The sequence below is a fragment of the Mycoplasma sp. Ms02 genome (assembly GCF_019720735.1).
Classification (GTDB): domain Bacteria; phylum Bacillota_I; class Bacilli_A; order Mycoplasmatales; family Metamycoplasmataceae; genus Mycoplasmopsis.
Map to the genome: position 1 here is coordinate 749730 of NZ_CP081302.1, position 115343 is coordinate 865072.

Genomic DNA, 115343 nt, shown 5'->3' on the forward strand with positions numbered 1-115343 from the left:
AAATCCAGGAAGTAGTTCCATTAAATATAAACTGTATGTGAAAGACACACTTGAAGCAATTTCAAGTGGTGGAGCAGAAAGAATTGGTTTACCAAATGGTGAAATTAAAGTTAAGTTTAATGGTACTCATATTAGAACCTTAACTTTAGATACATTTGATAAGGCTGTTAGTGAATTAATAAAACTAATGAAAGAAGTAGAATTAATTTCAAATCCTGAAGAAATTGAGTACATTGGATACCGTCTTGTTCATGGTGGTGAAGAAATTACCAAATCAACCAAAATAACTATGAATGAGATTCAAACGATTGAAAAACTTTCTTATTTAGCACCACTTCATAACCCTGGAGCTGCTCAATCAATGAAATCGTTTCAAAAGTTTATTCCAAGTGCAAAAATGGCTGCTGAGTTAGATAGCGAGTTTCATCAAACAATAGAGAAAGTTAACTACACATACCCAATTTCAAAGAAAATTACTGAGAAATATGGGATAAAAAAGTACGGAGCTCATGGAGTTTCGCATCGTTATATAACGCAAAGAATGGAAGAACTCTTAGGTAAAAAAGGTGTAAATATTGTTAACATGCACCTTGGGAATGGAGCTTCTCTTTGTGCGATTTCAAACTCTAAGTCAATAGACACTTCAATGGGTATGACACCATTAGCAGGAATATTTATGGGGACACGTTCAGGTGATATTGATCCATCAATTCATGAAATTCTTAAAATAAGAGCAAACATGACTATTGAAGAAGTCACACAAATGCTTAATAATGAATCTGGTTTAGAAGGTGTTTCTGGAGTTTCCAGCGATATTAGAGATGTTGTTTCTGCAGCTAATAATGGCAATGAGCAAGCTCAGTTTACCCTTGAGTTATATTCGCGTAAAATCGCAGATTACGCCATAAATTACGCAAATAAGGTCGGAAATAATCTTGAAGCTCTTGTGTTTACGGGTGGAATTGGTGAAAATACGCCAAGCGTTAGAAAAAGAGTGATTGAAATGCTGCCACTTTTAAATATTGAATTTGATGACAAAGCAAATTCATCAAGTTTTGAAGATGATTATAAAATTATTACAAAACCAGAAAGCAAAATACAGGTGTATGTAGTCAGAACAGATGAAGAAATTGTTATTGCTAAAGATGCAATAAAGTTTTACGAGGAAGAAAATGTATAAGTTCATAAAATCAGCAACAAATTCATCTAACTGATATGAACACGAAGGTAATGAAGTTTGCTTTTGAGGAAGATCAAATGTTGGAAAAAGCTCTTTAATTAACGCCTTAACAAAAAACTCAAAACTAGCCAGAGTTTCGAAAACACCAGGAAGAACACAGTTATTAAACTATTTTGCAGACCAAAACGGAAACGTCTTAGTAGATTTGCCAGGATATGGATATGCTAAAATGTCTAAAACCGAGAGTGCAAAGATGCTTAAAATGATTGAAGATTATCTCCTTAATAATCCTAGACTTTCTGACATTATTCTTCTTTTTGATTCTAGAACAGGTGTTACTAAGATTGACCAACAAATTTTAGATTTTATTTGCTCACCAAGTATTGATTTGCCGATAACCGTAGTTTTCACAAAAATTGACAAACTTAATCAATCTGAAAGACACAAATTGCTCAAAAGTTTCCAAGAGCAAATCCAAGGTTTTTCAATATCTTCTGTTTTTATGGTGTCGAGTGAAAAAGGAACAAATATTTTAAACCTATCAAATCACATCGACAGTTTATTTTCTAAGGAGTCACATGAATAAGAAAAATTTAATACTTTTAGCAGGGATAGGAGTTGCTTCTGCTGCAGTTGTAACTTCAGGAGTTCTTTATGCAAGTGCCAAAAAAAATCAGGATGACAAATACTCAGGCTTAATACAAAATCGTGTTTTACCTGTTTTAAGTGATTTTGAATTTAAATTCAAAAAAGACCAAAATGACTATTACGCAGGAGAATTCGTTACAGGTTCAAAACTTCTATACAACGGATATCCTTCTGGGTATCCTAGCGAATACAGAGTTTATGACTTCTGAGAAAAAGTTCTAATGAAATCAAAGGAAAATCATCCTGCATATGACTTTTTCACTTTAAAAACTCAAAACAATCAACCCTTCAACGTTTTAAGCGAAAACTATTCGATAAATTTAGAGTCTTTTGCTAACGATTCAGAAGGTGTTTTACTATTAAAAGTAACGTTGGTGGAAAAAAATGTGAAGGAAAAACCTAAAACAGAATCATACGTTTACCAATTAAAAGGTTTTAAAAAGGTATCCGAAGAAGAAAAGTTTAAATATAGAAATGTTGATGAGGACACAATCCTTAAAGACGATATTCTTGCCTTTAATACTATCGAAGAAATTAAAAATGCCTATGAATCAGCTTCAAGCGAAAATCAAGCTGATTTAATTAAAAAATGATTTGAACACAGAAAAGTTTCAAATAATGATAATATCTTAGAAAAACAAGCTTCAGAATCTACTTTAGAAGTTTCACAACAAGTTACTAATCTAACATATAAGCCTATTACAGTACTTTATGATGCTGATACATCTTTATCAGGATTAATTAAAGATACAGATTCACAGCTGCTAAATAAAACTAAAAATGTAATGATTTCAGGAAGTGTAACTCAAGAGTTATCACTAAAATTTCTAGAAGATAAAAAACTTATTGAGCAATTAAGTCTAAAAGGAAATAATAAAGAGTTTTCTGAAATTAAAAAATCAGAGCTTTCATATTCTGATCAAACCAGATCTTATCCTTTATTAAAACTGACAACTTCAGAAGAATCAAGTTCATGATTAAACAATTTTGTTCAAAAATGAGATAGATTAAGAGAAGACGCAGAAAACCAAAAACTCTTATTTACAGTTACTTTCACGCCAAAAACATTCTTAAAAAATACTTATTACGAAATTAAGAAGGTGTTTGAATTGAGTGTTTCAGAACTTAAATCTGAAAACGCAGCAGAAGGCAATTCTCAAGAACAACCAAATGATTCTCAAAATAATTCAGAAAATCGATCAAACCAAACTTCAGCAGAAGAAAATTCAACCCCTGAAACGGCAAGCTAATAAACAATAAAGTACAACCTAAAAAAGGTTGTATTTTAAATTAAACTTATTTAATTGCTGTTGTTAAATTCTCTATATAATAAAAATATGCTAAATATTGTACTATTTCAACCCGAAATTTGCCCAAATACAGGGAATATTATCAGAACTTGTTTTGCTTTAGGGGCAAAACTACACATTATCAAACCACTTGGATTCGACTTAGATCCTAAGTTTTTACGTCGTTATGGTGCAGGGAGAATGCTTAGTGATATTCAACATGAAGTGCACTCTTCTTATGCTGATTTTGCTAACAAATACGGCGATAAAGAGATTTACTACGTTACTAGATATGGTTTAAAAACATATGATCAAGTTGATTATAAAGAAGTTCACCAAAGAACGGGTGAAGTTTGAATGATGTTTGGTCGTGAATCGACAGGAATTGATAAAGCAATTTTAAAAGATAATTTAGAGACATGTATTAGAATTCCAATGGTTTCTGCAATGCGTTCAATAAATCTTGCTAACTGCGTCTCAATCCTTGGTTTTGAAGTAATGAAACAACTCGATTGAAACGAATTAAGCTTATTTGAAGTGCAAAAAGGAAAGGATTACCTTTTAAACGATAATGATAATTAACAGTAAAAATAATCCTAAAATCAAAGATTTTATTAAATTAAAACAAAAAAAGTATCGTAATCAAGCTAGACAATTTTTAGTAGAAGGACTTCACCTTGTTCAAGAAGCAAAAGAAGCAGGACTTCTAGAGCAAGTGTTCGTATCGAAAAAATCAGATTATTTTGAGTTTTCTAAAAAATTAATAGTCAGCGACGAAGTGATCGAAGCTTTAAGCGAGTTAAACACACCACAACCAATAATAGGTGTTTCAACGTACAAAAAAGATCAGAAAATCGGAAGTAAGGTTTTGTATTTAGATGCTATTCAAGATCCAGGTAATATAGGAACAATAATTAGACTTTCAAGATCTTTTGACATCGATACAGTTATAGTCAAAAACTTTGATATTTACAATTCTAAAGTTTTAAGAGCAACTCAAGGTGCATTTTTCCATCAGAATATTATTCAAGTCAAAGATAACATAACTTTGCAGTCACTTGCTAAATCAGGATACCAAGTAATTGCGACGAATCTAGACAAAACTGCAAAAACATTGAACGAAGTTCGTTTTGCTGATAAATTTGTAATTATCATGGGAAACGAAGGTGTCGGAGTCTCACAAGAAGTTTTAAAAATAGCTACAGAACAGTTATATATACCAATTTCATTTGAAAGTTTGAATGTAGCTACAGCAACAGCAATTATTTTAAATAAGGTAAGAAATGGATAGTAAAAAAATAGAAACACAAAACTTTTTTTTGGAACTAAATGGATATTCTAAAGAGCAAGTTAATCAGTATATTTTCATGCTACATAAAGAAATTGATTTGCTTAAAGAAAAGGTTTCTTTTTTAAATGAAGAGACTAATTCGCAAGTTGAAAAAATTAAAGAACTTGAACTTTCTGTTCAAAAGTTGTCATTTGAGAAAAAACAACTACAAAACGAAAATAAAGGACTAAAAGATGGATATAAAAATTAAAGAAGAGTACGATATTTTAATAAATTGATACCCTGGTCATATGGCTAAAGCGATGAAGGAAATCAAAGAAAATTCACCGTTATTAGACTTGTTTATAGTTGTTTTGGATGCGAGATCACCAATCAGCTCTTACAATGAAGACTTTGATTCCATTTCACCTACAAAACCTCGACTTTTTGTTATTACTAAATCAGATTTAATGGATAAAAGCAAAGTCGACATGATCAAGGAACGTTTCAAGGGTTCTAAAATCATTTGAGCTGATTTAAGAAAGAAAAACTCACGACAAATCATTTTGAAGGCTATAAAACAGCTTACAAAAGAAAAAGTAGAACGAGAAAAACAAAAAGGTTTCGTAAATCCAAAGATCAAATGTTTCGTTGTTGGTGTTCCTAACGCAGGTAAAAGTTCACTAATTAATTTAATGTCGCAAAACTCAAAATTAGAAGTAGCTAACTACCCAGGAGTTACAAGATCCAAAAAATGAGTTGCTGTTGATAATTACTACTTTATGGACACTCCAGGAATATTGCTGCCTAAATTAACAGACCAGTTTGCAGGCGTTAAATTAGCAGCAATCAGTTCAATTAAAATTGATGTTTTTCCTAAAATGTTTCTTGCGACAGAATTTTATAAATTAATTTCAAATTATTACCCAAATAAAATCCAAGACCTAGGAGTTGAACCAGAACTTGAAGATGCAGCTGTTTACAATCAATTAAGATCGTTGGCAAAGCAAAGAAATTTCATTGCTAATGGTGGATCGGTCGATATTGATAAGGTCTATGACTGATTCATTAATTGGGTTAAGTACCTAAAGGACGTTACATACGAATAATTAAAAAATATTACGCTTAATTATTTTTTTATGCTATAATAATTAAGCAAACGCGAGTGTAGTTTAATGGTAGAACTTCAGCCTTCCAAGCTGACTGTGAGGGTTCGATTCCCTTCACTCGCTCCATATCATTAATTTGACCTAATAAACTTCCTCAATGGAAGTTTTTTATTTTTTTCTTATTTTCATCGAAATGAAAAATCACCTATTGATAGGTGATTTTTGTTATTTAACTAATAACGAATCTTCGTCCATTTCTGCTGGTTGAGAAAGTCCGATGTAATCAAGAACTGTTGGAGCAACGTTTGCTAATTTTCCATCTTTGAGTTTTAATGATTTATCATTTGTTATTAACATAACAGGGCTGCTTGTGTGTTTTGTTGCTGGGTTTCCGTTTTCATCTTCAGTTATTTCTGCATTACCGTGATCAGCTGTAATGAATACTGTTACATCGTTAGCGTTTGCTCAATCTCAAACTCTACCAATTTGTTCATCAAGAACTTCAACGGCTGTAATAGCTGCAGATAGAACTCCTGTATGACCAACCATGTCAGGGTTCGCATAGTTCATAATTGTAACGTCGTAATCTAAACCGTTTGCTAATAATTCGTCTGTAATACCTTTAGCCGACATTTGAGGAGCATCAGCATAAGATTCAACTTTTAATGAATCAACTAAAATACGTTTTGAATTTTTGAATTCAATATCGTTTCCACCATCCATAAAGAAAGTTACGTGGGCGTACTTTTGTGTTTCTGCGATTCTTAACTGTGTTTTTCCTGCAAGTTCAAGAACTCTACCGATTGGCATATCGATTTTCATTTCATCAAAAGCAATTAATGTTTTTAAACCTTCATATTTCATCATTGAAACAAATTGGTTAATTTTTACAGGTTTTTTTGGTTGTTCTGAATAAAGATCTGAACCTATAAATAAGTGTGTTAATTGTCTTGCTCTATCTGGACGGAAGTTGAAGAAGATTATTGAATCTCCATCATTAACAAAATCTTCTTTTGAAGCAGAAGAGTTAATTGAAGGTACAAAGAACTCATCTAAAATATTGTTAGCGTATGATTGATCTACAAAATCAAGAAAATTATCAAATTTTGAATCAACGTTCCCTAAAATTGCATCGTAAGCTTTTTCAACACGATCAAACATCTTGTCACGATCCATTGCATAAAATCTTCCTGAGATTGAGGCGATTTTGTATCCGTATTTACCTGTTAATTCTTGAAGTTTTTCAAGAGATGATCTAATTGATTGTGGTGCAACATCACGACCATCTCCGAAAACATGAACTGATACCTTTTTTAGTCCATATGCATGAGCTGCATCAAGCAATGCGAATAAGTGATTTTCTAAACTGTGAACACCTCCAGGACTTAATAATCCCATCAAATGTAATGTTGAGTTGTTTGTTTTTGCATCTTCAAATGCTTTTACAAATTCAGCATTTTTAGCAAAAGACCCATCTTTAAGAGCTTTAGCGATTAATGATAATCCTGTGTAAACGATTGTTCCTGCCCCTATGTTTAAGTGACCAACTTCTGAGTTACCCATTTGTCCTTGAGGTAATCCTACATATTCTCCAGAAGCTTGAATTAAGCTGTTTGGATATTCTGCAAATAATTTATCGAAAACAGGTGTTTTAGCTAATTTAAAAGCATTACCTTGGCTTTCTTGTCTTAAACCTAAACCGTCAATAACGATTAAGACTACTTTTTTCATGTTATCTCCTTTGATTACTGAAATATAATTTTAATTATATTACTTTTCATTTTATTTGAAAAAACAATGCCTGGATTACTACTTTTTGAGAATGTGGTAAATGTGTGGAATTATTCCCAATTTTGGCGTTTTAAATTATAATTTATAGAGATAAAGAGGTGTGATATGGTCTTAAAATTTTTGCTTATGTCTGATGTTCACGGAAATAAAGAAAAGGCAAAAGAAATTTTAAAATCAGAGGATTACGATTTTTCCGTTTCCTTAGGTGACACAGAGTTAATTGATGATTGAGTTACAAGAAACTTTTCGTATGCAGTTGCTGGAAACAATGATTGAAATAGCAGCTTGAAGTACGAATATAAGTTTGAAATTATGAACACAAAATTTTTCATTGCTCATGGTCATACCATAGGTTATGGAGGATATGACACACTACTAAACGCACAAAAAATTGATAAAGCGACAAAATATATAGACTTTGATTTTATGTTTAGTGGGCACACACATGTCCCTAATTTTTTTAAAAATGAAGACCAAACCAAAATTTTTATTAATCCTGGAAGCATCACATACCCAAGGATGAACTCACCTCATTCATACTGTGTTGCAACAATTAACACAGAAACAAAAGAACTTTTAAACTTAGAGTTTAAACGTTGTTAGAAGGAGAAAGAATGGAAAAAAGAAGATTTTTATTCGCTATTGACTTGGATGGAACAACACTATCATCATCTAAATCAGGTGAAATTCATGATAAAACATACAAAGCAATTAGAAGAGCAGTTGATGAAGGACACGTTGTTTGTGTTTTAACTGGTAGACCTTGAAGGGGAACAAAACCAATTTATGACTACCTAAAATTAGATACAATTGTTTCTAACTATAATGGAGCACACATTCATCACCCTTACGACGATGACTTTATTCCTTACATTAAATACCTAGATTTAAACGAAATGCTTTATATTTTAGGTGATGAAAAAATTAAAGAATACATCACAAACATAGCCATTGAAGGACCTGGATGAGTTCAACTTCAACACAGAGATGAAAACTTAGAAAAGGTTTTTGGATTTGATAAATCATCAAAATTTAAAGTTGGATTGGACTTTCACAAAGTTCCTCTAAAACCTACAGGAATTATTTTTGATATCTCTGAAAAAGCAAAACCAGAAGAGCTAAGACGTTATTTAAAAGTTAGATATGGGGACCTTGGAGAGTTTTCATACTGATCAAAAGGTGAAGGATTACCTCCAGTATTCGACATTACAAATGTTGCAGCCAATAAAGGAAAGGCTTTAAGTATCTTAATGAGATATTACGACATTGATATTGAAAATACAATAGCAATCGGAGATGGATTTAACGATGTTCCAATGTTTAAAGTTGCGAATGTGTCTGTTGTAATGGGTAATGCGTCAAAAGATGTTAAGAAATATGCAACAATTAAAATTTCAAAAACAAATAAAGAAGGTGGTGTTGGTCACTACATTAATAAATTTTTAGATAACCCAGATGCTGAAATCCAAAAAAGCAACGAAAAAAGAGAAAAGAATAATAAAATAGAATAATATTATGATTCTCAAAGAACTAAAAAAACTTGATGATTTGCAAAACAAAGCTGTTATGGGCGTCGATGAAACGGGAGTTGGGGACTTTTTTGGACCTCTAGTTTCTTGTGCAGCAGTAGTTTATCCAAACCAAATAAAATCACTAATAGCTTTAGGTGTTCAAGACTCCAAAAAATATAGCGATAAGCAAATTTCGCAAATAGCAAAGAAAATCAAGGATTTGGTTTATTATCAAATCTACCATTTAACACCTAAAGGGTACAATTCGCTTAAAAACGGAAAAAATCAATATAACGCCAACGAATTGAAGTTCTTTAGTCATGCTCAAGCAATTGCTCTTTTAAACCGTAAGTTAAACGAAAATTATGATTTGATTTTTATAGATCAGTATTCTACTTTTAACTCTATAAACAAGTACTATAATAAAATTTTAGTTAATAATAATTGAGCTCAAATTGATGACGTAAACAAAATTGCATTTTTTGCTACAAAAGCTGAAAGTAAACATGTTGCTGTTGCTTGTGCAAGTATTTTCGCTCGTGATTATTTTATTCACGCACGCAGTGAAATGGTCAAAAAGTATAATTTTGATTTTCCCTTAGGTGCTTCAATCGAAACACAAAAGAAAGTTATCGAATTTGAAGAAACATACGGAACCGAGATGCTCAATGAAGTTTGCAAGACAAGTTTTAAGATAACAAAGTTATAAAAAAAGCGGCTTTCCGCTTTTTTTATATTATAAATCACTTAATTGAACGTGTTCTGAATCAAGTGTAACGTGAACTTTCTTTCCGAATGATTCAATTTCAATTGTGACATTTTTGCCACCGTCATTAAGTTCAAAAACAACACCCGTTTCACCTTGGTATGGTCCTTCAATAACTTCCACAAGGTCTCCAGGTTTGAAGTCGATTGAGAATTTTCCGTCTTCAAAATCTTTTTTAGCTTGTTCTTCGATTGAAAGTGATCTTCTAATTTGTCTTTCGTTAATAGGTGTAGGTTTTGCACCTTTTCCTGCTGACCCAACAAGTCCTGTAACGTATTGAGTGTTACGAATAACGAATCAAGCTTTATCACTCATGTGTGATTTTGTAAAGATGTAACCAGGATATAGGTTTACATGTTTAATTTTGTAGTTTTCACCAAGACGTTTTTTTTCTGCTTCTTTTGGTGTTAAAGTAGGTCTAGTAAAAATTTTGAAAGGACCGTTTTCTGTTGCAGAATAGTCAAAATCGTCACTAACCTCTTCGGCAATGATTCTGTTTGTTAGAGCTTCAATAACAACAGATTCTTTTCCTGAAACTGTTGAAATCATGTATCAATTAAATTTTTTCATAGTGTCCTTTCTTTAATTTGAAATCCCTACATTTAGACGTTCTCATAGGAGAGTCGCACCCGTTGTGACAGTAACGATTAGGAGAATAAATAATAGAGAGAAAATTATTATTTGTATCATCGAATAGGTGTTTTTTTCTTTACTTGGTCATCTGACACGTTTAATTTCTTTAATAAACTTTCTGAAATAATATTTTTTTTCTTTTTTTGGTTTTTTGCTTATAACTTTGGTCTCTTTGCTCATTATTTTTCTTCTTTGTGTGTTGTGTGAGCTTTACAATTAGTGCAATACTTTTTAAACACTAAACGCTCTGCGTTTCCTAAGCTTTTGTTTGTAGCGTAGTTTTTTCTACGGCATAACTCACAAGCTAGAGATACTTTTTTCTTTTGCATATTTGTAAATAAAAACAGTATTTATTTAACTGTTTCTAAAGCAAATAAAACCAATGTTTGAGAAGCCATTTTTGCCAAAGTTTCTAATTCAACTTTGATTTCATCTCTTTTTTCAAAGTTTTTTAGATCTTGTTGCGAACTTCATCTTTCAGTTAAAATTATTTCATTTTCGTTTATTAAACCATATTCCAAAGAAAGATTGTGTAATTCCATTCTTCCTTTTTTTACAAAAACGTGTAAATAATCTAAAAATACTTTAAGTTTTTCAGCGTTTACAACGTACTTTGTTGACTTAATGTAGATCATCAGACCCCCTATTTTAGACGTTCAAAAAACATGAACTGTTTAGCCGTTATAATCTTACCAAATTTAAGATTATCTTTAATGTGTTTCATATTAAAATCAATATTTCCCAGAGCTTGAGAAACTTCTTCCATTTTACGAGGTAAGAATGGTTTTAAATATGTTGAAAGTGCATAAATTCCGTTCAGTAAACGAACCAAAATTTGCTCTAATCTTTCAAGATCTTCTTTGAGAGTTCATGGCTTAGTTTCGTCGATGTATTTGTTTAATTCATTACCCAAAGAAACAATCACATTTTTTGCTCCTTCAAGATCGTATGCGTCAAAACATTTTGTGTATTCTTGCTCTGATTTATAGATTAATTCATCAATTTGAGTATCTAGTTCGTTTTGCGATTCTTTGTAATTTAAAGGCTGGTCAAAACTGTTGCTAATCATTTTTAGAGTTCTAGAAACAAGGTTTCCGTAATTGTTAATTAGCTCTGAGTTTATGGCATCAACAAAGATTTTTTCATCAAAAACCAAATCTTCACCTAACTTGACTCTTGTTGCAAAGAAGTATTTAATCATTTCTGAGTGATATTTTTCAAGTAAATCGTAAGGATTTACAATGTTACCTTTTGATTTGGACATTTTACCTTCAGGAGTCACGATTCATCCGTGGCTTTGAATTTTAGTTGGCATCTTAACATCTAATGCTTTTAAAAAGATTGGTCAGTAAATAAAGTGAAAACGAGCAATTTCTTTTGCCAGCAAGTGAACAATTTCGTTACCGTTTTGTCAATACTTAATAAAGTGATCGTCTGGATTTTCTAGATCATATCCTAGGTGTGTGATGTAGTTGCAAAGAGCGTCTAATCACACGTAAATCGTGTGTTTTGAATCGCTTTCAACTGGTATTCCTCAGGTGATATTAGTTCTTGAAACAGAAAGATTTTTTAAATTTGTTAAAAAGCTATTATTGATTTCATTAACTGTTTTTTCAGGAGCCCAAAAACCAGGATTTGCTTTTGAGTATTCTTTGATTCAGTCTGTAAATAAGTCCATTTTGAAAAAGTAAGATTCTTCCGAAACTCTTTGTAATTTATTGCCGCTATAAGGATGATAATATTCACCATCTTCTTTTTTGATCGCTTGTGTTGGTGTTAAAAACTCCTCATCACTTACAGAGTATAAGCCTTCATACTTATCAAGATAAATGTAACCTTTTTCTTTGAAGTATTCAAATATTTTTTGAACTGCTTGAGTGTGCTTTTTGTCAGTTGTTCTAATAAAGTCAATTTCGATGTCGAAATCTTTTCACATTTTTTGAAAACTTTGTGCAATCTGATCAACAAACTCTTGAGGTGTTTGATTGTTTTCGGCTGCTTTTTCGGCGATTTTTTGACCATGCTCATCACTTCCTGTTAAAACTTTCACATCATAACCTTGCATTTTTTTGTAATTTGCAATTGTTCAGGCAAGTGTGGTTGTTAATAAGTGACCAATGTGTAAATTACCTGAAGCATAGTAAATTGGAGTTGTTATATAAAAAGTTTTTTTACTCATTTTTAGCCCCCACTTTGATTGGTTTATAAAGTTTTTTGATTTCTGGTAAATAATCATGATCCAATAAATTATTTGAATCGTGTAAATATAAATTAGGTAGAAAATGCACTCCTCAACCTGCATTTAAACGACCTTCTATTAATGCAAATTTTGGTTTATCTTGAATTCTTGGATAAATTTGCTGAATTCTTTTAGGTTCGATATTGTATTTTCTCATTAAAACAAAACAATCAACAAGTCTTTCGATTGGTAGAACCAAATTTAGATAACCTTTTTGTTCTAACAACTTTGATGAACCTTCGATTAATTGTTCTAAATTTAATTCCACTTCATGTGTTGCAATTAGTTTTTCTTGAGTGATAGAAGTTTTGATTTTGTTGTTTTCAACTGGATAAAAAGGTGGATTGCAAACGATTGCCTGGAATTTTTTATTGACAGTTTTGTTTCAGTTTTTTCAAAAATGCTTAAAATCATCGTTTATAACTTCTATTTGATTTTCCATTTTATTCAGCTTAACGTTTTCAATTGCTAATTGTGCTGCTTTTTCTTGGATTTCAACAGCTTTAATCTTCATTTCTGAATTTCGATCAGCTAAGAAAATTGAAAGAGCTCCATTGTTGGTTCCGATTTCAAGAATGTTTAAGGTTTTGGCGTTTAGATGTACAAAATTACCCAGCAAAATTGTATCTACTGAGTAATTAAACATATCTTTATCTTGGTAAACATAAAGATCAGAATCAAAACCTAAAGAGTTTTTTTCTAATCTACGATTTGCGAATTTGTTTATCATTTACATTCCTGTATGAATTGTTTTTTTGTGCATTATATTGATCGATAAATTCGGTTAGTACGGCATCGATTTTTCCTTCAACTAAATCCGTTCCGACAATTGTAACATCTACAGCGTCACCGATTTTGAATTTTCTGGATGAGCTATAGAAAACAGTTCCTGTTTCATTTGCTTCATATTCTCCGTCAAATAAAGTAGTTTTATGAACTAGCGCATCAGTTTTGTTTTCAAACTCAACAAAGAAACCAAATTTCAGAACGCTGATAATTTGAGCTTTCATTTTAGTACCTATTTTTTTACTAAAGTATTCAGCATACATTAAATCATTTGATTTTCTTTCAATTTCAACAGCTGATTGTTCACTTGTTGAATTTTGATTACTGATTTTGTCCATCTTTTCTTCAAAGTTATCTTTTTTGTCAATCTTTTTATCAAAAACTAAATCTCTGATAACACGGTGAACCATTAAATCTGGATATCTTCTTATTGGGCTGGTAAAGTGACAGTAATTTTCGCTTGCAAGTCCAAAGTGTCCGACGTTGTAAGGTGAATATTTAGCCTTTTGCATTGTTCTCAAGAATATTAAATTGATAAATTCGTCATTTCTTTGTTTTTTAACATCTCTAACAACTTGTGCAAATTTAACTGGACTAAGACCTTCGGCTGAAACTTGAATATTTACGTCTAAGGCGTTTAGTACTGTTTTAAAGTTATGAATTTTTTCTTCATCAGGAGCATCATGAACACGATACATAACTGGAAAACCTTTTTCAGAAAGGAATTTTGCTACAGTCTCGTTAGCTCTAACCATAAAGTCTTCAATTAATACTTCTGATTTTCCACGTTCTTCAATTTTAATATCAGCAACTGATCCATCTTCGTTCAGAACAATTTTTGGCTCTTTTATTTCAAAATCAATATAACCTTCATTTTCTTTAAATTTGTGAATTATTCTTGATAACTCGTATGACAAGTTTAAATCTCGACGAAGTTCATGTGATTTATCGACTGCATCGCTTAACTCCTGATTCTCTGCTTCTAAGAATAAATTAACTTGTTTATAGGTTAATCTGAACTTACTGTTGATAATTGATGGGAAAATATCGATGCTGATATTATTTCCATTTTTATCAATTTCCATCTCACAGCTGAGTGCATAACGATCTACATTTGGGTTTAGTGAACAAATACCATTTGAAAGTGCTTCGGGTAACATTGGCACAACTCTATCAGCCAAATAAATACTTGTTCCACGTTCTAGTGCTTCCTGATCGATCAAAGTATCTTCTTGCACGTAATAAGAAACGTCGGCGATATGGACACCTAGCTTGTAGTTGCCATTTTCAAGCTTTTTGATGCTGATTGCATCATCAAAATCTTTGGTAGACTCGCCATCGATTGTAAAAATCAATTCATTTCTTAAATCTCTTCTTTGAGCTCTGTCGGCAAGATTTACTTTATCCTCAATTGTTAAAGGTATTTGAGCAATTTCTTGCTCTAAAGTTTGTGGAAAACCTTGTGGCAACTTCACTTCTTCAATAAAAGCTTTTAAAAAAACTTTTGGATCAGTTTCATTTGTAATCACTTTGACAATGTCTACTAGAATTCTTACTTTGTCGTATCCAACAATTTTAGCGACTACAAGATCATTTATTTTTGCTTCTGTTTTAACGTTTACAATTTTAAATTTCTGTGATGAAAAGCGCTTGTCAATAGGGAAGAAATCAATAAAAGTTTTGTTCTTTTTTAAGAAACCAATAACTTGATCGTTTTTACGTTCCAAAATATCTGTAACTACTGCATAAAAAGCTGCTGTACCTTGTTTTGAAGAATCTTTAAAAACCTTGATATTAACTAAATCACCATTTAAAGCAAAGTTAAAGTTAAATTTAGAAACATAGTAAGATTCTTTTTCTTCAATTGGAAGATCTTTATCTTCCGCTTTTTCAACAAAAGCAAAATTTCCTGAGTTATTAACGTAGAAAGTTCCTTGATAATCTTTGACAAATTCCATGTAACTAAAAGAGTCATCGCGATTTTTGGTTATCGCATACTCTTTTTGCAGTTTACCTAAAATTGATGTAACTTCTTTGTTGTGGTTTGGTTTGATTTTTAAATCTTTAACAATATCGATAAAAGTTGCTTTTTGTTTTTTAATTATGTATTCAATTATTTTTTTGTCCATGCTTTAAACTAAAGTTCTGATGAATAATGCAGATGCCATTAGTAAAAAACCAGAAATAAACATTGCATATTTAAGAAACTTTTTCAGTCCTCTTTCCTTTGAATTTTTAAATAGTTCTAAATCCCCTGAACCAACTAATGCACCACTAAAAGCGTTCGACTCAGGAGACATCATTAATGATAAAATTGTGACAATAAAACCAATAATTATCATGCAAATTACAATAACTGTCATAGTGCCTCCTATTTATTTATTAATTATAATTTAATTATTAATATATGTAAATTAATAGATTTAAAATGTAATTTATTATAATTTTAACAACACAAGGAGCACCTATGAATATCAAAAATAAAAACGACATTTGCGTCATCGGTAACGGGCGTTTCGGTCAAGCTGTTATTGATCAACTTCTGAAAATGAACAAAAGTTTGTTCATCATCGACAAAGATCCTGAAACTGCAAAAATGTATGCTAAAGAGGTTGAAAGAATTGTGATAACCGATGCAGCAGACATCAAAGCGTTAAAAGAAATTAAAATTGATCAAATGGAAACAGTTGTTGTTGCAGCACCTGATAACATTGAAATTATCGCGAGCTTACTAGAACTAAAAATTAAAAACATCATTGCTAGAGCAACAAGCGAAAAGCATGCTTTAGTTCTTAAACAAATCGGTGTAAAGGTAATTATTAGACCTGAATATGAATCAGGAATTAGAACGGCCTTAATTGCTGCAAACAACAGTTTTATTTCATATAGTGAAAACATTCAAGAAATTGACGCAGATTTTGTTGTCGGTAATGTTGAAATCAAAAATGCTGAAATTCACAACAAAATGATTAAAAATTTAGATTTAAATCAAAAAGGAATAACAATTATTTTGGTTAAAAGACGTGATGTAGTTATGCGTGCCTTTGGAGATTTTGAGCTGCAAGTAGGTGATAAGATTTCTATTGTTGGTAAAGTTAAAGATGTTACAGAAGGTATGGAGTGACTTGCTAAAGGTGACGAATAATTAGAAAATTTGCATTATTGCAAATTTTTTATTTGTTTATTTATAATTTAGAATATGTCAGAAAAAAACGCAAACATTCTTTGCAAAATGCAAGAATTAATTGATCAAATAGAGATCTGAAATGATGCATATTACAATCAAGATAAACCTTTAGTGAGTGACCAAGTATATGACTCAAAATACCAAGAATTACTAAAACTGGAATCTGGCTATCCTTCTATGATACAGCCAAATTCACCCACTTTAAAAATCGGAGGAATTGCAAGTAATAAATTTACCAAGTTTAAACATCAAGCTCCGATGTTATCACTTGATAAAGCATACGGCGAAGAAGATTTATTAAAGTTTGAAAAGAATATCAAGAATCACTTATCTACCTATGAAATAACGCTAGAACCAAAAATTGATGGTTTATCAATCGCTCTTCACTATCAAGGTGGAGAACTTGTGAGAGCAGTAACCAGGGGTGATGGTGTGATAGGAGAAGATGTTACAGAAAACGTCTATATGATCGCTTCAATACCAAAAAGAATCACTTATTTAAATGATCTGGAAGTTCGTGGAGAAGTTTTTATGCCTAAAAGTGCTTTTGAAACTTTAAACAAAAACGAACTTGAAAAAAACTTTGCAAATCCAAGAAATGCAGCAGCAGGAACATTAAGACAATTAGATAAAGAAGCAGTTAGAAAAAGAAACTTGGAGGCTTACTTTTATTTTGTTGTTAATCCTTTAAGTCATGATCTCAAAACACAGATAGATTGTATTGATTTTCTCAATTCTCAAAAAATACCAACTTCACCATACTTTAAAACTTTTTCTTCTGTAGAAAAGTTAAAAAAAGAAATTAATCATTTTGAAGAAGTTAAACATAAATTTGATTTCGAGATTGATGGATTAGTCATTAAACTGAACGATATAACGCTTTGAGAAGAACTTGGTTATACAGCCAAATTTCCGAAGTATGCGATTGCATATAAGTTTGAAAATCTTGGTAAAACAACAAAAGTACTAAATATTTTTCCAACTGTCGGAAGAACAGGAAAAATTACATATGTTTGCCAGATCGAACCAATCGAATTGAATCAAACTACTGTTTCAAATGCAACGCTTCATAATTACGATTACATACAAAACTTAAACTTAAATATAGGTGACGAAGTGTACGTTGTCAAAGCTGGTGAAATCATTCCAAAAGTCTTAGAAATGACACAAAAAAACAGTCAAGGCACTTATCAGTGTGCTTCAGAGTGTCCTTCTTGTCACTATCCTCTTGAATATATTGACCAAAACGTTGATCAATACTGCCTAAATGAAAATTGTTCTGAAAAAATAATTAGACAGATAATGCATTTTGTTTCGAGAGATGCACTAAACGTTATGAGTTTAGGAGAGAAAATTGTCAGATTATTCTACGAAAAAGGCATTTTAAGATCGATACCTGATATTTTTAGCCTTCACAAGCATCGTGAATTTATATTGACTCTTCCAAGTTTCAAAGATAAAAAAGTTGATAAGATACTTAATAATATTGAGGCAAGTAAGGAAACAGAAATTTCAAAAGTAATAAATGGAATCGGAATTAAATTTATTGGTGAAAGAGCAAGTAAAACGATTTCTAAAGTTATTAAAAACTTATCTGAACTTCAATCAAAAACTTACGAAGATTTAATTCTTCTTGAAGATTTCGGTGAAAAGAGTGCAATTGAAATAATAAAGTTTGCTTCTGAACCTAAAAACAAGCAATTGTTTTCATATTTGGATGAGTTTTTTAACTATAAAACAGAGAAAAAAACAAACTTAAGTGGTAAGTTTGCCTCAAAGACTTTTGTAATAACAGGAACTTTAAGTAAGTCTAGGGATTACTTTGCAAACATCGTTGAACTGAATGGTGGAATAGTAACTAATTCAGTTTCAAAAAAAACTTCCGTGCTACTTTATGGTGCAAAAGCAGGATCCAAACTTGAAAAAGCACAAAAAATTAGCACAATAGAACTCTGAGATGAGGAACGTTTTAATAAAGAAACATCATAATTTTTATATAATTTAAAATAACTAAATTAGAAATTTAAACAGGAGCAATAATGCGTAAAATAGCAATCTTAACATCAGGTGGTGATGCACCAGGAATGAACTCTGCACTTCGTGCAATTGTAAAATCAGCAAGAGCCAACGACATGGAACCTTATTTAGTATACGAGGGTTACTTAGGTTTATACAATAATCAAATTAAACCTGCAGACAACATCGATTTTAACTTTTATAACTCAATTGGTGGAACAGTTATTTATTCAGCTCGTTTCCCAGAATTCAAAGACCCAGCAGTAAGGGAAGTTGCAATCAACAACTTAAAAGCACATGGAATTGATTCGTTAATCGTTATTGGTGGTGATGGAAGTTACATGGGTGCTCAAAAGTTACATGAATCAGGTGTTAAAACAATTGGATTACCTGGAACAATCGACAATGATATCGCTTCAAGCGATTTCACAATTGGATACGATACTGCCTTAAATACAGTAGTAGAAGCAATTGACAAAATCCAAGACACAGCAAGATCACACAAAAGAATTATGGTTGTTGAAGTAATGGGTAACCAATGTGGAGACTTAGCTTTATGAGGTGGTTTAGCAACAGGGGCAGAAATTATTTCAACAAGTGAATACACAATGCCAGTAGAAGAAATTGTCGAAGAAGCTTATAAACTTTCACAAGAAAAGGGTCGTAGAATGGTTACAATTGTAATTTCAGAAAAAAGATACGACACAAAAGACTTATGTGCAAAAATTGAAGCAAAAACAAAATGAGAAACAAGACTTACATCACTTGCTCACACACAACGTGGTGGACGTCCAACAGCACAAGAAAGAATCACTTCTTCATTAATGGGAATTAAAGCTGTTGAGCTAATCAAAGAAGGTAAAAGTGGTCTTGCAATCGGTTTAATCAACAACGACATCGTAGCAAATCCTATCCTTGAAGCGCTAAGTATGAAGTCAAAAGGTAAAGAAAAAGCCGTTGAAAGAGCAATCAAATTCAATAAACTAAACAAACAATAATCACATAAATAAATAAGTCGCTTAGCGACTTTTTTATTTTGCTTTTCTTAAAACTCTGCAACTTTATGTGGAATAAAATTTTTTTTAATTTAAAAGCAAAAATATTTATGGAAATTTTCCACAAAAATAACTTGATATATCAAATCGGACTATAATGAGGGAGAACTCAAGTAAACGTTCAAAAATGATAGAAACGAATTAATCGAAAGGCATAAAAAAATGAAATTCAAAAAAATATTATTAACGGTTGCAGCTCCAACCTTAACCATAGTGGCTGCAGCTGCTACAGTAAGTTGTTTTGGAGGTAAAAAGTCAAAATACAAGAAAATTGCAAATAGCGAAGAGCTAAATGCATACTTAAAAACAATGATTTCCGGAATTAAACCACTAAGTGAAATTAGTGAAAACTGAACTGCTTCAGTACAAAAAGAAAAACCACTTCTTATTACAGATGAAGGTGATACAAACGACAAATCTTTCAACCAATCATCATGAGAAGCTCTTGAATTGTTGCAAAAGCAATATGGTGTAAAAGTTAAAACAGTCAAGCCTACAGGAGGTTTTGCTCAAGCTTACAGCAATGCTTTAGACGATGGATCTACACTCTGAGTTTTAAGTGGATTCAAACACGGTGACCCTATTACAAAATGACTAAAAGAAAACAATAGATGAAAACAAGTTAAAGCTCAAAATATTAAAATTGTTGCCGTTGACTTTGATCTTGGGGATCAAGAACTTAAAGCACAATTGCCTAATTTCTATTCACTTCAATATAACACAAGAGAAGGTGGATGAATGGCTGGTTATGCTTCTGCAAAATTCTTGGCTCAAAAATATGCAAAACAACCAGAAAGAAGAGTTGTAGCTACTTTTGGAGGTGGAGCTTTCCCTGGTGTGTATGACTTTAACATTGGTTACCTACGTGGAATTTTAGACTGAAATGAACAAAACCCAACTTTAAAAGTAAAACATGGAAATGACCTAAATCTAGATTCAGGATTTGAACCTGGAGACAAAATGACAAGCTCTGTTCAAGATGCTATTAATACAGCAGGAGTTTCGATTGTTCTTCCTGTAGCAGGTCCTGCAACAGGTGTAGTTTTAGCAGAGTTGAATAAAATTCCAACGAAGAAAGATGTTTATGTAATAGGGGTTGATGTTGATCAAAGTAACACATATGTTTCAGACAAGGGAAGATTAGCCACATCAATTACTAAAGGTTTAGGTCAATCAGTTTATGACATTATTTCTGATATTGCTTTAAAAGGAACAGAAGAATACGAGCCAAAATTCGATAAAAATGAAAGAACATCTTCGTTCTCATACGTCGGAGATGCTCAAAATAATTGAACTGGTGTAGCTGATGCAACATTAGCAAACGAAGATGACAACAGTAAAATGAATGAAGCCTTAAGTGAAGCACGTAGTAAATTTACAAAACTATCTGCAGAAGATAAAGAGTTTATCGCATCTTATAAATTAACAAAAAATTCAGAACCTATTAAATCTGGTAGCGAACTACTAGGTAAGTTAATTGAAAAATCAAATAATTAGATAAAAAAGTAGAAAAACAAAACGTAAAGCCCTTGGCTTTATTGTTTTTATAGGATATGCATTTATGGAAAACAAAATAATAGAATTTGTCAATATCTCAAAACATTTTGGAGCCATCAAAGCAAATCAAGATATTAATATAGAAATTGAAAAAGGTAAAATACATGCCTTAATTGGAGAAAACGGTGCCGGGAAAAGCACCTTAATGTCAATTCTTTTTGGTATGTATGAACCTGATTCAGGGATGATCAAATTTAAAGGGTCACCCGTTTCTATTAAAGATCCTAACTTTGCAAACAGCCTGGGAATAGGTATGGTTCACCAACATTTTAAGTTGGTAGATGTTTATACTAACCTTGAAAACATAATTATGGGTGATGAGATAAGTAATCCAAGTTTGACAATAAATTACAATTTTTCAAGAAAAAAAATTGAACACATTCAAAAAACATTTAATTTAAATTTTGACCTAGATAAAGTTACAGGAACTGAACCTGTTTCTGTTCAACAAAAAGTCGAAATCATGAAAATGCTTTACAGAAACTCGGACATCCTGATTTTTGATGAACCAACAGCCGTACTGACTGATGAAGAAATAAATGGCCTTCTTGAAACTTTTAAAATTTTCAGAAAAGAGGGTAAAACAATTCTTTTCATCTCTCACAAACTAAGAGAAATTAAAGAAGTTGCTGATAATGCAACCGTGATGAGACATGGTAAAGTTGTTAAAAACTTCAAAGTTTCTGATGTTACTATCGAGGAGATGGCTGACATGATGGTTGGTGAGAACTTTGTCGAAATCAAAAACACAACATCGGGTGAAGTTGACTCAAACAGCCCCGTAATTCTTGATATTCAAAATGTCTCCACAGAAGGAGTTAAAGGGCTTAAAAATCTAAATCTTAAAGTACGTGCAGGTGAAATTGTTGCAGTTGCTGGTGTGGATGGAAATGGACAAAAAGATCTCGAATACGTAATAAGTGGAATGATAAAACCAACAAAAGGACGCATTCTTTTACGTAAAACTCCACTTATCGAACAAAATCTTAAAAAAGTTTTTGCTGAAAAAGATAAAAAAATAAAATTCCATTTCGTTATGTGTGCAGTTTTATTTGTTTTATCGATAGCAACATTATTTTCAGGTCTTCTGGCTTTTGGGGATAAAGACATATCTTCCAAAGTTGGTCTTGTAATTATTTCAATATTCTTATTATTTATTTTTATTTTACTTTCTTCATTCACTGCTTGAAGATTTATAAAACATACAAAAAATAAAAATATTGAATCTGAAACTCCAGACTATGTGGAAATTTCTAACTATTCTGCATTAGACATCTCAAAACTCGGATTTTCATTTATTCCTAGTGATAGACACAAACATGGTTTGGCTCTTGATTTTACAATCAAAGAAAATACAATTTTAAGAAGACTTTGAGATAAGAAATATTTTAAATGAAGTGTTTTCGATAAAAACTCGATTCAAAAAGCTACAGATGAAATAATTGAAGCATTTGATGTCAGAGGAGCTCAACACGGAAGGTCTAAATCCAGATCGCTTTCTGGTGGAAATCAACAAAAATTCATTGTTGGTAGGGAGATGCTTTCTGAGCACGACTTCATTTTAATTCTTCAACCAACTCGTGGTTTAGATGTTGGTGCTATTAAAAACATTCACTCTAAAATTATTGAAGAAAAAAATAAAAATAAAGCTGTGCTGCTTATTTCTTATGAATTGGACGAAATTCTAATGTTAGCAGATACAATTGCCGTTATTAACGGTGGTGAAATTAATTTCACAAAAAATATCAAAGAGTTAACAAGACAAGAAATTGGTATTTACATGTCAGATAAAAAATCAGGAGGCAACAATGACAATTAAAGAGTTCATAGTTAAACCTTTTATTTCTGATGATGCAAGAACAACTCGAAGAAGAACTTATTCTTCTATTTGAGCAGTTGCGATTGGAATCATTTTCTCAGCGTTTTTTTACGGTTTTTTAAATAGCGATGCAGAAGAAAGCGCCAACCCAATTCTTTTCATTAAAGAAGTTTTTACTGTACCTTTTGGGACACAAAACAGAAAAACAGATTTCACAATCTTCTTATTAATTTTCTCGTTTATCGGGTTAGCTGTTGCTTTTAGCTTTAAATCCGGTTACTTTAACATTGGGGCCTCTGGTCAAATGTTACTTCCTGCAATCATCGTGTTTTCGGTTGCTATTAAATACAGAATTGAAGTATTTTCAGTATCATTTTTAGCCGTAGCCATGATCATATTCATTTTTGGTGGAGCCCTTATTGGAGCACTCGCAGGATTTTTTAAAGCATATTTCAAAATTCATGAAGTAATTTCAACAATTTTTCTTAACTACATAATTACATACATTGCTCTTTATTTATTTAAAAGAACAAACCACGTATTTTTCAGCCCTGGAGAAGATCCAAGCATCGTCAATACTTTCCTTGACAATTCAACAGGAACGGCGACATTCTTGATCTCTGATAGTACAAGATTCATTTTTATTGTTATTGGTATTGTCGTTCTATTATCTCTTTGTTTTGGTCTTTTCTTCATTAACAAAAAAACTAAAATGGGATACAAAATTAGAATGATCGGAACAAACCCAACAAATGGTGAATATGTTGGTGTTGATCAAAAATTGCTCACATTATTAGTTCTTGGATTCTCAGGAGCACTATCTGGACTTGGTGGATTCTTTTATTTTGTAATTAAATATAAAAATATTGGTCATGAAATTGGAACAGGACCAATTCAAATCGGTTTTGAATCAATTGCAATTGCACTTCTTGCTTTAAATAGTTCGATTGGAGTTATTTTTTCTGGCGCATTTTATGCAATTTTAAAAACAGCAGAGCCAATTCTACAAACAACTGATGAAATCGCACCTGTAAAAAGTGAGTTCTTCCAACTTATAACAGGAGTTATTATTTTTATGAGTGCTCTTGCGTTGATGCTCTACTACTTTAGACCAATTGATTACTTAACTAAAAATATGTTGACAATTGCATCTAGAGATGGTAGAACTAAATATATTAACTATAAAAAAGCAAAATACAAGTTTATTGTTGCTAATTTAGGTCATCTAGTGAACTTATTCTTTAATAATATCTCTCTTCAAATTAATTATATTTTTGAAAAGAAAAGACTTGATAAAGAAGTGTATGCTATCATGAAAAAAGCATCACAAGTTGATCAGGTAGAGAAATCGGAACAAGCATCTAAAGATTTAAAGAATCAACTTTACAATGAAGTAGCAGCAAAAAGAAGAGAGTTTAACATTAAAAAAGAATCTTCAGGGATTCATGATTACCGTGAATTTAAAAGCAAGTGAACCTCTCATCTTAAAATCTTGAAAAAAGACTACAATGCATTCAAAAATAACAAGCTAGATAACTTTAGAATCAAACTTTTAGGAGTAAAAGAAGGAGCAGAAAATGGAAGTCTTTAGCATAATCGCTGGAAATGGTTGATTAATTTTTGTAATTCTGCTCTTAGGTACAATTTCGGGGATTTATTCTGAAAGAGCAGGAATTGTCAACATTGCCATTAACGGGTTTATGATTTTAGGAGCCGTTTCATACACAATCATAAGTGTTATAGGAACGAACATCATTAATGATAAACAACCTATATCAATGTGACACCAAATTTATACCATTCCTTTAGCAGGTTTAATTACAGGTATTTTTGGATTAGTTTTTGGTTTTGCAACCATCAAACTAAAAAGTGACCAATCAATATCAGGTTTTGCAATCAATATTTTAGCTTTAGGAATTGGTGCTGTTACACTATTATCATTAAGACTATTTCAAAATGAAGGTACAGCAGTTACCAATTACTCAAGTCCTGAGTTGGCATGAGAACAATCGACAATCTCACTTAAAAACATTGTTTCATATAAAACAGTACTTTTAATAATTGTTGCTGCAGTATCATTCTTTTCATTATGAAAAACAAAGTGAGGTTTACGTTTTAGAGCTGTAGGAGAAAACCCTCAAGCAGTGGACGTCGCTGGAATTAATGTTTATAAAATTAAATGACAAGCAACTTTTATATGTGCCGTTATTGCAGGAATTGGTGGAGCAATTTTTGCTGTTTCTAACTTAACAGAGTTTTCGATAACTAAAAATCCAAGAGGACTAGGGTTCCTTGCTCTAGCAATCATGATTACAAGTAGATGAAAAGTAACATATGCCATTCTCGTTTCATTTGTTTTTGCGATGTTATCATCAATTTCAATCTACGGTATTACACAAGTAAAAGCAATCGCTACATTCAAAGATTTATTCTCGCTAATTCCTTTCGTCATTGTGTTTGGGATTCTGCTTTCGAGCAGAAAAGGAAGCGTTGGTCCTGCAGCAGCTGGTATACCATACGACAAATCCAAACGTTAAATGTTTAAATCAAAACCAAAGCATGCAGCTTTGGTTTTTAATAAACAAAAACACACCTCAAAGGTGTGCGATTTCATTTTCTAGACTGTTTACAGTCATCATATATCAAAAATTTTTATCTTGTGCCATTCTACGAGCAAAAAATAAATTAGATCATCATGTATAAATATCAAAAATCATTTGTGGTTAATTTCTCTTCGGTGATATTATGACAATATGAAAGATGATGCACAAGTTTGGTTAAAAGTTTTATTTCATGGTTTAGCTTCTAAATTATAAATATAGTATTACTTGATTTTTAAAATTTTCACATTCGTGCCATATTTTTCTATATTTTTTCAAATTTTTCAAAGTACTTGATTTGATCAACAGTAATACAGCACTTCTATTGCTATAAAATAAACATAAAAAGGCATCAGAAGCACAAAAATATCTGAAAGAAAATCATTTTTTTTCAAGAATGCAAATGTCGATCCAACTGTATTCCCTGGTACTAATACTGAATAAACGAGTCAGGCACGACAAATTTGCTCATACGAAAAAAAGAAAATGCTAAATAAATCTTTTTTAAATGTAGGCAATATGTATTCAAAGAATAATTTAGTTTTTCCGTATCCTAATAACCTTAAATACTTCACTTCCGTCATATTTACATTATTAAAAGTTTCTGAAATCTTTTTGGCATTGCTCTTTACCTGTGAAATTATTAAAACTCAAACAAGAATAAACTCAGTATTACCAAGCAAGTTGAGAATCGAAAATACCATTACTGTCGGAATAATTCTCAAAATAAGACATCAAATTTTCAGAAAAAAACTAACGGCTTTGTTATTAATGTTTTCAGCCATAAAATACCCAATCAAAAGTGATATAGCTGCAGAACTGATCAAAATGTAAATTGAATTTAAAAACATTTGAGATAAATAATTAAATCAATTCACTTCTTCATGACTTTTTCCTGAAAAAAATTCAAAAAATACTATTTTGAACTGCTTAAGGTCAAGTTGTGTAAATTGAAAACTTATTAATGATCAAATCAATAATCCAGTATTTATAAAAACAAAAATTCACCAAAAAATACGTTGAATATTCTTTTTAAATCAAAAGAACTTTATGTTATCTGAATCTAAAATTCTTATTTTTTCGACAAAAGTGTTATATATAAATGAAAAAAGTTCAAGCAATCCAATGATTATCGCTAGGAATAAAAGTGTTATTGATAAATTTCCAAATCCTCGTGTTCCACTGTATAAATTAAACATTTGACCGTATCCTGAAATACCGACAGCACCTAAAATACTTGCTCATCTAATGTTCGATTCAAGTGAGTAAAAATAGTAAAGAATTATTTTTTGTTTATTTAACAAGACAATCGAATTTCAAAAACTTCTTCATCTACCTTGACCTAAATTAATCATTTCTCAGTAATATCTTGAATCGCTTGACTCGAAAACGCCTATAAAATAGCGATGCAATCATAACCAAGTAAATCAAAAATAAATTAGTGATGCAGCAAGATAAGAATTAGATGAGCTTGTTATTAATGTAATGAAAAAGAAAATGGGTAAACACCTAAAAAGTATCACTATGATTTTGGGGATCAAACTCCATTTACTTTTCCATAAATTATTACAAGAAATAAAGCTTGTGAAAAGAGCTGTCGCAAACCCTGTCACTGTCCCTAGAAAAACTGTTTGCAGCGTCCTTTTAAAAAGTGAAAAATTGATTGATCAAAGACTCACATCTTGGTAGTTTTTGTAGTCCTGTGAATTAAGTGTAAAGAGTTTGCCAAGATTGCTTCAAACAAAACTTAAGTATTGAGACTGAAAAAAGTAATCAAACTTCAGAAATGGATAAATCACTCAAAACAGTAGTGCAACAGTTAATACTAAAATAAGGGCTAATCTCTTATAAGTATAATTCTCTAATTTCTTGTTCGTAATCATCAAAGTCTTTTTTCTCAATAATCTTTTGAATTGATCCATTTTTTAAAAGAATTAGTTTATCACAAAAAGCTGTTGCTAGTTGCACATCGTGAATGCAAATAAAAACAGATCTTGAGTTATCCTTAAATTCTCAAAGCATTTCCATAACAGTTCTTGAAGTTTCAGGATCTAAGTTTGCCGTCGGCTCGTCAGCAAAAATTAGGTTTTTGTTTTCCAAAAGTACCCTTATTAAGTTTACTCTTTGTTTTTCACCACTCGAAAGGCTTGACATGGTATTGTAAATTTTTCTTTTTATTCCCGATCGATTTAAAAGATATTTGAATCTCCTATTTTGTTCACCTGTTAAACCAGCAAGAGCCCGATAAAAAAGATTTTTGTATCCTCTAAAGTTTCTCATAACGTTGAGCTGTGCTGATTCAAATCTGTATTGAATGAAGTTTTGTGAAAAATAACTTACCGAATTTTTGAATCCTTTAGAATTTTGAGCTAAGCTTGTAAAAACACTTTTATTAAAGTTTTTATCATTTAATATTTGTTCAATAATCGTTGTTTTACCTGCTCCACTAGGACCGATGATTCCGACCATTTCATTGGTGTTTATTGAAAAACTGACGTCATTCAGTATTGTTTGATTGTTAGTTTTATAGTTTAAATGCTTTATTTGTAATAATAAATTATTTTGTTGCTTTATCATATTTTTCTTGAATGCTTAATCCGTTGTCTGTTACTGCTTGGTAGCCAGAAAATCCGACGTATCTGCTATACTTGTCATTCATAGTTGTGAACTTTTGAACGATTCTATTTAGAGTATCTGAATCAATATCTTTTCTAGCTGCTACAATGTTGTATGGTATTGCCTCTGTAACAACTAAGATGTTTAAGTTTTGGTTATTTGCATTTTGATATCTTTTGAAGTATTTTTCTTTACTTTGTGTTCAAGCAAATGAATTTTGGTTATCAAAAGCTATATTAAACCTTGTACCTTCTTCATTTAACTTATCAGGTTTACCACTTACGAAAAGTTCAGGATGGTTTTGTATTTCCAGAGCAAGTGTCGTAAACTTATCTCCTTCTTTGTTGAAATGCTTTTTAAGTAACTTTTCAGGCAATGTGTATTTTGAACCTGAATCAGCATCTCCGTGTACGATCCCGTACGATCTGAATTTACTTCAATCTTTATCATTTCAAGCTTTTGTAATTTTTACCTTTAGTTCATCATCAGCAGAAATTAATATCATTCCACGTTGATAAGTTACCTCAGCGTCTGTGTAAAAATTACTGTATGTTGCCCCATCTCAATTTTCCTTAGCTCACTGTGAATAAGGTTTTTTGTGAAATTCTTCATTGGTTTTTGTTGCAATTTCTACTAATTTATCTGTGCTACTTCCATCACTATATTCTGCATAATCTTTATCGTATTTAAATGCTCTTGTTTTTGTGCTTAAAATAATTTTTAATTGCGATTTTAAAGAGTCATCTAATGACTGAAAAGCTGAAATTGAGCTAATGGCAAACTGACCTTCATTTTTCAAGACTGCTTGTAAAGCAGGTGCTCCCTTTAATTCTTGAAAGTTCATTCTTAAACCTGTAGGTTCAAATTGCTTTTCTAGATCTTCTTTTAATTCCTCAAAGTTAGTTCCTGCAGGTTCGACATAAAATTTCAAAACTCTTTCTTTTTTATCATCGCTTTGCTGCGTTGTGCATGAAGCTGCAGCAAAAGGTAAAATTCCTAAAGCAGGAAATAATAAAAAATTCATTTTTTTCATATAAAAAAATCTCCCTCTTGCTACAGGAGATTCAAAATGAAAAAGACGTCCTCGCTACGCTGGTATTAACCAGATCAGCTCAAAGAGTATTTCTCAACCCACATTTGTGAGTACCCCTGTACATTTATAATTATAAAACATCAAAATACTTAACAAAACAATATAATTGATAATCATGAGAATAATTGCAGGAAAATATCGTTCTAGAGCAATAGAACAGCCAAAAACGGATAAAACAAGACCAACAACCGACAAAGTGAGAGAAGCAATTTTTTCGAGTATCCAATTCGATCTTCAAGACTCAGTTTTTCTAGATCTTTTTTCAGGATCAGGAGCTTTTGCCATCGAAGCAGTTTCAAGAGGTGCGATGAAAGCAATAGCGATCGAGAAAGATCGAGATGCTTTTCTAACTTTATCTAAAAATCTAAAAAGCTTACATGTTTCAAACGTAGATATTCACAAAATAGACGCTTTATCATACCTTTCGAGTTCAAAAGGTCTAAAGTATGACTTCATTTTTATGGACGCACCTTTTGCTGAATACGATTTAATTAATAACTGCTTAAATAGCATAAAAACAAATCAAATTGTTTCAAAAAATGGTTTAGTAATTTTAGAAACAGATAATCCTGAACAAATAAAACTACCAAGTGGAATGGTAGTTCAAAAATCAAAAAAATACGGAAAAATCAACGTTTTATTTATAGCTGAATTCTAGTCCAGCTTCTTTTAAAATATCGCTCAATATTTCATAAATAAATTGATTATACCTTGTGTTTGACTTGCGATAGAAATTTTCATAGTCATGAAAAACAGAATAGATCAACTCTAGAAAAGTTTCATCTAACCTTTCTTTGCCGTGCAAAAAGCAAAGAAAGGTTTTTTTGACAAAATCAAAGTCTGTTATTTGGTTATGACTTTTGCAAACACCACAAAAATAAAGTTGTGGCATGATTCCTTGATTTTCTATTAAATTAGCCAACATTATTAAAAATATTTCTGTATTTTTGCCTTGCGACATTTTACTAATGAGACTGCAGTACAGATCAAAAAATGAATTTTTATTATTAATTGACAAAGCAATTTTTTGGATTTTCTTTAAAAACTTTGCACTTTGAGAATCCGAAAAAGAAACAGGTATTTCGATTGAAGCTTTTTTCAATTTTCCAATCTTTTTATTTAATCTAGCCTTAAAAAACTCAAGATTAATCACAGACATCAACTGCAAATTCGCTCTATTCTTGCTAGTAGGTTTATCAAGACCTTGAGCATATAAAGTAAACTGACCATTTTCGTTTAAAAACGTCGCTAAATGAGCGTTATTATCATACCTTTCCAGGCGAATCAATAGAGCTTTTTGAGTCGTTTCTGCCATGTAATAATTATATTTTTTTACTCTAAAATATATTAAAATATATATTACTTATTACATAAGTTATATAAGAGGTTCTTATGATGATAGAAGAATTAAAAACATTATTTGTTTCTGCACTAATTGGTGTGCCAGGTGTTGCCAGAGTACACAATGTAAATTCTGATGAAGTTGTTTCAAATCTTGAAGACGCGATTAACGTTAGACTAGATAATAAAAGTTACATTTTCAGAGCTGAAATTTCAGTTATGCAAGGTGTTTACACAAAAGGAATCGTTGAACAAATTTACAAACTAATCAACTTTGAACTTAAGAAGAGAAAAATTAAAAAATTCGATTTAAAAATAACCATAAAAGGAGTTATTCATGAATAAAATTAATGGTAAGGACTTTATTAGGTTCATCACTTCTGGGGCAAATGCCTTAATTAATTCAAAAAATAAGATTGATGCATTAAACGTTTTTCCTGTTCCTGATGGTGATACAGGTACAAACATGGCGTCAACCATTGAATATGCAATTCAAAACATTGACAAGAATGAAAATGACATTTCTAAAGCAGCATCTGATCTTGCAAAGAAAATGCTTTTTGGTGCTCGTGGAAATTCAGGTGTTATTTTAAGTCAGATTTTCAGAGGTTTTTCGCAAGCATTAGGCGAAAAAATTGAAGCATTTCCTAAAGATTTAGTTTTAGCTTTCGAAGGAGCTTACAAAAAAGCTTACGGAGCAGTATTAAAACCGATCGAAGGAACAATGCTAACTGTAATCCGTGAAACATTTGAAGGCTTAGAAAGAGAAATAAAAGTCAATAGAGATGTCAATATCGAAGACTTTTTTAAAAAACTGAAAGAAGTTTCAAGAAAATCATGTGATGAAACACCAAACAAATTAAAGATTTTACGTGAAGTAGGTGTAACTGACAGTGGTGGTGAAGGACTTTTCACAGTTTTTGAGGGAATGTATCTTGCATCGATTGGTCAAGATGTAACTCTAAACGCTAATGGATCTGATGAAGCTACATTATTTATTAGTGACACAGAAGTTTATGACGGAGAATTTGGTTATTGCACTGAATTTATTATCGAATTAAACGATGAGAAGAAATTCAACAAAGAAGCATTCACAAAGGTAATTCAAGAGTTTGCAAACTCGCTTGTTGTTGTTCAAGATGAAAAAATAGTTAAGGTGCATGGTCACGTTTTAAAACCAGGAGACTTGCTAAATGAAGCTCAGAAACACGGAGAATTTTTAAAAATCAAATCTGAAAACATGACACTTCAAGCCAACAACTCTAAAGCAACAGCAGTTGAAGCTCAAGTAGCAGACTCTGAAGATGAAAAACCAGCAGAGTGTGGAATTGTTTCATGTAACTTAGGTTCGGGGATTATTGAAAGAATGCATGAATTAGGATGCGACTACGTCATCGAAGGTGGCCAAACTCAAAACCCAAGCGCTCAAGATATCCTTGATGCCATTGCAAATGTAAATGCAAAAACAGTATTCATCCTTCCTAATAACTCAAACATCATGTTAGTTTCGCAACAAGCAGCACAAGTTGTTAACGATAAAAATGTAATCGTAGTACCAACAAAAACACAGGTTCAAGGTCTTGCTGCTATTTTAAATTTCAATAAAGAAAATTCTGAAGAAGATAACCTAGAAATGATGACAGAAGCAATTGAAGATGTTCTTTCAGGAGAAGTAACTCAGGCTGTTAGAACAACCTCAATAAATGGTGTAAATATTAAAGAAGGTGATTTTATTACAATTCACAAAGGAAAAATTACATCTTCAAACAAAACACCTTATCAAGCAGCAACTTCTTTAATCACACAAATGCTTGACAACCCTGAACGTGAGTGAGAACTCCTTACAATTTATTACGGAGATCTATCTTCAGAAGCTGATGCAATTGAATTAGAAAGTTGAGTTCAAAATAAATTTGATATTGATGTTGAAATTGTAAATGGTGCTCAACCTAATTACCACTTTTTAATCGGAGTAGAATAATGAATAAAAAACCAATAATCGTAATAGATGCAAACGGAAATGACCACGGTCCGTCTGTAATCGCACAAGCAATATCGGAGTTTCTTAACGAAAATCCGAATTTTTCAATTTATATAGTCGGAGATAAAAAAGAACTCGATAATCACTTGTTAAGTCAAGTTGACCAATTCGACTTACATATAGTAGACAATGACAAAATTGCTAAATTATCAGAGAATCCAAGACTTGTTTTAAAAGAAGATAGTTCAATGAAACAAGCACTTGAGCTTTTCAAAGAAAAAGAGGCAGACGCTTTCATTTCAAGTGGTGATAGTGGATCTTTATTAACACTTTCTACTTTTATTGCAAAAAGAATTGATGGTGTTTCAAGGCCTGCCTTCATGCCTTTTTTTCCAACAATTCAAGGTAGAAGGTTTCTACTTTTAGATGTGGGAGCAAATATAAGTGTGAAACCTGAATTTCTTTACGAATGAGGTATTGTTGCTAGCGAGTACTCAAAAGCCATGCTAGGAACAACAAACCCAAAAGTTGCACTTTTAAACATTGGTACAGAATCATATAAAGGACCTGACTTTATTCAAGAGGCTAAAAAAATGCTTGAAGAGTCAAATTTAAACTATCAAGGTTTTACAGAATCAAAAGAGCTTTTAAGAACGGATATGGATGTTATTCTTTGTGATGGTTATGCTGGAAACATGGCGCTAAAAGCATATGAAGGAGCACTTCTTTCAGTTAAAGACTTGCTTGAATCTTCGATAAAAGCAAAGGTAATTAGAATGATTGGATACCTTTTAGCAAAAGGTGCTTTTAAAAATCTTGCTAAAAAAATTGAGTTCAGAGATATAGGTGGAGCTTTTGTAGTTGGAATTAATGGTATTGTAATTAAATCCCACGGATCAAGTGATAAAAGGCAATTCAAAGGAGCAATTTATCAAGCTAAAAAAGCCATTGAAACAAACTTGCTCCAAAAAGTAAAAGATGCAACAAAAGACAAAATCAACAATGAGAGTTAAAACTCTTGAAGAGTTTTTTCACCAAAACAAAATAGAACCAAAATCACATTTACCATATATAAGTGCAATAACACACCCTTCATATAAGACTAAAAACAAAAACATAGACACTTACCAAAGACTTGAGTTTTTTGGTGATGCGATAATTCAATTTCTTGTTAGTCAATATATTTACATAAATTTTTCAAAACAAGACGAGGGCTACTCTTCTTCGCTAAGAGCTAATGTTGTTGGAACTAAAACGTTAAGCGAAGTGTCTCAGAGAATCGGACTACCGTTACTTTTAAAATCGCCACAAGGCAAGGCAGCCTCTGATGCAAAATCATCAGCTAAGGTTCAAGCAGACCTTTTTGAGGCAATGACAGCAGCAATTTACATTGATCAAGGAATGGTGAAAACCAAAGAGTTTTTAACCACTCATTTATTCCCTTGAATTGAAAAATTTCACCAAAATGATAATAAAGACCCAAAAACAAAATTACAGGAATATTTCCAGAGTTTTTCACGTGATAACATTACTTATGAGTCTGTAGTGCAGCAGGATAAGACATTTTTGGCTAAAGCTCTACATGATGGACAAACTTTTGGAATTGGTACTGGAAAAAGTAAAAAAGAAGCGCAAACAAACGCAGCTATCGATGCATTAAAGAAACTTAATGTCTAAGGAGCGATATGAAATTAATTAAAGTAGAAGCCCACGGTTTTAAATCGTTTGCAGATCCTATCTCGCTAAATTTTGATGGTGGTGTTGCTGGAGTGGTTGGGCCTAATGGTTCAGGTAAAAGTAACATAAATGATGCCATTAAATGAGTTTTAGGTGAACAAAGTTCTCGTGAATTACGTGGTGATTCAATGGAAGATGTTATTTTTGCTGGATCAAAAACAACACCTGCAATGAATAAAGCTGAAGTAACACTTACTTTTGACAATAGAGCTAAAACTTCTTCTTTTGATACAGACTTTGTTACTATTACAAGGGTAATCAAAAGAGGAAAAGGAAGCGAGTACTTAATTAATGGTCTTCCTTCGAGGCAAAGAGATATTAAATCTCTTGCAATGGAAACAGGAATTGGTAAGTCTTCATTAGCGATTATTTCGCAAGGTACGGTTTCTGATATTGCAGAAGCAACAGATGAAGAGCGTAAATATATTTTCGAAGAAGCTGCTGGTGTTTCGAAGTACAAACATAACAAAAAAGAGTCAGAGAAAAAGCTGGAAAAAACTGAAGAGGGAATTGAAAAAATCGAAATAGTAATTTTCGAACTTGAAAAGCAGTTAAACCCTTTAAGAAAAAAAGCTGAAAAAGCTTCAATCTATTTAGAAAAGTCGGCACAACTTAAAGATGTAGAAATTGCATTATTGGCATACCAAATAGAGCAATACACAGAAAAAGTTTCATCTTTAAGCAAAGAAATTGAGGGTGTCGAAGAAGCAAGATCTGATTACAACACAAGAATTGATGAAATTGATTCTCAAATCAAAGCACACAACACTTTAAAATCAGAGCTAAAATCAAGAATATCAGAACTAAGACATGCTAGAGATATTTTGAAAGACAAAATTAAGCAATATGAAATAGCAGAAGCTCAAAACAAAGAAAGACAAAAACTAATAACCCAAGGGTTAATTCAAGTTTCTTCAAGTGAACAGATTTCTAGCTTCATTCAAAGATTAGAAGAATTAAAAGCTAGAATTAATCACGACAGATCAGAAGAAGAGAAATATAAAAAGATTCTTGAAGCAGCATCCAATGAAGAGACTACTTTATCAACCAAAATTAACGATTTAGAGTCGCAAAAGAAAGTAGAAGCCCAAAAAGTTGCCTCAATTCAAGCCAGACTGGATGTTTATAAAGAACAAAAGGAATCGGGAGCTAACTTGTTTAAAGGGACAAAAACAGTTCTATCAAATAAACATCATTTCAAAGGTGTTAGAAATATTGTTTCTGAGTTGATAAAAGTCGAAAACACCTATGCGCAAGCAATAGAGACTATATTAGGGGCAGCACTACAACATGTTGTTGTTGATAGTTCTGAAACAGCCGTAAACGTTGTTAATTTCTTAAAAAGAAACAACGGAGGCCGTGCGACATTTATTCCTTTAAACACAATTCAACCTAAATTTATTCGGGAAGACCACTTAATAGCAATTCAATCGCAAAAGGGAGTTGTGGGTATCGCAAGTGATCTGGTGCAAATGGAACCTAAGTTAGATATACTTAAGAAGTACTTACTCGGAAATGTTATTGTAGCTGAAACTATTGATTTTGCAAATTCAGTTGCAAAAGTGATGGACAACAGATATATGGTTGTGTCTTTAGACGGGGATGTTGTTAGACCAGGTGGAGTTATCGTGGGTGGTGAATCTGCCAAAGGTAATAACTCGCTTCTAAATGCAGATGACAAAATCAAAGAGCTTGAAAATCTGTTGCCACAGATTAAATTATCAATGTCAGAGAAAACGGAAGCTATTAATAAGCTTTTAAGTGACAGAAGTGTTCAATCTGAGTACAAATTCAAAACAAGCAACAAATTGTCCGAAATTAGACAAACTATTAATCAAAATCAAAACGAATATAACGAAACAAAACAACGTTTAAGTTCGATTACGAACGAAGAAATCAAAATCAAAGAAAGCTTATCACAAGCAGAAGCCAATATGCAACTTGTGAAATCAAAGCTTTCAGAAATTGAAATAGAACATGAAGCAAAAAGTGCTGCTTATGAGCAATTAGAGTCCGACATCAATACTTTAAGAATTAAAGTTGATGGTTTAAGATATTCATTAAAAGAACTTGAAAAGAATTTCGGAACTAACATTGCCGAAAATGCACGTTTAAAAATGCTCCTAGAGCAAGCTCAAGACAGAATCGTTCATCACTACAAAATCACTTTTGAACATGCAAAGGAAAATTACAAATTAGAACTTCCTCTTGATCAAGCTATAGATTTTGTTGATAACCTTAAAGCTGAAATAGAAGAATTGGGTAATGTCGATATTGATTCAATTGAGTTATTCAAAGAAGTCGAAGATAAGTACAATAACTACACAAGAGATCGTGATGAACTTGTCGAGGCTAAAAGAATAATCGTCAGTGCGATTGCTGAAATGGATAAAATCATTGTTACAAGATTGACACAAATTGTTCATGATGTTAATGAAGAATTTAACAATGTATTTACTACTATGTTTGGTGGTGGTTCAGCTCATATTGAATTCACAGACAAATCTGACATCCTTGAATCAGGAATTTCGATTTCTGCCCAACCACCAGGCAAAAGCGTTAAAAACCTTAAATTATTTTCAGGTGGCGAGAAATCACTGATTGCTATTTCGTTGCTTTTTGGTATTCTAAAAGCAAGACCTCTTCCTTTATGTATTCTTGACGAGGTGGAAGCAGCGCTTGACGAAGCCAACGTTGTTAGATATGCTGAATATCTACAAGCCCTTAAAGAAAAAACGCAGTTCCTTGTAATCACGCATAGGCACGGAACAATGTCAAGGGTAGATCAGTTATTTGGTGCTACAATGCAAAAAAGAGGTGTTACAAGCTTCTTTACACTTGAATTAGCACAGGCAAAAGAGTTAGTTGAAGATACTCAACAAGAAGTTCAATAGATTTTGCTAAAGATACATCAAAAGACCTATAATAGGTCTTTTTATTTAAATCTTAATCTTCGTTAAGGCTAAACAAAAAAACTCACTTCTGTGAGTTTTTATTTTGAAAATCTTAGTATGTAAGATAGAAGCAGTACATAATCAATAAACAAATCGTAAGCCTTGAAAAGACCTGATTTTCACATTTCTTTAAAAGTAGCGTATTGATAAAATGCTTGTTCTTTTTTGATTTGATTTATTGTGAATACTGAAGAAGCTGAAATCAGTAAAATACCGATTACAGTAATTGCATTAAACATAAGTGATGATCTTATGAATATATTTAGGATAACCAAAAGTACGAATGGTATGAATAAAAAGAAAGTTAATGTTGATAGTTTTTGTAAATTCACTAGCTCAAAATAACCAATAATTCCTGCTACAAAAATTATCAAAGCAGGAGTGGTCAATATTGCACCCATTCAAAATAAGTTATCTCCATTCTGAAACGAAACTTTATCGACGATAGTTACCGAAATGGTGAATGAGAAATAAACAACTACAATTGGCATCAATATAAATAACACCATGTTATTAATTTTAGTTCTAAAGAATGCCAGCAGAATATAAGCAATAAGACCTGGTAACAATATTCCTAAATAGGCAAATGGATGTTTGTATAGAAAATACTCTATAGTAGGCTTGATTGGACCTAAAAACAAGAACATAAGCCCTGCAAAGAATAAAAATAATAAACCTACGAACATCATGACAAGTCCTTGATATGAGATTTTTGATGTTCTTTCTTTAATGTCTTGGATAATCATATATCAATTTTATCACTTTATTATTTCAAATTAAAAACTCATCTTAACTGATGAGTTTTTATAGAATTTAGCTAAAAAGGTTTACACAGCAAGAAAAATACTTCTATTTTTCTTGCTCAAAAATGTAAAGTAAAAACTTTTATCAATTTTATATAAGCTTTTTAGTTTGTTGTTTGCATTAATCAAGTAGAAAACATTTCATCCAATAATATAAATAAATAATAAAAACAATGAGAGCCACCCCTTACTGTTGGCTCTCAATTAATAACAAGAAAGGATTTATTCAGTCGGTAGATTTAGCTTCAGCACAAAAAAGGGGTGGCAATTTTGAATTAACAGCAAACGTTGTATTGAAATCAAAAAATGGCAACAGCGAAGTCAACGATATAACCCTTTTAATGCCTGTGCAAAGATAAAAAATGTTTGGTAATTAAACCAAAAAACACCTCAGAGATCTGAGGTGTTTTATATTAAATTTAAATTTTTATTTCAAATATCCACGTTTAAGCGATTCTCAAAGAACTTGTGTTTTAGTTTTGTTAGAGAATCTGTCTCTAGGATATTCATCTTTGTAGTATACGTAAGCTAAAAGCTGGTCAGACGAGTAATTTGAATCATAAGTATTATTTGATCTTGATCCAAATGGGTAATCTGTGTTGAAGTAAGCAGACGATCAACCCTTGTATACAGCGAATTTATCTAAATAAGACTGACTCTTGTATCAAAGATTATTCATTATCGTTGAGTTAGCGTATTTATTAAATGCATCTTCATTTCCATAGTTTACTAGACCCTCTATTGTAGTTGTACGAAGTAGGTTTGTGTTTCAATAAGTAACAACAGGAATGTTTGCATCTCTTAGTATTCAAAGAACAATTGCGTTGATTCTGTGAATTGCTCTAAATTCAGGTAAATCATTTTTACTTGCAACTTGTGTATTATTAACTGCTTTTTCAAGAAGTTGTTGATACATAGGGCCTAATATAGCAGCTAAAAATGTTCTAAATTTACTTGCTACGTTGAAAATATCACCAAAGTTAAATTCGACACCAAGAGACTCGCTTCCTTCTTGAGTTGAAGTTGTTGCTCCTTGAGATCCATTTGATGAATTGCTAAAATCAGGTACTTTTAATACAGAAGCTAAAGCAGAGTAGATTCCAGTTCTATTTTCTTGATTTGATTTATCAAACAGCATGTTGATAAATCTTACTCACTCTCTATTGCCCACTTGGTCAGTGATTTTTGTAATTAATGAAGCACGATCTAGTAATTTTGAAACAGAAATCTTAGTACCTGCTTCATTTGTTATCACGCTTAGTGCTCCTTTTGTAACTGCCTTCAGAAGATCTGCACTATATTTGGCAGGATCTCCGTTGTAACTTATCGCCTTGATGTTATCGTAAATGTTATTAACCATTTCATCAATTTCTTGTGACTTGCCGACTACAACTATGACGTCTTTGATCACATTAACAAGAAATCTTCTTTCTTCGGCATTAATTGGACTAAAGCTGCTTGATAGTTTATCAACAACAATTTCAGCCAGTCCGTAAATGACAGTGTAATCCGATGATGACAAACTTTCTTTAATTCATTTCTTAAATTGGTTTTTAATTTGTGCTTGGTTTGGGCTGTTAAGGAATTTTTGTAACAATCCGAATCAACTATTTAAAGCACCGTACTCGTTGTTTTTGTCAACAACTTCCGAAACTAATGTTTTTCCAAGCCCTAAGAAGTTTTGGTTTCTGACTAGTTTAACGATAGCTTGGTTTACTTTTTCACCATTAAAATCAGGGTTTGATGAAATTAATGCTGACACATTTAATGAGTTAACAACTTTTTCAAGTTTTCCATCTACGTTTACAAACGAATCAAGGATTGTGTTGAAAATGTATTTTGCTGCGTTCTTGTTTTGGCTGAAGACAGGATCTGTAATTAATTTTGCAAAGACTTGATAGTTTGTGAAATCAAGTTTGAGTACTAAATCACTTAATAATGAAGATAATAATTCTTCGATAGTTGAATATTCATTAATTCTGTCGAGAATGCCTAAGGCATTATCAATTAATCCCATTCTTTCCAGAATTGGATAGATGTTTGAAATAATATTATTAATTAATTTAGTTACATCTGATCTGCTTAAGTCAATCTGTGTAAACTCTAAGAACTCTCTTACAAGTTTATTAAGAACTGATCTTAAATTAGAATCTTCAAGCGTTGCCCTTAAGATGGCTTTTAGATCAGTTTTTAATTCTGATCTTGCTGTCGAGTCTTTAACAAAGATTTTCAGAACATCTAGAAGATCATTTGCTCGATTGATTTCATTTTTACTTGACTGGAACTTTTTAACCATATCAGTAAGAATTTTTGAAACCTTATCATGTTTTATAAAAGTGTATACGAAGTTTTTAACTTCGGTTTCTGTTGCATACTGATTCACTTTTTCTTTTAAGTCCTGTGGTATAGCTTTATATAAAGCATCCTTGATTGTTCCATTTTCATTAAAGTGATTAATAGCGTTCTTAATTAACTGATTGAAATCTGAAATAGATTGCTCATTAGCTAGTAGATCTTTATTTGCTAGATCTTTTGTAAGAACTAGAGCATTTTCTTTTCAATTTTGACTAAATGCATTAAATACTTCGGTCAACGTTTGACTCAGTATATTAGACATGTTTAAATCTGTTCCGTTTTGAGATAGTTCTTGAGTAAGAACAAAAACAAATTTGTCAATACCTTGGAAATTGTTGTTAACCATTGGAAGCAATTTGAGAATGTTTCTTAATAACATCTGCTTGTTATTTACGCTTCTTAATGCTCAAGAAGTAGACTCGCTTTCTTCAATATATGAAATCCCAATTCTTGAAATAGCATCTAGAACGTCATTATTTGAAGTTACCTCTTCAAGAAGTCTTATTAAATCATTCTTAATAGAATTAATTAATTGCTCTTGAGAGAATACTTTTTTGATTAACTCAGACAGATTTTGCGACGACCCATAGACTTGATTGTTATCAATTACGTTATGAATTGCAGTCTTGATGACATTTTTGAAGTTGTTGTTTTGAATAATTGTTTTAGCAATTAAGTTCAGATCTGATCTTTGATTATTTTTTCCAGTAAACGATGAAAGATCAATTGATTCTAAAATTTTATTAATTATTGAATCTTGTACCAATCCACTTATAGCACTATCAAACAGCTCTTTTCATTGATCTCTTGTATTTGAAATGATGTCAGAATTCAAGATTGTTTTTCAGAATTCAAAAGTATTTAAGTTAAGCAGCTTTAGAACTTCTGTTTTAACTCTGTTTAAGTAATCAGAAAAACTTTCTGAGTTTGCAGGTTCTCTGAAAATAATTGCTATAGCTTGATCATATACACCTAAATCTTTAAGCAATTGTTCAACATTTTGAGCTGCATTTCTAAATAGTCTAGAATCGTTTGATGTTGAAATATCAATATTATTTTCATTTGCTAATTTTGAAGCAAAAGCGCTAACGATATCAGCAAAGTTATTGTTCGAAAGGACTCTGTTTAATAATGATTTAACTGCATTTTGTGAATTTTGAACTTCACTTAATGACATTATATGTTTAAATAAACCAAATTCATCAGCTAGTTTATCAGGTCAGTTTGAGTTTTGTAGGAACTGATAAATGACTGGTTGTAAACGAGATTTAAGTAATCTGTCATTTGCTGACTGGTTAATTAAGTCTTCAACTTTATTTTGTGGAACAATGTTATCGATTGCATCAGCAACTATTGAGCTTGCAAATGATCCAACCTTGTTGTTTTCTAGCATGTCAGACAATAATTGTGCCATTATTTTTGAAATAACAGATATGTTATCTCTTCAAATTGGTACATTAACAATTCTCTTGATAAATCCGATTTTGTCATTTGAGAATTTTTCTGAAATGATGTTTGAAATTACATTAGGTATTTCAGCTAAAACATGAGCTGCATTTGTTGATTCTTTAGCTTCTTTTAATTTGTCAATAATACGATCTGCGATCGGATCAAATAATTCGGTTGCATCTATTACTGATTTAATGCTTCTTGAAAGATCTTGTGAGAATCTGTCGACTTCAGAGGTCATTTGTACACCATTATTTTGGAATGTATTTTTAAGAATTTTGTAAATAATATCTTGAGCTTGAGAGTTGCTTGTCAAGTCGTCTAATAAACCTTTAATGCTTAGTTTTAGATCATCTAAGTTTAGTAGACCTAGCATTTTTACAACCATATCTTGAAGATTTGTTGCTGTTTTAAGAGTATCAACGTTGTCAATAATCTTTGTTAAGCTGACATTGAAGATGTTGTTAAAATGTGGGTTTTTGAAAATGTATTGAACTAATTCAACTAAATCCTCGTCCGAAACAAACGTATTAACTGTTTCTTTAAGCGCTTCAGGAAGAATACCAATGAACTTTTTAACTTGTTCAGTATCGTTGCTTAGAATTCTGAAAACGTTTTCGATTATTTTTTTAATATCGCCTTTGTTTCTTGAAACAAAGTTAGAGTTTAGGATCGATTTAACAAGATCAAAGATCTTTTGCTCTCTATCATTTCCATCAATGGAGTCATTAATACTTGTAATTAATGAAGAAACTAGTGATGAAATATCAAGATTGTAACCGTTTTGAGCTACATTGTTTAATAATGAGTTTGCAAGCAGTTTGCTAATTGATAAATGCTGATCGAAAACATCATAAAGGTTCACAAGATCCGAAATTAATTGATCTTTATTTTCTAAGTTTTCGAAAAACTTAGCAAACTCTGAATTGTTAAGTTCATGTTTTGCTACTTTTGTAATTAATTCTTTCAATCCTGATTGTTGAATTATTTCGTTTGCAAGTTGCGTTAAATCATTTACAAATTGTGAATCATCTTTTGCTTGTTTTGCAAGGCGTTTTAAGACATCGTTGTAAGTGTTTAAATCATCAACATTTTCAAGTGATTTAAGACCTTTGTCTAATAATGAAATTGCCACATTCTTAAATAAATCAGATTTAAGAATGTTTTTAACAGGAGATAGTAATTCCTGTTTTGTAATACTGTATTTTTCTAAACTTTCAAAGAATGATAAGTCATCTAAGAAGCTAAGTTCTGAATTTTGAATGTATTTTTCAAAAAGCTTTCTAAGAACATTTTTGATTTCTTGTGCATGTTTGGAAGTGAATCCATTTTTGAAAAGAGGTTTAATTAAGTTAAATTCAGATACAGGAATGTTAGTTGTTAAACTAGAAACAAATTCATTGAAGAACTCTGATAAGTTTGTTGATTTTTGAAGTATTTTATCTGTTTTATTAATAAAATCATCAAATCATGGATACTCGTCTATTGTGTTAGAAAGTCCTTTAACTAAGTCGTCTAATAATGAGCTTGATAAACTGATGTCTGAACCAACATTATCCGAAAGCACCTTGTTTGTAGCTTTATGCAGCGTTTTTGATAATTTGTCGGTTGATAAAATTGATTTTAAAACACTTCTGAAAAGTGAAGGGTTGTTTGAAATTTTTAAACCTTTTAATAGTTCAAAAACTAATTGATCTATGTTTTCGATTCTTGTTAGATCAGTGCTAATTATTAAGTTGTTTAACGAAATCTTAATCAACCTATTGAAGTTATTGTTTTTTAGTAAGTCTTTCACAAATTCTTTAGCTTCATTTTGATCGAAGTATTGAAGTGCACTTTGATTGTTTGCTACTGAATCAATTATTTTGTTTATTAACCCAAGTGATTCTTCTTTATTAATTAAATAATCATAAGCAGCTTGTAAAAGTTCTGAGATTTTTGCTTTATTATCTGCAAAAACAGCATTTGTAGCTATAAATCTGATAAATTCAACTGGATTATTTAAACCTTCAGACATTACTTTTGAAACCATATTTAGAATATTGTTTCCTAAATCTAGCGATGAGTTTTCCAGGTATTTATCAACTTCTACAACTAATCCATCAACAATGTTTTCAAAAATATTATTAAATGAAAGTATTTCTAAAAGGTTAGATGAAACGTCTTGTGCTAATCTTTGAAGCGCTAAATCTTCAGGTGTTCTTAATTCTTGTGTTGCAAATTTAACAATCAATGACTTGAAGATATTTTGTAGTTCTAGCGATGACAAGGAATCTCTTAAAATTGATTTTAGCTCTGCTTTATAGTTACTTAAGTTAAAATCACTTAATAAAATACGTATTAAATCGACATATGTTTGAGCTTCAGTAAAGTCTTTGTTTTGAGCAAATGCTGAATCTAAAATTGTGAAAATCAAGCTTTTAAACTTATCATTTCTTAAAATAAACTTAACTAAGTCTTTAACTTCTTGAACTTCAGAAAGTTCTTTTACACCTTGTGGAAGAATATCATAAACTGAATTGACGATCGAAGAAAGGCTCTCTGCTTCTCCTTCGAGTTTTTCATATACATTCTTAACAATTTGACTATAGTCAGAAGCGCTATCTCTTCATGAAGAGCTTGATAGTATTGTTTTAAGTACTTCCACATTTTTTTGTTCATTGTTTAAAATTTGTTCAAATCTTGAAGCAATTCTAGAGACTAGCGAACTTAAAGTTAGTGATGTTCCTTTTTCTGAAAGTTCTTCAATTACAGATTGGAGAACTTTTGATGTAATCTGATATTCTGTATTTATTTTTGCAAAGTGATTTAGAAGCGATTTAACAACAGCGTTTCTGTTTGATGTATTTTTAAATATTCAGCTATATTCTGAAGAATCAATCTTTTCTATAACGACTTTTGCTACTTCTTCTTTAAAGTTATCATCTTCTAGAATTTCGGAAACAAAACCTGAAAACGCTTGCTGTAATTCATTTTTGACATCAAAATCAGTAAATAAGAATTTAACTAATTCATCATAGCTTTGAGTGTGTTTTGCTTGAGCTAATTTTTGTATAAATTGCGTAACTAGCTGTTTTATAACGGTTTTTAGATTTTGTGAACTGCTTAATACGTTAAGAAAGTTTTGAGTATTAATTTGTGAATTTTCTTGTATTCCAATTACAGCATTTATTAAGGTTTCAAGTATTTTAGAATACTGATCTTGATTATTGATTACTGTTTCGACAATTTCAATAACGAGTGGTCCATTTTCTGAAATAATTTCAGAGTTTAGCACTTTTTTAACTACATTATAGTCATTTAAGTCAAATAACTTAACTAAAACAGAAGGTAAGTCTGCGATAAACTGATCAACATTTTTCGATTGATACAATACTTCTTCAAGTTTTTGGTTGAAGTTATCGATAAAAGCTTGGTCTTTCAAGAATGAATCAATCAGTCTGGTTAAGCTACTGATTACAGGTTCAACTTGATTTAACTGTTTTCTCACACCAATTTTTTCAAGACCTAGTTTTAATCCTTTTGAAAGAGTTACTGGCATACTTAAGACGTTATTCTTAAGTGCTGAAACAATCATTGGACCAATTTTTGTGTGCAGTCCTTTTTTAGCTTGTTCACTGAATAAAAGCTTATTGATAATTTCTTTTGGATTATCTAAATTATTAATGATTTCAGCGTTATGGATTACAGTTGGTATTAATTCAACAATTAGCTCTTGTAATTCGTCTGAAGATAAAAGATCTAGAATTAGGTTCTCGACTTCTTGCTGATCAACAAAGTTTTCTGCTTCATTTAGCTTCATAACTTCTTGACTTAATTTTTCTGATAAATCTCTTCAAACTATTTTGTTTCTTAATTCTTTATAAACTCCAACAGCAATTTTTGATATGGCTTCTTTGTTTGATGTGTAAGTATCTAATTCGATGATTGCCTTTAATAAAGCTAGTGGATCGCTTAGTAATGTTTCGGATACTGCGTTTAGAACATTGCTTAATGCCGTATCTTTGAATTCTTGTGTAGGTTTTTTAGCTGCTTCATCTAATTTTTGAATTACATTATCAAATAAATGTTCGTTAAATTTAATGATTTCTAGCAGTTTTGGAAGATCTTTAGCCACAGATAGTCCAAATGCCAATCTTTCTTCTTGAGTTAAATCGTATTTATCTTGAAGAAGGTTAGAAATAAGGTTTTGGATACCTGTTTTAGCCGAATCTGCATTAGCAACAAAATTAACAATTTGCTTAATTTCTTCTTTTGAGCCTACATAATCAACATTTTTAAGTACTGTTCACAATAAGTCTTGTAGAGTTTCGACATCATTTAGCCTACTTGTTGTATCTATGAGGTTATGTAAAGTTCTTTCGAATAAGTTTCAAAGAGCTTCTTGGTTTAATAGCTCTTGAATAAACTCTGTAGCCTTATGTTCTGTTCCAAAAAGATTACCTAGACTTTCGATCTTAGCAATTAACTCAACTAAACCATTTAACTCGTTGGTTGCTGTGCTATAGTGATTTTTAACATTTTTCACAATTTGTTTTAGATCGGTTTTAATACTTGTAAACTCTGGATCTGAAACGAAGTTTTTGAGTGCAGTAATAAGTACATTTTCAGCATTTTCGCTGAATGTATTTCCCAATGATTGAGTAAGTAGACCGATGAAATCTCAAGATCCGATATTAATTCCGTTATCTTTAAGACCTGTTACAACAACTTTAGCAATAACTTCATTTAGTTTTAGTTCGCTAAATAATGTGTCTAATGAATTTAATACACTTTTAATAAATTGTTTTTTATCGTTTACATTCTCAAATAGTCAAGATGTGCTTTGATCAGTTGCTGATTTTAAGAAAGAAGAAATTAACTCTCTAAAATCTGGATTAGTTCAAAGTAGTTTTAGTGCTTCGGAAATTTCTTTTTCTAATTTCTGAGCTAATTCGACATTTCCTTCAAATAACTTTTTGAAAGCCTCTGATAGTGATTCAACAGATTTATATTTATCCGTATTTAATGTTAAATCGTCAATGACGAAGTTTACAATGTTGAAAATTTCTGTTTTATCTAAAGCTTCTGAAACAACATTTTTCAGATTTTCTTTATTTATTGACTCAAACTGAGGTTGATCGTAATCTATACCATCTAGTAGTGAAAGAATCTTTTCTTTTGTTAAATATTTATTAACAATGTTTTTCAGTAGTTGATTATTACTTTCTTTTTTACTTTCTCAAAGGGGTGAATGAATTAATTCTAAAAATACTTTGTCTAAAATTGAAGTAATGTTTAAGTTTGCAACATTTTTAAGATTTTCTAAAAAATCAGCAAAAGTATTTGATTTTCTTGCATCACCGAACGCCTTATCTAGAAGTTTTTTAACAATATCATCTGATAAAAGTGCTTGTTTTAAAGTCGAGAATAAAACTGCTGCATATGCATCAAAGTCCTCGATTCGAGAATCTAATTCATTTTGTTTTAGTAATTCTACAAATCAGTTTGAAAGTGATTCACCAAAGTTAGGCTCATCTCTTAATTCCTTGATGATTACAGGCGCAATTTTTTCTAATTTATCAAGTAAATCCTTACTTTTTATAAGATCAAAAAGTGCTTCTTTAAGATCAGGTAATAATGTTGTTCATCTTTTGTTTTCGATTGCTGAATCTGTGATTTGCTCAACTAAGTCTAAAACTTCAGATTTTTGCAGGATGTTTTTAACTAATTCTCCAACATATGATAATGACTGATCACTTGTTGCGTTGTTAATTAAGTTTTTAATTGTGTCATTTTGGTTAAAATGAATCACTGAAGCTTTAACAATCGCTTTAATTGCTTCCTTGTTATTGCTTAATGATGGAAGTGTAAGTGCTTTTGCAATTAAACTTTGAGAGTTGTTAGCTCCAAAATCAAGAAGTGTGTTTTGAATGTTTGAAAGAATTTGAGCTAACAAATCACCAACTGTTTGCTCTTCTTGAGCATTTTTAATTCCTTCAAAAATTGCACTAACAGTCGTATCAATAAGATTGTTTTCTTTTAAGAATGAAACTACATCAGTTTTTAATTGGTTTTTTAACTTAATAAACCTTGGTTCGGATGGATTTAAAGAAACATTTCTTAAATAGGCATCAAAAAGACTGTCTAGACCATCTTTAGATAAGAAGTAATTAATGAAATCCTTTAAGAATTGACTTAAGTAATTCTTGTTGTCACCGTTGGCTAAAAGTTTGGCTAGCTTAATTCCTAATTTTTCAAAATCGTCTAGAGGAAGGTCGTTAACATTATTTAATACGTCGCTAAACACACCTTTAAGCAGACCTTTTAATGAACTTTGTTTTGAAGATCATTCTAAAATTGCATCTGTCATGCCTGGTTTTAGGAAGTTGTCGATTGCACTTTTGGTTTGGTTAGGCACTACTTGTTGCAAAATCATTCCAACAAAGTTTTGTGGGCTTTCAACAACGTTATTGAATAGTTGCTGAATTACATTTTTATTATTAGAAATGACATTTCTTTCTTTTGTAATTTCTAAAATACCAACAATAAAGTTTTTGTTTAATAATGTAGAAGTTGCATTTGTTGTGATTTCGTTAACTGTCGCTTGAAACGCTTCTTGAATGCCTTTTCCTGATTGTAGCTGATTTCTAAGTGTATCTGTAAATACTTTAGTTAACGACTTCGCAAAGTTATTAAATAACGATGTATTTAAAATATTGGAAGTTAAATCGTTATATAAAGCTTTTAATTCTGTTTTGCTGATTTGTGAATCAAGCCTGTTTTGAACTAGTAGTTCATAAAGTTTTTCAAATAATCAATCACTAATTTTTTTATTGCTTAAAATCGAGGTTAACAGTTTACCGACAATATTTGATGCTTGATTTAAAGTATTATTTTTAATAATAATCGAAACGAATGCTTCTTCAAGTGTTTTTGCACTGTCAATTTCAACTCTTGCATCGAAGAAGTCGTCTAAAACGGCTTGAATTACGTTCGATAAATCTTGTTTTGAAAAGGCATTTGCAATCAAGTTAGCGATATCGTTCCCGTCAATTTGATTTGTATATTCAGAAATATCTAAGTTAGTTCTGACCAACGAAACTAGGGAATCGTATAGAGTGTCTCCAAGATTTCCTTCTACGATAGTTCCTAAGATGCTCTTAATTTGATTTCTGTTTCTTCTTAGTTCATCACTGTTTGAAAGTGATTTTAATAAACCAAGTATTGTGTCTGGGTTTGTTACTGCTTCAATGGCTGCATCTTTAACGACTGTAAATTCATTTTCTTGATTGTTGTTGTTCTCAAGTTTGGTTTGAATATTATCAATTACTTTTTGGATTAATCCTGAGTTAACGAATCAATCAACTACTGCTCTTGCGTTTGCAAAGTCATTTTGTGCTAGAAAGTTTGCGAAAGCTCCTGTAGGATCGATTTCTTGAATTTTAGGAGATTGTACTAGAAGTTTTAGGGCATCGATTGCTAAATCTCCAAATCTCTGTGCCATTGTTCCAATTCTTTTTCCAAAGTTTTTAGGATCTCTAACACTTTCTAGTTGTTTTTCAGTATTTGTTGTTTTATTAATAAAACTTCATGAATCACTACCAATTTGCTCTTCTACAAATTGTGGTAAATCTTCGACTTCGATTTGGTATCTGGCTGTATCGAAGTCTTTTTTTAGGTAAGCTTTGTCAAAACCAAAATTACCTAAACCTTTCACCTGGTTTAAATCTAAATTTGGATTCGTGATTTTTAGAACAACATACATCGCCATTTTTTTGTAACCTAATGTGTTTGGATGAATATCTGTGAAAATTGTTGTTAATGTATCTGCGTTTTCTGATCAAAACTTATTGTTGAAAACGTTTACAAAGTTCAGACCATTTCTATCAGCGTTAACTTTTATCATGTTGTTAAGTTCTGAAATTAAGTATTCGCTAATGCTAAAATCAATGCCTGGGAGAAGTGATTGTAAAAGCCCATCAATTGTGTTTTTAAATCTTAAAAGCACTACAGGGTAGCTAACAAATGTAATATTTGCATTTGGTGCTGACTGTTTTAGCCTTGCTGTTAAGTTAGCAATTCTTTTTGATGCTTCAAGGAAAGAATAGTCTAAGATTTTTTTAACTTTTACAATAATTGATCCATATTTAGGATCATCAGAAGTCATATCTGCTACAGCACCGAAAATTCCTACTCTTTGCAATCCAGATATCAATGATTGAAGGATATCGTTTGCTCCAAGCGTTACTGTAACAAAGTTAGCTTTTGCTAAATCCTGTTTTAGTGAAGTTTTGGCTTGTTCAAGAATTCTGTCTTCAAATAAGTTATCAAAATCCTCTAAGCTAGAGTCTTCAGATAAAACTTTTGATCATTGAATTGCTGTTGATCCAGAAGTTGCGTAGTTGCTGTAAGACTCAACGCGATTATTTGTGTCCAAGATTCTAGCGATGAAAGAAGGGAAACTAACACCTGTAATTTCTCCATTAACTTTTGAACCAGGATAGTCGTTATCCAAAGTTCCGTCAAATCCAGCAGAAATAGAATCTCCGATAGCAACATAGTTTATCTTTTGATCTTTTGAAATGAAGTGATCAGACTTTTGTCTTGTTTCAGGAATTTCAAAATTTTTGTTATTGATAAACTCTTGGTCTTTTTCAGATCAAACTGAAGAATTGTTTTTATCTAGAAATGCACTTGTGAACTCCCCTAAGTCGTTAGAATCGACTTTGTTTAATTTCACAGATTCTGTATTCTTCTTGATATCCTTCGATACTCCAGGAACTGAACAAGATGCAGTTAAGTAACTAGCAGTTAGCAAGAGTGTAAACCCTGTAGCTATTGGTGCAATTAAGCTTTTTTTGTTCTTCATAATCGTCTCCTAAATAAGGTTTTTATTATTATAAATAATAAAAAAATTTTTTTAAGCATTCCCACAAGCACCTAAAACTTTTGGTTATCGAGAAAACATATAAATTTTATTTTTTACGTTTGAAACTGTTTTACAGTTATAAAAGTCTAAAAAATAAAATAAAAAACAGCCTTTATAAGCTGTTTATAAATTATAAAATGGTACAGTCAGTTCCACTTTTTCGATTGATAATTCAGGAAAATCTGCATTTATTTGTTGATAAATATCTTCCACAAAAACCTCTTCATCAAGGTGTGGAATTTCAAGAACATTAACTTTTGATTCTCTGTAATTTACTCAATCACTTCACTTAAAATCGCTTGAAACAATTAGTTCAATGCCATTTTGCGATAGTTCGTTAATTTGACCAATATAGCCACTACCACTTAAAATTGCAAGGTTCTTAAATTCCTTATCTAAATCGTCTTTTGAAACGTTAGTTCTAAACTCTGAGAAGCCTAAATTCCTTTGAATTAATTCTTTTAATTGATTAACTGAAACGCTTTTTTGAACAACACATGTGTAATTTGAGTCTGCTGGTTCTACATTTGTGTCTAAACCTAAAGTTTTGGCAATTTGGAAACTTGTCCCTTGAGGGTGGTTATCATAATTTGTATGCATTGAGAAAACTGTTATTCTGTGCTCAATGATTTTTTTAATTAAATCCATTTTATAAGGTGCTTTAATTGATTCGGTGACTAAGTCTCTTTCGAATAAGAAAGGATGGTGAGTCAAAATGAAGTTTGAGCCTGTTTTAATGGCTTTTTCGACTACTTCAGAAGTAACGTCAATTGCAACAATTACACCTTTAAGATTATAGTTTTGATTAGGTTTAAAGCTGTAACCTGTTGGGTCTCAAGGTTCTTTATTTGCAAAAGGATATTTAGTTCATAAATAATTTACAAATTCTTTTAATTTCATTAGTTTTTAATAAAATCCTTTAACTGCTTTCCGTTTTTTGAACTATTTTTTAATTTTCTTAAGATCTTGTTTTCGATTTGACGAATTCTTTCTTTAGAAACGCCACCACGATCTCTTGCTAGTTCCTCAAATGAGTGAACACGATATTTGTTACCTTCTTCGTCCACTCCTACTCCATAACGTTTGCAAATTAATTCTTTTTCTTCTTTATCTAAACTTGTTTCGATTAACTCTAATAATGTTGAAGAAAGTTGTTCTTGTGACGCAAAGTCGATTGGACTTGTAACGTTATCATCTTTAACAAAATCACTAAATGATGAATCATTTTCTTTACCAATTTGCTTGTCAAGCGAAATTGGATCAATGTTTATTTTTCTAATATAACGAACTTTTTCGGCTGTATACCCACCACCAAATCTTTCTGCTATTTGTTCATCTGTTGGTTCGTGCCCTAGTTCTTGTTGAAGTTCACGTTCATGTCTTGTGATTTTGTTGATTGTCTCAACCATATGCACAGGCACACGAATAGTACGAGCTTGATCTGCAACAGCTCTGGTGATTGCTTGTCTAATTCATCAAGTTGCATATGTTGAAAACTTAAATCCTTTATCAACATTGTATTTTTGTACAGCTTTTAAAATTCCTGCATTTCCTTCGGAAATTAAATCAATAAATGATAAACCTCTGTTTTTATACTTCTTAGCGTTATTTATAACAAGACGTAAATTTCTTTTAATTAATTTATCTCTTGCTCTTTTACCTCTAAAACCACCCTTGTTCATTTCTTTAGCAAGCGCATTTTCTTCTTCTGATTTCAGAAGTTCACCATATTTACCAATTCAACGCATGTATCATTTAACAATGTCATTGGTCTCTGTAAGTTTATTATTAATTGATTTTGATCTTTTTGTTAAGTCAGAATCTGCATCAAAATCATCAGAGAATGAATCTAGCTCTAGTGAGTTCAGATCGAATTCAGTATCTTCGTCTTCATCTTCAAGATCTGAAATGGAGTCATCATCAGCTTCTTCCTCATCTTCTTCATCTTCCTCTTCATCAGAATCTGAGTCATTATCTTGCTCTGAATCTTCGTCTTCATCATCAAGTTCATCAAGATCATCTAAATCTTCAAGTGAGTCTAGAGAATCAAGATCATCTAAATCTTCAAGTTCAAAATCTTCGCCGTCTTCTTCTTGTTCTGAATTAGAATCTGAATCAAGATCAGGAAGAGAACTTTTTGTTTTTTTGGTTGATTTTTTAGCTTGTTTTGTAGCCTTTTTCATATTTGTAGGAACATCAAAGTCTTCTAATGAAACATCATCTTGATCACCATCATCAGAAGTGTTTGAAATAACTCCGTCAGCATAAAGCTCCTCAAGAAGTTCGTCGGCTATTGATTCGTCTTCTATAAAAATTCCCTTTGAATCAAGATATGCGAAAACGTCTTCTTGTGAAAGATATTCTTTCTTTTTAATATCTCTAAACTTATGTAAAGCATTAACTATTTCTTGGTGTTTTTTAGCCATTATTCCTCTTTCTTCTGTTTCTTAATTCTAATTTCATTATTTGTTCTGTTGATTCTTCTTTTGAGCATAATGTTGAACTCTTGGTCGTCATAAACTACAGGATCAAGCAAAGACGAGATATCTTTGCTTGCGTAATTTAATTCAGTTTCAATTTTACCAAGTATAAAAGATAAATCAAATTTTAAATATGCTTTTTCATAAAATGAAAAGGCATCTGATTTACGATGTTCTTGAGTTTGTTTTTTTTCAGTCATTGACTGAATGTGATCGAGCGTAAAAGCGTCATCTAATTTTCTGATTTTCATGCGTTTGTTGCTTGAAATGGCGTTCGCGTAATTGACAATTGATGATTCTATTTCGCTTAAAATTTGTGTTTTTTCAGATTCAGAAATTTCTGTTTTTTCGTATTTGTAATATGTGTTCAAAATTGATTCAAGAGCTTCAATTTGCATTTCAGAATATGGTGAAAAATTACTAATTCTTCTAACTAAACTATCTATTTTGTCTTGATTTTTCTTTGCTGATAAATATTCATTATAGAAGTTAGGAGATTTAAGAAGTAAAATCAAAAATTGATTTAAGTAACTTCTTAAAAAACTAAAAGGATCAAGTCCTGGAATTGCATCGACTTTAATGCTTTTTGATTCATGAGATTTTCTTGTTTTTTCAAATGTAATTTCTTTTTTTTCAATTTCTGAATAATAAGGAACTTGATCTTGAAATTCGAAGTTAGGGCCGTAAAAATCATCATAATCACGATGGTGTGGTTTAACATTTTTAACTATAGATAAGCTTAATCCGTATTTTTTTTCAAAAACAGAAGAGAAGAAATTGATCTTTTCTTGAGAAGCAAATTTAAGATAATTTGTTATTTCTTTTTTAAATTTCAATACAAATTCAGAATTGTTCAAGTCTTTGACGATTTTGGTTTCTAAATCGTTATAGATGAAGTCGAAAACGTCTTTTTTATTATTTACAGTTTCAATTAGCGCTTGATCGCCGTGTTTAGATAAAATCTCGTCAGCGTCTTTTTCATAGGTGTTTTGAATAACCTTAACCTCAAAACCGTTTTCTAGAGCTAAAAGAGAACTTTTTTGAAAAGCATTTTGACCTGCCTCATCAGCATCAAGAAATAGAGTGATTTTAGTTGACTTAGGCAATAAGTTTAACATCCCCTTTGTTAAACTTGTACCCATTATCGCTACTGCGTTTTTTATACCTTCTCTATAAAGAGCAATAACATCCATGAAACCTTCACAAACGATAACTTCGTTCTTAAGATCTATTTCTTGCTTTGCATTATAAAAGTTATAAAGAGTCTGTGATTTTTTGAAAATTTCAGTTTCAGGAGAATTGATATATTTTGGTTTTGTGTTATCAAGAACACGACCACTGAAACCAACAATTTTTCCTGCAAAGTTTTGAATTCCAAAAGTTATTCTATTTTTTAAAATATCGTAGGAATCTTCATTAATGATACCTGTTTTCATAAGTTCTAAATCGCTTATTCCTTCTAGTTTTGCAAAGCTTTTTGTTCCTTTTTCAGGTACAAAACCTATGTTAAACTGGTTCTGAATGTCTGCGTCCAATCCACGTTTTTCAAGGTAATCTTGAGCTAGTTTATTTTGTGCAGATTGCAATGAATAAAAAGCATTGATAGAATCCATGACTTCAAATAGTCTTTTATGCTCTTCTGAAAAACTTTGCTCTTTCTTTTGATACTTATTTATAGTACTCAAATCGATATTTAAATCGTAAGTATTGTTTAGGTATATGATTGCATCTTTATATGACTTTTGCATTTTTTTCATTATGAATCCTACAACATTGCCACTTTCTCCACATGAAAAGCATTTAAAAATTCTTTTTTCTTGCGAAATACTTAAACTCGCATTTTTGTCGTTATGAAAAGGACATAGAGCTACATAATCTTTACCCTTTTTGGTTAAAGGCAAAAAGTCGCCAATAACTTTAGCGACATCTAAATTTTGAGTGATTTTTTGACTTATATCTCTTAATTCCATTTTTTACCTAAAGGTATTTTGGTAGATCTTCGATTGATATTCTTTCTTGTTCCATTGTGTCACGGTGTCTAATTGTTACACATCCATCTTCTAATGTGTCGTAATCGATTGTAACACAGTAATATGTACCAATTGAGTCTTGACGACGGTATCTTTTTCCGATTGATCCTGTTTCATCGTAAGTTACGCTAATTCCAAGATCAATTAACTTATTTAAAACTTCGCTTGCTTGTGGTTCTAGTTTCTTAACTAGTGGTAGAACAGCAACTTTGTAAGGTGCGATTTCTTTTGCGAATTTTAGAACAACTCTTGTTTCGTTTTCTAATTCTTCTTCATAATAAGCATCTGAAATCACGGCAAGCATCATTCTATCAAGTCCCATGCTTGGCTCGATTACGTAAGGAATAAATTTGTTGTTTGTTAAAGGATCTAGGTAGTAAAAGTTTTCCCCTGAAGCGTCCATGTGTGATTTTAAATCAAAATCACTTCTATTAGCTACACCAAGTAATTCTCCTCAACCAAAAGGAAACTTAAACTCAATATCGCTTGTGCCTTTTGAATAGTGTGCCAGTTCTTCAGGATCGTGAGGTCTAATCTTAATTGAATCTTCTTTTATCCCTAATTTTAAGGCGAATTCGTAACATTTTTTAATGTAATATTCAAAAATGTTATCTGAGTCTTCGGGCGAACAGAATACTTCTAATTCCATTTGCTCGAACTCTCTAGTTCTGAAAATAAAGTTACCAGGTGTTACTTCATTTCTGAAACTTTTTCCAATTTGCCCGACTCCCATTGGAAGTTTTGCACGTGTCGATCTTTGTACGTTTTTAAAGTTAACAAAAATACCTTGAGCAGTTTCGGGACGAAGATAAACTTTTGATTTTGCATCTTCAACTACACCTTGTTGCGTTTCGAACATTAAGTTGAATTTTCTAATGTCGCTTCACTCTGCTTTTGAACCGTCGTATTCTTTAAGGTTTTCTTGTAAAAAAGCTTTCATTTCTTCAAATGACATTTTTTCAGGCACTATTGTTTCGTCGATCTCTTGAATTAATTTATCTGCACGATATCTTTTTCCGTTTACTCTATTTTCGATAAGAGGATCGCTGAAGTTTGAAACGTGACCACTTGTGACTCAAACTTGTGGATTCATTAAGATTTTTGAATCGATTAAAAAGTTATTTTTTTCTTTTAAGATGAACTCTTTTTTTCATGCATTTGCAATGTTATCTTTTAAAAGAGCACCAAGAGAACCATAGTCTCATGTGTTGGCTAATCCACCGTAAATTTCGCTTCCTTGAAATACAAAACCAGCGTTTTTTAGGTGATTAACAATTTTTTGCATATTTTCTTTTGAACTCATAGTAATAATATTTTATAAAAATGATTTTTTTATTAAATTAAAATTTTCAAAAAGTGGTATAAAGTTTCATTTAAAAAATCTGGCTAAACCAGATTTTTCATTATTTTACATATTGTGATAAAAGTTCTTTAACTTCTTGTTCAGAATCAGCATTCAGAGCTTTGTTTGCTAGTTCTTCCATTTCTGATTTGTTTAATTTAGAAGCAATTTCTCTAGCGTTTAAAACGTTTGAAGCTGACATCGAGAACTCGTCAAGTCCTAAACCTATTAATAAAGGCATAGCTTCAGGGCTTCCTGCCATTTCACCACACATACCAGCTCATTTACCGTGTTTGTGTGCTCCATCAATAACCATTTTAATTAATCTTAAAATTGAAGGGTTTAATGGTTGGTATAGGTAAGAAATTTGTTCGTTCATTCTATCAGCAGCCATTGAGTATTGAATTAAATCATTTGTACCGATTGATACGAAATCTGCGTATTTACAGAATTGATCAGACAATACAGCAGCAGCAGGTGTTTCCATCATTAGACCAAATTCGATGTCAGAAATAGCACCTAATTCATGACCTTCTGCTTTTAATTCTTGATAACATTCTTCAAAAACTTTTTTAGCGCTTAAAAATTCTTCAACGTTTGTAATCATAGGAATCATGATTGCAAGTTTTCCGTATTTTGCAGCTCTAATTAATGCTCTTAATTGTGTTTTGAAAATTGCTAAATTATCTAAACAGAATCTAATTGCTCTATACCCTAAAAATGGGTTCATTTCGTGAGGGAAACTGTAGTATTTAAGAGTTTTATCTCCACCAATATCAAGAGTTCTGATAACAACTCTTTTTCCTTCCATTCCTTCAATAACTTTTTTATATGCTTCGTATTGCTCTTCTTCGTTTGGTCAATCTGCGTTATCCATGTATAGGAATTCTGAACGGAATAAACCAATAGCTTCAGCATCATTGTCGATAACGCTTGGTAAATCAGCTGGAGTACCGATGTTAGCTGCTAATTCAATGTGGTGTCCATCTTTTGTTACTGATGGTTTGTTTTTGAATTCTTTTAGCTTGGCTAAGTAAGCTTCATATTTTTGTTTTTCTGCTTCGTATTCTTTTAACTCACTTGTGCTTGGGTTAACAACTACTTCTCCATTTGTTCCGTTTAGAGCAATTGTGTCACCGTTTGCAACTACATCAAGAATACCTGCAGCCCCAACAACGCTAGCGATCCCTAAACTTCTTGCCATGATAGCTGTATGTGATGTTGGACCACCAATGTTTGTAACAAAACCTTTAACATACTTTTTGTCTAATTGTACTGTTTGAGAAGGGCTTAAGTCTTCTGCAACAATTACAACTTCTTCTCTTATTGATGTTAAATCTGGTTCTTCAATTCCGTTTAAAACGTATAAAAGTTTTTTAGCAACATCTCTAACGTCAGCTGCTCTTTCTCTCATGTATTCGTCTTCCATACCAGCGAACATTTGAGCAAAATCTTCATAGAAAGTCTGAACAGCGAATTCAGCTGATTTTCCGTCGTTAATCATTCCTTTTATAGTATCTACACCGTATGGGTCTGTAGCAAAACTGATGTGTGCGTCAAAAATTGCTGCATGCTCAGGGTCTTTAGCAAGTTCTTTTGTTCTTGTGATTTTAGCAACAACTGTTTCAATAGCTTCTTCATAAAGAGCTAAATCAGCAGCTGGATTTGCTGTTGTTTTTGTAATATCTACTGGAAGTTCTTCGATTTTGAACACTTTAGAGATTGCAACACCTCTTGAGGCTCCGATTCCTTTAATTTTCATAAATTACTCCTTAAATTGTTACCTAAATTTTATATAGATCTGAAACCTCAGTTTCAATATTATGGTTATGTTTCCATAAAACTGTGGAAACTTTTCCACTTTGTATTTTTATTACTAAGTAATACTTTAAAAAAATGTTGTTAAAATAATAATAATGAAAAAATTAAAAGTTGGAATCATCGCCGAATATAACCCATTTCACAATGGACACCTTTATCAGATTGAACAAATCAAGAAAAAGTATCCAAATTCTGAAATATACGTTGCTCTATCCTCTGATTACACACAAAGGGGTGAAATAGCTATTCTAAGTTATCGAAAAAGAAAAAAACTTGCATTATCGCATGGTGTAAAGAAAGTTTTTAAAATTCCCTTTTTGTATAGTGCTCAAGCAGCACATATTTTTGCTGACTATAGTGTTAAATTGCTCTATAAAAAAGCTAAAATCGATGTTTTATGCTTTGGTAGCGAAACCAATGACTCAGAATTATTTTTTATGATTGCTAAAACGATCAAGAACAACCAAGTCGAGTACAACAGTTTAATCAAAAAGTATTTAAAAAATGGTGGTAATTCATTTCCGAAGGCTGCAAACTTAGCTCTTCAAGAATTAACGGGTCAAAATATTGCCCTTCCAAACGACATTTTGGGTATTGAATATGTTAAAACAATTGTCAACAATGATTTGCCGATTGATGTAATGACAATAGCAAGAACTGTTGGGTTTCATTCCGAATTCACTAATAATCAGTTTGCGAGTGCTACATTAATTAGAGCAATGGTAAAAGAAGGAAAAGATGTTTCTTCCTATACACCAGCTGTTTTTGACAAAATACCAAAACAAATTGAAAGTTATTATCCTAAATTTCAAAGAATTGTTAGAAAAAAAAGTACTGATACATTAAAAGGTTATAAAATGATTACAGAAGGAATGGAAAACCTTTTCAAGAAAAATATAGATTTACCTGATTACGAAACATTTGTATCTGAGTGTACTTCAAGAAGATACACAAGCAGTAGAATAAAAAGGACAATGCTGTTTGTGCTACTAAAAATCAAAAAGTAGGAGACTATGAAATTACAAAAGAATATATTCAAATATTTATCCTTTGCTCTTTTGGGTCTAGTTAGTATTGGATATTACGGATTAATAATAAACTTGATGCAAACGGCTGACTATCGTTTTTTCTATCTTTTTATTATTTCAATTCACTTAATTAACGCCGTGACAATGATTTTGGTGTTTACAAGAAATTCGCAACCTTTAACAAAGCTGTCTTGATTAATTTTCATTTTCATCTTTCCTTTAGTTGGTAATTTTGCTTATTTTGCCTTTGGTACGGGATTTAAAAACAAAAATGAAAAGAAAATTAAGAATGATCCAAGGTTTATCAATACTTCGTATATTGATGCAAATGAACTTCAAAAATTAAGAACTGAATCTGAACTTAGAAACTATGAAGTTTTAAATAAAAATATTGCTCTTAATGCAAAATTTGATTTCTTTGAAGAAGGTTATAAGTTTTATGATCATCTTTTTGAAAGAATTGAAGAAGCTGAAAAATCAATTGAAATCGTTACATACATCATTAAACGTGGAGAAATTGCGACAAGATTAATTAACCTTCTAACTAAAAAAGCAAATGAAGGTGTAAAAATTAGATGAATCATTGACTACTTTGGAAGTTCGCTTGTAAGCACAAAGTACTTTGGAAAACTAAAGCATCATGATAATGTTGAAATTGTTTATGCTGGTAAAATTTATTACCCATTTATTACTGGTACATCATTTTATAGAAATCACCAAAAGTTCTATATTATAGATAAAAAAGTAGTTTTATCAGGTGGTAATAACATTTCAGATGAATATGCAAGCTTCTCACCAAAATACGGACACTGAATAGATCTCAATTATTCTATTAGAGGACCTTACGTTAATAACTATATCATTCAGTTTGCTTATTATTGAGAAGTGGTAACAGGTAAAAGAATTCCTATTGATGGTCTTGCAAATGTAAGTTCAGGACTAGAAGAGTTATACAAAGACCAAGCTCTATTAGTTTCAGAAACACCAGTTAATGACTTTTCTAATACAGAAAGTCACTGACTGAAATTAATTGCTTCTGCAAAAAGTACATTAAAAATTGTTACTCCTTATTTCTCGATTTCTGATCCATTATGAAAACAATTGTATATTGCAATTAAATCGGGAGTTAAAGTTGATGTTTATATTCCAGGTCTTCCAGATAAAGAATTTGTCTATAAAATAACTTTAAACGAAGTAAGGGAATTACAAAAATTAGGTATGAATGTTCACGTTTATAAGGATCACTTTATTCACTCAAAAGTCGGAATTATTGATGAAAAAATTGCTTGAACAGGATCTGTTAACTTCGATTTCAGAAGTATGTACACACAGTACGAAAATATGGATCTTTTCACAGGAGAGTCTGTTAATGATATTGTTCATATCGTTAATAAGTATGAACAAAAATGTGTCAGCCTTGAAGAATTCGATAAACTCGAAAATATGAAAGAGTCAGGAAGATTTAGCAAACTTTTAATCAAAATATTCAAACCATTAGTTTAAAAATGGCTATTTTTGAACATTTGAACAAAAAATTAAACAAAAATAAAAAAATCGTTGTAAAATGATTTAAACATTTTAAAATTTAATGAATAAGGAAGAAGATGAAGATATTATTGTCACTAGCCTTATTATTAATTTATAATTAATATATAATTTAAACCATTAAACAGGGGGTTATAATGAAAGAATTTAAATGCGTTATTGCTGACCCAATCGGTCTACACGCAAGACCTGCTACATTATTAGTACAAGCAGCTGCTAAATACAAATCAGATTCAAGAATTATCTCAGGATCACGTGAAGGAAACCTAAAATCAATCATGAACGTTATGGCTTTAGGGATCAAACATGGAGCTGAAGTTACATTTAGAGTAACAGGTGAAGATGAAGAAGAAGCAGTTTTAGCAATTGAACAAGCTTTAAAAACAAATAATTTAATATAGTTAAAATAAGCCGCCAATTGCTCGCGGCTTTTTGTTTTAAATGCAGAAAACACACTTTAACAAAAAACTTTTTAAAAGCTGATTTACTGTCTTTTTAATCATACTTTGCGCTTCAATAATTTTTATAAACCTTCAAGATATTTGATTTATTGATTCAGAATCTTCTAACCTTAAATACGTTTTGTACCAAAACGAATCAAACAAGGGTCTCATTTTTACAACACTGTTTTCACTTATTACTATGTGTTTAAGTTATATATGTTCTATATTTGCAGGATATTTTTTAGCAAAAAATAAAAACGGAATCTCAGATTTGGTTTGATCAGTTTTATCTTTTATTGTTGTTTCTACGCCCATTTTTGTTGTATCTATTTTGATTGCTGACTGAGCAGAATTTTTTGATTTGCCAACAGTATACGTGGAAATCGATCAGTTTGGCGCCTGAATTTCGTTGACATCATTAATAATCCCAATTTTGATTTTGTTCTTTATTGCTTTTTCAATATTTATTACAGTTCTAAAGTCTAGTTTTTTAGAACTTATAAAATCCGATATGCACACATTCTTAAAAACGTTAGGATTTTCAAATACAAAAATATTTTTCAATTACTTTTTCCTAAATTCTATTAAGAAAACTTCAAAATCGTTAATTCCGACACTGACAGTTTTAATTTCTTATGCGTTAATTTTAGAAAGAATTTTTGTATTACCAGGTTTTGGAACGTTAATGATTTCGGCATGAAGAGATTCGATGCACTTTGTAAACCTAAAAATCTTAATCTTCATAATATCTTTATTGATAATGATGGACAGAATAGTTTATCTATGTTTTAATTTAAATAACCTTTCATTCTTTATCCGTAAACAAAGGAGAAATAATGAATAATTTTAAATTCAAAAAAGCTAAAAATTCTCCAACAGATCTTTCTTTTTCTGAAAAGAACTCAACAGTCAAAAGATTTTTTTCAAAAAGAGCTAACACATTGATTTTTGCTTTGTTTTTGGTTATTGTTTTGAGCTTAGTTTTTTTCTATTGTTTATCAACAATTAAACCTTCGTTTAGAGCAGATAGCATTTTTTACAGAAATCTTCCTTCATCATTAATCCAAATTAAAACAGAAGTGTTTACAGATTACTCACAAGCTCGATCTATAGCCCAATTGTCAAATTTAGATGAAAGTAAAATTCAACCAAGGGATGGAAGTTTCGTATTAACTTACAATGCATTTAATGCACTATATAAAAGTCTTAAAACTCAAGGAATTGAAGCTGAAACGTTTACCTTTTGAGGAACCGATTCCTTGGCAAACGATCATTTTGTTTATTTTGTTATTTCTTTAATGCAGACGTTTCTTGCCTTTGTTTTTGCAGTTATTTTATCAAGTGTTTTTGGAATCTTTTTAGCTTTTTATGTTCAAAATAACAAACTAGCATTTGGTATCACTAAAAATCTGTTTTTATCCCTTGTTTCGATACCATCGTTAATTTTATCAATAATATTTTTCAACATATTTGGCTATAGCACAGTAAAGTTTGCATTATTTATCTTCATTATTTTTACAGTTCAACAATATCTTTTAGCACAAAACATAATTCAAAATATGAAACAAAAAGAATATTATTTATCAGCTCTAGCAAGTGGTTATTCAAGATTTGAAGTTTTAAAATATATTGTATTTAAAAGAGTTTGAATTGAATTGCTTTTACTTTATGGAGATTTATTTATCTTATCTGTCGTGATAACTGCTACTTCAAAATATTTTGATGTCAAGGGTGTGGAAAATAGCTATAACCTAGGATCAGTTTTCAGAAATGTTATCGAAAATAAAAATAACACTATTTTCTTGTTAGGTGTGATGTTTTACATAACGGCTATTTGTTTGTTATTTCAACTGCTATCAAATAATTTATCATTTGCTTTTAAGCCTTATTTAAAGAGGGAAAATGAAAATAAAAAAGGTATCATTAATTTTAGCTTTAGGGCTAGGTAGCCCTTTTTTTGCTTCTGCAGCTTGTTCTTACTTAGGGGATTTAAAAGAAGAAAGCTCATATTCTTTACTTCTTAACGAGGATGTTAATGTTGATTTGAATGATGATAAATTTTATGAACAGTCGAACGAAGTAGGTTGAGCTTTGAAAAGTAATGTGTTTGACATTGAGCACTATGGAAAAGTAGTTTTCGATTCTCTAAACAAGTTTTATACATCAGTGGTTCAAAGAAAAATTAGTCTTAATTTAGCAAAAGCCATTTTAGTTGAAGGTGATAATTTTGCACAATTATATGACAATGATAAAGTAGATTTGAATTTAAATAAGCCTGATATTTTTTCAGGATATCAAAAACCATTTTATCAAGCTTTAAGCAATGACATTTCATCGATAAATCATAAAAATTTTCTAAATAATATACGAAAAGCTAAAAAGATAACGATAACTTTAAAAGATGTTTTTTACTCTGATTCACAAGGGAATGCGACAAGTGAATCCTTAAAGGCACAAGACTTTAAGGGGTTAGGTGATGTATTTAAAAACATAATTTTTGAAGATGATTCAATCATAATTCACAAAGATGAAAATGAAAATATTCTACCTCTTTTTTACGGCAACAAATACAATGCTCAAAAGAGTGGTGCCAAAGATTTATTTATTTCAAAGTTTATTCCTACTGAAATTAAGTTCGATTCATTAAATTTGAAAGCGAATAAAAATCACCCTTGATTTGAACAAAACAAAGATGAGAAAATTATAAAAGATATAAACGTAAAGTTCAAACCTATAAAACTCGATGCTGAAACCTTTAAACAGCAAATCTTTAAGAATTTTAGACAAGGAATTGTTTCGGAAGCTAATTTCAATGAACTTTCTCAAGAACAAAAAACAAAAGTTCTTAACAATCCTCAATCATATGGGTTGCAAATCAAATATGGAAAAAGTAGCAAGTCAAATTCAATTGTGAAGCTAAATAATGATCTTTGAGAAAGTGGAACTGAAGAATTAAATTCTGAAAAAGTTAAATTAGTTTACGACAGTTTATTTGCAATTTTTAATCCTTCACAAATAGCTAAAAGACTAAACTATAGTGCTTTTGTTATTTCTAATGATTCAAAAAATGATGATATCTTAAACTTGAAATCTCCCGAAAATCTTTGAAGTAATTCACTTACCCTTAAATACGATAGTAATGTATTAATTAATTTAAATCTTGTCGATCTTAATGATCCTAATTTTCAAAAACCATTACAAAACAGCATAAAAAATGAATTATACTGATCAAAAACACTAGAGATAAAACAAAAACTTCAAGAACTTTTAAGTTCTTTGAGTAGTCCTTTAAAGATTAAGTATCCAGTAGACTGAAAAGAAAAAGATAAATATCTTTTTGAATTTTTAAATCAAGAGTTCAACAGCATATCAAAAAACTTAGTTGTTGATTTTGTAGAATTTAATGATTTTTTTATATCTTCACAAAATCAAGATCGAAGTCTATATAGTTTGAACTTATTGTCGTCTACAAACTTTAGGTTGGATACTAACAACTTTGAAATTGTTGATAGAAACAAAAATAAGCCACAAAATGAATTAGGTATAACTATCTTTTCGGATATTAGATACAAATAAAAATATAGCCGAGGCTATATTTTTATTTGTAAAAAGCAATCTTTCCTAAAATACAACTGTCATTTGCTCCTGTTGCTTCTGGAAGGTTACCGTGTATTTTATTAAGCGTTAAAAATCCAATAAAAGCAAAAGCTGCAGCTTCTTTAGATTCTGAAGAAATTCCTAATTTTTCGATTTTATAAAGATTAATTCCGTGTTTTGCAAGACCGTCTCTTAGGTTATTAAAAACAAATGGATTTAGTGCTCCACCTCCTGAAAGATAGACTGCATCAACTTTATAATCAAAAATAAATCTTTTATAATTATCTAATATTGAATATACAACAAAGTAAGAAGCTGTTGTCACTAAGTCATAAGGACTCTTGTGTTTAAATTTAGTTAATACTTTTTCAAAGTACTCATTATTATACTTTTCTCTACCTGTGCTTTTTGGTGGTGTTTTATAGATGTATTCGTCGTTTTTCAAATAATCCAATACTTCTTGATCGATAGAGCCCTGAAGTGCAATTTCAGAATCTTTGTCATATGACTTATGAAATAATTTTTTAGTAATTGTATCAATCAAAACATTTCCAGGACCTGTGTCAAAAGATAACGTCTTTTGAGATCCCAAAAATGTAGCGTTGGCAATTCCACCTATATTTTGCAAAATTCTGTTTTCGGCTTGTGAAGATAAAACGAGTTTATCGAAAATACCAACCAATGGAGCCCCTTGACCACCTTGAGCAACATCGGCAGTCCTAAAATCGCCAATCGTTGTTAGTTTGCATTTTTGAGCAATTACTGAAATATCACCTAATTGCAATGTTGATTTAAATTCTTGCTCATCTGGATCAGGTAAATGATAAATGGTTTGACCGTGACTTGCTATGAACGCAATTTCTTTTCTTTTTATCTGATACTTTTCAATAAAATGGTTGACCTTATCTGCAAACACATTTGCAATTTCGAAGTTAAGCGAAGATAAAAACCTTGAAGTTATATTTTGTGAAAAAGACTTAAACACCTTCTCTTTAAAGGTATTGTCAAAATTATAAGTTTCAAAATTCAAAACTTTAACACTGTAACCCTTGTCTTCAACTATTTCAACATAAGCAACATCTAAACCGTCTAAACTTGTTCCACTCATTAAGCCGATTGCTCTAATTTTTTTCAAATTTAAACTCCTTTAAAGGTTCAAAGTGTTCTAACAAAATAATTTGATCTTCAGATATTCTTCCGACAAGATTTTTTCCTAAATCAATATTTTCCTGTTCCTTCAAGATTATTTGTAATTCGCCTTTGTATTGCATATAATTTTCGTTACAAATTACGATATCACCTTTGCTTAAGCTTCGTGGTGTATTTTTAGGTGGTATCTTCTCATTTTTGTATTTCACTCTTGATTGTGTTGATCTTATTGAGTATGCGTTTGTATCGCCTCTTCTAAAATGCTTATTTTGAAATAATATTTCATTTTCTAATTCAGAGTTATTTTCATGAAAGTCCTTTGAAATTGAGAAACTAAAAATTTTAGGGTTAAGTATTGAAAGTGCCTGTAATTCAGCTTCAGAGGCAAAAGCATTACCAATAATCAAATTGTCAATAAGATTAGTTGATCAAAGTAGTTGAGCCTGTGTTGTAATTTTTAAATCTCTAATCATTTCGACACTAGGTAATCCATGATTCAAAGCTCATGGTCCTTCTTTTGCGTGGTGTGAATTAATAAAGGCAGCTGTTTCTATTCCGTATTTTTTAAACTTTTCTGAACGTTCCAGAAAAAAATTTCATTCTAATCCTGTATATCTTTGAGGATAAAAATTGTGTGAACCAAGTAAGTTCTTAATGTTTGGATTGTTTTGTACAGTAAGATCAACAATATTGTCGCTAGAAGACATGTTTAGTTCTATTTTTAGATTATTAGTATTGTGGGTCATTTGAGCCTCTTTAAAGCCGTCAAATGACATATCGAGTCTTATTCCGTCAGCGTTTAAGTTTTTAAAAAAATCAAGATTATCGTATGAAATGTTCAGATGATTAAAAACTCTCGGACTGACGTCAAGAATCACTTCCATATTTAACGATTGAGCCTCTTTGTTTATTTCTTTAAATAAATTTAAGATTTTTTCTTTATCTTGTGGAACTGACAAAAGGCAAGAAAAAACACGCCTAAAGTTATACTTTGACGCAAGGTGTAGATATTCTATAATTTCTTTTTTTGATTGTTTTTCAGGGTAAATCGAAATTCCAAGCATTATTTGTTACCTCATATTTTTCTTCATAAAGTTTGACTCTTATATTCTTCTTCAACTTGTTTTTGAATGTCTTCAAAAGCAAAGTACAGACCTTGTTTTTTGTTCTTTGCAAGTCTTTCATATACTTCGGCTTCAATTTCTTGTTTGGTCATCTTTCTGTCATAAAGTTTTGCAAATGGGTATCAAATTAAACCTGATAGAAAAATTAAAACTAAGGACAGTATTATCGCTCTTCAATCGAGAGTTGCAAAATAAGCACCAATAGGGGTAGGTAGCGTTCACCCGACAGTCTGTGTTGGTAAGGCGACCATACCTGTGTAAAAAGCGAGGTATGACACTGTACCTAAAATCATCGGAGTTAAAAGAGCAGGTATGAATAAAAAGGGATTTAAGACAAGTGGGAAACCAAAAATGACTGGTTCGTTGATATTGAAAATACTAGGAACTAAAGCTGAATAAGATACTGATTTAAGGTATCTTGATCTTGCACTAAAAATCATAATTAGCACAAGTCCCAGTGTTGCTCCTGCTCCACCTATTCACACAAATCATTGGAAGAATGGTTCTACTAAGATATTTCCTCCATCTTGTGCATACAATAGAGCTGCTGAATTTGATTCTTTTAATTCAACAAGTAGTCTGCTGTTTTGTTCAATAGCAACCAATCAAAATGGTCTTGCTAAAGCACCTACCACGGCTGCTCCGTGGATCCCAGCAACCCAAAGAATCATGAAAAGAAAAATAATTATTAATACTCCAAAGTAATTAGATTTACCGAGCAAGTTTTGAAAAATGCTAAATAAGAATGTTGTATATTCGTGAATATTAAATTCTAGGTAATGAAATAAAAGAATACACGGAATAATTACCAAAAGCATTGGTATTAAGGCATTGAAAGGTTTAGCGATAACTTGAGGAACTGATTTTGGCATTTTAATCATGATGTTAAATCTAACACAAGCTCTAAATATTTCCGTTGAAAAGAAACTTACTATAATACCACCAAAAACGGTGACAGACCCAAATTGGTTTGTGTTTATAATTGCTGAACCAACACCTTTGTAACTTGGACCTATTATTGAAATCAAGTAAGCGATCAAGCTCATAAAAACAGCTTGATGTGCATCAAGATTGTAACTTCTAGAAAGTGACCTCGTTACTCCAATTACTAGAAAAAGACCCATCATTGGATATGTCAGTCGATAAGGAAGCATTATGATCGAAAGAGCCTTACTTTCAGGGCCCAATTTTGCTTCTAAGAATTTACCGAATGTTTGCGAAGAACTACTTCCATAAGGAAAACTAAAAATGATTAGAAAAAAAGAGCCAATAAGTAAAATCGGAATAATGCTTATCATTCCCGACCTTATTGCTTCTACGTGATAATTTTTACCAAGCTTTGTAACGAATGGTAAAATGTTGCGTTCAAAACCTTTTAAAGTTTTGTGAAATAACGATTCATCAGCTCTTTTTTTAAATATCATTAGTAAAACTCTTCAACTACTTTCTTGAATAAGCTATCAGAATGTAAAGGAGAGTATTCTGAAGCCTCTATTTCATAAACTTTTTTATCAAATGACTCTGCTTTTGTTTTTATTGAGTCTATCATATAACGAACTTGTGGCGCTACAAGAATTACATCTGCTTCCACGGTGTTAAGATCTTCAAATTCGAAAACACTCATTGCTCGTGCACTTTGGAATGACTTGTTTGCGTCTTCTGCTGATCTTTTTAAGTTTTTAATTAAAATATCAGAAGAGATTCCTCCTGAACATATGATAATTCACTTCATTAAGAATACTCCTTGATTTTTTTGGCAAAAGGGTTGTATCAACAAGAAATTATGAAGAGAACTGTAAAACCAGAATAAACGTAAATTGGTATTAGTAAATAACTTCTTGTTGATTGGTTAAACGAAATTGCTTTTTTTAATTCTTGCTCATTTTCTATTAATTCAATGAGACCCTTTCTTCATGCTGACTCAAAAAAGAAAACAATTGAATTAAAGGTAATACTTATAACTGTTATTGAAACAAGTATTACACCAAAAACAATTAAAAGAATTGGTGATTTAATGAAATCATCTCTCTTATGTCACATCTGTAATAGTTGAACTATGATGGCTGTTAAAAGGATTATGGTTGCAATTCAGGTTACTAAAAAATAAGTTTGCCTTATTCCGTAAGATTCTTCATATATGTTTGTTTTATTTTCTATCATTTGTGTCTTTAAAACAGGTATAAAACTGTTTATAAGGACAAGGTTCAAAAGTATCACTAATGAAGAAAGAATAAAAACTTTAACTCATTTTCCTCTAATCATAAAATTTCCTATTTGTTAAATTTATTATTCATCTCTTCACGCAGCTCGTTCATGGCTTTGTAATTTTGCTCTTGCTGTGTGGCAATATTGTGGAAAATTTCCACATTTGCATAATTATCTTCAGCGTGTGCAAGCAGTTGTTGCTCAGCAATTCTTCAAGGGTTGTATTCAATTTTTGGAATATCCATATGAATAATTCCTGCATCGTGTCAAGCTTGTCTTGCGAGTTTTAATTCTTCAAAAAAAGTGTCAATATTGCCTTCATTTAGGTTTTTTAGGGCAGAAGTGTATAAATTTTTAGCTTCTGCACTCTTTGCAATCAGGCTTGTGCAAACCTCTTCAAATTTTTCTTTAGTGTTTCATTCCATATTTACCTACATTTTTAAAAGATAAATTACTATTTTTTGTAATACTTTCTTAAATTATATAGACAAAATTACAATAAATTTTTTTAATTGGTATTAAATTCTTTTATATAATTTTTTACATAATATGAACAAAAAAGAAAATGAAAGAGAAACAGAATCAGCTATGCTGAATCAGAGGGTTGTAAATGATTATGTTTCACAAATTATTTACATGTCTTCTGAAGAACAAAACCTTTATGGTTCAATAGCTGAAGCTCTGAGAAAAAAACTTAAGAAAAAGATAAAAATTGGTAAAGCTGTAGTTTTTTGCAACGAAATATCAATCTCTCCGTCTACATTTACTAACTTTTCAAAGGAACTTGGGTTTGAAAATGTGCGTGAAATGATTTATACACACAATCAAATCATTAGAGATTCTGAACCAAAAGTAGTAACTAATGAAAGTGATAAAACGATAAAGAGTGCTGCTTCATTAATTCAAAACGCAAGAAAAATCATGCTGATAGGAGTTTCTGGAACATTAGGTATTAACCACGACCTAAATATTAAACTTCTAAGAATGGGTATGAATACAGTTTTTGTTGCTAATAAATATGAACAAATTGGTTTGAGCAGAATTTTAACTTCTGATGATTTAATAATTGTTAACAGTATTTCGCTTTCGCATAAGTGAATGACAGACATTATTGAAGAAACAGAAGCCAAAGTGTTATTAATTAGCTCAAGCTTGCCGACTAAAATAAAACATAAAGTTACTGAATTCTTTTTAGTTGAAACAACTGAAAGACACGATGGAATGAGACTTTATAGCTCGGACAGTAGGCTAGTTTCAACTCGTTTTATTTACAAAGTATTCGATGAGCTTATGACTAATGAACAAAACTATTTAAATTTAATCAAAACAGCTTATAAGTAGCTGTAATATAGGAGTAAAGAAAAAATCCGATGTACGGATTTTTATTTTTTTCCTAGCATTGTAAACATATTTTTCTTGTAAACCTCAACACCTGGTTGGTTGAACGGATTTACTCCTAATAAATATGCTGACATCGTAAGAGCTCTTTCAAAAAACATGAATAAAGCTCCAAGAGTTTCTTCACTGAAGTCTTTAAATAAAATATGAATATTAGGAACTTTACCAACTTCAACGTGTGCTTTTTGTGTTGCTTTGAAGGCAACATTATTAACTTCGTGTAGGTTTTTACCATTTAGGTATGACAGTTTGTCAATGTCTTCTGCGTCCGTTTGGAATGTGATATTGTCTGATACGTTTTCAACTGTTAACACTGTTTCAAATAAGATTTTTGAACCTTCTTGAACCATTTGACCTAGTGAGTGTAAATCTGTTGAAAAAATTCCACTTGTTGGTCAAATACCTTTGTTATCTTTACCTTCTGATTCGCCGAACAATTGTTTTCATCATTCTGCGAAGTACTGTAGTTTAGGCTCATATGAAACCATCATTTCGATTAGCATATCGTGTTTTGTGTGTAATAAGTATCTTGTGGCTGCGTATAAATATGCATCATTCGAAGCAATTTTATCTGATGTAAGTTCTGCATTTGTTTCAGCAGCTCCTGCTAAAACTCTTTCTGCGTCAATTCCTGCACATAAAAACGGAAATAAACCAACAGCTGTCATAACAGAGAATCTACCACCTACATCATCGGGTACAACAAATTTTGTGTAACCATTTAATGTTGCTAAGTCGTATAAAACACCTTTTTTAGCATCTGTTGTTGCAACAATATATTTTTGAGCTTGAGCTTTACCGATTTTATTTTCTAGTAAAAGACGAAATTCTCTAAAGGCAATTGATGGTTCTAGAGTTGTCCCAGATTTAGAAATAACATTGATTGCAAATCTTTTATTTTCAACATATTTTAGTTTTGAAACTAATGCTTCTGCTGAGATGTCATTACCTGCAAAAACTAGTTCCATTAATGGTTTTTTCTGTGAATAAGGTCCATAGATAAATTCGTAACCAGTTTTAGCTCCAAGATATGACCCACCGATACCAATAACTACAACAACTTCAATATTGTCTTCAGATCATTCTTTAACAACTTTTTTCATAGATGCAACTTCATCTTTGTTGTATTCAGTAGGTAAGTTATATCAACCTAATCAATCCTTTTCTACAACTTTTTTGTTTTTTACATCTTCATGGATTTTAGATACACGATCTTGTAATGATAAAACATCGTTTGACGCTACTAATGCATGTTCTGTACTTAGTTTTAAATACTTCATTTCTCTCCTTCATTTAGTAAGTTTTATAAATTATAAATAAAATAAAAAATATAGTTTTGATTTTATTACCTTTATGGAAAATGTGGAACTATTTGTCTTTGTTTTGCTCATATATTTTTTTAAGTTTTATTAATCAATGATTAAGACCACCCTTTGTAATGTAAAACCCATGTTGAACAAACAAAAGGTGCGATAACTCATTAAGTGATAATTCAGGGTTTTCAAGTCTCATCATAAAGAAAAGAATTTGATTTTCATTAAATGAAGATAGAAGGTCTTTTTTAAGAATAAAATTGATCATTTCTATCTGTTTTATAGATGATTCTGCAACTTTCATTAAATTAGACATATCAATATTGTTTAGTCTATTAATGTTATTCTCTAAATCTCTTTTGATTTTAATTTCTTGGATTTTAAAAAAAGCTTTAATTGCCTGAATTGCTCTTAGAAAGTCCAAAATTTGGTCGTTTTTTTTAATATAAGCAACATATTTTTCACGTTCTTTGTAAACTTTAAATTTGATCTCATATTTACTAAATAAATTAGCAATTTCCTGCGTTCAACCCTTGTTTCTAGTGTAAAAAGACAAATGATAAGAAGTTTTAGTTACGTCTGAAATTAAACCTGAACCACAAAAAACTCCTGCAAAAAAACTGTGTAAGTTTTTATCAGGTATATTTATGTCAAATAAATCAGAGCTTAAAATGATTTTTTTACCAACTTTTTCAAAGTCGTATTTCAATCTTTTTAAAAACTTTTCGATGTTATTTAAAACGAATGAGTCTCTCAGTTTTAATTCAACTAAGTTTTGTTCAAAAGAGCCGTTTGATCTTACAAAACCAGATAAAAAAGCATTTATTGCCTCTTTATTTTTCTGACCTTCAATAATTTCTCTTTTAATTTCTTGTGTAAATGATAACTCTTCCATATAGCCTCGGTTTTATTATTATAAAACATTAAAAACGGGCAAAAAATTAAAATGTATAATATCAATATGAAATTTAGCGAAAAATTTAAAATTGTCATATTGACAATTGGTACTTTTGGATTAATTTGATTAAAGTGAAAAAAAATGAACCAAAGAGCACAAAATCAAATTTATCAAGAAGCTAAAACAGCTTTTAAAAATCAGGATTTCTTTAAAGTCGTTCCACGTGATTTGATTGAAAAATTAGAAAAAACAAACTCAAGGTTAGTTTTTACCTTAAAAACAGGCTCAAAAGTAAACTTAGAAGAGCTAAAAAAGTTCAAAAAAATAAAAGGAATTATGTTTTCAAACTTAAAACTTAGTTTGATTACTAACGAATTTACAAATGCAACATTTTTAAGTATCGAGCAAGAATTAGGAGAAAAGTAATGAATCAAGTAAAAAGTAGATATAAAGTAATTTTAGACAACTTGTTAGAAGTTACACCGAATGATCCATCAGTTTTTACAACGATAAACAACAAATTCTTTTTTGATGTTTACAAGCTATTTGGAGATAGATTAAACAATGTAATTGTTACTAATAAAAGTTTCAAAATTCCTGTTGTTGAAGTTAATTTACTTTACATCATCGATAGAATTGAAAAAATGCACAATCCAAGAGAAGTGCTGCACTTCTTAAAAGAAAACGATCAAGAGTTATCTGACTATGTAAAAAGTCAATTAATGTCAAACTTTGAAGAAACAAAAATCAAGATTATTGAGAAAATTCGTGTTGATTTTCAAAAATCAACTCTTAAATGAAAACTTGTTTTAAATAGATCAAGAGAAATTAACGACGAAATTAACATTTGACCTCTACATTTAGGTTTTATGTATGTTTCGTTAGTGATTGAAGATAAAGTTATTTATGCGCCTTTATTTTTTAAAGAGGTAATTTTGCAATTTGAAAATGGTCGTCCATTTTTAATCTCAAATGGTGATATAAAAGCGAATGAGAAGCTGATTTTCATTCTAAACAACGCAGGATTTAACATTCACTTTGATTTTGATTATTCTGAATTTACAATACAAGAATTAATTACTAAATTAAAAACGACTTGAGTTAATTACTTTAAAGTACCTGACCGTATTACAGGTGTGTTTAACCGTTTCAGATCTGACGACATTCACAATAGAACTTTAGAAATTCATCCTGGTATTACACTTGGAATTTTCTTACCATCGGGTGGATATGCAAGAAACAGAATGAAAGAAATTATCGAAAAAGAAGAAATCGAAAATATTTTTGACATCGAGTTTAACAAAAACATTTACAAATACAAAATTAAGAACACAATATTTGACCGTTCTGTAGGTCTTTTCAAAATTACCCCAACAAACTTTTCTCAAGATAAAGCGATCGTTTCAGCTCTAAATCAAAATACAATCATTTGAGGTCCCCCTGGCACAGGAAAATCGCAAACAATCGTAAATTTAATCGCAAACGTTTTAGTTTATGGTAAAACTGCATTGATTGCTTCTCAGAAAAAAGCTGCTCTTGAAGTCATTAGAAATAGAATGAGTGACTTGCGTATGTTTTGTTTATTCATTTTAACTTCAAAAGATATGAAAAAAAGAAGTTTCTATAAACCACTTAAAGATTACATCAACTACCTTGAATATTTTGAAGAAGATTTTAGAATTCAGTCAATTAAAATCATGTCAGAATCTGAAAGAACATGAGTTGATAAGATTGGTGAAATCATTCAAAATCCTAAGTATTTAGAAATTGTTGATGCTTACTTTTACTTACTAAACAACACTGATAATTTAACAAACGACGAAATTGATTTTGTTCTTTCGTTACCACGTAATGTTGCTTATCCACACGTACCAGGTCAAAAAATGTCGGTCGAAATGATTAAAGCTAATAAACTAAGTCTCCTGAATTTCACTCGTTTCATGGAAGTTAGAAAACTTGGAAAGCTAATCGATCGTAATCTATGTGATTTCAAAGGTAATTTAGCAGATCTTGTAATCAAATTCAGAAATCTTGATAAATCAGATTTAGAATGATTCCGTGACTTTTTAGCATTAATTCCTGATATGGACAAAGAAGAGTTTACTGATCTTGATTTAATCAAAAAAATTGTTGCTGAGCGTGTTATTAAAAAAATTACTGCTTTTGATGAAAAAACAATGCGTGAATACAACGAATTTGCAGCATCAATTCGGATCGGTAATCTTGAGCCATACAAATTTATCAAGAAGTACGGTCATTTAATTAAGCAAATTTTTCCAATCATCATTGCGACACCTGACACTGACTTAAGCAGCTGAAATAAAGGTGAATTCGACTATGCAATCATGGATGAATCTTCACAGATTTTCATTGAAAAAGGTTTACCAATTCTTTATCTTGCTAATACAAAAATTCTTGCAGGTGATGATAAGCAAATGAAACCGACAAACTGATTCGGTGTAAGAACCACTGATGAATCAATTTTTGGTAACGTTGAATCATTATTAGATTATGCTCAATCTTTAGGAGTTTATAACATTCTATTGGATAAAAACTATCGTTCAAATCATGCCTCATTAATGACTTTCTCATCTAAATATTTCTATAATTCATCTCTTGATGTTATTGATTCAGCTTTGAATGATAATTCTGAAGCAATTGAAGTTATTGAAGTTAAAGGTACATGAGAAGATAATAAAAACATTCTTGAAGCTAAAACGGCTATAGAGCAGGTATCTTTAAACCTAAACAAATATAAAAAAATTATTCTTCTTGCATTTAATACTAAGCAAGCAGATTACATTACAAACTTAATTTATACTAACTTTCCAAAACTTGAATACGCAATTCGTGACCGTAAATTAATGATCAGAAATATTGAAAATATTCAAGGTGATGAGGCTGACTTAATTGTTGCAACAATCGCGTATGACAAAAATGCAAAAATTTACTCAACATACGTGGGTCGTCAAGGTGGTATGAATGCTCTAAACGTCGCAATTTCAAGGGCTAAAGAAAAAATGATTGTGATAAAAACAATCAAATCGAGCGATATTTTAAATTACCACAATTCGCCTGATACAGCGATTTTCAGAGAATGACTTAAGTTTTTAGAGTTAACAAATGCTGAAAGAAGATCGCTACTATCGACATCTGTAAATCGTTTCAAAGCTAAAAACCAAAAACACTGAAAATCAACATTGGTTGATAAAGTTAAAGAACAAATCAAAGATGCTATAAGCACACAAAAAGGTATCGAAATTGTTGAAAACTACCAAGTAGGAACCGTAAACATTGATCTTGTAGTTCTTGTTGACGGTCACCCTTATAAATGCTTCATTTTCGATGATTTTGCTTACGCAGGAAACTATGAAAGTTATGTTTTATTCAAAGATTATTACCGTTTCTTAAAAAGTAAACACTACGATACACAAATTTTAAACGATATTATTTGACTTCGTGATGAAAGAAAAATCATGGAATGATTTACACCTTTATCAATTGACAGATTTATTGATTCGAATTATAACTACGACCTTAAATATGCAAACGAGGAAGAAGAATACAATCCAGGCGAAGATATCACAGAAGAAATCATGGAAAATGCTCCACAAAATACTGTCACAAAAGAGTGAGATTTATACTTAGAAAAAGAGCGTGAAAAAGAAAAGGCTCAAAAGGCAGCTGAAAAAGCTAAAGAAATCAAACCAAAAGCAAAAACTGCTACAGCAAAACCTACTAAAACTACTGTAACTTCACGAACTAAAAAAGAAACAGCTGCAAAAGTAGCTAAAGCTGCAGCGAAAGAGAAATAAGATGCAAAGTCTAACCAGAACATTAAAAATCTTAGGTTCGACAGTAAATTTAAGACTAATAGTTCATTTGTATCTTTGTTCAAAAAATGAATGTAATGTTCAAAACATTGCTGACGCTCTATCCCTTAACCAATCAAGGGTATCTAAACATTTCATGACTCTAAGAGAAGCAGGCATTGTTGAAACAATAAAAGACAAAAAAGAAGTTTTCTATAAACTAAGCGAAGACTTCAAAAATGAATATCAAGACCTACTTGATGTTATAGTCAAAAAGGAATGCTGTTTGAAAGAATATTACTGCACTTGCGTTCCGTGAGAAGAACTGAAAAAAACAACTCATGATTGTGATCACGAACATGATCATGAAATACAAAAACAATAACATTTAATTTCTACCAACATAGTTGGTGGAAATTTATTTTACTAACATTTTAAAAAAATTTTATTTATCTAACTTTTATTTTGTAAAATTTTTTACACGTTTATTTTTAATGTTTTATAATATAAAAGACCTATTTCAAATATGGTTTTGCAAAAAAAAAAAAAAAAAAGATATTTAGTGGCGAAAACGCCTATAGGAAAGGCTTTTATGAAAAAGTTCAAGTTAAATTTATTAGCAGTTTCAATGGTATCTACTTTGACACCTTTAATGTTCTTGATGAGTTGTTCAAAACAAGAACAAAACAAAAATCAGGGTAATACCCAAAATACTGATCAAAATTCAAACGGCAACACAAGCGATACAAATGGATTTAAAAATAATCAAGGTTCTAACCAGAATAAATCAGATTCAGTGCAACCTTCAAATAACAACACAGGATCATCGAATAACACTTCAACAACAATCCAACCGTCTAACGATGGAGAGTCAACAAATAACGCCTCAAGACCAACCCAACCATCAAATAACGGAGGGTCATCAAACAATACATCAAGACCAACGAAACCGTCTAACAACGGAGGTTCAGCAAATAACGCCTCAAGACCAACTTCACCAGCCAATAATGGTGGTGTAGCTGACCCAGGAGTTGTTGAAGATGATTCGCCAGTTAATCCCCAAAGAGAAAGCCGTGGAAAGGCGAACAATCCCACAGTTCCAAACATTTCAAGAGCAGCATATGATAAATTATCTGATAGTGAAAAATATAGATTAGATATTGATAGATATACAGAAGCCCTTGAAGATGCAACAGGAGCAGATATTCCGTTACCAGAAGACGATGATTATGACACAAAAGCTGATGCAATTAAACAACCAAGATTTAAGGAAGCTTACTTGAGAAACTTTTCTTATTATGATGGAACAGGTTTATTTCTTAACCCAATCAAAGACCCACTAAAAACACAGCACTGAACAGCAACGCTGTACAACGGTGGTAAATCAAGATTTTTAGCAAATGATTTCTACAAACAAGTAGCAAATCAGACTTATTCAATTGAGTTCTTCAATAATAACGAAGCTAAAGCAGATACAAAAACTGTTTCATCAATGGGTACAGCTTGAATTTTAGACTACAAACCTACAACTGATGGTTCATATCCAACAACATGATATTTTGCAACTAACCTTCACGTAGCTGAGAAGTTAGTAAAAACACAAGCAGACTCAAACACAAATTACACAAACATTATTAATCCAAGTGTAGAGGCAGCCACATACAACGATTACATAAATAAAAGAGATGAAGCAGAAAAGCTATATCTAGAAAAAGCAGAACCTTATAACGCTCAAATTGAAGAAAGAAAAAAACAATTAGACGCACTTGAAAACTTGGGTAGAAGTTTAAATTCTGGTGAATTAAGAAAGAAAACAGAATTAGAAACTGAAATAAAAAGTATTAAAGCTCAAATGGAAAAAGCTCTACTCCCAGAAGCAATTGAGTTTGATAAGTACTACAAACTAGCAAAAAGTTTTAATGAAGAAAATACTTCAGTTTTAAGAACTTTAGTATTACGTAGATTCAACGAAGAAACAGGAGTACGTCAAGGCCTAGAAATCACAAGTTTCTCACCTACAGTAGAAAACTATAAGTTTAACCCTAGCCAAGTAAAACTAATTTATGCAGCGAACGATTTCTTAAAAACATCCCCAAGATCATACTTATCGTCAGAGCAAACTCAATACCATGATCTTGAAGAAATGGCTGATTTTGCAGTTATTGAAGTTAATTTTGCAGGCACAACATCTGTAGAAAAACAAACGGGTGAAGCGAATGGTAAATACGTAACAGAGCAAGCAGATGCGCAAACTATTGCAAGAATGGCAACTGGAAATTACGCTGATACACCTGAAAAGCAAATTAGATTTTCTTCAAAAAGTATTTTCAACAAATACGATGAACTAGTAAACGAAAAAGTAAAAGTTAATTACAATGATCGAGACATTGATGTTTCGAGAATGTTAGTTAACTTCGTTGCTGTAGGTTTTCCGAGAGCCAAAAACGACTATTCAATTACAGATAATGATGTGACATGAAAATACAAAGGTCAATCAGTAGTTGACACAACATCAAGTTTATGAACAAACAAACCAAGAGATTTTAGTTCGTTTACTTATGACAAAGGAAATGGTCTTACAAAGACATTAGCATTTAGAAACTTTACAGATAAACCAGGATTAACAGACATTTTAATCACACAACCACTTATCAACTCAACTAAAGAACAAGGATTTTCGATTAATAACGTAAAAGATAAAACTTCAAATTACCAAGGTTCAAGATATATTAACTACGGTCTAGGAATCAACCCTACTGCTTGATCACCATTTGAAGGTGCATCAGGATCTTCATTCCGTGATTATGAAAATACAGTTTACGGAATTAACTATGCTGTAGGTGACTCTGGTGGAGTTACAGGTACATCATTCGTTCAAGCATTCAGAAGTGAAGGTATTGATTACAATGGATTCTACGGAAAATATAATCTTGAACAATACGATTTAATCTATGGTGGAGGAAAAAACCAAAGAACTTCATTCCGTGAAGCAATTCTTGCTGCTTATGGATCTTCTTACAAAACGAACTTATTTAAAGAAGGTGCAGGCGTAATACCACAAGAATTTAGATTCAATAAATAAGGAGAGATATGATAAAGATCAAAAAGCATAATCTTTTGATTATTGCCTCAACTTCGCTTATCGTTGCTGCTTCAGTTGCTGGTATATCTGCTGCAGTTTACATCGCAAACGCAAACAACCAAGCAAGAAGCAAAGATTTAATTTTTGAACGTGAAATTCGTTCAAAAATAGCTACTGATGTTAATATCGAAATTCAAAACAAAAGTAACAAAGACAATAATTTACCAAAAAACGAAAAAGAGGTTGAGATTACAATCGTTTTCGTAAACAGAAGAGCTTCTGATGCAGAAATTAAAAGAGTAGTCAAAAAGTTCAACGAAAAAGATCTTCAGGGTGTAAATATTGTTGATTTAATGCCAGACCCTTTAAAATGAAGTCTAGCAAATGGTGACATTAACTTAGAAGCCTACGACTTGAAAAAGGATCATCCTAACATAATTCCATTGGTTCCTGCTAGCCTAAAAACCAAATTAGTCTATGTTGAAGGTACAAAAGTTGTTTTTCAAATTTTAAAAGAAACTGGAGCAAATGATAGAATCAATCCTGCTGATCACTTACCTGCAAATTACAGATTTGTAGATGACACACCAGACCCCGTTGTTATTGGTCAGGAAAATGTATATAAAGTTGAAAAAATTATCAATAAGATTAAAACCAACATTATTTATAGCTTCGAAGGTTCACCAGTTAAAACAATAAGTGTCGAAACAATCGAAGGTCAACCAATTGACTATAAAACAGAAATTCCTGCTGGGTATAAACTAAAAGAAGGTTTTGAAAAACAGCCTGAACCAGGAAAAGATTTTACTGTTTTGCTTGACAAACTTGTTAATAAAGTTACAACTACAGTCGTTTTTGAAAACTTTGGTAGTTTTATAGGTAGTTCACTATTTTCAGATGTTGAAGAAGGAGTTGACCTAGATGTAACAAATAGAGTCCCAAGTGGGTACAAATTATCTGATACACAAAGTTCAACAATAAAAGCGATTAATGGTCAAGTAACCGTTAGAGTTGTTCAAATACCAAAAGAAATTGAACCTCCAAGAGAAGAAGAAAAACCGTTACAACCGATTGAAGAAGTGGATGATCAACCAATATTTGTTGATCCATTTCCAGAGCCTGAACCTCAACCAGATCCTGCCCCTCCTGCTCCAGAACCAGATCCAGCACCTGAACCCGAACCTGTCCCAGAACCAGATCCAGCTCCACCAGCACCTGAACCTGAACCAGTGCCACCTAAACCGGCTCCAGCACCAGCTCCTGAGCCAGCCCCAGCACCACCAACGCCTGAACCAGCCCCAGTTAAACCTGTGCTTGATCAAGCTGCAATTAGTGCTGCAAGAAGCAAGCAAGGAACATATAGAGAAAGTGCTTTAAAAGATCTTGATTTTAGAAAATTAAAACCAGATCCTAAACCTTCTAGTTTAACTACACAGCAAGCCAATGAAATTGATGCAATTACAAATGAATTATCTGATATTGCTAGAATCAACACCAGAGGGCACAAATTCACTCAAAGTGAAAGAGACAAAATTATTAACGCCATTACAAGGTTGCACAACATCAACCCAGACCCAAATATGAAACCTAATCTAACTCCTGAAGAGTTAAGAGCTGCTCTAGATCGTTATGTAACCTACATCGAAAACGATGGTAAATCCACTCCCGAAAAACTTAAATCTATGGGTGTTATTAGAGAAGATTGGGCAGGAAACCCTGTTGTACCAGCAGATGCTTTTAATTTATGAATCGATCAACTAAAAGCGACAAAATATTCGAACCGTGCCGAAGGTTTAATCCCTATTCTTGACTTTACAGGTTATGGAACGGGTGGTGGTTATGCTCATGCCGACATTTCTAAAAACGTTGTTAGAAATAAAATGATTGCTGATAACAAGAAAAAAACATTTAGTAATGCTACTGAATGACACAGAAATCCTGGTCAAATTGCCAACGGAAACTATCCAGGATGATCAAAAACCGATGTTATTAAAGAATATGAAAGTTTTGGTGCTTCATGAAGAAACGGAATTGTTGTCGAAAGATATACACCAAACCACGATAATCAAGCAGTTTCGAATAAAAATCAACAAATTACCGTTGTTACTTTATATGCAAACTATCCAGAAGGTTATAATAACTTTTTAAACTTTATTGATCAAGCCAAAAAAGCAGGTAAACCTGTAGATGCTATTACAATTAAGAATATCGGTCTCAAAAATGAAAACCAAGAGTTTCATTCAATTCTTTCAAAATTACCTCAAGACCTTCTAAAAGTTTCACTTTTCTTCGAAGGATACAACACAAGTTCATTGATTGGACTTAAAGATTTAAGAATTAAAGAGATGGAAATTTTTACAAGCAAAAGGGATAACGTTACAAGCCCAAGATGATCAATCGATCCTAACGCACTTCGTAATGTTGAATACATAAGTTTCGACTATACAAACTTAAGTACAGTAGCAAATGATGGTGCAAGAGCTTCTTCATCAATTGTTTTCCAAACACTGAAATTCTCACCAGGTTCAACATTAACTGACATTAATAACGGTCTAAAGTTAGCATTTGTTGACAAATCAGACCAACGTGTTTTCCAAGGTTACTGAGGAGATGGTGGATGACCTGATCGTTTAGACTTTAGTGAAACTAAGCAAATTAGAAACTTAAAAGGTATGAATCTTTACGATAGGGTGTTCAAATACTTAAAACTATACAACAATAGTGAAACATTCACTGTTACACTGAACGACTTAACAGAACAACAATGAAAAGCATTGCTTTTAAAAGGACCATCAAAAGCTGAGCTTGATTTTACAAATAATACAAATACACTGTACCTAAAAGGTTCAGTTCAAGACCTTAAGAGTCAGTGAGGAATTGATCTTTACGGGCTGTTTCAAGCAGGTAAAAATATTTTCAGAACAGTTTATGTAGATGACATTAATGTTCTTAACTTAATTAAAAGCAGTCAAGCTGCAGGAGAATTACAAAACGCACAATTCTTAGTAAAACCTGATGGATTCGATCCTGAACAATCTACAGGAGGAGGAGGATTTAGTGGTGACTAAATCAACATTTAAAAATTTAGATCCCAAAAGGGTTTTAAAATCTTTAACGTTAGTTTTAACGTTAATAGCCACAATATTTTATTTGTTCTACTCTAATAAGTTTATTTCATCTGAGTCTTCTAAGTTTTTTGATTACAAATACTTATTTGTAAACAATTCCTTAGGAGCTAAAGGTGCAAACTTAGTAGTTTTAACAAATTTAGCAATCATATTTTGCATAGGTTTAGGCAGTTTATGAAAGAATTACATAAACCTAACTAATAACTATGGAAGAAAAATTGAGTTCTTGCCTTGGTGAGTTCTGTCAGTTGTTTTTGCTTTTGCACTGCCTTTTGTTCTTTTTGGTTGGCAACCAACATCGCTAGAATTACTTCCATATAAGTTTTTACTTATTCTTGTTCCTGTAATTATTAATTGAACTTATCAAATCTATACAGGTTCAGTAAAATTAAAAGCTTCACCTATTGCAAAAAAAGAATTTATTTTAACAATGATTTCAAACACATATAAATTCTTTTTAGTTTTAATTGGTTTCGTTTTATTCAAATCATTTATTGCTGATCAAAATATCAATACTTTATTTTTTGAAAATAAATTTGTCGAAACTTGAGAAGACCTGCTGTTTGCAAGAGGATTATTATCATACATTCTAATCTTTGGATTAGTTCTATCAGTAGTAGTTTCACTTGCAATCTTATATCTTCCTTTAATATTGGGAGCATATAGAAGAGCAAGAATTAGATCAGGTTTTAAAGCAGCTATTTACTTCTTTGCAGCCTTATTTATAGGTGTTTTAGTATGATATGTTGCTAAATTGCCAAGCGTAAAATTCCAAGAAGGTATTTTCTTAGAAAGAAAAATTAATCACATTACATACCCGATCATTTCTGTAATTTGATTAGCATTAATTATTACTTATATTGCAGTAACTAACTCACTTTCTAAAGCCAAAAATAATCATCTTTACATTTTCATGTCTTCATTAGTGCTAGTCACAGTAGGTATGCTTGTATTATTGATTACAAGATTATTTAACACAGATATCATGACCTCAATCGTTCTTGTTCCTGTGTTTTCGATATCATTCTTTGCTTTATGAGTCAATTACTCACGTAAAAAGCACTCTCTATCAACATTTGAACTTTTAAGCTTTACACTAATAAATCTTTCATCGCTAACTAGTTTAGTACTTGTAATGCTAGACGCAATTTTAAAAACATATGGAAACGACTCAATGCTATTGATTCCTAATCCTTATTCAGTATTAGATTTATCAATTTTATTATTTATGTTTGTAATTGCATCATTAGTTATCGCACTATTAGTTCCATACGTTTATTCAATCATCACTGCTCTTAAATTCATCAATAAAAAAGAAAGAACAAGCAAAAAAACAAAGAAAGCGGGCCTAAAAAATGAAGTTAAATAAAAAGAATAAAGAAGTTGCAGCTCAACAAAGCGAGCTTCAAAAGAAACTTTATGAAGTTTACAACAGAACTTTAACATCTCCTGATTTTGTTAGCTCACAAATGTTTAATAACCAAATTGAACTAGTTTTAAGTTCAAAAGAAAATAAAAAAGCATTCTCGGAACTAATGCAAAAACTTTTAGAGAATACAAATGCTAAAAATGAGATTGTACTTGAAGACTTTATTATTTCATTTACAAGAGTAGCTCGTTTTAGTTTTGAAGACCTTGTACCAGTTACAACAAAGTCTTTATTGACCAACGTTCCAGCATTTTATGCTAAGTCACTAGAAAATGACTCTGAAGCAACAAAATACGTAAAATCAGTATTTTGAAACCTATTACATGAATTAACAGTAAAACAAGATCTTAAAGTAGAAGCTATCCCAGGTTTAATCATTTACTTTGATAAAAACGACAACTTATACAAACTAATCTTTTCAGAAACATTCGTTAAACAATGAACTTAAAAAGCATTAAAACTAAACTTTCAAGTTACCAAAACATCCTTAAAATAGTTGAATCACAGAAAAATGTGACTTTGATTAATATCTTAAAAATGTCAAAGAAAAACATTTTTTATCTTTCAAGATGTTTAGAAACTAAAAGTTTAATCGAAGCAATTGTTAAACAATATGACGTTTCTCATTATTTACTGAATTCAAATAAATCACTTAACTTAAAATCCTTTTTTAAGTCAAAACAAGAAAACAACAACAAAATTTTATGAGTCTATGTTACAGAAGATGAAAAGTATGCGACTAACTCGTATTTAAAACAAGAACAAAATATTTTAAGACTTGCCGATAAGGATCGTGATACATTCGTTCTAATCGGAAAAAGAGCTAATAACTTTGGAGATAAAAATGGCTTTTCTCCTGTTTTCTCTTATCATGAAAATGATGTTCCTTATTTAGCTCAAGTTTTACCTTCGCTAATCGAAAATCATATTTTAGATAATGGTTACCATGATGTGCGTTTTGTTCTTAATGCAGCTAAAATAAAATCAAATCATATCGACGTGCTGCCAATTCACAAGCTGAATTTACGTTTCGATGTTGAAAATAGATTTACAGAAAAAAACTTTAATCTTAAAAAACTAAGAATCTACCCTGATGTTAATAAGTTTATTGATGCTGAATTTAACTCATACATTTCATATGCAACACTTGCATTATTAAGCGAATCTTGAATTATTAACGAAAAATACAAATTAGTAGCACAAAATCAAACGATCAATGATTTAGAAGAAAAAATTAGAAGACACAGATTGATGATTATTCGTGAAAAACGTGAACTTGAAGTTGAAGAAACTTCAATCCTATCAAAGAAAAAAGATTTATTACATACAAGAGGTTTAACAAAAAATGGAAATTAGATTGATATCTCAAGAAAACGAAACAACAAAATTCTTTGCTAAATCGCTTGAATTAAACATCAACTTCTTTGATCAATGAGTCAAACTTAAAAAAGACTCAATCGCCAGCTATAAAACATGTTTTTTCAGAATTAACACCGAAGAAAATGAAACTCTTTATTTTTATCTAAACAACGTTTTTATTACATACCGTGAAGAATATGCAGAAGTATTATTCAATGATAATCTTGTTATCTATGAACAAGTTAAAAAAGTTGAGGAAACATTAAAAGAGAAAAAGAAAGCTATTCGTCAGTTCAACAAAGATTTATTTCTTTACAACTCTTTAAAAGAAACTGAATATAAACATTTCAACGAGCATGAAATGCTAAAAAAACAATTTGAAGCAGCCAAAAATAAAGTGGTTTTAGACTTCAACCTTGTGGAAAGGAAATAACGATGAAAATTAAAAAACATTTATCAAAGTTACTGCTTTTAAGTGCAACCCTTAGTCCACTCGCGATTATCACAGTTTCGGCCACAACTACAACAGTCAACACAAACCTAACAGAAGGGGCTGAAACTCCAAGTTCTCCTGAAGTACCAAGTACGCCTGAAGTACCAGATGTACCAAGACAAGTTGATCCTGAATTTGATTCTTTTGCAGAAAAACAAAACGAAATGTTTAAAGAAGCGATTGGTGACTTTATTGATAAATCAATCGCAACTCTTAACAGAAGGGCTTCAGAATTATTAGACGAAAAATTATCGGAAGAAAGTGAAACAGGATTAGACATTGATGTAGATCCAAATTCACCTGATGCGCCAGATCGTCCAGAATCAGATGAAGAAAAACCAGAATTTGATGTTCACAAAAACTTATCAAAAGCTCTTTACTACAAAAAAGTAATGAGCTTCTTGAAGTCTAATAAAGAAGAGATTATTAAAAACCCAAATCAATTCGGTCTTGAAGTAATTTTCCCGAAAATTATTGGTCGTGAACAAGAGTACAACTTTGGAACTATAACAATTGGAAAAAATGAGTTTTCAAACATAATTATTGGAAAAACAGATGAAACTGATTATGCTGCTCAAGTTGCAAAAAGAAGTGGAACAATCGAAAAACAAGAAGAACCTACTCAAAATTTCATCAATCAAGAAGAGTTATTAAAGCAAACTTCATCTTATTTTAAAGATGCTTTATCAAGATATAGAGATATTCTTGTTAATGTAGATGATATGCCAGTTGTTAACGACAATACAAGTTGAGTTCTGCCTGAAGATGCAATCTCACCTGACCTTAGTGTCCCAGCAGGTTATTCAACGTGAGATGAGTATGTAAAAGAAAAAATTAGTGATCGTTGATTACAATATGACATTCAAAAAAACCAAGAGTACAACGAACAAGAACCAGAACCAACTCCAACCCCACCTGAACCACCAATCGTTCTTCCATCAGAAGATCCGATTGATGATCCGTTTGAAGATTTAACAGAAGCAATCAAATCAAAACCAGAAAACATTCCAAGGCTTAATGCTAAACTAAGTTATCGAGACTACAACGTAGAAACTACGCGTATTTTAGGTAAATACAGCGAAAACACAGAACGTTTTTGATTTAAAAACCCAATCAACACTCGTTACAAATATAACGTAACAGAAGTTAGAAATCAAAATGGAAAACTTGTTGTGGATGCAATTATTAAAGATACTGTCAAACCTGATTCACAAGGTAGTTATATTACTGATTTGACTAAACGTCAAAAATATACAAAGAACCATGCAGCAGCAGAGCAATTAGCTTCTAGAAAAATTGAACTAACATACTTAAAATTCTATAAAGCACTGGGATTAGATGAAAAAATCCAAGTAACAAAACTAGGTAGCCAAGAGCTAGCTCAAACAGTATTTAATATGGTTTTCCAAACTCTAAGAATTACAGAAAGCAAAGATTTTGATTCACTACTTAATGGATTAATTGAGCAATATTACCAAAGTATTCAATCAATGGACGCACCAAGCTTTGAAAAATTATATGAAGCCAACGAAAGTTCAGAATTCTTAAGAAAGGTCGAAATTCTTTTCTTAAGTGCAATTAGATTATCAACAATAAACAACATCGGATACTGAAGCAACTTAGCAGAAACATTTGGAAATGTTTTTGACAAGTTCGTAGAAAGAGCCAAAAGTATCTCTAAAACAGTCGAATTTAACTTCAAACAAGCAAACTTCGACATCGAAAAATACGAACAAGGATTGAAAGTCTTAAAACTGGATATTGACAAACTAAAAGGTGAAGCAATCTTTAGTTCATTAGACGCTACTTCAGAGTACTCAAGACTTTTAGTTTTAATTGAAAAAATTCAAAAGCAATTTTTAAACTTAGCTTACTTAACTGAAGATAAACAAGTAGACTTCAAGACAGAAAACGAAGTAAGAGCACGTTTTGAAAAAGGTTACAAAGAATTGAGTTTATCTCAATATGAACAACCAAACACAAATAAAAAACTTATTGCTAAAGTAGCTTTATTCTTTGGATTAATTTCAGGGTTATTACTAGCTGCAACAGCACTATTTATTCGCCTATCTAAAAAGAAAATAATTAAAGACAAGAAAAAACCAATTGCAATTGCTTCAATAATGGGTGTAACCTTAATTGCAACAATAGTTATGGTTGTTCTAGGTCTAGGAGGATTATAAAATGTCACAGAAAAATAAAGTGGTAGTTTCAGCTATATTTGACTACATTATCGAAGCAGACGGTAAATTTAACTACCAACAAAATCAAAACTTTGAACTTGTAAGTGATGCAAGTGTAAAGTTAGTTCTAATTTCTGCTAGCCAAGACCGTGCTTACTTTTTAACCAACGCAACAGGTGATAAGTTAAGTATAGGGGCTGAAATTGTTCCTTCAACAAAACAAGATACAGTCTACACAAGTTTAGAGCATTTTGGCAAAATCCTTGATATTCACGGGAATGTTTTATACCCTGCAGGTAAGCAACAAAGCGTTAAATACTTAGAGCAAACTTCTTTACCTTTTAACAAACCAAACTTTCTAATGGATTATCAACCATTAAAAGAGCAGTTAAAAACAGGTTATGTTTTGGTTGATATGTTTACACCGATTGGAAAAGGTCAAAGACAATTAATCTTAGGAGACCGTAAAACAGGTAAATCATTCATTGCTCTGAATGCAATCATCAATCAAAAAGGTGAAAATGTTAAATGTATCTATGTTTCAATTGGTCAACAACATACACAAGTTTCAGAAGTTTACGATTTTCTAAAAAAACATGATGCTTTAGACTACACAATGATTGTAAGTGCGCCTGCAAATAACCCTTATACACAATTCTTAGCTCCATATATCGGTATGGCACATGCTGAAAATTTATCTAAAGATCATGACGTTTTAATCGTTTTTGATGATTTAACAAACCATGCCAATATCTATCGTGAAATCGCCCTTCTAACAAACAAATCAGTTGGTAAAGAAGCTTTCCCAGGTGATATGTTCTTTGCTCACTCAAGATTACTTGAAAGAAGTGGTAAATTTAAAAACCGTAAAACAATTACAGCTCTTCCAATTCTTCAAACAGTCGAAAATGATATTACTTCGTTAGTTGCATCTAACGTGATTTCAATTACTGACGGTCAATTGGTAACAAACACAGATATTTTTGCAAACGGTAAATTACCTGCGATCGATGTTGAACTTTCGGTTAGTCGTATTGGTGGTCAAGTTACAAAACCTTACATGTCAAGACCAATTCGTGAAATTGGAAAGTTATACAAAAGCTTCAAAAAGCAAACAAAACTTGCTTCATTAAAATATGACCTTAACGAAGAAACCAATACATTAATTAGAAATGGTCTATTAATCGAAGGAATGTTTACACAAAAAGGAGCAAGCTACTACCACGAACACACGATGTTCATGACTTCAAAATTAATTACTTGAAATATTTTGAAAGATGTAAACAACATCGCTCTTGCTCTTAAATTTATTGACGCTTTAATCCAAGTAGATCCTGTATCCAAAAACGCATATGAATTAATGATGAATAATCAAGAAGTGGATGATGAAGCAGTTGGTGCATATTTTGCATTTGTAACAAAACAATTTGCACAAGAGTTTAACTTAGATTGAAATATTACAACAACAAGAGATTTCGTTAAACTTTCAAAAGAAAACATGGCTAAAATCGTTAGCTTAATAGAGGAGAAATAATGGCTGCAAAAATTTCTAAAATTTGAACAGACATGGTAGAAGTTAAGTACAACGGTGAAGCTCTACCTAAAATCAACACTTTAGTTGAAACAAAAGATTCAAAAGCTGTTTTGATTGTTAAAAAAATCATTGATGAACAAACACTTTATGCTGTTTTAATTGATGCTCAAAACCCAATTTCAATCGATGAAGAAGTAATTTCTCATCACAAATCATTCAGCGTTCCTGTTGGACAAACATCAAAAGGTCACATCTTTGACTACAGCGGAAAATCACTGATTGATAGCACTAAAAAACAAAAATACGTTGAAATGGACTCAACAATTGTTAAAAATACAAACTATGAATTTAAGCCTGAGATCATTGAAACAGGTATTAAGGCTATCGACTTCTTCATCCCTATCCTAAAAGGTTCAAAAATCGGAATCTTTGGTGGAGCTGGAGTTGGTAAAACAGTTTTAATGAAAGAAATCATTTTCAACCTACAAAAAACAATCGAAAAAACAGCATCAGTTTTCATTGGTTCTGGAGAACGTTCACGTGAAGCTATTGAACTTTATGATGACCTTAAAGCTTCAAATCTAATGGACAACTCAATTATGTTCATTTCTAAAATGAACGAAAGCTCAGGATCGAGAATGAGCATCGTTCCAATCGGTGTTACTGCTTCAGAATACCTACGTGATCAAGAAAAAGAAAATGTGCTACTTTTCATCGACAACATTTTCCGTTTCTTACAAGCAGGTAATGAGATTTCTACAACACTTGACAAAAAACCATCATTAGGTGGATATCAAGCAACACTTAACTCTGATATTTCGGCAATTGAAGATCGTTTATTTGCTAATGAAAACGGAATGATCACATCCTTCCAAACCGTTTTCTTACCAATGGATGACCTTTCTGATCCATCAGCTGTAGCTGTTTTCAATCACTTATCTGGTTCACTTGTACTTTCTCGTGACGTTGTGGCAAAAAACATTTTTCCTGCTTTCAACCCACTTGCATCAACTTCTGCAAGCATTACACCTTCAATCATCGGTGAAGAACACTACCAAGCAATTCTTGAAGCTAAAAAAGTGCTTCAAAGATACAAAGAACTTGAAGACGTTATTTTAATTCTTGGTATTGAAGAACTTGATGAAGAATCAAGAACCACAGTTCAAAAAGCACTTCAACTTCAAAACTTTATGTCTCAAAACTTCTTCATGACAGAACACTTTACACATGAAAAAGGAGCCTTTGTTCCTTTAAAAGAAACAGTTAGATCTGTAAGAAGAATTCTAGACGGTGAATTTATTCACGTTAACCCAAACAAATTCCTTTACATTGCATCAGTAGAGGACTTAATTACAAAAACAAAATAGCAATAAAAAATTAAGGAGCTATCATGAAAAGTCTTAAAAGTGTTTTCGTTTTAACAACAGCTTTAAGTTTAAGTACTTTTTTAGCTTCTTGTTCTAGTTCGAAAACCAACAACCAAATTTCAAAAACAGAATCTCAAGATAGCAATAAAATAGCCACACCAGAAAAAGAATCTGCAACTACAACCAACCAAGAAAACCCAAACCAAAATCTTTCAACAGAAACAAAAGAAGCAATCGCAAATGAAGGAATCGTCGAAAACGATTTAGCACTTCAACCCGAAAGAGATAATACACCGAGAGCTAATAACCCAACTGGACCTGTTGTGGATACAATCACTTATGACTCGCTTAGTGAAGCTAAGAAGTATCGTTTAGATATGGATGCTTATATTGATGCTGTGGATTCAGCATTGAATATCGATGTACCACTTGAACCTACGGAAGATTATGATGAAAAAGCAGATTTATTGAATCTACCTAGATTCCGTGAAGCTTATTTGAGAAACTTTTCTTACTATGACGAAGATGGATTAGTTCTTAACCCTATCAAGTCACCAGTAAAAATAGCTCACTGAAAAGCTGTTTTGTTCAATGGTGGTAAATCACGTTATTTAGCCAATGATTTATACAAAAAAGCTGCTTTACAGACGTTTTCAATTCAAATTACAAATACAAACTCAGAAGGTGATCAACCTATTCATACATCGTCATTTGGTACTGCCTGAATCTTAGATTTTAAACCAACTGAGGATGGCTCTTACCCTACGACATGATACATAGCTACGAACTTACACGTTGCTGAAAAAATTGTAAAAAATCAACCAGATGAAAACACAAATTACTCTAATTACGTTGATCCAAGGGCACAATCGCAAGAATTGCTTAATCTTGAAAACCAAATTAAAATAGCAAGAAAAAAATGGGATCAAGCATTTGAACCTTTCAAAGTTCAAATCGATGACCACGAAAAAAGAATTGCAGATCTTGAAAGAATTTCAAGAACAAGAGATTTAATCAGTTCAGAAAAAAGAAAGCTTGAAGAATTAAAAAACAATTTAGATCAATTGAATAGACAATATCCAGTAGCACTCAAAAATGAATTAATAGAGTGAAATAAATGAAATGACAAAATTAAAGAATTTGAGAAAAATAGTACGTTTCCAACTTCTTCAGTTGTATTGCACAAATTTAGTGACGAAACTCCACTTGAACAGCAACTAGAGTTCACTAGCTACGCCAACACAGTTCACAGATTCAGATTTGAACCAAAGAATATCAAATTAATTTATGCAGCAAACGACTTTTTAAAAACATCACCTAAAAGTTATTTAGCTTCAAACAGTAAATTCAAAGATCTTGAAGAAATGGCTGACTTCGCTGTTCTAGAGGTCAAATTTGATGACATTAAAAACTATACAGCTCAAACTGATCGTAATGTTGCTCAATCTTTTTCTGATGATCCACAGGCAATAGCAGCTCTGGCAACATCAAATTACGCAAATAATACTGATAACCACATAAAATTTCCAACAAAATCTATTGACAGAATTTATGAAAAAGTAAAAAGCGAACAAGTTGAAGTTAACTACAACGATAACTTAATTTCAGTTCCAAAAATTGATGTTAACTTTATCGCTGTAGGTTTTCCAAATGGTAAATTCGACTATCTACTAGGAAAATACGACATTCCTTGAAAATATCCAAGTCATGCTCATATCGAAAACACCACAAGTTTATGAACGAATAAACCTAGAGATTTAAAACCGTTTACACATGATTTTGGAAACGGTCTTTCAAACGGGTTAGCGTTTAGAACATTTGCTGATAAGCATGGTCTAACTGATATCCTAATTTCTCAACCTCTGATTGATAGCGAGAATAATCAAGCTTTTTCGATCAACAATGTTAAAGACAAAACGAGTCCATACCAAGGAAATCAATATCTATACTACGGATTAGGAATTAATCCTTCTTCGTGAGCACCATTTAATGGTGCTTCTGGTTCGTCGTTTAGAGATATAAACAATACTATTTACGGGATTAACTATGCTACTGGAGATAATTCTGGTTCAACAGGTACTTCATTTGTTCAAGCCCTTCGTAGCGACGGTATCAATTACAAAGGTTTTTATGGAAATTACAATCTTGAACAATATGACTTAATTTATGGCGGAGGAAAAAACCAAAGGACTTCCTTTCGTGAAGCAATTTTAGCTGCTTATGGTTCAGAATACAAAACAAACTTGTTTAAAAATGGTCCAGCAGAAATTCCGTCTGCTTACCTATTTTAAAAATAGAGGATTAAAATGATAAAAATCAAAAAGAAAAAATTCTTATTAATAGCTTCAGTATCTGTTTTATCAGTAGCTGTTTCAGCTGCTTCAGCAACAGCTATTTATTTGATGAACAATAATGATCAAGCCAAAGATAAGTCTTTGATTTTTGAACGTCAAATTAGATCTCAAATTGCTCAAGATGTAAAAATTACAGAAGATAATAACAGTAACAAAGATAATAACCTTGCAAAAATAGACCATGAAGTAAAAATCACAATTGTTTTCGTGGACAAATCAAGAAATAACGAAGAGATTAAAAGATTTGAAAAAAATGTTGATGAAAGGCATTTATCAAGTGTTGATTTAACTAAAGATGCTCCCGATCCTTTAAGATGAGAACTTGTTAATAAAAACTTTAATCTCAACTCATATTCATTAGTTAAAGATCAAGTGAATATAATTGAATTAACACCAACTACTACAAGAACCCAGCTTGTCTATAAAGAAGGTGACAAAGTAATTTTTGAAATAATCAAGGAAACGCCACTAGGAACAACACTTGATCCAGCAGAACATCTTCCAGCAAAGTATAAGTTTGTTGACAAAACACCTACTACACCAGTTTTGGGTCAAGAAAATATCTACCAAATAGAGAAAATTGTGGAAAAATTTACAACGATTGTAACTTATTCTGAAGAAGGCACGGTGATCGCTACAGTTGAATTCAAAACAGTTGATAACCAACCTGTTGATTTTGCTTCAGGCGTTCCTCAAGGATACAAAGTTAAAACAGGTTTTAATCAAACGCCAAAAGCAGGTCAACCCTTCACTGTACCTATTGAAAAAGTAGTAAACAAAGTTACAACAATTTTAGAGTTTAAAGCTCTAGGTTCAACATTGAAAGTAGAGAGATTGGCAGATATCGAGCAAGGCACAGACATTAGTGTTGAAAGATATCTACCCGAAAACTATAAATTAGCAGTAAATCAAGCAGAAGTTGTTCAAGCGATAGAAGGAACTATTGTAATTAATGTTCAACAAATACCAAAAGAAATTGAACCTCCTAAGGAAGACGAAACTCCTCTTCAACCAATAGAAGACACTCCTGAAGAACCGATTTTCATTGATCCACAACCACAACCTGAACCAGATCCTGAACCAGCTCCACCTGCTCCTGAAGAACCAAAAGAAGAACCTCAGCCTAGACCTGAACCAACACCCGAAGCTCCTGTGATTCAACCAGAACCAACTCCTTCTCCTAAACCAGTCGAAGCTCCAAAGCTAGATACAAACAAAATTAACAAAGCAGTTAATCAAGCAGGAAGAGTTGATGAAAGTCGATTGAAGGACCTTGATTTTAGTAAACTTCCTAAACCTGCGCCAAGTTCTTTAGATCGTTCTACACAGCAAATATTAGATTCAGTATTTAAAGATTTTACTGATGTTTTAAATCAAAACACAACAGTAGGATCTAAATTTACGGAAGAACAACGTAATAAATTGATAGCGGCTCTTACAAAGTTGCACAACATAAATCCAGATCCTAATTTTAAACCAGATTTGAATGCTGAAGAACTTAAATATGCATTAAATAAATACGTTAATTACATTGAAAATGATGGTTTAAGAACAAATGAAAAACTAGAAAAAATGAATGTTTTTCGTGAAACGTGAGTCGATAACCCAATCACTCCGTTTCAGGCGTTTAAAATGTGAACCGAAGACTATAACAGGAATAAAAATAAATTTGCAAACGATGGACTTATCCCTATTTTAGGGTTTACAAGGTATGAAACTGGTGGTGGTTATGGACCTGCTGATCTCTCTAAAAATGTTGTTAGAAATAAAATGATTGCAGACAATAAGAGAAAAACTCTTTCAAACTCAAGTGAGTGACAAAGAAATCCTTCAGATATTTCTAAAGGAAATTACCCTGGATGATCAAAAAGTTCAGTTACAAACGAATATACATCGGTGGGTGCTGGTGAAAGTTTAGGTATCACAGTAGAACGTTATGTTCCTAACACAGGTAACGACTCAGTAGTAGATAAAAATACAACAATTACCATTGTTACTCTTGACGCAAATAACCCACAAGGTTACGCGACATTTGTTGAGTTTATGAAAAAAGTTAAGGCTTCCAATTTACCACTAGATGGTATAACAGTAAGAAATATTGGGTTTAAAAACGAAAACCAAGAGTTTAAGGATATTTTAAGTAAAATACCTGACAACCTTAAAAAATTATCTTTATACTTTGAAGGTTACAACACAACTTCTTTAATTGGTTTACAAGGTAAACATATTGAAGAAATGGAAATCTTCACAAGTAAAAGAGACAATGTAACGAATCCACAGTGAGGTATTGATCCTAACTCATTATCAAATGTTGATTACATCAGTTTTGACTACAGCAACTTAAACACTATTGCTCAAGATGGCAATACTGCTTCTTCATCAGTCGTTTTCCAAACGCTTAGATTTGCTAGAGATTCTAGTCTACAGCAGATTAATAACGGATTTAATATTGCTTTTGTACAAAAAGCAGATCAACGTATTTTCCAAGGTTATTTTGGGGATGGTGGCTGACCAGACGGGTTAGATTTTGGTATGATACCATCTATCAAAAGCTTAAAGGGTATGACCTTGTATGATCGTGTTTTTAAAAGATTAAAACTTTATAACAACTCGCCTAATTTTACTGTAAATCTTAGCGACATCACACAACAACAATGAACTGCTCTATTACTTAAAGGTCCTGAAAAAGCTGAAATTACTTTCACAAACAATACTGGAGCTCTTTACCTAAAAGGGTCTATTGATGATCTTCGAGATCAATGAGGGCCCAAATTTACGCCTTATTCCAAGCTGGAAGAAAAGTGTGAAAAACAATTTATGTTGACGATGTTAATGTTCAAAGAGCAATGCAACAAAGCCAAGGAGCATCTCAGTTATATCCAGGCGTTAATATCGTTGTCAAACCTGAAGGATTTGATCCAGAACAAACTACAAGTGCTGCAGGGTTCAACGGAAACTAGAATTAAAAATCATTCACAGAACGTGAATGATTTTTTTGCAAACAAAAACGCTGCACTACAGCGAATTTGTAAATTATTTGTTTAGAATTGATTCAACACCAGGAAGTTTTAGACCTTGTAATAATTCAAGTGAAGCTCCACCACCTGTCGAAACGTGTGAGAATTCTTTTTCCATTCCTAACTTTTGAACAGCAGCAACTGAGTCACCACCTCCTACAACTGAGTAAGCTCCTGAAAGTTTAGCAATAGCACGACAAACTTCTAGTGTACCTTCTTTGTAGTTTTCGAATTCTGTTACACCCATAGGTCCGTTTCAAACAACTGTTTTAGCACCTTCAAGTGTTTTTGCAAATAATTCTCTTGTTTCTGGACCGACGTCTAGACCCATCATTCCAGCAGGAATGTTTCCTTTAGCTAGAACAGGTGTTGTGTCGGCAAATGTTTCTGAAACCAAGTGATCAACAGGTAAAACAACTTTATCACCGTATGTTTCAAGGAATTTTTTAGCTAATTCAACGTAATCAGCTTCAAATAATGAAGTACCAATTGTTTCACCTTTAGCAACCATGAATGTATAAGCCATTCCACCACCGATGATCATTTTGTCAGCGATTTTAACTAAGTTTTCTAGAACTTGGATCTTATCTGAAACTTTAGCTCCTCCGATGATTGCAACGTATGGATGTTCAGGATTTTCGATTGCTTTTGAAAGAGCTGAAACTTCTTTTTCCATTAAGTAACCAAGCGCTGCTTCAGCAATATTTGAAGCAATACCAACGTTTGATGCGTGAGCTCTGTGGGCTGTCCCGAAGGCATCGTTTACAAAAACATCACCTAATGAAGCTCAGTATTTACCTAATTCAGGGTTGTTTTTACTTTCGGCTTTTTCGTTTAAGTCTTCAAAACGTGTGTTTTCAACAAGTAAAACATCCCCGTCCTTCATTGCTGCAACAGCAGCTTCTAGTTCAGCTCCACGTGTTTGAGCAACGAATTTAACGTCTTGTCCTAATTGTTTTGCTAATTCAACTGCAACAGGTGCAAGTGTTTTTGATTCTTTATCAGCTTCTTCTTTAACACGTCCTAAGTGTGAGAAAAGAATTGCTTTTCCACCTTCAGAAACAATTTTTTGAATTGTTGGAAGAGCAGCAACAATTCTTTTATCTGATGTAATAACACCGTTTTTGATTGGTACGTTAAAGTCAACTCTGACTAAAACTTTTTTACCTTTTAGATTTAAATCATTAATAGTCTTCTTCATAAATCTCCTTAATTTATTTATTATTATAACACTTAAAAAAATGCATTTATTAATTATGGTTTATAATATAAAAAAGCAAGTTTAGAGGGGGTTATAATGTCACAAAAAAGCGATATTTTAATAGCCAAAAGAAAAGCACTTTTAGAAAGATTACACGCTGAATCACAACAGGAACACTATTTACCTGAATCTTCAAAGTTTTTAATGTTTAAATCAAGAAGCAGAACTAAAACTGAGTGAATTTCAAGCGTATTAGGAATTGTATTAACAGTTTTAGCAATTACTGCTATTGTTCTTTTTGCAATGTATTTAGGAACAGGGGCTTAATAAATGGAAATTCTTTTATTGATTTTAGTGTTAGTTTTTGTAGTTTTAATTGCAGGGCTTTTAATAACTCCTTATATTGTCAATTTTGTTAAAGGTAAGTTAATTAAAACAAAATATAACAAGCTTGGCAGAAGTAGTCAAATTAGATTAATCAACCAACTAAGAGAAGCAGTTGGATTTTTAAGTAAACATAAAATTGGTGCAATCGTAACAATTGAGAACACCGAAAACATCGATCATTTAAGAACTGATGGAGTAATTTTAAATGCCAACATTTCATCAAGCTTACTTATTTCGATTTTTAATAAAGAAAGTCCTTTGCATGATGGTGCTGTTGTTATTAGAGATAACAAAATTTATTATGCTGCTACTTTTTATAAAATCACCAGAAAAAGCATGGACAACCGTTATGGCTCAAGACACCGTGCAGCAATGGGGATAAGTGAAATTTGTGATGCTACCACGGTAGTAGTTTCAGAAGAAAGTGGAAATATTTCAATTGCAAAAAACGGAACAATTACTGAAGTTAGATTAGATCAATTCCAAGAGCAATTAGTTAAATACTTACAAGATTAAAATTAAGGAGGCAATATGGAAGATTTCACAGATATTCGTTTTTCAAAAGTTTATCTTGATTTAAAAAATGCTTGCGAGAAAAAATCGATCGAGCTGGCAAGAATTGTACCAGAAGACTATCCTGATGCCGATATTGCTGAAGCTCTTCAAGAGTTGCCTTTATCATACCAACTGTATTTTTTACGTGTTCTAAAAACGGAAGTAGCAGCTGAGATTTTTTCATATTTTGAAGATGAATCTAAATCGAGATTAGTTCATTCTTTCACAGAAGATTGAGGACGCGATTTACTTCAAGAGTTAAATTCAGATGAATTAGCTGATGTTATTGATGACTTACCTGTCAATCTACAAATCAAGGTTTTATCTCAAACACCACCAGAGAAAAGAAAGTTAATTAATACAATTTTGAACTACGATGACGACCAAGTCGGAAGTATTATGACTGTGGACATTACAACTCTTAAGTCAGATTTGACTTGTGCACAGGCAATTTCAAAAATTCGTAGTGACTTTAACAATAATGAAACAGAGATTGTTCATTATTTTTATGTAATTGATGAAAAGAGAAAGTTATTAGGGTCAATCTCTTTAGAAGAAATTGTCTTTTCAAATCAAAACAAAAAAATTGAAGATTTATACTCTCCTGTTAGATCGATTAAAGCAACAGATGATAAAGAATATGCTGCAAATATTTTCTCAGACCATGATATGTCATCGCTTCCTGTAGTAGATTCAAAAGATCATGTTCTGGGTATGATTACGGCTGATAACGTTATTGACGTTATCCGTGAATCTGCTACCGAGGATATGTATAAACTAGCAGGTATTAATCCTGATGCTGCCGAAGACTCATATGTAAAAACATCTGTAAAACAGATTGTTTGGTCAAGAATAATTTGACTTTTAGTGCTTATGGTTTCAGCAACTTTGAGTCAGTTTATAATCCAAGAGTTCACCGAAATTTCAGAAAAATTCTTGGAAGGAATTAAGGTTATCGTCTCAACATCAATAATCGTTGCTATGATACCTGTTATTTCAGGAGCAGCTGGAAATGCTGGATCACAATCATCAACAACTATCACTAGAGCGCTTTCATTAAATGAAATAACTATAAAAGATATAGGAAGAGTAGTGTTTAAGGAGCTGAAAGTAAGTGCACTTATAGGTATTATTCTTTTTGCTGCTAACTTTGCAAGATTGATTATTTACTTTTCAATTACACAAGATTTATTTGAACCAGGATGAACAGGGGATATCATTTTGATCACTACGGCTTCATCGATAAGTTTATTCTTCGTAATAGTATTTGCAAAATTCCTTGGTACAATTATTCCTGTTGTTGCTTTAAAACTGAAAAAAGATCCTGCTGTTATGTCAGCTCCAATCTTAGCAACATTATCAGATGCAATATCGACGCTATTTTTCTTCGGTATTACACTTTTAATTTTTATAATCAAATATGGATTTCCTCAAAGCTAGTTCTCTAGCTTTTTTCTTTCAAAAAAGAACTTGAATAAAGTAAAATATATCCATAAAATAATTAGAAAAGGTTATTATGTACAAATCAAAATTAACGATTAAACAAACACAACATGCAATTGATGCTTTAAAATTTGATTTCTCAAAACAGTTGCACAAAAGAATGAAATTAACAAGAGTAAGTGCACCTCTTTTCGTCGAATCGCAAACAAAATTAAATGATGGCTTAAATGGTGAAGAACCAGTTTCTTTTTCACCTAAACATACAGATCAAAAACATGAAATCGTTCACTCATTAGCGAAGTGAAAAAGAACTGCACTAAAGAATTATCACTTCGAAGTAGGTGAAGGAATTTATGCAGACATGAATGCAATTAGAAAAGAAGAAGTTCTAGACTACAAACATTCATACTACGTAGATCAATGGGATTGAGAAATAGTAATATCTCCTGAACAAAGAAATATCGATTTTCTAAAACAGACAGTCAAAAAAGTCTATGAATCAATTAAATTTGTCAAAAGAGAATTAATTCTAGACTTTCCAGAATTAACATATGATTTTCCAGAAGATTTAACATTTATCACATCAAAAGAGTTGTACGATATGTATCCAAACTTAAGTGCAGATGAACGTGAAAACGAATTTGCCAAAGAACACAAAGCGTTTTTTGTGATTGGTGTTGGATACCCATTACCTGACGGAAAACCTCATTCACAAAGAGCTTTTGATTATGACGATTGAGACCTTAATGGTGATTTAATTTTTTATGATAAAATTAACGACTCAGCCTTAGAAATATCTTCAATGGGAATTAGAGTAAATTCGATTTCTTTGGAAAAACAAAAAACTTTTCATTCTGTAGATCAAACAAAAATTGGTGATTATCATGAGCAAATAATGTCAAACGACTTGCCTTTAACGATAGGTGGTGGAATTGGACAAAGTAGACTTTCTATGCTTCTTTTAGAGAAAAAACATATTGGAGAAGTCCAAGTTTCAACCTGAGATCAAGAAACAAAAGATTATTGCTTAAAAAACGGAATTGAACTACTTTAAAATGCACAAAACGCAAGTTTGTGCTTTTTTTATTCTTTTTTAAACAATCTTTTTAATTCTATGCAATAAAGATTGGGAGGAAAAATGATATTTTTCAACAAAAGACTTATTTCACCAAAAAAACCAAGTAAACGTACAACTTTTATAGTCTGTGCAGTTTTAGGAGTTCTTTTTATAACGGGTGGAGGGTATTGAGTTTATCAGTCTGTTCACAACTATCTTGAACATAATAAAATCAGTAATTTGTACGATAAGAGCAAAAAAACAATCGATGAAATATCAGTATCTAATCAAACAATGTCCAAAAATATAGATGCATTAAATAGCAAAAAAATCGAACTAGAAAAAACAGTTACCGATAACATCGAAAAGATAAAGGTTCTCGAGGCCGAAGTTTTAAACCTAGAAAAAGCAAAAGATCATTACATCAATATTTCGGCAACGCTTTCTGCAGAAAAAGTTCAAGCTACCGAGGTTAATAAAATTTTAACATCTGAGAATCACCAAAAAGATGATCTAATTGACAAACTGAATAAAAATATAACGCTTTCAAAAGAAGAAACAGCTACTCTAATCTCACAAGTTAATGACTATAAAATTAAAACACTTAATTTCATTGAAAAACTTCAACTTTGAAACAACGAATCTATTTCAATGTTTGAAGATATAATGCGAAACGAAAGTAGTCAAAGTGAATTTTATGGAGTAGTGATTAGTGATTCGCAGAAGCTTAGTGATTTCCTAAATGAATATCATCAAGAAATAAGTAAACAAAAGATTACTGCGTCAAACTCTGGTTATTTAAATAGACTGATAGGATCTTTTTATGTTGATTTAAACCTTAACTTGAGAAGTTTAGATATTAATAAAAATAAACTTTTTGGCTACTATCTAGGGGAATTACAAAAAAGAAACTCTAAAATTTCTGATTTGACATTTGAAAATGAGGTAATTTTATCTTCAAATAAAAAATTGACAAGTGAAATAGAGAGACTTAATAAACAAGTTATTGCTAATCAAGAAAAAAGTAATCAATTGAGTTTACTTTTGGAAAGTGCAAGAACTAAAAATATAGATTTAGAAAAAGCCTTGAACAACTATGAAATAAGCATGTACTCAATCATCTCTTCTTTTATTTCTAATAATCATTCTTTACTCAAGGTTCTTGAAGCTAGTGAGCAAAATCCAGATCTTTACAAACTTGAAACTAATTATCAAGAATCCTTCAGAGAGTTTGAGAATAAAATAAAGTCCTTTAAAACAGTGCAATATGAAAAATTTAAAGCTTTTGAAAATACTGTTGAAACCATTTCTTTATATAATAAACAAAAATCTAGGTATGATGAGTTTCTATTAAATTATTTTAGTTTATTGCTTGAGTCTAATAAAACTATTGCAAATAAACTTCAAGCTAGTTTAGATGAAATTCAGGAATTAAAAATCGAAAAGAGTTCAACAGCAGACCATATTAATCACTTAAAAGCCACAAACGAAAGAAATCAAACTTTAATAGCAGAACTTGAAAAAGATAAAGAGATGTTAAATCAAGGAATAAGAGTTCTTGAAAACAAAGAAGCTATGAACGCTATAGAATCGGAGAGAAAAGATGAAACGATTCAAAATATCGAGAAAATAATAAAAGCCAAAGATGAACAAATTTTACTTTTGAGAGAAGAAAATCAATCTAACATAAAAACAATTTCAAAACTAGAAAGTCAAAAACTTGAGCTCGAATCAGCGATTTTAAATAGTAATACTCAAATTGAAGAGCTAAATAAAGAGTTGTCAAAAACAGAAGCTGAAATCATCTCTTTAAATGCAACAATTGAGTATTTGAATAAAGAAGTCGAAAAGAAAAATCAAATAATAAATGATTTAGTTTCAAAAAACAGCGACTTAACTTTGGCTAACGAAAAAGCTACTTCTGAAAATAAAGAACTTATCAACGTTTTAAAAGAAACGGAGATAAGAATTAATAACTTAATAACAGAAAAAAGTGAACTTAGCAACAATCTAGAAAAGTCTTCATCGGAAAATAGCAAATTGATCAATACCAATGAAGAATTGTTAAAAGAAAAGATTAGACTAGAAACTATAAATTCTGATATTACATCAAAGAACAACGAACTAGAAAATGCTTTCAATTCTCTAAATCTTGAAAAACTAAACTTAGAGATTTCGCTAGGAAAAGTAACAAATGATAAAAATAATTTATCACAAGAAAATGCAAAATTAAAGTCTAATTTAAACGCAATTAATGAAATAATCAAAGAAAAAGAACGCCAAATTTTAGAAATAAGATTAATTTCAGATAGTCATACAACTGAAATTGCTGAAAAAACAAAAGCATTAGAAAATGCCTTAGAAAACTTAAACTCTGAAAAATCAAAATGAATAAAATTGCATAATCAAAATGAATCTCTCATTTTGCAACTTACAAGTTTAGAAGAAAAACTTGCTAAAAAAGAGGCTGAAATTAGTGCTTTAAATGTAGAGTTAATCGACTTAAAAGACGCTTCAAGTAATTCAGAAGAATCAATTAATTCAACTAACGAAAAACTTAAACTTGCAAACGAAACAATTGAGTTGTTAAGAACTGAGAATGAAGAGTATGAAATAGAATTGGACGAAATGAATTATCATTATGACAAAAACTTAAAAGAACTAAAAAAAGTAGAAGCCGAAAAAGATCAATTGCTTGTTGATTTAGCCAATAAAAACAGAGAAGTTGATGGTCTTGTTATTGCATTGAATTCTGAAAAAGCAAAAAACAGAGTAACAGAAGCTGAAAACGAAAAACTAAGAAACGAACTTGATAATTTAGAAAATATTAGCGATCAACAAGATGAAATGATTTCTGATCTGATAAAAGAAAAAGAAAAAATCAAGAAAGAAGTTGAAGATGCCAATAATAAGTTCAAAAAACTCGAAAATAGCTACTATGAGCTAGAGGAAGAAAGACAAACCCTTTTAGTAGAAAACGCTAAATATAAAAATCTTTACAATGATAAAGTTGCTAAATATGAAGCCATGAAACAAAAAGTAAACACATTCTTAACAAACTTGAATGTTTCGATTGACGAAATACTAAATGATGGAATTAGAGGATACTGAAGCAAACCGAGTTATTTTGATACAACACCAAGATATTCACTTGATACAGGAGACGCTGAAAGATATCAAAATGCAACAAGAAAAAGATTAGAAAAAATCAAAGAAAGCTTGCAGAGTATCAAAAAAATAGTAAATGAATAAAGGGAAGATGTTCATAAAATGAACATGTTTCCTTTTATTTTATGAATATAACCCGAATATACTAAAATTAAAATATGTTTTTAGAAGATAAAAAGTTCACATACTTGCATACAAATACAGAATATAGTTTTTTAGAATCCACGATTAGACTTAAAAATCTCTTTGAAGAAGCAAAAAAGCAAGGTTCTCATGCACTTGCAATAACAGACAAAAACAATCTTTTCGGTTTTTCTAAGTTCTTAGATTATGCAAAAAAGTATCAAATTAAACCGATAATTGGTTTAGAAGTCATGCTTTCAAATAAAGTAAGCGTTATAGCTTTAGCTAAAAACTATCAAGGATTTATAGAGCTTGGAAAAATTGTCAAAAAAATTTCGCAAAACGAATACATTTTGATCGAAGACCTAGAATCTGATAATTTGTTTATTATCGATCACATGGATCTAGGTTTTAAAGCATTTAAATTGGATTATCCAAATATTAATAACTTTTATGCAAATTCGCCTATAAAACAGGAAATCAAGACTGTTTTTGCTCCGACAAAAAACATGCTTTTTAAAAGTGAATATAAAGCTTTGAAGGCTTTAAAAGCAATAAAACAAGGTTCTTTATTAAAAGACACTGATTTTGAAGATTTCCAAAAATCAGATTTTTTTAACTTTGACAACTTAAAAAATGTAGATAATGAAGTTTTGAATCAAACAACATCTCTTGCAAATGCAATTAACTTAGAATTTCCAAAAAAAGCTTTACACTTACAAAAATATTCTTCAAATGAACAAGATTCGTTTGAGCTTTTAAGACAAAAAGTGAAGTCTGGATTACATGCCAAAAAGTCAAACTTTCTAGAAAGCGAATATGAATTAATTGCACCAAGAGTTAAGTACGAACTCGAAATTATCAAGCAACTCAACTTTGCAGATTACTTTTTGATAATACAGGACGCAATTGCTTTTGCAAGGGAAAATAATATAGCTGTAGGTCCTGGTCGTGGAAGTGCTGCTGGTTCTTTAGTTTGTTTCTTGTTAGATATTACGAGAATCAATCCTCTCAGGTATGATCTGCTTTTCGAAAGATTTTTAAACCCTGATCGTGTCACAATGCCTGATATTGATATCGATTTTCAAGACGATAGAAGAGATGAAGTATTTAACTATGTACAAGCTAAATACGGAAAAGATCATACAGCCTTTATTACTACTTACCAATCGATAGGTGCAAAAAATGCAATAAGAGATACGGGTAGAATTCTTGAAATTCCTTTACTTGATATTGATAGAATTTCAAAATCGCTTGTTGATGGAGAAACGCTAAATCAGTCTTTTGAAACAAATAACAAATATATCATCCAAGTTTCGAAATTTGAAAACTTACATGAAATAGCAAGCCAACTAGAGGGTCTTCCTAGACAAATCGGAGTACACCCTGCAGGTATATTGATTTCAGATCAAAAAATCGAAAATATTGTCCCTGTTTTCGAAAATGCATCAAGTTCAAATCAAGTACAGGTACCTTTGGAGTATCTAGAAGATTATGGACTTTTAAAAATTGATTTTCTAGGTCTTAAAACTTTAAAAGTAATTTCTGATATTGAAAAGCACATTAAGTCAGAATTGCACTTTGATGTTCTTCTAGAAAAAGAAAATACTTTAATAAATGATCCTTTGACACTTGACATTCTTAATCAAGGTCAAACGGAAGGTGTTTTCCAATTGGAAAGTTCAGGAATGAAGAAAACCATCAAAAAAGTTAATGTGGATTCTTTTCATGACTTATTTACAATCATTTCTTTATTCAGACCAGGTCCGATGGCTTATATCGATCAGTATTCTGAAGGCAAGAAGAATTCGCAGTTAATAAGGAAAATACACCCTCTTTATGACGATATAGTGGAACCAACAATGGGAATCATTGTGTATCAGGAACAAATAATGAAAATCGCACAAAAAGTATCTAATATGACTTTTGCGCAGGCAGATTTATTACGTAGAGCAATTTCAAAGAAAAAGGAAGAGGAAATTCTTTCTTATAAAACAGACTTTTTTAATGGTGGATTACAAAATGGTTTTTCCGATCAACAACTCAATGAAATTTATGAGAATATTCTAAGATTTGCTGATTATGGATTTAACAAAGCACATGCCGTATCTTATGCATACATTACTTTTAAAATGGCTTTTTACAAAAAGAAATATCCAATTGCTTTTTACAAGGCACTGATAAGTGCTGCTAATGGTTCGCACGATACTGTCAACAAGTATGTTATTGAAGCTAAGAAAAATGGTATTATCGTCAATTCACCCGATATTAATCATTCTAAATACAACATTTCAGTAATTGACAATCAACTATACTTACCTTTCTTGCTTGTAAAAGGTGTTGGAGCATCTGCTGTTGAGAAAATTGTTAAGGAAAAAAATGATTTTGGTCAATTCTCAAGTTTTGTTGATGCATATATGCGTTTAGTAAAGTCTGGTGTTGGAGCTTCAGTAATTAACACTTTAATACAAGCTAACGTTTTTAGATGTTTTGGAAACCAAGAACAAATACTTGCTCAGTCGCAAACTCTAGATAAAGTTGCTACTTTGATAAAAAATAAAATTAAAAACGCTAACAGCGAACAAGAAAAGCATGAAATATATTTACACTTTTTTGAAGCATACGATTTAGGTGTCTTAAAAACGCTTCCTGATTTAAAACAAAATCTTGCAAAAGAAGCTGAAAATGAACAAAAACTTTTAGGCGCCATCTATAACGCCTTTATCACCAAAAAGTACGAACATACAATTAGATTATCAAATCTACCTTTATACCGAAAAGTCGATTTAGTAATTTATGCAAAAGAAATTTTAAGAAAAAGAAATAAAGAATGATTCGAAATAAAAGCTCAAGATTCGAGTGATGATATTTCAATTTTTGCAAAATCTGATTTATTTGACGCAAACTATAAAGAATTTGAAGGAAAACTTTTAAAAGTGACAATATCAAAAAGTTCTTCAGGCTTCATTAACGTACATGCCAAGGAGATTTTAAATGAACAATAGATTTTTATTAGTAGATGGAAACTTTTTAATGTTTCAATCTTTTTATGCAACTTATCGCGACCCAGAAAATGTGATGATGTCATCAAAAGGTGTTACAACCAATGGTATTCATCAGTTTTTAATGATGTTATTCAATCTTGTTGGAGAGCTAAGACCAACACATCTTTTTGTAGCTTTTGATCCAAAAACCAAACCAGAAAGAAGTAAAGTTTTTGCCGATTACAAAGCAGGTAGAACAAAAGCACCTTCAATAATTTTTGAACAATTTGACAATGTAAAGAAAATTTTAGATCAATTAAACATTCAGCATGCCGAAATTGATGGCGCAGAAGCTGATGATTTAATAGCGACACTAGCCCAAAATAAAGAAGGTCAAAACTACATTTATTCGCGTGATAAAGATTTATTGCAACTTGTAAACTCAAATACATCGGTTATTCTTAGAGATTCTAAATCTGGATCGTGATTAACAACTAACTTGCAAAATTTTAACGACAAATATGGTATTCAACCAAACCAAATACCCGATTTTAAAGGGCTTTCAGGTGATGCTAGCGATAATCTCCCAGGCGTTCCAGGAATTGGAGACAAAACTGCAATTAAACTTCTTAATGAATACAAGACATTTGAAGGTATTTACGAAAATATCGAAAACATGACACCAGGATTACAAAAGAAATTAAATACTGGAAAAGAAATGGGCTTAATGTGCCGTGATCTAGCAATTTTAAACACAGACATTCAAGATGTTCAAAAACCACTTGATTTTTACGCAACAAAAATCAATTTTGAGGGTATTACCTTGATTGATGAACTAGAGTTATACACAGTAATGCAAAGAATTGAAAAAGTTTCATGATTGCTATTACAGGATTACTAAAAGTAGGCAAGACCACCTTTCTGAAAAGGCTTGAACAAGAAGGTTTTAAAGTTTTATATTTAGATGATTATGTTAATTTACTTTACGCTACCAATCAATTCGTAATTGATACTTTCCAAAAACAGTTTGGAAGTCAAGTTATTGAACAAAATCAAGTTTCAAAATCAGCTTTGAAAAAAATTCTTGAAGATGATTTTTCAAAAATTTATGAGATCGAGAAAATCGTTTTTCCACTGATTTATAAGCACTTAGAAGAAAATCAATATGATCTAGTGGAAATACCAATTTTGAAAAATGATTTTGTGAATTTTGAAAAGTTTTTTAATCTGATCATAAATGTAAAAAAATCAAAGAAAAAAACAGAAAAAATTTGGAAAAGTATGAGTGTTAATAACTCGTTAATTTTAAAATTAGTTGATAAAAATGGCGATTTTTTTGGCAAAAATAGAACTTTTGCAAATATTCCTATTGTTAATATCTCATCAGGTAATCTGAGATGAAAATGATATTTTAGAAAAATTAAAACGAAATATATTTGCCCTAATTTAAAATAATATTACACATTAAACGAATCGAAAAAATGGAGGTCTTTATATGTCAAATTCTTTGAGATATAACTTTTTTAGAATTGAAAAAGAATACACAGTGACAGATGAAGACACAAAGAATCTTCGTAAGTTTATGACACCTATTTTAGGACCTACTCCAATCGTTCTTTATGAATATTTAAAAGATTTAATTTCTGGTTCTCATGAGTATGATTCAAATTTTGAGTTTGAAACATTAGCTTTATATTTAAGGATTTCAGTTGAAGAGCTTCACAATGCAAGAAGACAACTTGAAGCAGTGGGTCTTTTAACTACAACAGAAAGCCAAAAACACTCAAGAAATGTCTTTTATTTAGAAAAACCTCTTGATGCTTTTGCTCTGGAAAAAAATGAAATTATTTCCACTTTTATTAAAAACCAAATATCAAAAGCTAACTACGATCGTTTATTAGAAGAGCAAAAACTTTTAAGAAAATCACAAAAATATGCATACGCTGATGTTAGTGCAAACTTCTATGACGTTTTTGATAACGACGATCAAGAAGAAGATCAAAACTATATTAACTTTTTTGCCCAACAAAGCAACAAAGAGAGAACACAAGAACAAAAGCAAAGTATGCTTAAGGATGTTGCAGTTCAACAAAGACTTATTTTTGGCGAAGTTAAGTTTGATAACGATTATGAAGCTGCTCTTAACCTAAACCCAGTAAGTTTTTATATGCAATTACTTAATAAGGATAATATCGAACTCGAAATCGAAGCCAAACTTCATTCTTTAGAGTCGAAGATTTCAGATTACAAAATCATCAATGTTGCTTTACTTCTTTCTTATTTATCAACCAAGAGAATTTCATTGACTTTAGTTTCAAGATTAATGAAAGAACTTATAGATTTAAAAATCACAGATTTTATATATGCAGAAGCTTATTTAGATAATAAATTTATGCAAAGTAAGCATGCTCATGCTTATGAAAAGAAAAATTTATTAAAACTGACATATGAAGATCAACAAAATGCTAAATCTAAGGAGATTTCATATGAGCAAATCTGAGATTAATAATAAGCTTATCATTCAAGGATTGAATGCTTTTGTTTCCCTTGATGTTGAACAGCAAAAGGTAGAATTTATTAATAAAATCAAATCGTACCGTGATGGTGCGTTTTTGAACATAATTAAAAAACTAAAAATTACAGATGACGAAATTTTTATTAACGCTGTCAGTTTCCAAAAAGTTATTAAATCAAAAGAGAATCCAGATTTTCCTTATTCTTACTCATTTTCAAGAAATCCTGCTGATGGTATTTTTCGTATTCACGAAAACTTAAGACCTAAAGCTATTTTCAAGTCTGATATTTATGATGAATTTGTTTATTTCCAAGAAATAACACAGGCTAGTCCAAAAATTCAAGTTCAAAGTCTAAGGCTTGCAAATCCTTATACAAAACAAATAGTAACAGGATACAAAAACTATTTAAAAGAAGGACTTTTTCAGCAAATACCAAACGTTCTAGTTCTTGGTAACAAAAAAGGTAAGACGTATTTTGGTAATGCAATTCTTAATCTGTTTGTTTCTTACAAGTATCGTTGTGGAATTGTCTCAAGTACTGATTTACAGAATTATATGTATAAAAAAATCGAGCAAAAAGATGCTGGAACTAATGATAATTTAATTGACTCACTTTCGCGAATTGATTTTTTAGTAATTGATGATTTAGGTGCTGAAAAAAGTTCAGATTGATTCAGAATGTCTGTTTTACAGGTAATTTTGAAAAATCGAAAAAAACATTCCTTACCCACCATGTTAATTTTAAGTTCTGGAATAAGTAATCTTAATGAACTAATCACTTTATATAAAAGTAATTCAGCAAATGAGAATTTAAGAACAAAGACGTTTTTAAGTTTTATTGATAATAACTTTGATAACAGAATCGAGGAATAATGGAATCAAAAATCAAAATTTTACTTGCAGGGACGCCTGAATTTTCAGTTCCTGTTTTTGAAGAAGTAATTCAGAATTTTGAAGTTGTTGGAATTGTTAGTCAACCTGATCGCCCAAGTAACCGTGGTTATAAAACGACCCCTACTCCAGTTAAATTATTAGCTCAAAAATACGAAATACCACTTTATCAACCTAACAAAATTGGTGAAATCTACGAAGAATTAAGTTTTTTAGAATTTGATTATTTATTAACATGTGCTTTTGGTCAATATATACCTACTAAAGTTTTAGATTTACCAAAAATAGCTTCAATTAACGTTCATGGTTCTTTATTGCCTAAATACAGAGGGGCAGCACCAATTCAGTACTCGCTTTACAACGGCGACAAAGAAACTGGTATTACTTTAATTTATATGACAAAGGAAATGGATGCAGGTGATATGATCGCAAGTGCCAAAATACCTATTTTAGAGGAAGATACATCAGATTCCCTGTTTATCAAAATGTCGCATCTAGCAAAAGAAAACATTGTTGGATGAATAAAGAACCATTATGACAACATTCGTAATGATCAAAAACAAGATTCCACTCAAGTGGTTTTATCGCCAAAGTTGCTAAAAGAAGATGCTTTGATCAAAGACACAGACTCAAAAGAACACAACTTCAATAAAATTAGGGCTTTTTCATCAAATCCAGGAGCTTATACTTTTGTTAACGGAAAAAGATTAAAAGTATTTTATGCAAAAAAAGAACTAGTAAAAAATGCACCAATTATTCAATGCAGTGACGGATCACTGTATGCAACAGATTATCAATTTGAATCAAAGAAACGAGTAAAAATTGCCTAATAATTCGAAAGTAAGCACTTGAGAAATAGTGCTTTTTGTTCTTAAGGTAACATTCTTTGGTTTTGGTGGTGGAAATGCCTTAATGCCAATAATCAGAACTGAAGCTGTAAAAGTGAAAAATTGACTAACAGAAACAGAGTTTGACAAAGTTGTCATTGTCACAAATATGTTGCCTGGACCTTCTGTAATTCAGGCTCTTTCATATGTTTGCATAAAATTAAAAGGTAAATTTATAGGATCACTGATTTGCTTATTATCGCTTTTACCACATATTTTAATGGCTCTTGCTATTTATGTAGGTGCCTCTTATTTAGCACCTAAGTATTTATTTGTTCTTTCAACTGGTGTTATTGTTGTAATAATCTGTATGCTAATAAATTTCATGATTAGATATATAAAAGCTTCTAACCAAGTTTTTAAACTTCCTTTTTGAATAGTAGTTGCAGTTTTCACATTTGCTTATTGTCTTTTTGTTCCTTCACCATTCAATCTACCAATTATTCCAATCGCAATTGTGGTTGTTGGTAGCGTTATTCAGTATTTTATAGTTCAAAAGAAAGCGAGTATTACTTAATAATGATTTTTCTAGCTCTTTTGATAGTACCTTTAATTTCGCTTAGTGTTTTTGGTGGAGGTCAAGTTTTCATTCCGATTTTTAGTTGATTGTGAAACTTAGTCGGTGGCAATTTTAATGAAGAAGCAATCAATCAAGTTTTATCGATTTCAAACATGACGCCAGGTGTTGTATCTACCAAATTCGCTTTTTTTACAGGATATTTAGCTGCTAATCAATGATATTTAGGAATTATTTTTGCCTTAGTTTTCTTTTTAATATTTGCAATTCCTTCAATTATTGTTATGAGCTTAACGATGAAATTTGTTACAACTTTTGAAAAAAATGCCCTAATGAAAAGGGTTATCAATATCATAAAACCAGTAATTGTCGGAGTGATATTAGCTTTAATTATTCAACTTTTTATTTCTAATATACTTCCTGCATTTTCATTCAATAAAGGCGTGGATAATTATTTAGGCTTAAGCACATCAGAACTATCTAAGTTCTTTAGTCTTGGGTCGTGGAGAATGTGGGCACTCATAGCGTTTGCAATTATTTCTATTCCACTATTTCTTTTCTTAATGAATAAAAAAGTAAAGTTATTTTATTTGTTCTTGATTTCGGTCTCACTTTCTTTTATTATCTTTCAACCATGATTGAGTTAACTTAAAATTTAATATTTTCACTATTTACGGTAATACTTTGTGAAAATATTAAATTTTTTAATTTTTGTAAAAAAAAATTAACTATAAATAAGGGCAAAAAGTAAAAAAACTTAAAATAAAGTTTTTTAGCTATTAAGCTATTATGTTTATAATTTTTTATGTTCAGATAAAAACAATTTGCATCTATGCCCATTTTAAAGATCGAATTGAATGAACAAAAAACTTTTACAATTACTGATTTAAAAATACCCAGTTCAACTTATAAACCACATAAGTTGATAAATTTCGAGAAAAATGAAATGTGATACTAATCACTAATCTTCCACAATTGTTAATGAATACAATACTTGAATTTGAAATATGAACTTAAAGCACAGAGAGATCTGTGCTTTTTCTTTTTTCCACAAATGTGGAAATTTTACATTTTTCTGAATTATCAATTAATCAGAAAGTTGATTTATTGGTCTTATTTACAACCAAAAACACTTTTGCAAAAAAAAAAAAAAAGATGTTTAGCTGCCGACCCATTCTAAGAATTTTAAAAGAATAAAATTTTTTTATAAAGATAAATAAAAATGGAAATTGAATAAAAATTTCGATTAATTAAAATCTTAGGAGAAATCATGAAAAAACCAAAATTACTTTTAACACTGGCTATGCCAGTTATTTTAACTGCACCTATTGCAGTTTTATCAGCTGGTTCAGGAGTGACTGACACATCTTCTATTAGTTTTGAAGAAGTTAACACAGGATTAGATGAATTTAACTTTAATGGTGTTTATAACGTATCTACTGAACACGATGGTGGCACAAAATACACTTATACGCATGTAGAAAATACAAAAGATTCTATCATCGTTAGACCAGTCGAATTAAAAAATAAAGACTCTTCATCGGATCTCTCAACACAAGAGGCAGATCCGTCTGTCATTTATAATAAGGTGCAAGATTGAGAAGTTATTGTTAATACAAGCACAATGAGTAAATATCGTGGATATCATCCTTACTACATTGATTTAAAAATATTTCTTTCAGACGATTTGAAACTTTATACGGATCCTAGAAATCCTCAAAAATCGATTCAATGAGAGATAAAGAAATATGAATCAACGAGAAATGGTCAAGAAAATCCTAGTGGAGATGTTTTTAACCGTGATTCTGAGTCGAATTGAGTAAGACTAAAAAGTACTAGAGGTTCTTTAGAAAATGGTGAAAATTTAGCTAACTATATCCCCCCTTTAGATTCTAATGTAGGAACATCTGAAAGACAAGATTTCAAAAATGTGATTATATCGAGTTTACCTCAATCCACTTCTCATTCTAATGACTTAGCTGACAATTTTGACCCGATAAATAATCCAGATTGAAACAAAATATGAGAAAACATGGGCGAGTATATTAGTGTAAGAATAAAAAATCCAGATGGTTCTAGACTCCCAGAAAAAGTAGTATTTACATTTAGTACAGAAAGAAATTGAGATTCTCCAAGTGCAATAAAAAATATAAAGAATGGTAAAAAATATAATGCATCCTTTAAAAAAGGTACAACATTTGTTGGAGCGTCCACGTTTGGAAATCCGTATGAATATGTTTTTAGAAGTTCTTTTTATAGCTATGAAAGAAGACAAACTCAAAAAGCTAAAGTAGTTATAAGGGAACATATAACAGGAGAAAATAACTCCAAAACCTATGAGCTTATTCCAAACTTTAACTATGAATTATCTATAAACTCAGAAAAATCTGCTGTTGATCCTGTAAAATTTACTACTTTAAAAGACAATAGATATTATTTGGACAACAAAAGAAACACATCAACTCATGAGTCAGGTTATTTAATAAATCTAGATAAAGAATTTTTTATTTCACCTGAACAAAATGTATCTCTTAAATACAGTTTTTCAGGTGGAGACGAATATGCACAAAAATATAACATTCCTTCTGAACCAAGGCTAACATATGACTATGAGAACAATATTTTTTTCTTTGACATAAATTTAGAAAGAATTAAAGAAACAAAATTTGATTATACCGAGAATTTCGATTCACAAGTTTTAGAAGTAATCATTAATAATGAGAAATTTTGAGGAAAGGGTTTTCTGTCTCAAGAATCTATAAACGCATCTAAACCAATCTTAAAATC

Annotated in this window: 86 protein-coding genes, 1 tRNA gene and 1 riboswitch (2 of these 88 cut by a window edge); of the genes, 58 read left to right on the forward strand and 29 right to left on the reverse strand. The window is 31.2% G+C overall.

Translation table 4 applies throughout. From position 1 onward, the window contains the following. The 8 genes from K4L35_RS02930 to K4L35_RS02965 form a co-directional block, all read left to right on the forward strand. On the forward strand, positions 1-1180 hold the 3' portion of the coding sequence (locus K4L35_RS02930) for an acetate/propionate family kinase (RefSeq protein WP_221617438.1). Its footprint begins 23 nt before the window's first position; 1180 of the gene's 1203 nt are visible here — the last part of the coding sequence; its start codon lies off the left edge, out of view; it ends in the stop codon at positions 1178-1180. Further along, on the forward strand, positions 1173-1766 hold the full coding sequence (gene yihA, locus K4L35_RS02935; RefSeq protein ID WP_221617439.1) for a ribosome biogenesis GTP-binding protein YihA/YsxC: 594 nt from the start codon (positions 1173-1175) through the stop codon (positions 1764-1766). The genes K4L35_RS02930 and yihA overlap by 8 nt, the downstream gene beginning before the upstream one ends. Next, complete coding sequence (locus tag K4L35_RS02940) at positions 1759-3078, forward strand: MAG1430 family protein (protein WP_221617440.1); 1320 nt, start codon at positions 1759-1761, stop codon at positions 3076-3078. The genes yihA and K4L35_RS02940 overlap by 8 nt, the downstream gene beginning before the upstream one ends. A gap of 87 nt (positions 3079-3165) precedes the next feature. Next, complete coding sequence (locus K4L35_RS02945) at positions 3166-3699, forward strand: tRNA (cytidine(34)-2'-O)-methyltransferase (RefSeq protein ID WP_221617441.1); 534 nt, start codon at positions 3166-3168, stop codon at positions 3697-3699. Then, the gene (locus K4L35_RS02950; RefSeq protein WP_221617442.1) at positions 3689-4408 is read left to right on the forward strand and encodes an RNA methyltransferase; all 720 of its coding nucleotides are present in this window, start codon (positions 3689-3691) and stop codon (positions 4406-4408) included. Before K4L35_RS02945 ends, K4L35_RS02950 begins: the two co-directional genes overlap by 11 nt. Continuing rightward, positions 4401-4658 (forward strand): hypothetical protein, encoded by a 258-nt coding sequence (locus tag K4L35_RS02955; RefSeq protein ID WP_221617443.1) that lies wholly within the window; start codon positions 4401-4403, stop codon positions 4656-4658. The genes K4L35_RS02950 and K4L35_RS02955 overlap by 8 nt, the downstream gene beginning before the upstream one ends. Next, positions 4642-5496: a ribosome biogenesis GTPase YlqF gene (gene ylqF / locus K4L35_RS02960; RefSeq protein ID WP_221617444.1), complete on the forward strand. Its 855-nt coding sequence runs from the start codon at positions 4642-4644 to the stop codon at positions 5494-5496. The genes K4L35_RS02955 and ylqF overlap by 17 nt, the downstream gene beginning before the upstream one ends. Before the next feature lie 52 nt (positions 5497-5548). After that, positions 5549-5622: transfer RNA gene (locus K4L35_RS02965), tRNA-Gly, on the forward strand. A gap of 99 nt (positions 5623-5721) precedes the next feature. Here K4L35_RS02965 and gpmI read toward each other — a convergent pair. Then, positions 5722-7227 carry a 2,3-bisphosphoglycerate-independent phosphoglycerate mutase gene (gene gpmI, locus K4L35_RS02970; RefSeq protein WP_221617445.1) on the reverse strand — a complete coding sequence of 502 codons (1506 nt, stop codon included), beginning with the start codon at positions 7225-7227 and terminating at the stop codon, positions 5722-5724. A gap of 165 nt (positions 7228-7392) precedes the next feature. On the opposite strand from gpmI, the gene K4L35_RS02975 reads away from it, so the two are divergent. From K4L35_RS02975 to K4L35_RS02985, 3 genes are read left to right on the forward strand one after another with little or no spacing between them, the layout of a single operon-like run. Further along, the gene (locus K4L35_RS02975) at positions 7393-7890 is read left to right on the forward strand and encodes a metallophosphoesterase (protein ID WP_221617446.1); all 498 of its coding nucleotides are present in this window, start codon (positions 7393-7395) and stop codon (positions 7888-7890) included. Positions 7891-7901: 11 nt separating this feature from the next. After that, a complete protein-coding gene (locus K4L35_RS02980; RefSeq protein WP_221617447.1) occupies positions 7902-8798 on the forward strand; it encodes a Cof-type HAD-IIB family hydrolase in 897 nt (298 codons plus the stop codon). Positions 8799-8802: 4 nt separating this feature from the next. Next, positions 8803-9507: a ribonuclease HIII gene (locus tag K4L35_RS02985; RefSeq protein WP_221617448.1), complete on the forward strand. Its 705-nt coding sequence runs from the start codon at positions 8803-8805 to the stop codon at positions 9505-9507. A 27-nt stretch (positions 9508-9534) separates the two neighbouring features. On the opposite strand, the gene nusG is transcribed toward K4L35_RS02985, so the two are convergent. The 7 genes from nusG to secG form a co-directional block, all read right to left on the reverse strand. Next, complete coding sequence (gene nusG, locus K4L35_RS02990; protein WP_221617449.1) at positions 9535-10134, reverse strand: transcription termination/antitermination protein NusG; 600 nt, start codon at positions 10132-10134, stop codon at positions 9535-9537. A gap of 242 nt (positions 10135-10376) precedes the next feature. Then, positions 10377-10526, reverse strand: coding sequence for a 50S ribosomal protein L33 (gene rpmG, locus K4L35_RS02995; protein WP_221617450.1), 150 nt, complete (start codon positions 10524-10526; stop codon positions 10377-10379). Positions 10527-10547: 21 nt separating this feature from the next. Then, complete coding sequence (locus K4L35_RS03000; protein ID WP_221617451.1) at positions 10548-10832, reverse strand: antibiotic biosynthesis monooxygenase; 285 nt, start codon at positions 10830-10832, stop codon at positions 10548-10550. A gap of 8 nt (positions 10833-10840) precedes the next feature. Beyond that, positions 10841-12376, reverse strand: a complete 1536-nt coding sequence (gene metG, locus K4L35_RS03005) for a methionine--tRNA ligase (RefSeq protein ID WP_221617452.1) — start codon at positions 12374-12376, stop codon at positions 10841-10843. Next, complete coding sequence (locus tag K4L35_RS03010) at positions 12369-13166, reverse strand: tRNA1(Val) (adenine(37)-N6)-methyltransferase (RefSeq protein WP_221617453.1); 798 nt, start codon at positions 13164-13166, stop codon at positions 12369-12371. Before K4L35_RS03010 ends, metG begins: the two co-directional genes overlap by 8 nt. Next, positions 13141-15351, reverse strand: a complete 2211-nt coding sequence (gene rnr, locus K4L35_RS03015) for a ribonuclease R (RefSeq protein WP_221617454.1) — start codon at positions 15349-15351, stop codon at positions 13141-13143. Before rnr ends, K4L35_RS03010 begins: the two co-directional genes overlap by 26 nt. A gap of 3 nt (positions 15352-15354) precedes the next feature. Beyond that, complete coding sequence (gene secG / locus K4L35_RS03020; RefSeq protein WP_221617455.1) at positions 15355-15585, reverse strand: preprotein translocase subunit SecG; 231 nt, start codon at positions 15583-15585, stop codon at positions 15355-15357. Between the two features lie 104 nt (positions 15586-15689). Here secG and K4L35_RS03025 point away from each other — a divergent pair, with 104 nt between their 5' ends. From K4L35_RS03025 to K4L35_RS03055, 7 genes are all read left to right on the forward strand, one after another. Next, entirely contained in the window at positions 15690-16367 is a 678-nt protein-coding gene (locus tag K4L35_RS03025; RefSeq protein ID WP_221617456.1) for a TrkA family potassium uptake protein, read from the forward strand. Positions 16368-16421: 54 nt separating this feature from the next. After that, positions 16422-18398 carry an NAD-dependent DNA ligase LigA gene (gene ligA / locus K4L35_RS03030; protein WP_221617457.1) on the forward strand — a complete coding sequence of 659 codons (1977 nt, stop codon included), beginning with the start codon at positions 16422-16424 and terminating at the stop codon, positions 18396-18398. A 50-nt stretch (positions 18399-18448) separates the two neighbouring features. Then, positions 18449-19423 carry a 6-phosphofructokinase gene (pfkA, locus tag K4L35_RS03035; protein WP_221617458.1) on the forward strand — a complete coding sequence of 325 codons (975 nt, stop codon included), beginning with the start codon at positions 18449-18451 and terminating at the stop codon, positions 19421-19423. Positions 19424-19642: 219 nt separating this feature from the next. Then, complete coding sequence (locus K4L35_RS03040) at positions 19643-20977, forward strand: BMP family ABC transporter substrate-binding protein (protein ID WP_221617459.1); 1335 nt, start codon at positions 19643-19645, stop codon at positions 20975-20977. A 64-nt stretch (positions 20978-21041) separates the two neighbouring features. Continuing rightward, the gene (locus K4L35_RS03045) at positions 21042-22856 is read left to right on the forward strand and encodes an ABC transporter ATP-binding protein (protein WP_221617460.1); all 1815 of its coding nucleotides are present in this window, start codon (positions 21042-21044) and stop codon (positions 22854-22856) included. After that, the gene (locus tag K4L35_RS03050) at positions 22846-24447 is read left to right on the forward strand and encodes an ABC transporter permease (protein WP_221617461.1); all 1602 of its coding nucleotides are present in this window, start codon (positions 22846-22848) and stop codon (positions 24445-24447) included. Before K4L35_RS03045 ends, K4L35_RS03050 begins: the two co-directional genes overlap by 11 nt. Next, positions 24434-25393 (forward strand): ABC transporter permease, encoded by a 960-nt coding sequence (locus K4L35_RS03055; RefSeq protein WP_221617462.1) that lies wholly within the window; start codon positions 24434-24436, stop codon positions 25391-25393. The genes K4L35_RS03050 and K4L35_RS03055 overlap by 14 nt, the downstream gene beginning before the upstream one ends. Before the next feature lie 287 nt (positions 25394-25680). Here the strand turns inward: K4L35_RS03055 and K4L35_RS03060 are convergent, their stop codons facing one another. From K4L35_RS03060 to cypl, 3 genes are all read right to left on the reverse strand, one after another. Continuing rightward, the gene (locus K4L35_RS03060; protein ID WP_221617463.1) at positions 25681-26811 is read right to left on the reverse strand and encodes an ABC transporter permease subunit; all 1131 of its coding nucleotides are present in this window, start codon (positions 26809-26811) and stop codon (positions 25681-25683) included. Between the two features lie 490 nt (positions 26812-27301). After that, complete coding sequence (locus K4L35_RS03065; protein ID WP_221617464.1) at positions 27302-28033, reverse strand: ATP-binding cassette domain-containing protein; 732 nt, start codon at positions 28031-28033, stop codon at positions 27302-27304. Then, complete coding sequence (gene cypl, locus K4L35_RS03070) at positions 28014-29105, reverse strand: ABC transporter thiamine pyrophosphate-binding lipoprotein p37/Cypl (RefSeq protein ID WP_221617465.1); 1092 nt, start codon at positions 29103-29105, stop codon at positions 28014-28016. Before cypl ends, K4L35_RS03065 begins: the two co-directional genes overlap by 20 nt. A 34-nt stretch (positions 29106-29139) precedes the next feature. Next, positions 29140-29233, reverse strand: a riboswitch (TPP riboswitch). A gap of 47 nt (positions 29234-29280) precedes the next feature. Between cypl and rsmD the strand changes: the two genes are divergently transcribed. After that, a complete protein-coding gene (gene rsmD, locus K4L35_RS03075; RefSeq protein ID WP_370629444.1) occupies positions 29281-29823 on the forward strand; it encodes a 16S rRNA (guanine(966)-N(2))-methyltransferase RsmD in 543 nt (180 codons plus the stop codon). Here the strand turns inward: rsmD and K4L35_RS03080 are convergent. Beyond that, positions 29803-30480, reverse strand: coding sequence for a recombination protein O N-terminal domain-containing protein (locus K4L35_RS03080; RefSeq protein WP_221617466.1), 678 nt, complete (start codon positions 30478-30480; stop codon positions 29803-29805). The two genes, rsmD and K4L35_RS03080, sit on opposite strands and share 21 nt — an antisense overlap. A gap of 77 nt (positions 30481-30557) precedes the next feature. Here K4L35_RS03080 and K4L35_RS03085 point away from each other — a divergent pair, with 77 nt between their 5' ends. The 5 genes from K4L35_RS03085 to K4L35_RS03105 are packed head-to-tail and all read left to right on the forward strand — an operon-like array spanning position 30558 to position 37118. Further along, positions 30558-30851: a hypothetical protein gene (locus K4L35_RS03085; protein ID WP_221617467.1), complete on the forward strand. Its 294-nt coding sequence runs from the start codon at positions 30558-30560 to the stop codon at positions 30849-30851. Continuing rightward, positions 30844-32487 carry a DAK2 domain-containing protein gene (locus K4L35_RS03090; RefSeq protein ID WP_221617468.1) on the forward strand — a complete coding sequence of 548 codons (1644 nt, stop codon included), beginning with the start codon at positions 30844-30846 and terminating at the stop codon, positions 32485-32487. The genes K4L35_RS03085 and K4L35_RS03090 overlap by 8 nt, the downstream gene beginning before the upstream one ends. Next, positions 32487-33500, forward strand: coding sequence for a phosphate acyltransferase PlsX (gene plsX, locus K4L35_RS03095; protein WP_221617469.1), 1014 nt, complete (start codon positions 32487-32489; stop codon positions 33498-33500). The genes K4L35_RS03090 and plsX overlap by 1 nt, the downstream gene beginning before the upstream one ends. Further along, positions 33466-34164, forward strand: coding sequence for a ribonuclease III (gene rnc, locus K4L35_RS03100; protein WP_221617470.1), 699 nt, complete (start codon positions 33466-33468; stop codon positions 34162-34164). Before plsX ends, rnc begins: the two co-directional genes overlap by 35 nt. Positions 34165-34172: 8 nt before the next feature. Further along, positions 34173-37118, forward strand: coding sequence for an AAA family ATPase (locus K4L35_RS03105; RefSeq protein ID WP_221617471.1), 2946 nt, complete (start codon positions 34173-34175; stop codon positions 37116-37118). 98 nt (positions 37119-37216) lie between these two features. Here K4L35_RS03105 and K4L35_RS03110 read toward each other — a convergent pair whose 3' ends face one another. From K4L35_RS03110 to ptsP, 7 genes are all read right to left on the reverse strand, one after another. Then, complete coding sequence (locus K4L35_RS03110) at positions 37217-37924, reverse strand: MAG0110 family membrane protein (protein ID WP_221617472.1); 708 nt, start codon at positions 37922-37924, stop codon at positions 37217-37219. Positions 37925-38408: 484 nt separating this feature from the next. Then, entirely contained in the window at positions 38409-50636 is a 12228-nt protein-coding gene (locus K4L35_RS03115; protein WP_221617473.1) for a GDSL-type esterase/lipase family protein, read from the reverse strand. A gap of 183 nt (positions 50637-50819) precedes the next feature. Next, complete coding sequence (locus K4L35_RS03120) at positions 50820-51596, reverse strand: Nif3-like dinuclear metal center hexameric protein (protein ID WP_221617474.1); 777 nt, start codon at positions 51594-51596, stop codon at positions 50820-50822. Further along, positions 51596-53122, reverse strand: a complete 1527-nt coding sequence (locus tag K4L35_RS03125; protein WP_221617475.1) for an RNA polymerase sigma factor — start codon at positions 53120-53122, stop codon at positions 51596-51598. The genes K4L35_RS03120 and K4L35_RS03125 overlap by 1 nt, the downstream gene beginning before the upstream one ends. Continuing rightward, positions 53122-55146, reverse strand: coding sequence for a DNA primase (dnaG, locus tag K4L35_RS03130; protein WP_221617476.1), 2025 nt, complete (start codon positions 55144-55146; stop codon positions 53122-53124). Before dnaG ends, K4L35_RS03125 begins: the two co-directional genes overlap by 1 nt. A 7-nt stretch (positions 55147-55153) precedes the next feature. Beyond that, on the reverse strand, positions 55154-56509 hold the full coding sequence (locus K4L35_RS03135) for a glycine--tRNA ligase (RefSeq protein ID WP_255558980.1): 1356 nt from the start codon (positions 56507-56509) through the stop codon (positions 55154-55156). A 100-nt stretch (positions 56510-56609) separates the two neighbouring features. Further along, positions 56610-58310: a phosphoenolpyruvate--protein phosphotransferase gene (ptsP, locus tag K4L35_RS03140; RefSeq protein ID WP_221617477.1), complete on the reverse strand. Its 1701-nt coding sequence runs from the start codon at positions 58308-58310 to the stop codon at positions 56610-56612. A 154-nt stretch (positions 58311-58464) separates the two neighbouring features. On the opposite strand from ptsP, the gene K4L35_RS03145 reads away from it, so the two are divergent. From K4L35_RS03145 to K4L35_RS03155, 3 genes are all read left to right on the forward strand, one after another. Beyond that, a complete protein-coding gene (locus K4L35_RS03145; RefSeq protein WP_370629445.1) occupies positions 58465-59376 on the forward strand; it encodes a nucleotidyltransferase in 912 nt (303 codons plus the stop codon). 6 nt (positions 59377-59382) lie between these two features. Further along, positions 59383-60900, forward strand: coding sequence for a phospholipase D-like domain-containing protein (locus K4L35_RS03150; protein ID WP_221617478.1), 1518 nt, complete (start codon positions 59383-59385; stop codon positions 60898-60900). Between the two features lie 179 nt (positions 60901-61079). Next, positions 61080-61343: an HPr family phosphocarrier protein gene (locus K4L35_RS03155; protein WP_221617479.1), complete on the forward strand. Its 264-nt coding sequence runs from the start codon at positions 61080-61082 to the stop codon at positions 61341-61343. 252 nt (positions 61344-61595) lie between these two features. Here K4L35_RS03155 and K4L35_RS03160 read toward each other — a convergent pair whose 3' ends face one another. Beyond that, complete coding sequence (locus K4L35_RS03160; RefSeq protein ID WP_221617480.1) at positions 61596-61949, reverse strand: hypothetical protein; 354 nt, start codon at positions 61947-61949, stop codon at positions 61596-61598. Positions 61950-62221: 272 nt separating this feature from the next. Between K4L35_RS03160 and K4L35_RS03165 the strand changes: the two genes are divergently transcribed. Beyond that, positions 62222-63334, forward strand: a complete 1113-nt coding sequence (locus tag K4L35_RS03165) for an ABC transporter permease (protein WP_221617481.1) — start codon at positions 62222-62224, stop codon at positions 63332-63334. Further along, complete coding sequence (locus tag K4L35_RS03170; RefSeq protein WP_221617482.1) at positions 63288-64961, forward strand: OppA family ABC transporter substrate-binding lipoprotein; 1674 nt, start codon at positions 63288-63290, stop codon at positions 64959-64961. The genes K4L35_RS03165 and K4L35_RS03170 overlap by 47 nt, the downstream gene beginning before the upstream one ends. 22 nt (positions 64962-64983) lie before the next feature. Here the strand turns inward: K4L35_RS03170 and K4L35_RS03175 are convergent, their stop codons facing one another. Genes K4L35_RS03175 through K4L35_RS03200 form a run of 6 tightly spaced genes read right to left on the reverse strand, consistent with a single transcriptional unit; the run spans position 64984 to position 69885 of the window. Next, the gene (locus K4L35_RS03175; protein ID WP_221617483.1) at positions 64984-66117 is read right to left on the reverse strand and encodes an anhydro-N-acetylmuramic acid kinase; all 1134 of its coding nucleotides are present in this window, start codon (positions 66115-66117) and stop codon (positions 64984-64986) included. Next, on the reverse strand, positions 66104-67195 hold the full coding sequence (locus tag K4L35_RS03180) for a DUF871 domain-containing protein (protein ID WP_221617484.1): 1092 nt from the start codon (positions 67193-67195) through the stop codon (positions 66104-66106). The genes K4L35_RS03175 and K4L35_RS03180 overlap by 14 nt, the downstream gene beginning before the upstream one ends. Continuing rightward, on the reverse strand, positions 67195-68679 hold the full coding sequence (locus K4L35_RS03185; RefSeq protein WP_221617485.1) for a PTS sugar transporter subunit IIC: 1485 nt from the start codon (positions 68677-68679) through the stop codon (positions 67195-67197). Before K4L35_RS03185 ends, K4L35_RS03180 begins: the two co-directional genes overlap by 1 nt. After that, positions 68679-68987: a PTS sugar transporter subunit IIB gene (locus tag K4L35_RS03190; RefSeq protein WP_221617486.1), complete on the reverse strand. Its 309-nt coding sequence runs from the start codon at positions 68985-68987 to the stop codon at positions 68679-68681. The genes K4L35_RS03185 and K4L35_RS03190 overlap by 1 nt, the downstream gene beginning before the upstream one ends. Next, complete coding sequence (locus K4L35_RS03195; protein ID WP_221617487.1) at positions 68987-69517, reverse strand: hypothetical protein; 531 nt, start codon at positions 69515-69517, stop codon at positions 68987-68989. The genes K4L35_RS03190 and K4L35_RS03195 overlap by 1 nt, the downstream gene beginning before the upstream one ends. Positions 69518-69525: 8 nt before the next feature. Further along, positions 69526-69885 (reverse strand): PTS lactose/cellobiose transporter subunit IIA, encoded by a 360-nt coding sequence (locus tag K4L35_RS03200; RefSeq protein WP_221617488.1) that lies wholly within the window; start codon positions 69883-69885, stop codon positions 69526-69528. 124 nt (positions 69886-70009) lie between these two features. On the opposite strand from K4L35_RS03200, the gene K4L35_RS03205 reads away from it, so the two are divergent. Further along, positions 70010-70801 (forward strand): hypothetical protein, encoded by a 792-nt coding sequence (locus tag K4L35_RS03205; protein WP_221617489.1) that lies wholly within the window; start codon positions 70010-70012, stop codon positions 70799-70801. Positions 70802-70842: 41 nt separating this feature from the next. Here the strand turns inward: K4L35_RS03205 and K4L35_RS03210 are convergent, their stop codons facing one another. Then, positions 70843-72138: a glucose-6-phosphate isomerase gene (locus tag K4L35_RS03210; RefSeq protein WP_221617490.1), complete on the reverse strand. Its 1296-nt coding sequence runs from the start codon at positions 72136-72138 to the stop codon at positions 70843-70845. Between the two features lie 88 nt (positions 72139-72226). Next, entirely contained in the window at positions 72227-73066 is an 840-nt protein-coding gene (gene whiA / locus K4L35_RS03215) for a DNA-binding protein WhiA (protein WP_221617491.1), read from the reverse strand. A 66-nt stretch (positions 73067-73132) separates the two neighbouring features. On the opposite strand from whiA, the gene K4L35_RS03220 reads away from it, so the two are divergent. The 14 genes from K4L35_RS03220 (at position 73133) to K4L35_RS03285 (ending at position 96855) form a co-directional block, all read left to right on the forward strand. After that, positions 73133-73495 (forward strand): hypothetical protein, encoded by a 363-nt coding sequence (locus K4L35_RS03220; RefSeq protein WP_221617492.1) that lies wholly within the window; start codon positions 73133-73135, stop codon positions 73493-73495. Then, positions 73495-76884, forward strand: coding sequence for an ATP-binding protein (locus K4L35_RS03225; protein ID WP_221617493.1), 3390 nt, complete (start codon positions 73495-73497; stop codon positions 76882-76884). The genes K4L35_RS03220 and K4L35_RS03225 overlap by 1 nt, the downstream gene beginning before the upstream one ends. A gap of 1 nt (position 76885) precedes the next feature. Further along, a complete protein-coding gene (locus K4L35_RS03230) occupies positions 76886-77266 on the forward strand; it encodes a helix-turn-helix transcriptional regulator (protein ID WP_221617494.1) in 381 nt (126 codons plus the stop codon). Positions 77267-77473: 207 nt separating this feature from the next. Continuing rightward, the gene (gene mip / locus K4L35_RS03235) at positions 77474-79963 is read left to right on the forward strand and encodes an Ig-specific serine endopeptidase MIP (RefSeq protein WP_221617495.1); all 2490 of its coding nucleotides are present in this window, start codon (positions 77474-77476) and stop codon (positions 79961-79963) included. A gap of 8 nt (positions 79964-79971) precedes the next feature. Further along, positions 79972-83031 carry a putative immunoglobulin-blocking virulence protein gene (locus K4L35_RS03240; protein ID WP_221617496.1) on the forward strand — a complete coding sequence of 1020 codons (3060 nt, stop codon included), beginning with the start codon at positions 79972-79974 and terminating at the stop codon, positions 83029-83031. An 82-nt stretch (positions 83032-83113) separates the two neighbouring features. After that, positions 83114-84460 carry an MSC_0624 family F1-like ATPase-associated membrane protein gene (locus K4L35_RS03245; RefSeq protein ID WP_221617497.1) on the forward strand — a complete coding sequence of 449 codons (1347 nt, stop codon included), beginning with the start codon at positions 83114-83116 and terminating at the stop codon, positions 84458-84460. Next, positions 84447-84968 carry an MSC_0623 family F1-like ATPase-associated protein gene (locus K4L35_RS03250; RefSeq protein WP_221617498.1) on the forward strand — a complete coding sequence of 174 codons (522 nt, stop codon included), beginning with the start codon at positions 84447-84449 and terminating at the stop codon, positions 84966-84968. The genes K4L35_RS03245 and K4L35_RS03250 overlap by 14 nt, the downstream gene beginning before the upstream one ends. Further along, on the forward strand, positions 84959-85876 hold the full coding sequence (locus K4L35_RS03255) for an MSC_0622 family F1-like ATPase gamma subunit (RefSeq protein ID WP_221617499.1): 918 nt from the start codon (positions 84959-84961) through the stop codon (positions 85874-85876). Before K4L35_RS03250 ends, K4L35_RS03255 begins: the two co-directional genes overlap by 10 nt. Continuing rightward, positions 85866-86312 (forward strand): MSC_0621 family F1-like ATPase epsilon subunit, encoded by a 447-nt coding sequence (locus K4L35_RS03260; protein ID WP_221617500.1) that lies wholly within the window; start codon positions 85866-85868, stop codon positions 86310-86312. The genes K4L35_RS03255 and K4L35_RS03260 overlap by 11 nt, the downstream gene beginning before the upstream one ends. A gap of 2 nt (positions 86313-86314) precedes the next feature. Then, positions 86315-88555 carry an MSC_0620 family F1-like ATPase-associated subunit gene (locus K4L35_RS03265; protein ID WP_221617501.1) on the forward strand — a complete coding sequence of 747 codons (2241 nt, stop codon included), beginning with the start codon at positions 86315-86317 and terminating at the stop codon, positions 88553-88555. 1 nt (position 88556) lies between these two features. Next, positions 88557-90089, forward strand: coding sequence for an MSC_0619 family F1-like ATPase alpha subunit (locus K4L35_RS03270; RefSeq protein ID WP_221617502.1), 1533 nt, complete (start codon positions 88557-88559; stop codon positions 90087-90089). Further along, entirely contained in the window at positions 90089-91456 is a 1368-nt protein-coding gene (locus K4L35_RS03275; RefSeq protein WP_221617503.1) for an MSC_0618 family F1-like ATPase beta subunit, read from the forward strand. Before K4L35_RS03270 ends, K4L35_RS03275 begins: the two co-directional genes overlap by 1 nt. 23 nt (positions 91457-91479) lie before the next feature. After that, positions 91480-93747 carry an Ig-specific serine endopeptidase MIP gene (gene mip, locus K4L35_RS03280; protein ID WP_221617504.1) on the forward strand — a complete coding sequence of 756 codons (2268 nt, stop codon included), beginning with the start codon at positions 91480-91482 and terminating at the stop codon, positions 93745-93747. A gap of 15 nt (positions 93748-93762) precedes the next feature. Next, positions 93763-96855, forward strand: a complete 3093-nt coding sequence (locus K4L35_RS03285; RefSeq protein ID WP_221617505.1) for a putative immunoglobulin-blocking virulence protein — start codon at positions 93763-93765, stop codon at positions 96853-96855. On the opposite strand, the gene pgk is transcribed toward K4L35_RS03285, so the two are convergent. Then, positions 96844-98028 (reverse strand): phosphoglycerate kinase, encoded by a 1185-nt coding sequence (gene pgk, locus K4L35_RS03290; protein ID WP_221617506.1) that lies wholly within the window; start codon positions 98026-98028, stop codon positions 96844-96846. The two genes, K4L35_RS03285 and pgk, sit on opposite strands and share 12 nt — an antisense overlap. Before the next feature lie 96 nt (positions 98029-98124). Here pgk and K4L35_RS03295 point away from each other — a divergent pair, with 96 nt between their 5' ends. From K4L35_RS03295 to K4L35_RS03360, 14 genes are all read left to right on the forward strand, one after another. After that, the gene (locus tag K4L35_RS03295) at positions 98125-98355 is read left to right on the forward strand and encodes a hypothetical protein (RefSeq protein WP_221617507.1); all 231 of its coding nucleotides are present in this window, start codon (positions 98125-98127) and stop codon (positions 98353-98355) included. A 3-nt stretch (positions 98356-98358) separates the two neighbouring features. Further along, positions 98359-98931 (forward strand): diadenylate cyclase, encoded by a 573-nt coding sequence (locus tag K4L35_RS03300; protein ID WP_221617508.1) that lies wholly within the window; start codon positions 98359-98361, stop codon positions 98929-98931. A gap of 15 nt (positions 98932-98946) precedes the next feature. Continuing rightward, complete coding sequence (gene mgtE, locus K4L35_RS03305; protein ID WP_221617509.1) at positions 98947-100410, forward strand: magnesium transporter; 1464 nt, start codon at positions 98947-98949, stop codon at positions 100408-100410. A 76-nt stretch (positions 100411-100486) separates the two neighbouring features. After that, on the forward strand, positions 100487-101467 hold the full coding sequence (locus tag K4L35_RS03310) for an aspartate--ammonia ligase (protein ID WP_221617510.1): 981 nt from the start codon (positions 100487-100489) through the stop codon (positions 101465-101467). 84 nt (positions 101468-101551) lie between these two features. After that, the gene (locus K4L35_RS03315) at positions 101552-104722 is read left to right on the forward strand and encodes a hypothetical protein (protein ID WP_221617511.1); all 3171 of its coding nucleotides are present in this window, start codon (positions 101552-101554) and stop codon (positions 104720-104722) included. A gap of 74 nt (positions 104723-104796) precedes the next feature. After that, entirely contained in the window at positions 104797-107766 is a 2970-nt protein-coding gene (dnaE, locus tag K4L35_RS03320) for a DNA polymerase III subunit alpha (protein ID WP_221617512.1), read from the forward strand. Further along, complete coding sequence (locus K4L35_RS03325; RefSeq protein ID WP_221617513.1) at positions 107756-108646, forward strand: 5'-3' exonuclease; 891 nt, start codon at positions 107756-107758, stop codon at positions 108644-108646. The genes dnaE and K4L35_RS03325 overlap by 11 nt, the downstream gene beginning before the upstream one ends. After that, positions 108622-109200 carry a dephospho-CoA kinase gene (locus K4L35_RS03330; protein ID WP_221617514.1) on the forward strand — a complete coding sequence of 193 codons (579 nt, stop codon included), beginning with the start codon at positions 108622-108624 and terminating at the stop codon, positions 109198-109200. Before K4L35_RS03325 ends, K4L35_RS03330 begins: the two co-directional genes overlap by 25 nt. A 40-nt stretch (positions 109201-109240) precedes the next feature. Next, the gene (locus tag K4L35_RS03335; RefSeq protein ID WP_221617515.1) at positions 109241-110251 is read left to right on the forward strand and encodes a hypothetical protein; all 1011 of its coding nucleotides are present in this window, start codon (positions 109241-109243) and stop codon (positions 110249-110251) included. Continuing rightward, positions 110232-111134, forward strand: coding sequence for a hypothetical protein (locus tag K4L35_RS03340; protein WP_221617516.1), 903 nt, complete (start codon positions 110232-110234; stop codon positions 111132-111134). Before K4L35_RS03335 ends, K4L35_RS03340 begins: the two co-directional genes overlap by 20 nt. After that, complete coding sequence (gene fmt / locus K4L35_RS03345; RefSeq protein ID WP_370629446.1) at positions 111134-111982, forward strand: methionyl-tRNA formyltransferase; 849 nt, start codon at positions 111134-111136, stop codon at positions 111980-111982. Before K4L35_RS03340 ends, fmt begins: the two co-directional genes overlap by 1 nt. Further along, positions 111975-112556: a chromate transporter gene (locus K4L35_RS03350; RefSeq protein ID WP_221617517.1), complete on the forward strand. Its 582-nt coding sequence runs from the start codon at positions 111975-111977 to the stop codon at positions 112554-112556. Before fmt ends, K4L35_RS03350 begins: the two co-directional genes overlap by 8 nt. Positions 112557-112558: 2 nt before the next feature. Then, positions 112559-113203 (forward strand): chromate transporter, encoded by a 645-nt coding sequence (locus K4L35_RS03355; protein ID WP_221617518.1) that lies wholly within the window; start codon positions 112559-112561, stop codon positions 113201-113203. Positions 113204-113826: 623 nt separating this feature from the next. Continuing rightward, a protein-coding gene (locus K4L35_RS03360) for a GA module-containing protein (RefSeq protein ID WP_221617519.1) crosses the window boundary here: on the forward strand, positions 113827-115343 show its start. 13900 nt of this gene lie beyond the right edge of the window; 1517 of the gene's 15417 nt are visible here — the first part of the coding sequence; the start codon lies at positions 113827-113829; the stop codon falls past the right edge of the window.